This window comes from Brevibacillus choshinensis (assembly GCF_016811915.1).
Taxonomy (GTDB): domain Bacteria; phylum Bacillota; class Bacilli; order Brevibacillales; family Brevibacillaceae; genus Brevibacillus; species Brevibacillus choshinensis_A.
On record NZ_CP069127.1, the window covers coordinates 4790001 to 4902623 of the forward strand.

At 52.9% G+C, this 112623-nt stretch carries 127 protein-coding genes and 1 riboswitch (2 of these 128 running past the window's edge); of the genes, 24 read left to right on the forward strand and 103 right to left on the reverse strand.

Going from position 1 to position 112623, the window contains the following annotated elements; all coding sequences use genetic code 11:
• From JNE38_RS23930 to JNE38_RS23960, 7 genes are all read right to left on the reverse strand, one after another.
• Window positions 1-151: the 5' end (the start) of a YitT family protein gene (locus JNE38_RS23930; protein WP_203353602.1), read on the reverse strand. 719 nt of this gene lie to the left of the window's left edge; only the first 151 of its 870 coding nucleotides appear in the window; it begins with the start codon at window positions 149-151; its stop codon lies beyond the left edge, outside the window.
• Window positions 152-251: 100 nt separating this feature from the next.
• On the reverse strand, window positions 252-629 hold the full coding sequence (locus JNE38_RS23935; protein WP_203353603.1) for a hypothetical protein: 378 nt from the start codon (window positions 627-629) through the stop codon (window positions 252-254).
• 15 nt (window positions 630-644) lie between these two features.
• A complete protein-coding gene (locus JNE38_RS23940) occupies window positions 645-1853 on the reverse strand; it encodes a metallophosphoesterase family protein (protein WP_203353604.1) in 1209 nt (402 codons plus the stop codon).
• Complete coding sequence (locus JNE38_RS23945) at window positions 1838-2026, reverse strand: hypothetical protein (protein ID WP_203353605.1); 189 nt, start codon at window positions 2024-2026, stop codon at window positions 1838-1840. The genes JNE38_RS23940 and JNE38_RS23945 overlap by 16 nt, the downstream gene beginning before the upstream one ends.
• A gap of 19 nt (window positions 2027-2045) precedes the next feature.
• On the reverse strand, window positions 2046-2417 hold the full coding sequence (locus tag JNE38_RS23950; protein ID WP_203353606.1) for a hypothetical protein: 372 nt from the start codon (window positions 2415-2417) through the stop codon (window positions 2046-2048).
• 20 nt (window positions 2418-2437) lie between these two features.
• Window positions 2438-2986, reverse strand: a complete 549-nt coding sequence (locus JNE38_RS23955; protein WP_203353607.1) for a hypothetical protein — start codon at window positions 2984-2986, stop codon at window positions 2438-2440.
• Window positions 2987-3024: 38 nt separating this feature from the next.
• Window positions 3025-4008, reverse strand: a complete 984-nt coding sequence (locus JNE38_RS23960; protein WP_203353608.1) for a metallophosphoesterase family protein — start codon at window positions 4006-4008, stop codon at window positions 3025-3027.
• A 195-nt stretch (window positions 4009-4203) separates the two neighbouring features.
• On the opposite strand from JNE38_RS23960, the gene JNE38_RS23965 reads away from it, so the two are divergent.
• Window positions 4204-4503, forward strand: a complete 300-nt coding sequence (locus tag JNE38_RS23965) for a transcriptional repressor (protein ID WP_238933439.1) — start codon at window positions 4204-4206, stop codon at window positions 4501-4503.
• 134 nt (window positions 4504-4637) lie between these two features.
• On the opposite strand, the gene JNE38_RS23970 is transcribed toward JNE38_RS23965, so the two are convergent.
• The 9 genes from JNE38_RS23970 to JNE38_RS24010 all read right to left on the reverse strand — a co-directional run bounded on the left by JNE38_RS23970 (window position 4638) and on the right by JNE38_RS24010 (window position 12680).
• Window positions 4638-5426: a serine hydrolase gene (locus JNE38_RS23970; protein WP_203353609.1), complete on the reverse strand. Its 789-nt coding sequence runs from the start codon at window positions 5424-5426 to the stop codon at window positions 4638-4640.
• A gap of 23 nt (window positions 5427-5449) precedes the next feature.
• Window positions 5450-5809, reverse strand: coding sequence for a cupin domain-containing protein (locus JNE38_RS23975; protein WP_238933440.1), 360 nt, complete (start codon window positions 5807-5809; stop codon window positions 5450-5452).
• Between the two features lie 155 nt (window positions 5810-5964).
• Window positions 5965-6972 carry an ROK family protein gene (locus tag JNE38_RS23980; RefSeq protein WP_203353610.1) on the reverse strand — a complete coding sequence of 336 codons (1008 nt, stop codon included), beginning with the start codon at window positions 6970-6972 and terminating at the stop codon, window positions 5965-5967.
• A 20-nt stretch (window positions 6973-6992) separates the two neighbouring features.
• Complete coding sequence (locus JNE38_RS23985) at window positions 6993-7937, reverse strand: 1-phosphofructokinase family hexose kinase (protein WP_203353611.1); 945 nt, start codon at window positions 7935-7937, stop codon at window positions 6993-6995.
• A 1-nt stretch (window position 7938) separates the two neighbouring features.
• Window positions 7939-9030, reverse strand: coding sequence for a bifunctional phosphoglucose/phosphomannose isomerase (locus JNE38_RS23990; protein WP_203353612.1), 1092 nt, complete (start codon window positions 9028-9030; stop codon window positions 7939-7941).
• Window positions 9031-9059: 29 nt separating this feature from the next.
• The gene (gene fba / locus JNE38_RS23995) at window positions 9060-9923 is read right to left on the reverse strand and encodes a class II fructose-1,6-bisphosphate aldolase (RefSeq protein WP_203353613.1); all 864 of its coding nucleotides are present in this window, start codon (window positions 9921-9923) and stop codon (window positions 9060-9062) included.
• Between the two features lie 21 nt (window positions 9924-9944).
• Window positions 9945-10709, reverse strand: a complete 765-nt coding sequence (locus tag JNE38_RS24000) for a DeoR/GlpR family DNA-binding transcription regulator (protein ID WP_203353614.1) — start codon at window positions 10707-10709, stop codon at window positions 9945-9947.
• Window positions 10710-10904: 195 nt separating this feature from the next.
• Window positions 10905-11585 carry a copper homeostasis protein CutC gene (locus JNE38_RS24005; RefSeq protein ID WP_203353615.1) on the reverse strand — a complete coding sequence of 227 codons (681 nt, stop codon included), beginning with the start codon at window positions 11583-11585 and terminating at the stop codon, window positions 10905-10907.
• Window positions 11586-11672: 87 nt separating this feature from the next.
• Window positions 11673-12680, reverse strand: coding sequence for an asparaginase (locus JNE38_RS24010; RefSeq protein ID WP_203353616.1), 1008 nt, complete (start codon window positions 12678-12680; stop codon window positions 11673-11675).
• Between the two features lie 191 nt (window positions 12681-12871).
• A riboswitch (PreQ1 riboswitch) is annotated at window positions 12872-12915 on the forward strand.
• 96 nt (window positions 12916-13011) lie between these two features.
• On the opposite strand from JNE38_RS24010, the gene queC reads away from it, so the two are divergent.
• From queC to JNE38_RS24050, 8 genes are all read left to right on the forward strand, one after another.
• Window positions 13012-13680, forward strand: a complete 669-nt coding sequence (gene queC, locus JNE38_RS24015) for a 7-cyano-7-deazaguanine synthase QueC (protein WP_203353617.1) — start codon at window positions 13012-13014, stop codon at window positions 13678-13680.
• Window positions 13680-14168 (forward strand): 6-carboxytetrahydropterin synthase QueD, encoded by a 489-nt coding sequence (gene queD, locus JNE38_RS24020; protein WP_203353618.1) that lies wholly within the window; start codon window positions 13680-13682, stop codon window positions 14166-14168. Before queC ends, queD begins: the two co-directional genes overlap by 1 nt.
• On the forward strand, window positions 14165-14890 hold the full coding sequence (queE, locus tag JNE38_RS24025; RefSeq protein ID WP_203353619.1) for a 7-carboxy-7-deazaguanine synthase QueE: 726 nt from the start codon (window positions 14165-14167) through the stop codon (window positions 14888-14890). The genes queD and queE overlap by 4 nt, the downstream gene beginning before the upstream one ends.
• A 42-nt stretch (window positions 14891-14932) precedes the next feature.
• A complete protein-coding gene (queF, locus tag JNE38_RS24030) occupies window positions 14933-15430 on the forward strand; it encodes a preQ(1) synthase (RefSeq protein WP_203353620.1) in 498 nt (165 codons plus the stop codon).
• A gap of 77 nt (window positions 15431-15507) precedes the next feature.
• A complete protein-coding gene (locus JNE38_RS24035) occupies window positions 15508-15699 on the forward strand; it encodes a hypothetical protein (protein ID WP_203353621.1) in 192 nt (63 codons plus the stop codon).
• Window positions 15692-15844, forward strand: coding sequence for a hypothetical protein (locus JNE38_RS24040; protein ID WP_203353622.1), 153 nt, complete (start codon window positions 15692-15694; stop codon window positions 15842-15844). The genes JNE38_RS24035 and JNE38_RS24040 overlap by 8 nt, the downstream gene beginning before the upstream one ends.
• A 130-nt stretch (window positions 15845-15974) precedes the next feature.
• Window positions 15975-16121 (forward strand): hypothetical protein, encoded by a 147-nt coding sequence (locus tag JNE38_RS24045; RefSeq protein WP_203353623.1) that lies wholly within the window; start codon window positions 15975-15977, stop codon window positions 16119-16121.
• A gap of 93 nt (window positions 16122-16214) precedes the next feature.
• Window positions 16215-16733, forward strand: coding sequence for a DUF3231 family protein (locus tag JNE38_RS24050; RefSeq protein ID WP_203353624.1), 519 nt, complete (start codon window positions 16215-16217; stop codon window positions 16731-16733).
• Window positions 16734-16784: 51 nt separating this feature from the next.
• On the opposite strand, the gene JNE38_RS24055 is transcribed toward JNE38_RS24050, so the two are convergent.
• From JNE38_RS24055 to JNE38_RS24065, 3 genes are all read right to left on the reverse strand, one after another.
• Window positions 16785-17171, reverse strand: coding sequence for a carboxymuconolactone decarboxylase family protein (locus tag JNE38_RS24055; RefSeq protein WP_203353625.1), 387 nt, complete (start codon window positions 17169-17171; stop codon window positions 16785-16787).
• A 91-nt stretch (window positions 17172-17262) separates the two neighbouring features.
• The gene (locus tag JNE38_RS24060; protein ID WP_203353626.1) at window positions 17263-17934 is read right to left on the reverse strand and encodes a Crp/Fnr family transcriptional regulator; all 672 of its coding nucleotides are present in this window, start codon (window positions 17932-17934) and stop codon (window positions 17263-17265) included.
• A 99-nt stretch (window positions 17935-18033) separates the two neighbouring features.
• Window positions 18034-18570: a GNAT family N-acetyltransferase gene (locus JNE38_RS24065; RefSeq protein ID WP_203353627.1), complete on the reverse strand. Its 537-nt coding sequence runs from the start codon at window positions 18568-18570 to the stop codon at window positions 18034-18036.
• 151 nt (window positions 18571-18721) lie between these two features.
• On the opposite strand from JNE38_RS24065, the gene JNE38_RS24070 reads away from it, so the two are divergent.
• Window positions 18722-19240 carry an acyl-CoA thioesterase gene (locus JNE38_RS24070; RefSeq protein ID WP_203353628.1) on the forward strand — a complete coding sequence of 173 codons (519 nt, stop codon included), beginning with the start codon at window positions 18722-18724 and terminating at the stop codon, window positions 19238-19240.
• Between the two features lie 231 nt (window positions 19241-19471).
• On the forward strand, window positions 19472-19648 hold the full coding sequence (locus tag JNE38_RS24075) for a hypothetical protein (RefSeq protein WP_238933441.1): 177 nt from the start codon (window positions 19472-19474) through the stop codon (window positions 19646-19648).
• 67 nt (window positions 19649-19715) lie between these two features.
• Here the strand turns inward: JNE38_RS24075 and JNE38_RS24080 are convergent, their stop codons facing one another.
• Complete coding sequence (locus JNE38_RS24080; RefSeq protein WP_203353629.1) at window positions 19716-22634, reverse strand: WG repeat-containing protein; 2919 nt, start codon at window positions 22632-22634, stop codon at window positions 19716-19718.
• Window positions 22635-22756: 122 nt separating this feature from the next.
• Window positions 22757-23638, reverse strand: a complete 882-nt coding sequence (locus tag JNE38_RS24085) for an NAD(P)-dependent oxidoreductase (protein WP_203353630.1) — start codon at window positions 23636-23638, stop codon at window positions 22757-22759.
• 181 nt (window positions 23639-23819) lie between these two features.
• Between JNE38_RS24085 and JNE38_RS24090 the strand changes: the two genes are divergently transcribed.
• Entirely contained in the window at window positions 23820-24509 is a 690-nt protein-coding gene (locus JNE38_RS24090; RefSeq protein WP_203353631.1) for a Crp/Fnr family transcriptional regulator, read from the forward strand.
• Window positions 24510-24535: 26 nt separating this feature from the next.
• A complete protein-coding gene (locus JNE38_RS24095; RefSeq protein ID WP_203353632.1) occupies window positions 24536-24964 on the forward strand; it encodes a DMT family transporter in 429 nt (142 codons plus the stop codon).
• A 575-nt stretch (window positions 24965-25539) separates the two neighbouring features.
• Here the strand turns inward: JNE38_RS24095 and JNE38_RS24100 are convergent.
• The 4 genes from JNE38_RS24100 to JNE38_RS24115 all read right to left on the reverse strand — a co-directional run bounded on the left by JNE38_RS24100 (window position 25540) and on the right by JNE38_RS24115 (window position 29373).
• Window positions 25540-26652 (reverse strand): aminopeptidase, encoded by a 1113-nt coding sequence (locus tag JNE38_RS24100; protein ID WP_203353633.1) that lies wholly within the window; start codon window positions 26650-26652, stop codon window positions 25540-25542.
• Window positions 26653-26775: 123 nt separating this feature from the next.
• A complete protein-coding gene (locus JNE38_RS24105; protein ID WP_203353634.1) occupies window positions 26776-27243 on the reverse strand; it encodes a hypothetical protein in 468 nt (155 codons plus the stop codon).
• A gap of 282 nt (window positions 27244-27525) precedes the next feature.
• On the reverse strand, window positions 27526-28047 hold the full coding sequence (locus JNE38_RS24110) for an MgtC/SapB family protein (RefSeq protein ID WP_203353635.1): 522 nt from the start codon (window positions 28045-28047) through the stop codon (window positions 27526-27528).
• A gap of 30 nt (window positions 28048-28077) precedes the next feature.
• Window positions 28078-29373: an MFS transporter gene (locus JNE38_RS24115; protein ID WP_203353636.1), complete on the reverse strand. Its 1296-nt coding sequence runs from the start codon at window positions 29371-29373 to the stop codon at window positions 28078-28080.
• A 299-nt stretch (window positions 29374-29672) separates the two neighbouring features.
• Between JNE38_RS24115 and JNE38_RS24120 the strand changes: the two genes are divergently transcribed.
• On the forward strand, window positions 29673-30857 hold the full coding sequence (locus JNE38_RS24120; protein WP_203353637.1) for a saccharopine dehydrogenase family protein: 1185 nt from the start codon (window positions 29673-29675) through the stop codon (window positions 30855-30857).
• A gap of 53 nt (window positions 30858-30910) precedes the next feature.
• Here the strand turns inward: JNE38_RS24120 and JNE38_RS24125 are convergent, their stop codons facing one another.
• Genes JNE38_RS24125 through JNE38_RS24140 form a run of 4 tightly spaced genes read right to left on the reverse strand, consistent with a single transcriptional unit; the run spans window position 30911 to window position 33415 of the window.
• Complete coding sequence (locus JNE38_RS24125) at window positions 30911-31696, reverse strand: 2-keto-4-pentenoate hydratase (RefSeq protein WP_428993674.1); 786 nt, start codon at window positions 31694-31696, stop codon at window positions 30911-30913.
• 42 nt (window positions 31697-31738) lie between these two features.
• Window positions 31739-31924, reverse strand: a complete 186-nt coding sequence (locus tag JNE38_RS24130) for a 2-hydroxymuconate tautomerase (RefSeq protein WP_203353638.1) — start codon at window positions 31922-31924, stop codon at window positions 31739-31741.
• Between the two features lie 33 nt (window positions 31925-31957).
• Entirely contained in the window at window positions 31958-32740 is a 783-nt protein-coding gene (locus JNE38_RS24135) for a DODA-type extradiol aromatic ring-opening family dioxygenase (protein ID WP_203353639.1), read from the reverse strand.
• Between the two features lie 30 nt (window positions 32741-32770).
• Entirely contained in the window at window positions 32771-33415 is a 645-nt protein-coding gene (locus tag JNE38_RS24140) for an alpha/beta hydrolase (RefSeq protein ID WP_203353640.1), read from the reverse strand.
• Between the two features lie 218 nt (window positions 33416-33633).
• On the opposite strand from JNE38_RS24140, the gene JNE38_RS24145 reads away from it, so the two are divergent.
• On the forward strand, window positions 33634-34173 hold the full coding sequence (locus tag JNE38_RS24145) for a helix-turn-helix domain-containing protein (protein WP_203357724.1): 540 nt from the start codon (window positions 33634-33636) through the stop codon (window positions 34171-34173).
• 69 nt (window positions 34174-34242) lie between these two features.
• Here JNE38_RS24145 and JNE38_RS24150 read toward each other — a convergent pair whose 3' ends face one another.
• The 13 genes from JNE38_RS24150 to JNE38_RS24210 form a co-directional block, all read right to left on the reverse strand.
• The gene (locus JNE38_RS24150) at window positions 34243-34746 is read right to left on the reverse strand and encodes an MgtC/SapB family protein (RefSeq protein WP_238933443.1); all 504 of its coding nucleotides are present in this window, start codon (window positions 34744-34746) and stop codon (window positions 34243-34245) included.
• Between the two features lie 122 nt (window positions 34747-34868).
• Entirely contained in the window at window positions 34869-36554 is a 1686-nt protein-coding gene (locus tag JNE38_RS24155) for a DUF4127 family protein (protein WP_203353641.1), read from the reverse strand.
• A 39-nt stretch (window positions 36555-36593) separates the two neighbouring features.
• Window positions 36594-37934, reverse strand: a complete 1341-nt coding sequence (locus JNE38_RS24160) for an FAD-dependent oxidoreductase (protein WP_203353642.1) — start codon at window positions 37932-37934, stop codon at window positions 36594-36596.
• 14 nt (window positions 37935-37948) lie between these two features.
• Window positions 37949-38794 (reverse strand): carbohydrate ABC transporter permease, encoded by an 846-nt coding sequence (locus JNE38_RS24165; RefSeq protein ID WP_203353643.1) that lies wholly within the window; start codon window positions 38792-38794, stop codon window positions 37949-37951.
• Entirely contained in the window at window positions 38784-39722 is a 939-nt protein-coding gene (locus JNE38_RS24170; RefSeq protein WP_203353644.1) for a carbohydrate ABC transporter permease, read from the reverse strand. The genes JNE38_RS24165 and JNE38_RS24170 overlap by 11 nt, the downstream gene beginning before the upstream one ends.
• A 26-nt stretch (window positions 39723-39748) precedes the next feature.
• Window positions 39749-40435, reverse strand: a complete 687-nt coding sequence (locus JNE38_RS24175; RefSeq protein WP_203353645.1) for a hypothetical protein — start codon at window positions 40433-40435, stop codon at window positions 39749-39751.
• Window positions 40436-40497: 62 nt separating this feature from the next.
• Entirely contained in the window at window positions 40498-41793 is a 1296-nt protein-coding gene (locus JNE38_RS24180) for an ABC transporter substrate-binding protein (protein WP_203353646.1), read from the reverse strand.
• Window positions 41794-41892: 99 nt separating this feature from the next.
• Entirely contained in the window at window positions 41893-42645 is a 753-nt protein-coding gene (locus tag JNE38_RS24185; protein ID WP_203353647.1) for a response regulator transcription factor, read from the reverse strand.
• Window positions 42617-44491 carry a cache domain-containing sensor histidine kinase gene (locus tag JNE38_RS24190; protein WP_203353648.1) on the reverse strand — a complete coding sequence of 625 codons (1875 nt, stop codon included), beginning with the start codon at window positions 44489-44491 and terminating at the stop codon, window positions 42617-42619. Before JNE38_RS24190 ends, JNE38_RS24185 begins: the two co-directional genes overlap by 29 nt.
• Window positions 44492-44645: 154 nt before the next feature.
• Window positions 44646-45257: a C39 family peptidase gene (locus JNE38_RS24195; RefSeq protein ID WP_203353649.1), complete on the reverse strand. Its 612-nt coding sequence runs from the start codon at window positions 45255-45257 to the stop codon at window positions 44646-44648.
• A 17-nt stretch (window positions 45258-45274) separates the two neighbouring features.
• Window positions 45275-46030 (reverse strand): carbon-nitrogen hydrolase family protein, encoded by a 756-nt coding sequence (locus tag JNE38_RS24200; RefSeq protein WP_203353650.1) that lies wholly within the window; start codon window positions 46028-46030, stop codon window positions 45275-45277.
• A 37-nt stretch (window positions 46031-46067) separates the two neighbouring features.
• The gene (locus JNE38_RS24205) at window positions 46068-47060 is read right to left on the reverse strand and encodes an NADPH:quinone oxidoreductase family protein (RefSeq protein WP_203353651.1); all 993 of its coding nucleotides are present in this window, start codon (window positions 47058-47060) and stop codon (window positions 46068-46070) included.
• Window positions 47061-47255: 195 nt separating this feature from the next.
• Window positions 47256-48122, reverse strand: coding sequence for a DMT family transporter (locus JNE38_RS24210; RefSeq protein ID WP_203353652.1), 867 nt, complete (start codon window positions 48120-48122; stop codon window positions 47256-47258).
• 160 nt (window positions 48123-48282) lie between these two features.
• On the opposite strand from JNE38_RS24210, the gene JNE38_RS24215 reads away from it, so the two are divergent.
• A complete protein-coding gene (locus JNE38_RS24215; RefSeq protein WP_203353653.1) occupies window positions 48283-48675 on the forward strand; it encodes a RidA family protein in 393 nt (130 codons plus the stop codon).
• 51 nt (window positions 48676-48726) lie between these two features.
• Here JNE38_RS24215 and JNE38_RS24220 read toward each other — a convergent pair whose 3' ends face one another.
• From JNE38_RS24220 to JNE38_RS24280, 13 genes are all read right to left on the reverse strand, one after another.
• Entirely contained in the window at window positions 48727-49002 is a 276-nt protein-coding gene (locus JNE38_RS24220) for a EutN/CcmL family microcompartment protein (protein WP_203353654.1), read from the reverse strand.
• A 12-nt stretch (window positions 49003-49014) separates the two neighbouring features.
• On the reverse strand, window positions 49015-49812 hold the full coding sequence (locus tag JNE38_RS24225) for a hypothetical protein (RefSeq protein WP_203353655.1): 798 nt from the start codon (window positions 49810-49812) through the stop codon (window positions 49015-49017).
• A gap of 2 nt (window positions 49813-49814) precedes the next feature.
• Window positions 49815-50603, reverse strand: coding sequence for a phosphate propanoyltransferase (gene pduL, locus JNE38_RS24230; RefSeq protein WP_203353656.1), 789 nt, complete (start codon window positions 50601-50603; stop codon window positions 49815-49817).
• An 11-nt stretch (window positions 50604-50614) separates the two neighbouring features.
• Window positions 50615-50902 (reverse strand): BMC domain-containing protein, encoded by a 288-nt coding sequence (locus JNE38_RS24235; protein ID WP_203353657.1) that lies wholly within the window; start codon window positions 50900-50902, stop codon window positions 50615-50617.
• 13 nt (window positions 50903-50915) lie between these two features.
• On the reverse strand, window positions 50916-52394 hold the full coding sequence (locus JNE38_RS24240; RefSeq protein WP_203353658.1) for an acetaldehyde dehydrogenase (acetylating): 1479 nt from the start codon (window positions 52392-52394) through the stop codon (window positions 50916-50918).
• Between the two features lie 60 nt (window positions 52395-52454).
• Window positions 52455-52736 (reverse strand): BMC domain-containing protein, encoded by a 282-nt coding sequence (locus tag JNE38_RS24245; RefSeq protein WP_203353659.1) that lies wholly within the window; start codon window positions 52734-52736, stop codon window positions 52455-52457.
• A gap of 2 nt (window positions 52737-52738) precedes the next feature.
• On the reverse strand, window positions 52739-53113 hold the full coding sequence (locus tag JNE38_RS24250) for a BMC domain-containing protein (protein WP_203353660.1): 375 nt from the start codon (window positions 53111-53113) through the stop codon (window positions 52739-52741).
• Between the two features lie 132 nt (window positions 53114-53245).
• The gene (locus tag JNE38_RS24255; RefSeq protein ID WP_203353661.1) at window positions 53246-54031 is read right to left on the reverse strand and encodes a DeoR/GlpR family DNA-binding transcription regulator; all 786 of its coding nucleotides are present in this window, start codon (window positions 54029-54031) and stop codon (window positions 53246-53248) included.
• Between the two features lie 6 nt (window positions 54032-54037).
• Entirely contained in the window at window positions 54038-55150 is a 1113-nt protein-coding gene (gene phnW, locus JNE38_RS24260) for a 2-aminoethylphosphonate--pyruvate transaminase (RefSeq protein WP_203353662.1), read from the reverse strand.
• Window positions 55151-55152: 2 nt separating this feature from the next.
• Window positions 55153-55947 (reverse strand): phosphonoacetaldehyde hydrolase, encoded by a 795-nt coding sequence (gene phnX, locus JNE38_RS24265; RefSeq protein WP_203353663.1) that lies wholly within the window; start codon window positions 55945-55947, stop codon window positions 55153-55155.
• A 14-nt stretch (window positions 55948-55961) separates the two neighbouring features.
• The gene (locus JNE38_RS24270) at window positions 55962-57662 is read right to left on the reverse strand and encodes a putative 2-aminoethylphosphonate ABC transporter permease subunit (protein ID WP_203353664.1); all 1701 of its coding nucleotides are present in this window, start codon (window positions 57660-57662) and stop codon (window positions 55962-55964) included.
• Between the two features lie 4 nt (window positions 57663-57666).
• Complete coding sequence (locus tag JNE38_RS24275; RefSeq protein ID WP_203353665.1) at window positions 57667-58725, reverse strand: putative 2-aminoethylphosphonate ABC transporter ATP-binding protein; 1059 nt, start codon at window positions 58723-58725, stop codon at window positions 57667-57669.
• Window positions 58726-58769: 44 nt separating this feature from the next.
• Complete coding sequence (locus tag JNE38_RS24280; RefSeq protein WP_203353666.1) at window positions 58770-59825, reverse strand: putative 2-aminoethylphosphonate ABC transporter substrate-binding protein; 1056 nt, start codon at window positions 59823-59825, stop codon at window positions 58770-58772.
• 296 nt (window positions 59826-60121) lie between these two features.
• On the opposite strand from JNE38_RS24280, the gene JNE38_RS31010 reads away from it, so the two are divergent.
• The 4 genes from JNE38_RS31010 (at window position 60122) to JNE38_RS24295 (ending at window position 64188) form a co-directional block, all read left to right on the forward strand.
• Window positions 60122-60247, forward strand: a complete 126-nt coding sequence (locus JNE38_RS31010; protein ID WP_275296735.1) for a hypothetical protein — start codon at window positions 60122-60124, stop codon at window positions 60245-60247.
• A 92-nt stretch (window positions 60248-60339) separates the two neighbouring features.
• Window positions 60340-61806, forward strand: a complete 1467-nt coding sequence (locus JNE38_RS24285; protein WP_238933750.1) for a spore germination protein — start codon at window positions 60340-60342, stop codon at window positions 61804-61806.
• A 23-nt stretch (window positions 61807-61829) separates the two neighbouring features.
• Window positions 61830-62939, forward strand: coding sequence for a spore germination protein (locus JNE38_RS24290; RefSeq protein WP_203353668.1), 1110 nt, complete (start codon window positions 61830-61832; stop codon window positions 62937-62939).
• Window positions 62917-64188: a Ger(x)C family spore germination protein gene (locus JNE38_RS24295; RefSeq protein ID WP_203353669.1), complete on the forward strand. Its 1272-nt coding sequence runs from the start codon at window positions 62917-62919 to the stop codon at window positions 64186-64188. Before JNE38_RS24290 ends, JNE38_RS24295 begins: the two co-directional genes overlap by 23 nt.
• Here the strand turns inward: JNE38_RS24295 and JNE38_RS24300 are convergent.
• Window positions 64139-65071, reverse strand: coding sequence for a response regulator (locus JNE38_RS24300; protein ID WP_203353670.1), 933 nt, complete (start codon window positions 65069-65071; stop codon window positions 64139-64141). The two genes, JNE38_RS24295 and JNE38_RS24300, sit on opposite strands and share 50 nt — an antisense overlap.
• 7 nt (window positions 65072-65078) lie before the next feature.
• On the reverse strand, window positions 65079-66332 hold the full coding sequence (locus tag JNE38_RS24305; RefSeq protein WP_203357726.1) for a sensor histidine kinase: 1254 nt from the start codon (window positions 66330-66332) through the stop codon (window positions 65079-65081).
• 318 nt (window positions 66333-66650) lie between these two features.
• Between JNE38_RS24305 and JNE38_RS24310 the strand changes: the two genes are divergently transcribed.
• Entirely contained in the window at window positions 66651-68087 is a 1437-nt protein-coding gene (locus JNE38_RS24310) for an alanine/glycine:cation symporter family protein (RefSeq protein WP_203357727.1), read from the forward strand.
• 141 nt (window positions 68088-68228) lie between these two features.
• Here JNE38_RS24310 and JNE38_RS24315 read toward each other — a convergent pair whose 3' ends face one another.
• The 4 genes from JNE38_RS24315 to JNE38_RS24330 form a co-directional block, all read right to left on the reverse strand.
• Entirely contained in the window at window positions 68229-68867 is a 639-nt protein-coding gene (locus tag JNE38_RS24315) for a VOC family protein (RefSeq protein WP_203353671.1), read from the reverse strand.
• Between the two features lie 168 nt (window positions 68868-69035).
• On the reverse strand, window positions 69036-69728 hold the full coding sequence (locus JNE38_RS24320; protein WP_203353672.1) for a DUF2306 domain-containing protein: 693 nt from the start codon (window positions 69726-69728) through the stop codon (window positions 69036-69038).
• A gap of 20 nt (window positions 69729-69748) precedes the next feature.
• Window positions 69749-70339: a TetR/AcrR family transcriptional regulator gene (locus tag JNE38_RS24325; protein WP_203353673.1), complete on the reverse strand. Its 591-nt coding sequence runs from the start codon at window positions 70337-70339 to the stop codon at window positions 69749-69751.
• Window positions 70340-70428: 89 nt separating this feature from the next.
• Window positions 70429-70971: a GNAT family N-acetyltransferase gene (locus tag JNE38_RS24330; protein WP_203353674.1), complete on the reverse strand. Its 543-nt coding sequence runs from the start codon at window positions 70969-70971 to the stop codon at window positions 70429-70431.
• Between the two features lie 133 nt (window positions 70972-71104).
• Between JNE38_RS24330 and JNE38_RS24335 the strand changes: the two genes are divergently transcribed.
• Entirely contained in the window at window positions 71105-71512 is a 408-nt protein-coding gene (locus tag JNE38_RS24335; protein ID WP_203353675.1) for a GNAT family N-acetyltransferase, read from the forward strand.
• Here JNE38_RS24335 and JNE38_RS24340 read toward each other — a convergent pair whose 3' ends face one another.
• Window positions 71513-71905 carry a hypothetical protein gene (locus JNE38_RS24340; protein WP_203353676.1) on the reverse strand — a complete coding sequence of 131 codons (393 nt, stop codon included), beginning with the start codon at window positions 71903-71905 and terminating at the stop codon, window positions 71513-71515.
• A gap of 157 nt (window positions 71906-72062) precedes the next feature.
• On the opposite strand from JNE38_RS24340, the gene JNE38_RS24345 reads away from it, so the two are divergent.
• On the forward strand, window positions 72063-73031 hold the full coding sequence (locus JNE38_RS24345; RefSeq protein WP_203353677.1) for an MraY family glycosyltransferase: 969 nt from the start codon (window positions 72063-72065) through the stop codon (window positions 73029-73031).
• A 54-nt stretch (window positions 73032-73085) separates the two neighbouring features.
• Here JNE38_RS24345 and JNE38_RS24350 read toward each other — a convergent pair whose 3' ends face one another.
• The 33 genes from JNE38_RS24350 to JNE38_RS24505 form a co-directional block, all read right to left on the reverse strand.
• Window positions 73086-73811: a 3'-5' exonuclease gene (locus JNE38_RS24350; RefSeq protein WP_203353678.1), complete on the reverse strand. Its 726-nt coding sequence runs from the start codon at window positions 73809-73811 to the stop codon at window positions 73086-73088.
• Window positions 73812-73949: 138 nt separating this feature from the next.
• Window positions 73950-74462, reverse strand: a complete 513-nt coding sequence (locus JNE38_RS30820) for a prolyl oligopeptidase family serine peptidase (RefSeq protein ID WP_238933444.1) — start codon at window positions 74460-74462, stop codon at window positions 73950-73952.
• Between the two features lie 26 nt (window positions 74463-74488).
• Complete coding sequence (locus JNE38_RS30825) at window positions 74489-74800, reverse strand: alpha/beta hydrolase family protein (protein WP_238933445.1); 312 nt, start codon at window positions 74798-74800, stop codon at window positions 74489-74491.
• Window positions 74801-74822: 22 nt separating this feature from the next.
• The gene (locus JNE38_RS24360) at window positions 74823-76970 is read right to left on the reverse strand and encodes a CocE/NonD family hydrolase (RefSeq protein WP_203353679.1); all 2148 of its coding nucleotides are present in this window, start codon (window positions 76968-76970) and stop codon (window positions 74823-74825) included.
• Window positions 76971-76995: 25 nt separating this feature from the next.
• Window positions 76996-78039: a dipeptidase gene (locus tag JNE38_RS24365; protein WP_203353680.1), complete on the reverse strand. Its 1044-nt coding sequence runs from the start codon at window positions 78037-78039 to the stop codon at window positions 76996-76998.
• Window positions 78040-78057: 18 nt separating this feature from the next.
• On the reverse strand, window positions 78058-78714 hold the full coding sequence (locus JNE38_RS24370) for a helix-turn-helix transcriptional regulator (protein WP_203353681.1): 657 nt from the start codon (window positions 78712-78714) through the stop codon (window positions 78058-78060).
• A 32-nt stretch (window positions 78715-78746) separates the two neighbouring features.
• Window positions 78747-79214 (reverse strand): RidA family protein, encoded by a 468-nt coding sequence (locus JNE38_RS24375; protein ID WP_203353682.1) that lies wholly within the window; start codon window positions 79212-79214, stop codon window positions 78747-78749.
• 138 nt (window positions 79215-79352) lie between these two features.
• Entirely contained in the window at window positions 79353-80522 is a 1170-nt protein-coding gene (locus JNE38_RS24380; RefSeq protein WP_203353683.1) for a sensor histidine kinase, read from the reverse strand.
• A 100-nt stretch (window positions 80523-80622) separates the two neighbouring features.
• Entirely contained in the window at window positions 80623-82050 is a 1428-nt protein-coding gene (locus JNE38_RS24385) for a serine hydrolase (protein ID WP_238933446.1), read from the reverse strand.
• Window positions 82047-82946, reverse strand: a complete 900-nt coding sequence (locus tag JNE38_RS24390; RefSeq protein ID WP_203353684.1) for a serine hydrolase — start codon at window positions 82944-82946, stop codon at window positions 82047-82049. Before JNE38_RS24390 ends, JNE38_RS24385 begins: the two co-directional genes overlap by 4 nt.
• 24 nt (window positions 82947-82970) lie before the next feature.
• A complete protein-coding gene (locus JNE38_RS24395; RefSeq protein ID WP_203353685.1) occupies window positions 82971-84599 on the reverse strand; it encodes a peptide ABC transporter substrate-binding protein in 1629 nt (542 codons plus the stop codon).
• Between the two features lie 227 nt (window positions 84600-84826).
• Window positions 84827-85108: a DUF2325 domain-containing protein gene (locus JNE38_RS24400; RefSeq protein ID WP_203353686.1), complete on the reverse strand. Its 282-nt coding sequence runs from the start codon at window positions 85106-85108 to the stop codon at window positions 84827-84829.
• A 36-nt stretch (window positions 85109-85144) separates the two neighbouring features.
• A complete protein-coding gene (locus tag JNE38_RS24405; protein ID WP_203353687.1) occupies window positions 85145-85339 on the reverse strand; it encodes a YezD family protein in 195 nt (64 codons plus the stop codon).
• A gap of 276 nt (window positions 85340-85615) precedes the next feature.
• Window positions 85616-86392 (reverse strand): IclR family transcriptional regulator, encoded by a 777-nt coding sequence (locus JNE38_RS24410; RefSeq protein WP_203353688.1) that lies wholly within the window; start codon window positions 86390-86392, stop codon window positions 85616-85618.
• A 106-nt stretch (window positions 86393-86498) separates the two neighbouring features.
• Window positions 86499-87281, reverse strand: coding sequence for an aspartate dehydrogenase (nadX, locus tag JNE38_RS24415; RefSeq protein WP_203353689.1), 783 nt, complete (start codon window positions 87279-87281; stop codon window positions 86499-86501).
• Window positions 87278-88084, reverse strand: a complete 807-nt coding sequence (locus JNE38_RS24420) for an alpha/beta fold hydrolase (protein ID WP_203353690.1) — start codon at window positions 88082-88084, stop codon at window positions 87278-87280. The genes nadX and JNE38_RS24420 overlap by 4 nt, the downstream gene beginning before the upstream one ends.
• Before the next feature lie 123 nt (window positions 88085-88207).
• Window positions 88208-88747, reverse strand: a complete 540-nt coding sequence (locus JNE38_RS24425) for a cupin domain-containing protein (protein ID WP_203353691.1) — start codon at window positions 88745-88747, stop codon at window positions 88208-88210.
• A gap of 114 nt (window positions 88748-88861) precedes the next feature.
• The gene (locus JNE38_RS24430) at window positions 88862-89611 is read right to left on the reverse strand and encodes an ABC transporter permease (RefSeq protein ID WP_203353692.1); all 750 of its coding nucleotides are present in this window, start codon (window positions 89609-89611) and stop codon (window positions 88862-88864) included.
• A 6-nt stretch (window positions 89612-89617) separates the two neighbouring features.
• On the reverse strand, window positions 89618-90379 hold the full coding sequence (locus JNE38_RS24435; protein WP_203353693.1) for an ABC transporter permease: 762 nt from the start codon (window positions 90377-90379) through the stop codon (window positions 89618-89620).
• Complete coding sequence (locus JNE38_RS24440; protein ID WP_203353694.1) at window positions 90379-91173, reverse strand: ABC transporter ATP-binding protein; 795 nt, start codon at window positions 91171-91173, stop codon at window positions 90379-90381. Before JNE38_RS24440 ends, JNE38_RS24435 begins: the two co-directional genes overlap by 1 nt.
• A gap of 88 nt (window positions 91174-91261) precedes the next feature.
• Complete coding sequence (locus JNE38_RS24445; protein ID WP_203353695.1) at window positions 91262-92296, reverse strand: ABC transporter substrate-binding protein; 1035 nt, start codon at window positions 92294-92296, stop codon at window positions 91262-91264.
• A gap of 208 nt (window positions 92297-92504) precedes the next feature.
• Window positions 92505-93323 (reverse strand): dienelactone hydrolase family protein, encoded by an 819-nt coding sequence (locus tag JNE38_RS24450; protein WP_203353696.1) that lies wholly within the window; start codon window positions 93321-93323, stop codon window positions 92505-92507.
• A 3-nt stretch (window positions 93324-93326) separates the two neighbouring features.
• Window positions 93327-94175, reverse strand: coding sequence for an IclR family transcriptional regulator (locus JNE38_RS24455; RefSeq protein ID WP_275296604.1), 849 nt, complete (start codon window positions 94173-94175; stop codon window positions 93327-93329).
• 9 nt (window positions 94176-94184) lie between these two features.
• Window positions 94185-95144: a VOC family protein gene (locus JNE38_RS24460; RefSeq protein ID WP_203353698.1), complete on the reverse strand. Its 960-nt coding sequence runs from the start codon at window positions 95142-95144 to the stop codon at window positions 94185-94187.
• A 12-nt stretch (window positions 95145-95156) separates the two neighbouring features.
• A complete protein-coding gene (locus tag JNE38_RS24465; RefSeq protein ID WP_203353699.1) occupies window positions 95157-95942 on the reverse strand; it encodes an SDR family NAD(P)-dependent oxidoreductase in 786 nt (261 codons plus the stop codon).
• Window positions 95943-95956: 14 nt separating this feature from the next.
• Complete coding sequence (locus JNE38_RS24470) at window positions 95957-96466, reverse strand: aromatic-ring-hydroxylating dioxygenase subunit beta (protein ID WP_203353700.1); 510 nt, start codon at window positions 96464-96466, stop codon at window positions 95957-95959.
• Window positions 96467-96487: 21 nt separating this feature from the next.
• Window positions 96488-97792, reverse strand: coding sequence for an aromatic ring-hydroxylating dioxygenase subunit alpha (locus JNE38_RS24475; RefSeq protein WP_203353701.1), 1305 nt, complete (start codon window positions 97790-97792; stop codon window positions 96488-96490).
• 38 nt (window positions 97793-97830) lie between these two features.
• Window positions 97831-99108: an MFS transporter gene (locus JNE38_RS24480; protein ID WP_203353702.1), complete on the reverse strand. Its 1278-nt coding sequence runs from the start codon at window positions 99106-99108 to the stop codon at window positions 97831-97833.
• Window positions 99109-99184: 76 nt separating this feature from the next.
• Window positions 99185-100630, reverse strand: coding sequence for an aldehyde dehydrogenase family protein (locus JNE38_RS24485; protein WP_203353703.1), 1446 nt, complete (start codon window positions 100628-100630; stop codon window positions 99185-99187).
• Between the two features lie 15 nt (window positions 100631-100645).
• Window positions 100646-102331 carry a thiamine pyrophosphate-binding protein gene (locus JNE38_RS24490; protein WP_203357728.1) on the reverse strand — a complete coding sequence of 562 codons (1686 nt, stop codon included), beginning with the start codon at window positions 102329-102331 and terminating at the stop codon, window positions 100646-100648.
• A gap of 22 nt (window positions 102332-102353) precedes the next feature.
• Window positions 102354-103145, reverse strand: coding sequence for an SDR family oxidoreductase (locus JNE38_RS24495; RefSeq protein ID WP_203353704.1), 792 nt, complete (start codon window positions 103143-103145; stop codon window positions 102354-102356).
• A 41-nt stretch (window positions 103146-103186) separates the two neighbouring features.
• Window positions 103187-104104, reverse strand: a complete 918-nt coding sequence (locus tag JNE38_RS24500; RefSeq protein ID WP_203353705.1) for a VOC family protein — start codon at window positions 104102-104104, stop codon at window positions 103187-103189.
• A 249-nt stretch (window positions 104105-104353) separates the two neighbouring features.
• Window positions 104354-105733 (reverse strand): aminotransferase-like domain-containing protein, encoded by a 1380-nt coding sequence (locus tag JNE38_RS24505; protein ID WP_203353706.1) that lies wholly within the window; start codon window positions 105731-105733, stop codon window positions 104354-104356.
• A gap of 121 nt (window positions 105734-105854) precedes the next feature.
• On the opposite strand from JNE38_RS24505, the gene JNE38_RS24510 reads away from it, so the two are divergent.
• Complete coding sequence (locus JNE38_RS24510; protein WP_203353707.1) at window positions 105855-106289, forward strand: GNAT family N-acetyltransferase; 435 nt, start codon at window positions 105855-105857, stop codon at window positions 106287-106289.
• A 61-nt stretch (window positions 106290-106350) separates the two neighbouring features.
• Here the strand turns inward: JNE38_RS24510 and JNE38_RS24515 are convergent, their stop codons facing one another.
• The 8 genes from JNE38_RS24515 to ehuC form a co-directional block, all read right to left on the reverse strand.
• Window positions 106351-107562 carry an aspartate kinase gene (locus JNE38_RS24515; protein WP_203353708.1) on the reverse strand — a complete coding sequence of 404 codons (1212 nt, stop codon included), beginning with the start codon at window positions 107560-107562 and terminating at the stop codon, window positions 106351-106353.
• Between the two features lie 43 nt (window positions 107563-107605).
• Window positions 107606-108496, reverse strand: a complete 891-nt coding sequence (gene thpD, locus JNE38_RS24520; protein ID WP_203353709.1) for an ectoine hydroxylase — start codon at window positions 108494-108496, stop codon at window positions 107606-107608.
• 29 nt (window positions 108497-108525) lie between these two features.
• Complete coding sequence (locus tag JNE38_RS24525) at window positions 108526-108909, reverse strand: ectoine synthase (protein WP_203353710.1); 384 nt, start codon at window positions 108907-108909, stop codon at window positions 108526-108528.
• On the reverse strand, window positions 108906-110195 hold the full coding sequence (ectB, locus tag JNE38_RS24530; protein ID WP_203353711.1) for a diaminobutyrate--2-oxoglutarate transaminase: 1290 nt from the start codon (window positions 110193-110195) through the stop codon (window positions 108906-108908). Before ectB ends, JNE38_RS24525 begins: the two co-directional genes overlap by 4 nt.
• A complete protein-coding gene (gene ectA / locus JNE38_RS24535; protein ID WP_428993675.1) occupies window positions 110192-110725 on the reverse strand; it encodes a diaminobutyrate acetyltransferase in 534 nt (177 codons plus the stop codon). Before ectA ends, ectB begins: the two co-directional genes overlap by 4 nt.
• Window positions 110726-110886: 161 nt before the next feature.
• Entirely contained in the window at window positions 110887-111675 is a 789-nt protein-coding gene (gene ehuA, locus JNE38_RS24540; RefSeq protein ID WP_203353712.1) for an ectoine/hydroxyectoine ABC transporter ATP-binding protein EhuA, read from the reverse strand.
• 14 nt (window positions 111676-111689) lie between these two features.
• Window positions 111690-112340, reverse strand: coding sequence for an ectoine/hydroxyectoine ABC transporter permease subunit EhuD (ehuD, locus tag JNE38_RS24545; protein WP_203353713.1), 651 nt, complete (start codon window positions 112338-112340; stop codon window positions 111690-111692).
• A gap of 3 nt (window positions 112341-112343) precedes the next feature.
• Window positions 112344-112623: the 3' end of an ectoine/hydroxyectoine ABC transporter permease subunit EhuC gene (gene ehuC / locus JNE38_RS24550; RefSeq protein ID WP_203353714.1), read on the reverse strand. Its footprint extends 377 nt past the window's final position; only the last 280 of its 657 coding nucleotides appear in the window; its start codon lies off the right edge, out of view; its stop codon occupies window positions 112344-112346.

Below are 112623 nucleotides of genomic sequence, written 5' to 3' on the forward strand. Positions count from 1 at the left end.
CTGAGACTCCACCAGAGGCGATCTGATTCGGATTCAGAAAGAGATTAAAGCTGGTAGCCAGTATGAGCGATCCCGCAAGCAGCATCAAATACTCCAATGCCTTGCGCTGGGGGCTGTTTAACTGAACGGCTGCACGTCTTCTTCGCGCCACAAGATTCCACTCCTGACATTTTCACTTAGACCAAAACCGCCCATACACTACCATGTTTTGGTCAAAAAGGAAACCCCTTTTTTCAGGCATGCTCCCTCTCCTACCACTGATACGAGCCTCCCGTTCCGGACGATGAGCCGGCTACATCAATGTCCACATGGCGCAATCCTGCCGCAGTACTGGTAAACGCTCGCCCAAAATCGTCGACGAATGATGACAATGTAATGCTCGTGCTCCCCCGCGGAACGACGTCCATCTGGTATTGGTACGTCCCATTCACCGTGAACGTCACCTGCCTCCAGACGAATGAGTTGTTATTCGTGATCAATAGGTGCTGCCGAGTCGCCCCGATATCAGCCAAAATCGGTGCTTCGCCAGACTCCGCGTAACGGGCAGACGGGACGCAGCCTGCAACGAAGAACGTGAGCGCCGCCGCACATACTTGAAGCTCGTACACACTCCATCTCTTTCTGCTCATCAATGACTCCTCCGATCACCTGATGTACGACAGACTCAAATCAAACAGGAAATTCGGTGACCCGGGATGGCTGCGGTGTACTTCCACCGCCAATGTGTTGCTGCCGGCACGCAGCTTGCCGATGTGATTTTGCAAAGATACGGTCCGATACCAGACGGCCTGATTGGTAATGGCCAAAGAGGAGGGCAAAATCAAGCCCGTGCGAATTCCATCCCGAAAGACCTCCTCCCCGTTCAAGTAAACGATCAGACCATCCTCGTAGGAGAGCCGCAAGATGAGGTCTCTCATATCCTTGGGCTTGTCCGCCAGCGTAAAGGCTCGGCGAAAGTAATACGACGGAGATTCCGGGTCCGCCTTGAGCCTGGTGTTCAGCTTGCTTTCTTCCCCCCTGCGATTGGTAAAGCCAAGCGGCGCATTCCCTGATTTCCAGTCTGCATCGAGATACGCAGGACTACGCCAATCGTCAGCAGGCAAATGAAACGGCGTCGTAATGGGATTTTCCCCCGTGACATCAAAGCCTTGCGGGATCACTGCTTTCATGGCTGGATCTGCAAGGTGATACTTCCACTCCTGCTGGATGCCCACGGCCACCCACTCCCGGCTTCTCTGCGCTGCGGCATCTTTTGGGTTCAGCTCCATCTGGTCCAGCACTTGCTCGCCTGGCGTCATGGCTTTGATGGCCATTCCCTTTTCGCTATAATCCAGCATCAGCATCTGGGACTCTTCCATCGAAAGACCTGGCGTCCATCGCCCATACCCTTCATGCGGACTCGGAGCAAAATCGGATGGTTCTTGCACGATGGCCCTTTCTCGTGCATACACGTTTTCGCCCACGATCACCAGCTCGACACCTGCTTCCCGCAGCAGCTTCCACAGATTCGCTTGCCCTGCGGCAGGTTCATCATGGAAAAGCACAACTTTGTGAGGCTTCGCACCAGCTCCGAGCAGCTGCCTCGCCCACGTTATCTGCTGCTGCCCCATCGCGTCCGATCGCAAAAACAGGATGCGTGCATTTCCGTAATCGACATGGTATACGGTGCTGCCCAGCCCAGGGACCGACTCTGCCGGCAGATAACCGTAAAGCTTCTCAAACAGGTCGGCACTTTTGCTATGGTCATAGACTGGGTAAACGAAAGGAAGCGGTCTTTGCGGATCTGGAGCATACAGCCGATCCTGAACGGCGAAAACAGCCTTTCCTTGGCGCTGCTTCAGCCAATCGAGCATGTCGGGAATACGACTTTTGCTGTTATGTATCCAAAATGAAATGTCTCCACGTCTGGTTCGGCGGTCGTGACATAGCCCTCCTGCGGGATCCGCGTCCAGAACAACGAGCTGACCATCACAATACCAACGACCATACTTCCAAACCATAGCGGATAGCGGTTCACAAAGCGCATGCAGCGAAAGCTCCTTTCCTCACTCAGGCAAGCCCGGCGGCCAACCCAGCAGCGCATGATAGACGGGAGGCCATGCCAGGATGAGGATGAACCCAAACCCGATGACAAACAGAGTGGCAGCCGGGCGAACAGGTACCTCCCGACGCCGGAGCAAGAAATGCAGCGCCAGCCATCCCCCCAGCCACATCGCCAATCCCACTGTCTCTTTTCCGGCAAAGGGCCCAATGCCCCACCAGCCAGGTATCCAGATCCCCAGCTTGAGCAAAGCAGGTTTACTTCCCGCCGGATCAACCGTGCTCCAAAGATGGCTGAAGACGACCCCCGCCAAGCCCAGCCACAGTCCGCCAAGCGCCGCTGCCACCTCTCCACTTTGGGGCTGCCTCTTTTCCATGCCAACACTCCCTATTTCGATTACGGATGCAGGGTAATCAATCCGATTCCCGTGACCAAGCCAACCATCAAGCACAGCCAGAGAAGAGCAATAAGCAAGAGGACAATCTGCCCTATTTCCTTGTTGTTTCCAAAACGGCGCAGGATGAACCCAGCAGCCACTCCGAGCGGCAACGGAAAGAGAGAGACGAATTCCTTCCACTCCATCACAATGTTGTGGGCAAGAGGTGTGTGGGCAAGCAGCCATGACTGCGGTCCATCCGGCGAACGGTATCCCATGTACAGCCAATTGCCAGAAATGATAGCGAGTAAGACAAGCAGGTTCGTCAGCCACAAAAGCCGCTCAAGACCCGAGCCGCCCTCTTTTCCCCTGCCCAATTTCATAAACGCAACATGAAAAGTCCAGCAGCCCAGCATGACGGTCATGGTCGCCGAAAGGCCATGCAGCAAGCCTTGCAACCAATAAAAGCCTTTGTCCAGCAAGTGAACCAAGGGGATCAGCAAAAACAAAAAAGCGGTCACGCATGCTTGCGTAACCGCCAGATCACGTGTGCGGAATAGCCCTTTCATCCTCTCCACCTCATAGGTGACTCGATCCGAAAAAGCGGCTATCCAGCCAGTCCCGCGCTTTCTTTATCCACCGTAAACGAATCGAGCAGATTATCATCTTTGTCGTACACGTTGCAGACCGCTTTCTTCCCATTTACATCGACGGTCATGTAATGAGAAGTAGCCTTTGGTCCTTTCACTACGTTTTTCTTGTCTTCAACGACCTTGCTGTAAGGGGAACCAGCAGCCCCCAGTGTCAGCTGATAAATGCCATGAGTAAAATGATAGCCGTTTGCGTCAAAGTCGCTGTTGATGAGTCGTCTGTTGTAATTGTGCTCATGCCCGACAAAGGCTGCTGTCACATTATGCTCGTCCAGAAGGTGCCAAAAGGCATCGCGCTGCTTCTTGTTACCATCCAAAGAACGGCCATAGTGCCCTCCCACCGGATAAGCCGGGACGTGAAACATGACGAAGGTGTGGTCTCTCCCTTTCACGGAAAGCTGTTGCTTCAGCCATGCACTCTGCTGTTCGTCTACCACGTAATTGCCTTTTTTATCCTCATGATCTGTATTCAGTGCAATAAAACGCGCATTGCCATAATCAAAGCTGTACGCTGTGCGGCCGTAGCCTTTGACCTGCTCGTTTGGCAGGTGGGGAAACGCTTTGCTGAATGCCTCGGGGTCGTCCTCGTGATTGCCCATCGCCGGATAATACATCGAGAGAGGGTAGTAGTCGTCCACGATATCCTTCCACTCATCCAGTTCCTTCTTCAGATCTGAGCCGCCTTGAACCATATCCCCGGTCACTAAAATAAAACTGGGCTGGGGACTCAGCTCTTTTACATTCTTCAGGAGCTTTCGAAGGGTTTTCTCATTGACACTGTCCGAGCTGCCCCGGGTATCACCCATCACCACGAAGCGGAACGAATTGGAGGTCGCCTTCGTTTTGCCGATTCCCATCCATTGCGCGCACGCAAACAGCATGACGAGTCCGCAAGAAATGCCAATCCACTTCAGTTTCCCTCTGGCTGTTTTCATCAACATTTCCCGTCCTCTACGTAAGATTTACCAATCCTCGCGAAACATGCGCTTCATTCCCTCAATCATGCGTGCTTTTCTCCTTTTTAAATTATCAAAATAAAAAGAACCCTAGTAGGGTCCAAATAAAGGATTGACGTCTATCCTAAAAAGAACGATAATAATAATCAAATAAGAATTATTTTAAAAAGAAGATGACCTGTGTTGGAACATCATCCTCTCAGTTTCACACAGCAGGTAAAGCATCTGGGCAAGCGCCTGACCATTCAACGCAGAGCAGTCCTGCTCTACATGCTGCATACTTTGACCCCCACTACCGCCAAAGACGTCTACCATGCACTGAAAATTGACATGCCGAATATTACCCTGTCGACCGTTTACACTTCCTTGCGCTTTTTCGTAAAGCTGGGCATCCTCGAAGAACAGGCACACCCCGATGCCCCCAATCAATTTCTCTGCCTCGTTACGGCAGACACGCTCGATTTGCGTGAAGTCATGTAAGGAACGCGAGAAACGCAGGAATTAGAAAACTTGGCTGCGCCAAGCCTTTTGGCGAAGCCGTAGTTGCACTTATACTGGATAGGAATCTTATAAATTCCTATCTGTGCAAAAAAGGTAGCCCCTATGCTCGCGGGCTACCTTTTTGCATATTCATAGACTTCTTTTCCCAGCTGGCCTAGTACGCCCAGAGCCGATTCAGGTCGTACATCCTGGGAAAGGGCGACAATCGACAGGCGACGCTCTCCTACGTACAGGACCCCTGCATCATGCTGTCTTCCCGTATCCCAACCGGACTTGCAGGCTATTTCCCAATCCGGCTGGCCTTCCGCTGTCGGGAGCAAGGAAGGTAATCCATTGCGCACCTGCTGCTTTTTCATGATCGCCATCATGTCCTCACAGGCTCGATGCGAGAGGAATGTGCCCGTAGCCAATTTACCCAGCATCCTTGCGACATCACCGGCCGTGATGGTGTTGTTCTCAGCGATGTCCACAGGATAAATCATCAGCTTGCGAGAAAAAGCGCTCTCCCGCATACCCAGCTCATGCATGGTCAGATCGATTCTCTCTTTCCCAATCAGGTCGATGAGGACGTTGGTCGCCGTGTTGTCGCTTTGGATGATCATCAAGGTGACCAGCTCCCTGATCGTCAGCTTCAGCCCAGGTGAGAGTGCGTGCAAGAGGCCCGAGCCTTTGACGAGATCCTCTTTGCGCAAGGCGAGGCGATCCTCCATGGCAAACTGCCCCAGGTCCGCCGCTGCGTAAACCGCAGCCATGATCGGGACCTTGATGACGCTCTCCGCAATGAAGGATGCGCTGGCTTGATGCTCAAATCGAGTACCGCGGTCCAAATCTTCCACCACTACTCCCCAGGTTCCTTCCGCTTTTGCCAGTAACGCTGACAGCCTTTGCCGTAATCGCTCCATTTATTTGTTGATCCTCCCTGGCATCAAATCTGCTCCAGCTCCGCTACCGTTCTTTCACTCGTGACATTTCCCGTATTCAAGGTGCTGGTCGGTTCCATCAGCACGACATGGCATACTTCTGGGGCTACCGGACGATGCTCGACCCCTTTGGGTACGATGATGAACTCCCCCTCTTCGACCCAGACTTCCCGATCGCGAAATTGCATGAGCAAACGGCCTTTCGTAACTAAGAACAGCTCGTCTTCCTCTTCATGATGATGCCAGACGAACTCGCCCTCGAGCTTTACTACTTTAATATGCGAATCATTGACGGTACCGACAATCTTCGGGCTCCAGCATTCCTCAAACTTCGAAAACTTCTCAGCAAGATTTACTTTCTCCATGTTCTTCATCCCTTTCATCGGTTTGGCTTCGTTACGAGTATACCTTCCCATTATCATACAATTACGAAAACGGTTCGGACAGGATTATTTGGGTCCAGACCAATCGCAAAGACGCCTGCCTGTTAAGCAAGCGCCTCCGATGTTATTACAAACTTCTATTCAACCACTCGCAACTCGCCATCCCCGCTCCATATGTCGGCTCCTAGCGCAAGTGCCCCTGCTCCCAGCATCCCGGCGTCCGGCCCCAATGATGCGCGAACAATCCTGGTTGTTTCGTGCCCGGCTTGCATCACATGACGCTCGACACTTCGGCGAACCGGTTCGAGCAGCAGATCCCCTGCCTCCGAGACGCCACCGCCGATGACGACCATCTGGGGGTTGAACAGATTGATGATCAAGGATACAGCCCAACCCGTGACTTCACATACTTCCTTCCATGCCTCTGCGGCGAGCGGATCTCCTCTGAGGACTGCAGCAGCCACATCCTGCGCGGTCAGCCGTTCCAGCTCCCCGCCCGCTCTTTGCATTAGGGGCAGCATTTGCACTTCTTCCGGAATTTCCCTGATGGCTTTTTGCAGCCTTTCCCTTGCCAAGCGGACAATTCCCGCAGCCGATGCCACCGTTTCCACGCAGCCCACTTTCCCGCAGTTGCACACAGCCGTGTTGCCTGGCACCGTAACGTGACCAAGCTCTCCCGAGATGCCAAATGCTCCCCGCAGCAGCTGCCCGTCGATGATATTGCCCATGCCGATGCCGGTCCCGATCGGAACAAACGTCATGTGACGGACACCTTTCCCTGCACCAAACACAGCCTCTCCCAGCGTCGCTGTCCGCAAGTCGTTCTCAAAAGCAAGAGGCAACCGGATCGCCTCCGCCAACGGCGTTCGGACATCCACCTGGCGTAGACCCAGATTGGGAGAATGAATGGAACGGCCACTCGGTCCGTCAAACGGCCCGGGAAAACCTATCCCTACTGCTTCCACAGGGACAGCCGCACTCTGCCTAAGCTCCTCCACTAATGACGCCATTCGCTCGATTACAATTGGGAGATTGTTGTGCACTCTCGTTTCTCTGCTTCCGCGCGCGATGATGCGCCCCGTCTCATCCATGACGGCGCCTTTCATCGTCGTTCCGCCCACATCCAGGCCGATTACGTACCTCATTGCTGACCTCCTCTCTCCTGTCACCCTGAACCTATCTGTTTTGGCTGCACCGGGAGCCGCAGCAATTCTTCGACGACATCGGGGTCTACCATGCCCGCTCCTATCGAGATCACATTTGCCGCGGCGCTCGCCATCCCCATCTGGACGGCTGCCTCCCAATCCAGGCCTTTCAGCTTGCCCGCGATGATTCCTGCCAGCAAAGCATCACCGCACCCAACCGGATTCACAGCCTTCTCCACCTGGACCGCAGGAAAATGCCAGCGCGTATCGCCCGTAGAGAACCACGCTCCTTGCTCCCCCATGGATAAAAGAACGCTCTTCGCCCCGAGCGAATGAATGTCATGCAGAGCCTGGATGACAGCCCCCTCGCAATTCAGCTCATAGCCGAGCAGGACCTGTGCTTCATCTCGGTTTGGCTTCACCAGGTAGGGCTTTGCCTTCAATCCATGAACGAGTGCCGTTCCGCTCGCGTCCAGCACCGGCAGCGCGCCTGACTGACGGACCAGATCAATCAAAGTATGATATCCATCCACGGGCACCCCCGCAGGCATGCTGCCGGAGAAGCTGACGAAAGTCGCCTGTCTGGCCAGATGACTCAGCTTGCCTTGTAAATGCGCGAAAGCCCGATCCGAAATAACTGGCCCTTGCTCCAAAACTTCCGTCACCTCACCGGTCTCTTCGTCCAAAAAGGTGAGGCAGCATCGTGACTCGCCTTCCGTTTCCACAAAGGCGGGAGCGATCCCCGCCTTGGCGCAGCCTTCCGCAATAAACCTTCCGTTGTGGCCCGCAACGAAGCCTGTCGCAATCACATCGGTTCCCAGCGCTCTCGCAACCCGGGCTACATTGATCCCTTTTCCGCCCGGCAGGCTCAGATGCTCTTTTGTACGGTGCAGCTGGCCTGGGGATAGCCGCGGCAGTCTGTATGTCTTGTCGATCGCTGCATTCAGGGTTACCGTCGCCAGCATACTAGCGCACCTGCACCTGTACGAGCGGCTGTCCCATCTTGCTCTTGAACAGGTTGATGACATCAACCGGGGTAGGATCGACCCCGCGGATCAAAGCGGTATACAGCGTGACATAGTCTGCCAAGTACACAATGGAAAAGAGGCGTGCCAGTCGCGTAACTCCCTGGGAGCGAACCACCTGTACGCCGCCTGCACGCTCACGGAGAATCTCAGCGCTGATCTCGACTCGCTTGGTCGTCTTTTCGCTGTCTTCCCCATCGCGGATCAAGGTAAAGTGGTAGCCTTTGAGCATCGCGGCAGGGGCATCCCACCCCACAGCCTCATCGTGATGCAGGCTGGGAATGGCATTCCAAAAAGCCATGACCTTGCCGTTTTCACCCAGCTGATTTTTCCAGCGCCAAGCAGGGGCATCGAAAAATGGAAGCGTGCCGTAAATAACCGGGGTCAAACCATCCATTTCCTGAGCGAGCTGCTTGGCGGGGTTCAACGACAGCGGAGACTGCAGGCCGTACTGCTGGCGAAGCTGGGAAAAGAGAGAAATGGTCTCCGCCACCTCTGCCGACTTGTCTGCCACCAGCCCGAGCTGAGTCAAAATCGCCAGCATCGGCAGGAAGATGTAGCCGAGCGCAATCCGGGGCATCATCCCACCTGGTACGACGAGGTGCGGATGATGGTGGCGACGCGCCAAATCCAGCACTTGCCCACCCGCAGTGATGACGGCAATCTGCGCTCCTGCGGCGATCGATTGCTCATAGCCGCTGACCACTTCCTCCGTATTCCCCGAGTGGCTGACGACGATCACCAATGTCTTTTCATCGACGTAGGCCGGAATCGTGTACCCCTGGTTGAGCTGCAGCGGCACCCTCAGCTCGTCAAACAAATACGATTTGAGAAGATTGACGCTGGCAGCCGAGCCCCCGCCCGTCCCCAGCACGACGATGCGATCGATACCGCCAGTGATGGAGGATACATCAAACCGTCCTGATAATTCCCATCCTTCTGAAAATTGTTTGTCGTATTCATCCGTATCCCGCAGCGCTTTGATCGTATCCAGCGCCTCGACAGCTGCTACATCATCCAGATTGACCCGCATGTCTCCTCATCCTTCCGAAGGTTTTGACGTTACTGTCCTGCTGCTTTCCCGATGCATCCGCACATCGCCATTTTGGCATGGGCAATACTCTTGACGGCTTGCTTGGCCCGCTTCATGTACGTCCGCGGATCATTCTCCTCGGGATTCTCACCGAACACCTCTTTGATCGCATTGGAAAAGGCGATCCGCAGCTCGGTTGCCACGTTCATTTTCGCCATCCCGAGCGATACGGCACGTTTGACCTGTTCTTCCGGAATGCCAGAGCCTCCGTGGAGGACCAGCGGCACCCCGACTCGACCTGCGATCTGCTCCAGCCGGGAGAAGGCGATTTTCGGCTCCCCTTTGTACATGCCGTGCGCAGTACCGATGGCAGGTGCCAGTGTATCCACACCCGTCAAGGCAGCAAACGCTTCGCACTCCTGGGGGTCCGCCAGCACGGCATCTTCTTCCTCGACCACGAGCTCGTCCTCGACGCCACCCACTTTCCCCAGCTCCGCCTCTACGTTGACTCCCGTACGATGAGCCAGCTCGACCACTCTCTTCGTCAGCTCCACGTTTTGCGAAAACGGGTGCATCGAGGCGTCAATCATCACAGAGGTATAGCCTGCCTGGATGCATCGCTCAATCAGCTCATAGTCATGGCAATGATCCAAATGAAGCGCGATGGGAACCTGTACCGACGAGGCTGCGACCCGTGCGATCGCCGCTACGTATTCCGGCCCGAGGTGCTTGACCGTCCCCACCGTCGTCTGGAGAATGAGCGGCGACTTTGCCTCCTGCGCCGCTTCCACCACCGCCTGCAGCATTTCCAGCGTGTGCACGTTAAACGCACCGACGCAGTAGCCTTCTGCTCGTGCCCGCCTCAGCATTTCTGTCGATGACACCAATGACATGTCCGGATCACTCCTCATCCATTAACCTTGCGCTACTTCAATCTTGACACCGAGATCGAGAAACGACGCTTGCATCTGTGCATCGAGCCTGTCTGTAATGATGCGATCGACTGCAGACAAATCGGCAAAGCTGCTGAAATGCGACTCGCCAAATTTGGTGTGATCGGCAAGGACATAGACTTTTCGGGCGCGCTCCATCATGATTCGGTTGACGTGGCTCTCAGCCAGGGAAAGGGTGGAGAATCCGTCTTTCTCATGAATGCCATCCGCTCCGATGAAGCATTTGTATACAGACAGCTTCTTCAGATTATCCTCGGCCACTGCCCCGACGACTGCAAACGACTTGGCTCGCATTTCCCCGCCGATCAGGATGACCTGGTGGACACCGTGACTGTTCAGCTCCATAGCAATATTGACGGCATTCGTCACTACCGTCAGCTCCGCCACCTGACCGAGCAGCTTGGCCAGCTCCATCGTGGTCGTTCCCGCTCCGAGAATCAGCGTGTCTCCCGGCTGCACGTGCAAAAGCGCCTGCCTGGCAATCCGCGCCTTTTCCTCCATCCGCTCCGTCTGCTTTTCCGTGAAGCTGCGTTCTAGCGGCAAAAAACCCGCGATGGACGCTCCGCCGTGCACTCTTGACAGCAGTCCTTCCTGTTCCAGCTTGATCAGATCCTTGCGAATGGTGACCTCCGATACGTCCAGCAGCTTGCTTAGCTCGGCGACAGTAACGGTCTTTTCCTTGTTTACATTCTCCAGGATCTTGCTGTGTCTCTCTGTCGCTAGCATGAATCCGATCCTCCTTGCGAATCGCCCTTATGTTTCATTTCATTTCGATTTATTTCGTTTTCTTTCACATTCATCCTATCATTTTCATAGGGATGCGTCAAACAAAAACGAATTTTCTGACACGCGCAAAAAAAGCCGAAACGCTCACCTTCGTGACGCCGGCTTTTCTGAACTGCTAATAGGCTCTAGCTATTGCTAAAACAAGCTTTTCAACGCCTGAACCTTTTGAACGTCCACATATCGGAGAGCTTGTCCGCCTTCCCGCACGCCTGTCCCCACATGGATTTCCTTTACACCCGTTTTCCGGGCCAGCCCCTTGGCGTTTTCCAGCGTCAAGCCGCTGCCTGCCAGAATCGACAGCTGGGTTTGCTCCGTCACTCGCATGAGCTGTGCGATGCAATCCGCCCCGTCGATCGCACTCTTTTGTCCTCCCGAGGTCAAAATACGGCGGACTTGGGGGTAGCTGAGCAAGGCGCGGGCTGCTTCGATCTGATCCACAGCTTCATCAAACGCACGGTGGAACGTCACATCCAGTCCGCCTGCCTCCGCGAGCAGCATTTCCATCCCTTTCAGATCGAGCTGCCTATCTGCGTTCAGCATGCCGATCACAATGCCGGCAGCGCCGATTTCCCGGATGACGCGGACATCCTCGCGCATCACGTACAGATCGTCCTCGTTGTAGCAAAATGACTGGCTGTGAGGCCGCACCATGACATTCACAGGAATCGAGACAGCCTTCACGACGGCCTCCACCAAGCCCCAGCTAGGGGTCAATCCCCCTTCCAGAATGCCTGTAATCAGCTCCAGCCGATCGGCTCCTCCACGCTCCGCTCGTTTGGCGTCCTCCACCGAGGTCGCGATGACTTCCACGATCATTTCCATTCCTCCGCTCATTTCCCAACATGGGGACATTGTAAATCGTCCGGATCGTATCAAGCAAGCCACTGACGAAAGAGAGCGTTGCTACCGTCGCTCCAGGGCAAACACCGCTTTCTTCTCCCCCACGACCCGTTGATTGTCGTTTTTGATTTCCCTCGGCACCAGTGCTTCCAGACGCTGGATCGTCTCTCTGTTGTCATATCCGATCTGCCTGAGAATCTCGGCAATCACCAGCGGCCATACCAGCTCCGACCCGTCAATCACCTTGAGCGCAAAGCTGATTCTCTCCTTTTTGAGAGCAAATCCGTATACGCCCATCGCACCGCCTTTGGCAATGATGTTGGGGTCTTGGAGCAGAGCTGTGCAGGTAAAATGGTGACTCGCGACGATATCCGGATTCTCCGTCATCCAGCTGGTAAGCTTGATCACTGCTTGGCGGGTTTCCTCGTCCGCTATGAGATCCGGGCAAGCAAGCTTCGAGTAAGCAATCGCCAAATGCTTGAGCGGCAAAGCGAAAACGGGAAACCCGCAGCCATCGACCCCCAGCTGGATCTGCTCCTTGGGATAGTCAGCCAGTTCGGCAAAAGCCGCAAGCGCCTCCTGTTGGGCGGGATGCTCCACCTCGTAGTAATCATCGGTGGAATACCCGCATTCTTTGGACAAAGCCAGATAGCCCAAATGCTTCCCTGAGCAATTATGAAAGAGCCGCCGCTTGGCAATGCCTTGCGAGAGGCAGGCAAATTTCGGTTCGTCATTTAATGGATAGGTCGGGTGAGTGAGCAGCTCTTCCTCTGCAATTCCTGTCTTTGCAAGGAGCGACTCGAGTGCTTCCATGTGGTAGGCTTCGCCGCGGTGCGACGCCGTGAACAATGCCGCCTCCCTGCTCGTCAGTCCGAACTTTTCGTCAATTTTTCGCTTGGCTACCGGAATCGCTTGGAACGGCTTGGCTGCCGAACGCAAAAAGGCTACATGCTTATCATCTCCGGACGAGTAAATGACCTCTCCCCGATCATTCACCCCGCATACCACGCCATAGTGGACATTCTCCAACACGCCTCCGCGATACTCTTCCACCAGTGTGCTGTATTTCATTCTCGTCATCCTCTCCGCAGCAGGATCGATTGATCATTGCAACGCCATACTAGCAGTCGCACAGGCGGGCGTCAATCGTCTGCAGCTGCAAAACCCAGATAACAACAGCCCGCACATGCCCAATCTGTAGTATAATGCTAGGGGGCAAAGGATTCCTTTACCCAACGGAATACGAAATCCATGCGAAAAGCATGGGAGAGGTTCGCGAACTCCCTCTATAAAAAACTAAGGTGTACAGCAGTACCGTTCCTTGGTATTGTTTTGTTTTTTTTCAGAGCAAAGTTCAAGAACTCTCTTTCTTCCCCTACTATTCAAAAGGAGATGGAGAGGTATGAAAAAGGAAAAAGCCATCGTTGTCTTCAGCGGCGGACAGGACAGCACGACCTGCCTGTTCTGGGCGAAGCAACAATTTGGCGAAGTCGAAACGATCACGTTTGACTACGGGCAGCGGCACAAGCTGGAAATCGAATGCGCGCAGGAAATCGCCCGCGAGCTCGGCGTGAACAACACCGTATTGGACATGAGCCTCTTACATCAGCTCGCTCCCAATGCGCTCACCCGCACAGACATTGACATCACCCAAGAGGAAGGTCAGCTGCCTTCTACGTTCGTCGACGGACGCAACCTGCTGTTTCTCTCGTTTGCAGGCGTGTTCGCCAAACAGCGCGGAGCACGCCATCTGGTCACAGGCGTATGCGAGACGGATTTTAGCGGCTATCCCGATTGCCGCGATGCCTTCATCAAATCGCTGAATGTGACGCTGAACCTGTCGATGGACTATCCGTTCGTGATTCACACCCCGCTCATGTGGCTGAACAAAGCGGAAACATGGAAGCTGGCGGACGATCTGGGTGCCTTCACCTATATCCGCGAGAAAACCCTCACCTGCTACAACGGCATCAAAGGGGACGGCTGCGGCGAGTGCCCTGCCTGCCATCTGCGAAAAGCCGGTCTGGACACGTACCTTTCCGAGAAAAACACGCAAGGAGAGCATGCCTGATGAGCGCGAACTTTGACTTCCGCATCGTCGACCGCATGCAGCAGCTTGGCACACACATCGATAAATCCCAGCTGCGCTACCACAACAAGCGCGTTTTGGTCAGTAAAGAATTCACCTTTGATGCTGCCCACCATCTGCACGCCTACGAGGGCAAATGCAAAAACCTGCACGGCCACACCTATCAGGTCGTGTTTGGGATCAGCGGTTATCCCGACGAAATCGGTCTGGTCATCGACTTCGGGGATATCAAGCAGATCTGGAAAGAACATATCGAGATTTACCTGGATCACCGCTATTTGAATGAAATGCTCCCACCGATGAACACCACGGCGGAAAACATGGTCGTCTGGATGTTCGAGCAGATGGAGCAGCAGCTGCTTTCAGATGCTTACCGCGATCGGTACAACGGAGCGCGTGTGGAATTCGTCCGCCTGTTCGAGACTCCCACAAGCTACGCCGAAGCCAGACGGGAGTGGATGTACGAATGAGTCGGATACCCGTACTGGAAATCTTCGGACCCACCATCCAAGGAGAAGGCATGGTCATCGGACAAAAAACGATGTTCGTGCGTACCGCCGGCTGCGATTACCGCTGCAGCTGGTGCGATTCCGCCTTTACATGGGATGGCTCTGCCCGGCATGAGATCAAACAGATGACTGCGGAGGAAATCTGGGAGGAGCTGTCCCGGCTCGGCGGAGATCGTTTTTCCCACGTGACGATCTCCGGTGGCAATCCTGCTTTACTGGAGGGCATCGGCAGATTCGTGGAGCTCTTACAATCTCGCGGCATCCGCTCTGCTGTGGAGACGCAGGGCAGCAAGTGGCAGGACTGGCTGAACCAGATTGACGATGTCACCCTCTCACCGAAGCCGCCTAGCTCCGGCATGAAGACGGACTTTGACGTGTTGGATCAGATTGTCGCAAATCTGCTGGAAAACGGCCACACCGGCGTAAGCCTGAAGGTCGTCATCTTTGATGAAGCAGACTTCGAATACGCCCGCGGCATCCATCGACGCTATCCAGGCATTCCGTTTTACCTGCAGCCCGGCAATGCGGACCTCGCTGAAGCAAGCACAGAGGACCTGCGCGTCAAGCTGCTTGAGACGTTTGAATGGCTGATCGATCAGGCGATGGCCGCACCCGATTTCAATGATGCAAAGGTACTGCCGCAGCTGCATGCCCTCGTGTGGGGAAACAAGCGCGGTGTGTAATAGACGGTCAAAAAACTGCTAGGAAATGAGGAACTCTCTCTTATGGCTAACCAACAGGAACGCGATCTTTCTTCCCTGACGCTATTGGGCAACCAGGGCACGACCTATCCGCAAACGTACGATCCAAGCGTGCTGGAGTCTTTTGACAACAAGCACCCGTACCGCGATTACTTCGTGAAATTCAACTGCCCGGAATTCACCAGCCTGTGCCCGATTACCGGACAGCCTGACTTTGCGACGATTTACATCAGCTACATTCCCGACATCAAAATGGTGGAAAGTAAAGCCCTCAAGCTGTATCTGTTTTCTTTCCGCAATCACGGTGATTTCCACGAGGATTGCGTGAACATCATCATGAACGACTTGATCAAGCTGATGGATCCCCGCTATATCGAGGTATGGGGCAAATTCACCCCGCGCGGCGGCATTTCCATCGATCCGTATTGCAACTACGGCAAGCCAGGGACCAAGTACGAGGAAATGGCAATGCATCGGTTGATGAATCACGATATGTACCCGGAGAAAGTGGATAATCGGTAATCCGCAAGAAAAAACCCTGATCTGATCAGGGTTTTTTTAGGTTGAGGACATACTAAGCCATAAAGGAGGAGTAGCGCATGAATGACAATCGTGGGAACGACCTGCCTGATTTCAGACAACTGAATGACAGACTGATCGCACCTCCTCCAACCAGCCCCATATTGGCCATCCGCACGAACCTGGACAAGGAGCCAAATGGCGCTGATCATCCAAATGTGCAGCCGAATTCCAATCCTGCCGGACAAATCGGGGGTAAAGAAAATGACTGATCGCACGACAAACCAAAAACCAGACATGGGTTATCACGGAAGCAATATGCATGGCTATTCCATCTCGAAGAAGGGGGAGGCATTGGACGAAACGGCCAAGGCGGTTGAAGAAAACAAAGAAAACGGAGAAGAGCATCCCGACTGATAAACCCCGATACCTTGGCAGCAGCCCCCTTGTTTTCCATAAGGAATGCACCCTCCGTGAAAATGATCGTAGCGGTCATTGGACAGCCTAATCATCGGTACTCTCGATGACTATTCTGGAGGGATCGCTGATGGGCAAATACCAATGCTATTACTGTGAAAAAGATACAGACAGTGCGCATCAAATTTATTTTTTCCAAAGCAAGCAGGAACGGGAAGAGCTGCTCTGTGACGTTTGTTACAGTGACTGGCTCGAGTCCTTGAAAAGCGAACCGTAGGGAGAATGCGCCACTGACCAACCTGACCGTTGGGAAGCACAAAAGGAGACCTGCATGGATCTAACCACTTTATGGAGTACAGGGAGGACACTCATGGGAATCTTAAGCGGAAATCCTCAAAATGAACCGATGCATTACGGAGAAGTTTTCGGTGTATGGAGCTATCTATCCATCGGGAAAGGCTTGTTCGTCGGTTATCAAACCCTCATCAATCATACCGGTGACAAGGACTTAAAGAGTTTTCTGGAAGATCTGATTCGAAATATGAAGCCGGAGATGGAACAAATCGAAAATCTCCTGAAGGCAAATGGCATTGCGCCTCCGCCTACGCCACCTGAACGTCCCGTTGCTTCATTAGAAAGCATTCCAGTTGGCGCTCGATTCAATGATCCCGAGATTGCCGCCATGGTAGCCGCTGATCTAGCTGCCGGATTAGTTGCTTGCAGCCAAATTATCGGCCAAAGCATTCGGGAAGATATCGCCATGACATTTGCCCAGCTTCACACTGCAAAAGCGCAAGCAGGTGCACGCCTTCTCAGAATCAGCAAGGAAAAAGGATGGCTAGTGCCACCGCCCCTGCATTTGCAAGCCCCTGAGCTCGTACATGCGTAGGATCATCTAAGCAAAACACCCCTACTTGGTACGGCAAGTAGGGGCATTTTTTCAGCAGAAGCATTGCGGATCCCTATCGACTTTGCTGTCATCCTTGGGAAGCTTTCCATTTGCTTCTTCATGCGAAATCAGAGCATTCAATCCGTGGCTGAGAATGGCACCCGCGCGTGTAGAAGCAGCTACGAGCAGCGCCTCCATGATTTCCTCCATCGTCCCGTCCAGAGCTTTGAATTTCTTCACATGGACATCGATGCAGTAGGGGCAGCCTGTCACATGGGCGACCGTCAAGGCGATCAATTCCTTCATCTTCTGCGAAAGCAGGCTGGGGGCTTCGTACACTTGACGCTCAAATTGCAGATAAGCCTCCGCTGCAGCAGGGCTCCTTTTCATCAAATCGGAAATCCGTTCTAAATTTGCCGGGGAATAGTACGAGTTCATGCTCCGTTCATCTCCTCATGAATGATTGGCAGCTTCAGCCACAATCACAGTTTAGAGGAAGAATCATCTCGCTTTCTGTAACTTTGTCACTTTACCAGGAGATCAACCGCTCGAGCTCGGCACGCTGCGAGATGTACACTTTCCCACGGGCCATGCGGATCCACCCCCTCCGTTCAAATCCCTTCAGCACTTTGCTTATGACTTCCCTAGCGGTTCCCAAGTCCTTTGATATGGAGTCGTGTGTCACATACAGCGGAGCGTCGGCATGGTCCTTCGCTTTTTTCAGCAGCCATTGCGCCACACGGTGATCCATCGATTGGAAAGCCATGTCCTCTGCCAGCCCTGCCACGGAAACCATTCGCTTGATAAACATGCGATAAATGAATGAGCTGAGCCCTTTATAGTCCTGCATCCATTCCCGGAACAACCGGACGGGAAGCACCAGCAATTCCGTCTCTTCTTCGATTTCCGCTATCGCCTCATAGCCGGTTTCTCCCAGAATGCTGGCTATCATGATGACACAAAACTCCCCCTTTCTCACCCGATACAGCGTCAATTCCTTTCCGGCCGAACTGATTTTATAAATGCGCACGCAACCTCGCAGCACGAAAGATGCGTGTTCAAACAAGTGCCCTTCCCCTATCACGGCGGGTTGGGCGGACAGGTTGATCAATTGGACACCCGATTGCTCCCACTGCTGGTCGGGAACCTCCTCAAAGAACGGGAAAGCATGCCGCACTTGCAAAATTTGCTCTGCATCCAAGAGAACTCCACTCCTCTGTTTCCGGACATGTTTAGGTCGCTTCCGTAAGAAAAAAGGCAGTCCTTCATAACAGGCTGCCTTGCCCAGAATCTGCCCATCCTATAACAACCTCTCCAGCTGGATATCGAGCGGCTCTCTTTCATAGATGGCCGGATTGATTTCCTGCGCCAACGTGCAGCCGACCGAGCGATAGAACTGTTGCGTCTCGATCGAAGGGTGTGCGGCAATATACAGCTTTTTGGCTCCCAGCTTCGTGGCCTTCTCGCAGCACAGCGCAAACAATTCCCTCCCGATTCGTTTGCCTCTGCACTCATGGGTGACGTGAATATAGGGCAACTCCAGGTATTCTTTTTGACTCCCGAACAGCGCTCCCTCCACATTGGCAAAGCCGACCATCGTCTCATCCAGAAAAGCGCCAACTACGACACCGCCATTTTGCACACACCGCCTCAGATCCTGCAGGACCCACTGTTTCTTCGCTTCATCCCACCGCTCGACAAAGTGATCGTCCTTTTGCTTCCACTGACCGTCTTCGATGTACCAGACTCGACGGGTTTCCTGAAACCGGTTGAAACGGCTGAGCAACGTGGAGCCCAACTCCTCCAGCTTCAGCTCTCTATACGTCATTTCCTCCATATTCTCACTTCCTCGCAGGTTTTGACCCGTTACTTTACTCCATCATTAGAATGGGCATGTGACTTGATTAGATAAAAGGTTTTGTGGAACAATGGAGCTAACAAAAGGAACATATTTTTTGGGAAAACGCTATTGAAAAGGAGTCCTCTCCATGCTTGCAGATCGCTTTGTCCGGGAGACACGCACTTTTAAAGCGAGTCATGTCCTCCCCCCCGATACGAACAATCACAACACGCTTTTTGGAGGCAAGCTGATGTCCTATATCGACGACGTCGCTTCGCTCTCTGCCATGAAGCTCGCTCGTGGACCTGTCGTGACGGCATCCACCGACTCGGTTGACTTTTTGCAGCCGATCCCGGTCGATCACGAAGTGTCTCTGGAAGCCTTCGTGACTTGGACGCACAAGACCTCGATGGAAATCTTCGTCAAGATCGTAGCAGAAGACCTGCTGACTGGGGAGAGAACCGTTTGCGCCACTTCCTTTTTGACGTTCGTCGCTTTGGGAGCAGATGGCAAGCCCACGATCGTACCGAAGGTCATCCCGGAAACAAAAGAGGAAATCTTCCTGCATGACAGCGCGCAGGAACGAGCAGACGCCCGAAAGCAGCGACGCACCCGCAGCAAGCATTTGGCTGATCTCCTCGGAACGACGAGACCTTGGGAATCCTAGATACTACCGGCAGTCCACTTCGGCTTTAGGAGGGGCTGCCGTTCTTTTTTGATTGCCTTTTTTCAGTCCCACTCGGCAGCTCCCGGCTCCACCGAGACGAGCTCGAAGCCATTCTACCAAATTCATTCTCCCCACAATGGTGCCGGCCTCATCGCATCCCTTCTGCTACTTGCCAAACCCGGGCACTTATCCTTATACTTTTGAAAGCCCATCATATTAGAGGTGATTGATATGACACAATTGGAACTGACGACTTTGATTGCCTATCTGGCATTTACCGTTTTCTTTCTAGTAGCCTACAAGCTGGATCAGTTCTCCCTCCTCGGTCTCATCCTCGCCTTGATTGCAACCGCCGTTCTGGCTGTGCTCTTTTACGTTTTGATGGCAAAATATTGGCCTGTCTTTTAATCATCGGCAAGAACAGGAAAAAGCGCAACCCTGCGAAAATCGTGGAGTTGCGCCTTTTACGTCATTCCTACTGCTGTTGTTGTTTGAGATAATTCGCCAGCATCTGCGGCGCTTGCTTGTTGTACTGATCAATCAACGCATTCATGGCCCCTGTCCACTCCTCCTTCGGCAACGGGAGAGGCAGCTGATCCCATGCTTTTCCGTTGACGAGAATCATGGATTCCAGCATGTTTTTCTGGGCTGTACTGAGTGTTGCCAGCGACAGCTTTTTCGGCTGAGCCGCCTTCTTGCCAGCTGGTGTGCGAAGCATCTCACGGAAAAACATTTGGTGATACTCGTGATACAAATCCATGGACTGATAGTAGTTGTGTCCGCCGCGCTGAATCACCAATCCCCGCTTATACGCCCACTCCAACAACGAGGCATAGGTCATCTGGCTAATCTGCCCCGTCTCCATATAGTAGCAAAGAGCAAACATATCTTCATCACTCAAGTCCGTACGGCTATCGTCTTGCTTGATGATTCCTTTGCCGATGAGCTCTTCCAGCACCTCTTCCTTGCCGGCCTCTTTTGGCAGATTGAGGTGCAAGGCCAAATTGGCAAAGAATCTTTTTTCACTGGAGACACCCTCTGGCCAGCTGTACGGCTTGTCAAAGGCGACCAGCTCCAACGGATCTTGACGGAGGATATCTGAATAAGACACCAATGTCTGAGTCGACGCCAACGGACGATTCGTAATTGTCGGCTTTTTGGTCAATAATGCTGTCTGGAAGGTTTCCTGTCCGTTTTGGTCCAGATAGCCGAGGCGCTGCTTTGTCATGAAAACAAACGACGCCTGACTGCTGGTCTCTAGCCATAATTGCGGGAACACTTGCCTGGTCGGATACAGATTATCGAATTTTGCCTCAGTCAGTTGTTTCCCGTCGATGCTCAGTAGTCCCCACATGCCTGATTTCCCATCTTGATAGGCAATCGCCCCAGGTTTGCCATCGCCCGCGTCCAGATACTTCAGGGAGCCGTAGCTGCCATTGCTTTGCATCTGCCCATCAGGAGAATAGACGTCCCAGCCTGTTCCCTTCTGGATGAATACTCGATCCATACTTTCCACTGTTTGTACGGATGTCGCCCGTTCGACCTGCTGCTTCATTTCTCCGTTGACGCCCCCCCAGACATCACTCGTTCCATCCGGGCGCCCCAGCGTGAAGAAGTAGCTTTTCGATGTATTTCTTGGGGTGACATTGACGTACGCAAACTCGCTTACAGGCTGCAGCTGTCCGTCTTTGATGCTGATCAAGGCCCATTTGTCCGAATCAGCTTTTACCCCTGCCGTATAAACCACTCCACCCACCGTCGCAAATGAAAGAGGCGGCTGGTTGCTGGAGGGTTCCACCAAAGGAACTTGAATCTCCTTTGTCAGGAGCTCGCCATCCGGGGAATACAGATCGGCTACTTTCCCGTCTAAGGCGACGATGAGATTTTTACCGTCACCCTCCATGTAAATGCTGCGGTACGTCTTGCTGATGGGGCCCTTTGTCTCGCGATCGATCAGAACATAGCCCGTTTCGGGATTGCCCGTTACCGCCAGATGGTCCGTGAGAGCTCGTTCCATTTCCGCGGTATCATGGATTACGTTTCCGTCAAAGCCGTACGCTGTCGTCTTGCCGTCAGCAGACTTTACAATAACCCTGCCTGTTTTTTGATCATAGGTGATCACCGTATTTTCTTCGGGCTCAAGGAGAATTCCACGGGTCTCGGAATACAGGCCGATCTTCTTTCCATCCTGGATGGCCAGCATGCTGTAGGAACCGCCCAAAGTCGTGAGGCTGTCAAACCAGACCGTTGGCTCTGCCATTTTTTGCTCCCAGCTCGGGATGAGGCCCTTCTTGCCGTCTGCCCGCACCAAAAGTCGCGCGGCCGGTGGTCCCTCTACCCGCGGATAAACGAACGGAATGACTGCTTCTCCGCCCAATTCAACAACCCCGTACAGTCCGGTTTTTACGTCCTGTCCGAGCACATACCGACCATCCAGTAACTCGGCTCCTTTTTTGAGTGTCACGGACGCTCCTTTGGAGACCGAATGGTACGTAATGCTGTCTTTGGCCATGGTCGAGAATGTATCTGTGGATGGGATGCCTACATCCGCATACTGTGGCTCTGCCATCATTTTTCCGTCTTTCCAAAGCCCCACTCCTTTGGGCCCTTCGACGCGAACATAACCGTTATTCCAGAAATACAAAGCGTTGTATTGGGGGGCGAGTGCGTATTTTCCGGAAACGTCCACCAATCCTTCCTTGCCTCCAGATCTCACCTTCAGATACGCGGTATCCGGCCCGCCTTCATTGGGGATCCATTCGGCATTTTTGAGGGTGAATTTCGGGGTGAACGTCACCGGATCGTACAGTGTAATCTGCTTGGACGCGCTCCTGAGTACATATCGCGTTGTTTTCGTCTCATCCTTGTTCGGCTGCGATGTATCTGCGAGCTGCACCACGGATAGTTTCCCGGCTGTTGGCGGGATCAAGACCTTGCCCGATGAATCGAGCAGCATGGACGTCTGCCCGACCATCAGGATCACCATTTCATGGGCCGGTGAAAAATAATAAGTGTGCCCTCCGGCAAATTTGGTGGCTGAGAGCTTTCCTGTCCCCAGATCCAGATACTGAAACCATCCGCCTTTTTGGACGATGGCGATTTTGCCTGGGCTCGGCACTTCGATTTGATCCCAGATCGCCGGTGTGATTTCTTTTCCCGTCTTGTTATCGAGAATGCCTTTTTTACCGGCCTTGGTGACTACCGTCCACGCTGTATGGATAGTAAATTCGTCGTAGACCGGCTGGGTAACGAGCTTCGTCCCATTGGTAAAGCCGAATTTATAGTCGGTGATATAAGGTTGAATGGAAGTAAAATTGGCTGCTTGTGCAGTAGGCATCCATGCGCTTGCACCGAGCAAAACGGCCGTAAACGCCGTGAATATCTGTTTCTTCATAAAGAGCTCCCCTCCTCGCGCGTTCTCACCTGTTGCTACTATTCAGACGCAGAAGGCTGGAAAAGGTTTCAAGCCATTAAAAGAAAAAAGGACCCGGCTATGCGGGTCCCATTACGATGTATTTATTTCTCAAACCACTTGATGAGCGCCTGTGTGCCGTTGTCCTCGAAACCAGCTGCCGCCAGCTCGTCATACAGCGATTTGGACAGCTCCAGCCCCGGTGTCAAGAGGCCCATTTCCTTCGCTGCTTCCAGTGCGATTCCCATGTCTTTGATAAAATGCTTGATGTAGAAGCCCGGCTCGAAGTTTCCTGCAATCATGCGCGGAGCCAAATTGCTGAGCGACCAGCTTCCCGCTGCGCCCGCGGCAATGCTTTCCAGCACACGCGACGGATCGAGGCCCGCTTTCTTCGCATAGGCAATGGCTTCGCACACTCCGATCATGTTCGTTGCGATCGCGATTTGATTGCACATTTTGGTGTGCTGACCTGCACCTGGTCCGCCTTGAAGCACGACATTGGTGCCCATGATTTTCAGCAGGGGCTCCATCGCGTCAAACGCTTCCTGATCGCCGCCCACCATGATCGTCAGACGAGCTTCACGCGCCCCGATATCGCCGCCGGAAACCGGTGCATCCAGCGAAAAAAGATCGCGCTTCTTGGCTTCTTCGTAAATCCTTCTCGCCAAAGAAGGCTTGGACGTCGTCATATCGATTAAAAAAGATCCCGGCTTTGCGTGAGGCACGATTCCCTCGGCACCGAGATACACTTCTTCCACATCACTCGGATATCCGACCATGGTAATGATGACATCAGATGCCTGTGCCACTTCCGAGACGCGTTCTTTCCAGACTGCGCCTGCAGCCAGCAAATCCGCTGCCTTCTCCTTGGTTCTCGTGTACACGACTACCGAGTAGCCTGCTTTGAGGAAATGAGACGCCATGCTTTTGCCCATTACCCCGGTCCCGACAAATCCGATTACAGTCTCTTTTGCTTGCAAGGTCACGTTCTACCACTCCTATCGCTCATCTCTATCCAACATCTATATTTCTCTGAATCCTTCTAAAATTCCTGCTCGATTGATTGCCCCTTCCCCAGGAGTATGATCTGACAGAAGAGGGACATATGTCCTTTTTTTCCAAAGGAAAATGCTATTTACTAAGAAGGAAGGTTTCAGGAGGTCTTGGATGAAAGAACGGACAGATAAAGCCATGCTGAGCTCTCTCATCCGAGCGAGCCAGCTCTCCCCCATTTTTGGCGATGACACAGTCAGTGAAATGCATTTGTACGAAGCGGAGAAAGGTGAGATTCTCTGCTCCAAAGGCGATCAGCTCACCCAGATGTACTTTTTACTCGCAGGCAAAATCAAGATTTTCACGACTTCTCCAAACGGCAAATCCCTGCTTTTGCGATTTAACAACCCGCTAGCGATCGTCGGGGATATCGAGTTCATTTCCCAGTGCGAGGTGCGCAATACCGTAGAGTTCGTGCAGCCGAGCCTGGTGATCGGCATCAGCTACAAGCTGCTGCAGGAACGCTTCGTGAATCACCCGCCTTTTCTGCAATTTATTCTGCAAAAGATCAGCCACAAGCTCTATACCTCGTCCAACTCCACCAGCTTGAATTTGTTATACCCGGTGGAAAATCGCTTTGCCAGTTACCTGCTCTCCACCATTTCGGTCGAATCCGCGTCTGTGGAACTGCAGACATCCAAGCTGACAGAAGTGGCAGAGCTTCTCGGGACCAGCTATCGTCATTTGAACCGAGTCATCCGGAATCTGTGCGATGCGCAAATCATCGAACGTAAAAAAGGAGCCCTGCTCATTTCCGACAGGGAGAAAATCGAGCAATTGGCGAGTGGAAACATTTACGAATAACACAGCTCTCAGGGGGGCATCTCATCGTGCAAGGCATTCTTTATTCGTTGCTCGCAGGCGTCTTCATTTGCTTGCAAAGCGTATTCAACGCCCAAGCGAGCGAAAAGCTGGGCATGTGGCTGACCAATGCCATCGTGCATGGATTGGGCTTTCTGGTATCCTTTTCCATTTTCCTGGCGGTTCGTGATGGGGATCTGCACAAGATCGGTGAGGTCAACAAAGTCTACTTGCTTGGCGGCGTATTCGGAGCATTGATCGTATTCTTCGTCATGAAAGGGATTACTTCGATCGGACCCGCCTACTCTGTCTCCATATTGCTCGTCTCGCAACTCATCGTCGCTTTGGTGATCGATTCGCTCGGGTTGTTCGGCGTGGAGAAAGTACCGTTGAATCTCAGCAAGGTGGCGGGCATTGCCATCATGATCACAGGCTTGATCATCTTCAAGCTGAAATAAAGATATGAAATAATGCCAGGCTCTAAATACTAGAGACGGCTTCATGCTAACCCTTGCTTCTCGTAAACACGCTTGGTTCGGGCTTTAGTGGTGGGAAGGAAAAAGCAGAAAACGCTCAAGCTGGGTAGGGCCACAGCTCGGGGGTCATTCCTGGTCGGCTCCGCTTCAAAAGCGGAACCCGCGTCCAAGTGGCAGCTTCCGGGAGCATTTTCTTAGGTGGACGCTAAAGGCGGTTCCGCTTTTTCCACTCAGCCTGGGTCGTGTCCCTAATATCTTTCGCTTATTTCTCCTTTTTCCTCGGACCGGCTTTGTTGTTAGACGAACGAGGTTTGTTGGTCGCTCTTGATCCATGAGAGAACGAAGCGACTGTGGAGTCCCGCTCAGCGGAGCCATGAAGCCCGAGGCAACAGAATCGCTATCCATGATTAACCCTCGAAGCTGCGCGCCGTTTTGCGATTCCCTCGAGATTATGGCGCAGCGGACCGTCTACGCTTCCTGGCAGGACGTAGCCCGGAGCGCAGTATGGAAACAGGCTTCTCCCCACTTCGGATACTTAGGACGTTTGCCCCTACTATTTATTTCCCGAGATGTTCCGGATTCAGCCCCAGCAGTGCCTCATGAACAAAGAGCCCGTCTTTGCGGATCAGTCTGTCGTCAAACCAAATTTCGCCGCCCCCGTACTCTGGCCGCTGGATGGAGATCAAATCCCAGTGGATCGTGCTCTTGTTTCCATTGTCCGCCTCTTCGTAGGCCTGGCCTGGCGTCAGATGGAAGCTGCCTGCAATCTTTTCGTCGAACAGGGTGTCTCCCATCGGATGGAGGATGTGCGGGTGAAAAGCGATGGCAAACTCCCCGATGTAGCGGGCCCCTTCGTCACTGTCCAATATTTGATTCAGTCTTTCCGTATGATTGGCTGTTGCCTCCACGATTTTGCCTTCTCGGAAGACAAACCGGACATTTTCAAACAATGTCCCTTTATATTGACTCGGTGTGTTGTAGCTGATGGTCCCCTCGATGGAGTCACGCACGGGAGATGTATACACCTCGCCGTCCGGCATGTTGCGCTTGCCTACCGCCGTTCTCGTTTTGATCCCCTTGATCGAAAACGAAAGATCCGTCCCCGGGCTGACGATCCGGACTCGATCCGTCTGTTCCATCAGCTCATAGAGCGGCTGACATGCTTTCGCCATTTTCCGGTAATCGAATGCGCACACGTCAAAATAAAAGTCTTCAAACGCCTCGGTGGACATATTTGCCTTTTGGGCCAAGGCAGACGTCGGGTAGTTGATGCGCATCCCTTTGACTTTGTTATCGATATGATGGGAAATTTGCCGATAAGCTCGCGCGTACATGCGATTCTTTTCTTCCGGCACATCCCGCATTTCGCTGCCGTTGGTCTCTCCGTGAATGCCGATGTAGCCCTGCATCCCCATCCACATTTCTTCTTCCCAGCGGACCAATTGGGCGAGCTGCGATTCCGTCAGTCCCTTCAGCCATTCCCGTTGCACCTTGGGTCGCACATAACGCAAGTGAGGATAGGCTCCTTTTGCATACAGCTGCTTGACCAGCTCGGCTGCCAGTGCCTCTCCTTCGTCGTATACCATGAGCATGATATTCTCTCCAGGCTGCACATCCAGACTGTAATCCAGCAGATTGCTCGCAATCTTGCCAATGCGTTCGTCTCTCATTCCTTTTCGCCTCTTTCCTCATTTCTCGGATCTTCTGGTAGAATAGCTTCCTTTTGTCAGAGGAATATCAAGGCAAAAAAAAAACGGCCAAAAAGCTGGCTCGCATGAGTACCTGTCAGGTTGTTATTCGCGAAAAACCGTTGAATGAGAGGCATGTCTGCCCTGTATGACTTGCCTGGCATGCTTATACACCAAAAAGCATGTGCTTCCCGCGATGACGACCAGGGCGACTGCGGATAGGGCCACTGTCTCCAGCGAGGGCTGCAATCGCTGATGATCCACCCGATACATCCAAACAAACACGATTTCATACAGAATGAAATGTGAACTGACCGTCCAAAGCAGCGCTCTCCCCCACAGCTTCCGCTTGCTTGACCACACAGCGTCTTGCTTCCCTGCGCTCTTTTTCAAGCGTGCCAGATAGGAGCTAACCACAAGTGGGCTCGCCAGCAAATATCCATACACGATCAAGGCCAACGACGCTTGCTGATTGAGAATGTCCATTACCTTTGGGATGACGACCAGTCCGAAAGGCGTCATCAACAGCGTCACCAAATACATTTGGAGCGAAAACAGAAACGCCTCAAACATACATTTGCTCGTCCCCTTCCCTCTCGCATGAAATGGATGCTTTCCTTACTAAGGTAGCAAACTGACGTGAAAAGCGAGACTAACCAAAGTTAAGTTTTCTGTAAATTCCCCATTTCGTAAAGCAAGCCCGACAGATGACTACCATTTTCATTATATAGAAGTCAATCTCGTTGCTCGTCTCAATTCCGTCTCAATGTTTCCATCTCCACTTCATTGTAGGCACTGGAATGCAGACAGGCCCGGATCTGCAAACGCAAAATCCGGACCTGCCGCCTTTTTCTTTCAACTTACCCCTTGCTGCTTCACTGAATTTGGTTTTTCGCTGTTTTCCACACGCCGATGCTGCACCTCTTCAAAGCGCTGGCTGATCCTCGCCAACGCGAAGGAAACGAAAACGGAGAAGATCACGATCCCGTAGAATCCGGCACCGATTCCGATTCCGATACCGCCTGCGAAAAAAATCATGGCAGCAGAAGTCAAGCCTTTTACCTGCAAGCCATCCTTCAAGATTACGCCCGCTCCCAGAAAACCGAGCCCTGTCACGATCTGAGCAGCCAGACGCATCGGATCCATCATCGTCCCGCTATTCGGAGAGCTGTACATCTTTGTGCTGTAAATGGAGACCAGCGTAATCAGCGTGCAGGCGACAGAAACGTACATGTACGTCTTTAACCCTGCCGGCTTGTTGCGATGGGAGCGATCCCACCCGATAAACAATCCGAGGAATGCGCTGACAACCACACGGATGTACATCTCCAGATTCATGAAGACATGCTGTTCGTAAATGACATTCAGATATTCCATCCCACGCACCTTCTTTTTGCGATAGAGACATTATATGCGGTCGCTCGTTGAATAGACCGGTGGAATTGAGCTTGGAACAAACAAAGCAGATACCAGAGAGATCGCTCCGATCACAATGAGGAAGATTCCTACTGGCAACCATGAGCCGTTGAAGGAGTGAATGAGCGCTGTCGCGATCAATGGCGCCATGCCCCCTGCCAACGCCGCGCCTACCTGATAGCCTATCGAAATCCCGGTGTATCTCACCCGGGTGCCGAACATGTCAGAGACCAGCGTCCCCATCACCGCGGTAATCACACCCCACAGCCCCATCCCCAGAACAGTCGCCAGCGTCAGCGTAAAGACGGACTGGTAAGAGAGCAGGTGAAAATAAGGAAAGGCGAAGAGAATCATGCCTGACGTGCCCAGAATGAAGATCCGCTTGCGGCCGATCCTGTCTGCGAGAATTCCCGTGAAAGGAATGACAAAAGCCGAAAACAAAGTCCCCAGTGTCACCGCATTCAATACCGATACTTTATCCATATGCAGCTGTCCCGTCGCGTAGGAAATGACAAACGTCGCGAAAATATAAAACGGAGCCGATTCGACCAGCTTGACCCCGATCGTCAACAGCACTTCCTTTCGATAATGACGGAAGGTCTCTGCCAAAGGAAATTTGGATACATTGCCGCTTTCCTTGATCTCCTGAAAATCCGGAGTCTCTTCCAAACCGCGTCGAATCCATAAGCCGACGAATACCAGAACCACGCTGAGTAGAAACGGAACACGCCAGCCCCAAGACATAAACTGCTGCTCCGGAAGCAGCCCCATGATCGATACGGTCACCGTTCCGAGCAGCATGCCGACAGCCGATCCCATCATGGGAATACTGCCGCCAAAACCCCTCTTGTTTTTCGGTGAATATTCCACGGCCAGCAGCAATGCCCCTCCCCATTCTCCGCCGATCCCGATTCCTTGAACCAGACGAAGCAGCACAAGCAGAATGGGAGCCCAGATGCCGATGGTTTCATAATTAGGCAAACACCCGATCAAAACGGTCGACAATCCCATCAAAGCCAGCGTCAAAACCAACGTTTTTTTGCGGCCGATCCTGTCGCCGATATGACTGAAAATAATGCCGCCGAGCGGTCTGAAAAAATACGGGATACCAAACGAAGCGTAAGCCAGGAGCAACCCTGCAAAGGAATCGAGCGTAGGGAAAAAGAGTTTGCCAAAGACAAGTGATGCCATCGTTCCAAACAGCAAGTAATCGTAATACTCAATGGAACTGCCAATCAGACTCGCTACTAAAGCTCTTCTCGTTGTTGCTGCCTGCTTTTGCTTCATGATCACTCCTCCTCTGCCTGATGGCAGTCCTCTTTATTCACATTTCCATAAATTGAATTTTCTAAATTTTACACCTTCTCTCCATTTTATGTCCATAGTTTTGTTGTGTTTTATTGTTATTGGTTTTAAAAACCGAATTTCATTGTTGCTTTTACTTTTGATAACCACAAAACAAACTATATACAAATTAAACACACTAAATTTACACAACTAATTACACACAAAACAAAACGTGTGTTATACTTGATACCAGGCATCAGAATGTTCAGAAAACAATTCCTTTTGGAGGGTGATTGGTCGTGAAAGTACTTTGCTTGGGTGGAGCCGGGAGAATTTGCAGGGAATCGATTCTCGATCTGGTGCAGTATTCCAGCTTTGAAAAGATCACGGTCGCTGATTTTAATGAAAAGGAAGGCCGAGCCATCGTGGAGGCGTTGAACGATCCACGTGTCGACTTTGTTCAGATCAACGTCCGCGACCACGAGGATACCGTGGGCAAGATGAAGGGGTACGACATCGTCATGGATGGAACGACAATCACGTTGAACGGTTTATCGACCGCGTGCATCGCGGAGGCAGGCTGCCACGGGATTAATCTGAATGGCTTTGGTGCTGAAAATGCCTACCATGAGCTGTTTCAAAAGCATAACAAGACGTGCGTTCCCGGATTTGGCATGACCCCCGGCGTCACGCAGATGATGGCCATGCACGCAGCAGATCAGCTGGATACCGTCGAGTCAGTCCGCGTCAGCCATGGCGCATTTCGCCCGATTGCTTTCTCACGCTCCATCACCGAGACGACCACGTATGAGTACGATCCCCTCTTGCCTGGCCGCGTCATCTATGAAAACGGCGAATTCGTGCAAGTCCCTCCCTTTGCGCGACCGCGAGAAATCGTTTTGCCTGAACCTTATGGAAAAACCGTCCAGTACATAATCCCCCACGCTGAAACCAAAACGCTGGCGACCGCACTCGCCCATAAAAACGTCCAGCTCATCGAGGTCCGCGGCACGTGGCCGGCGAAAAACATGCAGCTGGTCCGAGCTCTCTACGATTGGGGCTTCATGCGGAATGATCCGATTACGGTCAATGGCAAGGAAATCGGGATTCTGGATTGCATCAGCGAGTATTTATTCCACTCTACGGAAGGTCAGGAAACGGAGCTGTACGGCTATTCCTTGCACGTAGAAGTCATTGGTGTCAAAGACGGGCGGCGCGTGCAGCACGTGCTCTATCACACGCACCCTGCCTCGGATGGCTCTGTTGAAGGCTGGGAAAAGCTGCGCGCCTATACCCGCAATGTCGGAATCCCGATGGCCATCGCAACGGAATTGATCGCAAAAGGCCAGGTCAAAAAAACCGGGGTCCTCATACCCGAAGAGGCGTTTGAACCAGCAGAAATCTTCGCTGAGCTGGAGAAACGGGGAATATTCATGCACGAAGAGATTACCCTGCTCGATGAATCGGTGCAGGCTGCCAGATAGCACGTCAAAGCCAAAAAGGTACCCCATTCCTACGGATGGAGTACCTTTATTAGTTAACGAACCTGAAAGGAAACCTCGCCCATTTTGGCATAGCTGGCTGTAACATGATCCCCTTTTTTCAGCATGACGGCCTCCGTCATCGCTCCCGATAGGATCATCGAGCCTTTTGCCAATTTCCCCATTCCATGGCTGTATCGCATATTTGCCAGCATCGCAACCGAAATGGCCGGATTCCCTAAAACAGCCGCGCCTACCCCTTCTGCCCGCTGCTCGCCATTTGTGCACAAGGTTACGCCAATGGAATCGAGCTCGAATGCATCGGGACGAAATCTTCTATTTCCGAAAACGACTCCTGCGGCTGAGGTATTATCCGCAATGACGTCTGGCAGCTTGAATACAAAATCGGCAAACCGGCTGTCGATGATTTCCAGAGCAGGTACGATCCATTCCGTTTTTGCCAGTACTTCTTCCATGGTGACGTCCGGACCTTCCAGATCCTCTGCCAGAATGAAAGCAATTTCCGCTTCCACCTTTGGATGAATGAATTCCTCCAGCCTTACTTCTCCTTCATCTGGAACCTCCATCCGGTCAAAGACATAGCCATAGATCGGCTCATCCACATTCATCTGCTTCATTTTTGCCTGGCTCGTAATCCCCATTTTATAAGCGAGGATTGCTTGCCCTTGTTCCTTTTTCAGTCTTACAAGCTCTCTTTGCACCTGATATCCCATGGCGATATCAAACTCAGGATAAGCGTCCGTCAAACACGAGATCGCCTTGTGATCTTCCTCCGCCTTCCGCAAAGACTCTGCCAGTTTTCTGCAGTCAAGCACGTACAATGCCTCCGATCAAATGCTCCGCGATGATACGGCCACCGCTTCTCACATTTCGCTTTTTAACCGATCGCCTACCGCAAAACGATTGGGGGGTACCTCGTTTACGATGACTCGAATGCTGGACAAAGGGGCTCCCAGCGATTCATGAACCGTACGCGCAACATTGCGCATGCATTGTTCGACGGTTTCCTGGTCTCTGCCTTCCAGCATCGTAATTTGTATGATAGGCATGCTCATTCCTCCTCATTTGGCAGTCAGGCAGCTTCATCCGAACTGCCAGACGCTGTGGCTCAGGTTGCCATATCGGTAGCTGCGGTGCACCAGTTTTGCTGTCTGCCCGTCATCTGCGGCCCCCATCGCATAGAAAAGGGGGACGAAGTGCTCGTTGCCATAGGGTGGCACAGCCTGACTAGCATAGGGAGCTTCTGACTCGTACGTAAAGAGCGACGCTGTATCCCAATCCTGCAAACGGCTTTCCAGCCATTCATCAAACCCTAGCGCCCATGCATCGACTTGGCCCTCATCCTCTGCCCACTTTAAAGCCCTGAGATTATGGACAGTCCCTCCACTGCCGATGATCAGGACATCTTTCTCCCTCAACTCTGCAAGCGACTTCCCGATTTGATACTGCTCCTCGGGGGTGAGCTTCGGATTGACTGACATGGCAATGACCGGTACGTCTACCTCGGGATATAGCATCCTGAGGACAACCCAAGCTCCATGATCCAGGCCTCGTTTGGTTTCCACATCAAACGGGATTCCCTGCTTCGTGAACAAGTCTTTGATGTCCTCGGTGATGGTCTGGCTACCTCGTGCTGGATATTGGATTCGATACAAGGCTTCGGGAAAACCGCCAAAATCGTAAATGGTCTCATACGTATCGACATCACTGACTCGCTGCACCGCTGATTCCCAGTGAGCGGAGAACAAGACAATCGCTTTTGGTCTTGGCAAAGTACGACCCAATGTCCCTAGAAACTGCGTGTATGGATTATCCTCGATCGCGAGCAGCGGTGCTCCGTGCGCGATGAAAAAAGACGGTATCATGTTCGCTTCCTCCCTTGTTCTTCTCTCTCGTTACTTTTGGAGATCATCAAGCAGCCACTTCGTAAAATCCTGTTGGTTTTGCATCGAAACGGTGTGCCCTTCCTGATACGTATGGAAGGTGACAGCGGCGCCCAGGCTTTGGTAAAACGCGTTGCTTTCAACTCCCCATTCATAGGGTAGAATGCCGTCATATTCCCCATGCGACAGAAAGACGGAAAGCTGATCGACAGCCTGTTTGTCGTATTCCTCCTTGACGAAACCCGGAATGTATCCGCTGAGGGCCACAATTCCTTTGATGCGATTCCCCAGAGTCAAGCCGAGCGTCTTGGCGAGGATCGCGCCTTGGCTGAAGCCGAGCAAGTACAAGCGGCTGCGATCGAGCGGGTACTGCTCTATTGCATAGTCAATAAAGCTGGTCAGATTTTGTACGGCTAGATCAAAGACTTCCCGATGCGGTTTGCCATACCCTTGAATGGTAAAGAAGGCATACCCTGGCGGCTGCGGCAAATGACCGCGAATGCTGAAAATGTAGAAGCGGTCCTCCAAGCCGTCGACGAGGGACAGCATGTTTTGTTCATTGCTCCCGATCCCATGCATCAAAAATAGGGCAGGGTAGACTTGACCGGGTTCGATTTGCTTGGGACGGCGAAGCTCATGCACCATAGGTGAATTCATGGATCTCATTCTCCTTCACTTTGTTTCTTTATAAGAAATTAATATTCATATTAAAAAACTTTTAGATAAAAAAAAACGTCCTTGCATGACTGTCTTTTGCGGACGAAGCGATTGATTTTGTTACGTCTTAAGATAACCATAATGGATATAGAGAGTCAATGGTAATTTTGCTAATATAGATCTATGTTTTTTATCAGGAAACTTTCGAGGTGGTCACGCTGGATATCGGATCAAAGATACGTGCGATACGTAAGAGAAAAAAACGAACCATTGCGCAGATGTGTGAAGCGACAGGACTTTCCAAAGGCTTCATCAGTAACGTGGAGAACAACAACACTTCCCCATCTATTCAAACCCTGCAAACCATTGCCAGCTATTTAGGGGTTCCCTTGCCATACCTGCTATTGGAAAAGCAGCAGCATATGCGGGTCGTCAGAAAAGATTCGAGGAGGTACAGCACCTTTAATCAATTGAAGATCGAGCATTTATCCTCCAAGAGCGGACTTCGCATGATGGTCGTGGAATTTCCGCCAGGAGCTTCCATGGGCGAGCCGCACTCCCATGAAGGGGAAGAGTGCCATTTCGTGCTGGAAGGAAGACTTCTTGCGGAACAAGGCGAGGACTCCGTTATGGTGGAGGAAGGGGACTCCTTCAGCTGGAATGCGAGTGTGCCTCACTACGTGAAAAATATTGGCGAGGGAAAAGCAGTCGTGCTGATCGCGATCTACTCGGATGCCGAGCTGCATGATTTATTGTAGCGAACGCCTGGAAAAAGACCCGGGTTCCGCTGCCCGTCAGCTCCGGGCCTTCTTTGTCTGCCCTCTCTGTTATCCATTGTCACCTTCTTCGTCGCCTTCTTCCTCCCGCTGCTGTGCCTCTTCAAAGCGATGACTGAGTCTTGCGAGCACATAGGAGATGACGACGGAAAAGATGACGATTCCGTAAAAGCCCGCTCCAATCCCGATCCCAATCCCTCCGGCGAGGAAGATCATTGCGGCTGAGGTCAGTCCTTTCACCTTTAGACCGTCCTTCAGGATGACGCCTGCTCCGAGAAAGCCCAGCCCCGTGACGATCTGTGCCGCCAAACGCATCGGATCCATCATCGTCCCATTGCCTGGCGCGCTGTACTTTGCCGCGCTGTAGATCGAAACCAATGTAATCAGGGTGCAGGCCACGGCGACATACATGTACGTTTTTAAACCGGCCGGCTTGTTTGCGTTTGACCGATCCCAGCCGATGAACAGCCCCAGAATGGCACTGATGATGACGCGAACGTACATCTCCAAATTTTTGACGACATGTCCATCCGCCATCTCCGTGAAAACTTCCATTCTCACACCTTCTTTTTTGACGATAGAGACATTCTATGCGGCAGCCTTGTGAAAAAGACTGTTCTCCGGCGAAGCAAAAAGAAAACAGGTACCCCGTCAGAGTGTGGAGTACCTGTCAGTACCTATTCCCGTTCGATCTTCACTTCCGGGCCAATGAACACTTCAAACAGCCGTTCCCAAGGCAGCACGATGTCTACGTCTTCCAAGCTTTCGATTTTCCCTGTAAAGGTGTGGCTGCCTCGCTTGCCGATGTCGAGCGATTGGTTGGCGAAGTAGTTTTCATACCAGTCTTCCACTGCTGGAGAGAGCTCCTCTACCACGAAATCGTTGACTTCCTCAAAATCGTCGCCCAATCCCCATTCATTGCCGCCAAGCTCTTTCACCAACCGCCTGGCTTCTGCCATGACATCATTGCGATAGTTGTGGTCATTGGCAAACGAGGAGAGGAGAAGATTGACGTGCGCTTCTGCCGCATCGACCGTCAGCGGCACCCCGAATTGATTTCCCTTTTCCAGAAAAGCCGTGCGTGAAAGGGCCTGGCCCAATGCACTGCCCATATTGTTCCCCGCTGTCCCCCATCCGGTATAAGCAAGCAATTTCGGAAGCTTCACTTCGTCCTGCAAACGTTCGATCAAATCTGGATCTGCTTTGTTGGTGATCGTCACATCCGTCACAGCTACCCGCTTGCCATCCTCTAGATGCTCATTGATGGCATCGACGAAATCGTCCAGCGCCTCTCTTCTGTCAGCCTTGCTCTCCCCTGCTGCAGGTGGCGTATTCACCATCAGGATGAGGTCGGCATCGTCGGCATCCCGCACCGGTTTCCCCCCCGCTGCGACAATATGCTTGTCTACGCTCTCGTCAAACGTCGTATCTTCAAAAGGCGCCGTCCAATCGCTGCCATCCATGCCCGAGTAGTCCACCGCCACCTTGGGATGAATGCGGAGCGTGTCTAGCGACAGACGACTGACCAGTACCGTACCGACCTCATCAGCTCCCGGGAATATGGCGGTGCGGTCCTCGACACCCAGGTCCTCTGCTTTTTCCACCAGCGCTTCCCGTTCTGCCCGATGCAGCCCATGCGGCGCCGCATCGTCCTGAGCGAGCACGAGGTAGTCGATGGTCCCGTCTTTGACCCAGTCGATCAGCAAGGAATTGATCCTGTGATTGCGCTCGCGAGCATCCAGGTAATCCTGCAGCACGGCTTCGGGAATGAGCTCCTCCAGCTCTTGCAGGCGGTCCTCTTTTTCCGTCATCCCCAAATTGTGCACCTCATCATAAAGAATCGCCCACTCCCTGATCTGATCGTAATATTTCAGCGTCTCTGGATCGGTAGCGGTGACTGCCAGCCTCTGGATCGTATCGAACACATAGATGGGCTTGTTCGGTTCCTTCGCTTTCAAACGCTTGATGGCCTTGATGTTCGACAGCGCATCCTCGTAGGACTGCTCGGGAGTGCGAGAAGCCACAAGCCCCCCATAGGCAAGCATGCTGACGGAAATGACTGAACCTTCCACGTCATCCGCTTGATCGAGCAGCCAGTCCCCGATCTCCTCGCCATCCCCTGGGGTCGTGAAGTGGCCCAGCATGTCTTCGTCCGGCATGATCGTTTCGATTCCTCCTGCTCGCGAGGTCATGAGCGGAAAGTACGTATTCACCGGGCGATCATCCAGCGGAACCAAGGCGATGCGGGCTATAGGCTTTGGCGACGATTTTGCTTGGACTGTGTTCATTTGACCAAATGGCAGGATGCCTGTCAGCAGCGCTGCCATCGCGACAGCGGAAATCACAACTCTCAGCTTTTTCATCGTTTCGACTCCCTCCCTATGAATGAAATGACTTGCGACTCAGAGAACGGCTTTGGCTCGCCCCAGAGCCTCTTGCAGCTTGGCTACGTCGATTTTTCGCGGAATCGTCCCATCCAGATGCGCGATCGCTGCCGCTGTGCCGGCTGCCTGTCCTGTAGCCATGCAGCTCGGCGTGAGCCTCGTTGTCGCCAGCGCTTCGTGCGTGGTCGAAATGCATCGTCCCGCAGCGAGCAGATTGTCGATCTTTTGGGGAAGCAGGCAGCGATACGGGATGTCGTAGGCGCCGTCGCCCTCAATGTCGGCGGCGATGACCCCTTTTCCGGAAGGATCGTGGATATCGACGGGGTAACCGCTGCGTGCGATCACATCCGGGAATTTGCGTCCCTGCACGACGTCCTCGATGGTCAAGCTGTACTCTCCCGAGACTCGGCGGGTCTCACGAATGCCGATCTGCGTTCCGACCGCTGAGATGGAGGCGCTGGAGAAGCCCGGAACCTCATTTTTCAAAAATTCGGACATCATCAACACCTGCCGTCTCCCCACCTCCTCCGCTTCCGTGAGATCCTCCACATCCGTACCGTCCAGCCCCTGTACACGCGTGCAGTTGATCAACACTTCATCCTTTTCCGGTCCGCTGAAAAAGAGGACCTGATCCCGGTTGATGGGGACACCTGACGCCTTCCATTGGCTGTAAAAGCCTTGGACCCCCGTCAGAGGCAGCTCGCGAAGCTGGTCAAACGGCGTCTTGTGGTAGAAATCTTCCGGGTGCTCCAGCATGTACGCTTTGACCTTCTCCAGATCGACCCCGCGCATCCGAAATTTCATCGTCATCGGCTGCGTGCGCCCGTCGCTTTCCCTGCCCTGATTCGTCGGAGCGCCCGACAAGTACGCCACGTCGGCATCGCCGGAAGCATCGACAAAGACGTTCCCGCGAATCTCATATTTGCCGGACTTGGTCGTGATCTGAACAGCTGCGATCCTCTCTCCTTCTGCGATTACTCGATCGACGAAGCTGTGCACGAGCAGCTTGACCCCTGCTTCCTTCAGCATTTCGACAGCCAGGAGCTTGTAGATTTCGGGATGGTACGGCGTGACCGTATGAACGAATCCCACCGTATCCCGCAAATGCCCCGGAGAACCGCCCCGCTCCTGCAAGCGCTCGACGATCTCCTGCGCAATGCCCTTGATCACTTGCTCCCCCTTTTCCGTATGAAACGTCATCCACGGATACACCAGTGCTGCCGTAGACATCCCGCCGAGAAATCCATACCGCTCGACGAGGATGGTGCTGGCTCCCATTCTTCCGCTGGCCAGGGCAGCATTGATCCCTGCCGGCCCTCCGCCTACGACCACGACATCCGCAGCTAGTATACGATCCATCTGTCTCCCTCCCCTTACTCCTTCATTCCGGTCATCGACACGCCTTCGATAAATTGCTTTTGGGCAAAAAAGAATACGATCAACAGCGGCAGCGTGGCCATCACGGAAGCGCTCATCAGATGGTGCCAGGCCGTCCCCGCTTCATCCGTGAACAGAGACAAGGCGAGCGGCAATGTCATCAGCTCTCGGTCATTCAAAAAGATTAGCGGATCATAGAAGTCGTTCCAGCTGGTCAAAAAGGTAAAGATGGTCAGAGTCGCTATCGCCGGCTTGGCCAGAGGCAGCATGATGCTCCAGTAAATGCGCCAGCGGGAGCAGCCGTCGATCATGGCCGCCTCCTCGAGCTCCTTGGGGATCCCGAGGAAAAACTGCCGCATGACGAAGACCCCAAAGATCCCTCCCGCTCCGAAAATCGGCAGCACAATCAGCGGCACATGCGTATTGATGAAGCCAAGTGCACGCATGAACAAAAACATCGGGATCGACGTCACTTCATTCGGAATCATCATGGTCGACAGCAGGAGCAAGAAGACGAAATTGCGCCCCTTGAAAGGAATCCTCGCAAACGCATATCCGGCGATGGATGCGAACATCACCGTGCCGATCGTCACGAGAATCGCGATGTACAGGCTGTTCCAATAAAACAAGTGGAACGGCGTATTTGCCAAGACCTCCGTGTAATTTTCCAGCCGGATTGGCGAAGGAATCAGCTCAGGGGGAAACACAAAGATTTTGGACGGCTCTTTGAGCGATGTGGATAGCATCCACAGGAACGGGATGAGCATGATGACCGAGACGACTGAAAGCGTGAAGTAATTCATCCCCATGCCGATGATTCTTCCTGGACTCCTACTCTTCATGGAATACCCACCTCTTTCGATACTGCCACTGGAGCAACGTAAAGACGAAAATGATAAAGAACAGCACAAAGGCGAGGGCGGATGCATAGCCAAACTCGAAATTTTTAAAGGCCTTCTCCCAAATGTAGTAGACCAGCACCTTGGTACTGTTGCCCGGACCTCCCTGGGTCATCACGTAGATCTGTCCGAACACTTTTAGCGAGCCGATTATCGTGAGCAGCGTCGTCAGAAAGATGGTAGGGGAAATCATGGGAACCGTAATCAGAATGAATTGGCGGGCCTTGCCCGCTCCATCAATGCGTGCTGCCTCATACAGCTGCACGGGTACCTGCTGCAGAGCGGCAATAAACAGCACCATGTTCAACCCCACATTTTTCAGAACGCTGGTCACGATGACGACGGGCATGGCGAGCTGCGGATTGTACAGCCAGGAAGGACCCGTGATCCCGAACATCTGGAGGATCTGATTGATGAATCCCGTGTCAGTCGCGAACAAATACTTCCACACAATCGCCCAGACGATCAGAGACGTCATCACCGGCACGAAAATAGCCGTACGGAAGATCCCGATCCCCGGCAGCCTGCGGGCGAGCATAAGTGCCAGCCCCAGAGCGAGGACGATGTTCAGCGGAACCAGTCCGGCAGCAAACGTAAAGGTATTGCCGACGACGGTCCAAAATTCCTCATCCTGAAAAATGGCTCTGTAGTTGTCCAAACCCACAAAGGTCGGTTCCCCCAGCAATGGCCAATCCGTCAGACTCATGTAAAAGGCGAGGAGGAGCGGTCCGAGCAGCAATGCGAGAAACCCGAGAACCATGGGACTGACGAACAGCCAGCCTGCCACGTTGGCCTCTTTTTGAAACGGATTTCTTCTCGGTTTTGCTTTCCTCTGTTCAGGAGAGAGGGGGACATTCAAGTTGCTCTCCATTCGTATCCCTCCTTTCGTAAACGAACCTATTTGTCGATCGCATTTCGCAGAGCGGCGACGGACCTTCTGATCTCCTCCGTCGTCGTACCGAGAGCCATAGCCCCTGCCAGCAAGACCCGCACACCCGTATCACGCAAGGCTGGTATATCGGAAGGCACGATCCTGCGCTGCGTGGGTACGATGACAGGAATACCGACCTTCGTGGCCAGATAGCGGTATTTCAGCAGGTCGGTAAAAACGAGCGGCGTACCGTACTCGGACCCCGGCACGATGGAGGCTTCCAATGCAGTCATGGGAAAATGCTTGACCATCTCCAGCAGGGACCAGTCAAACCGCTCATCGATGGCAAAGGTACTCGACAGCCCCTCTACACGCATCTGGGCTGCTGGGAGATGATGCCCGTAAATGGAGAAGAAATCGATGCCGAGCGAGGAAAGCTGGACGAGCTGTGCCGGATCGAGATCCTCTACAGAGCCGGCAGGAACGATGCCAAACGGCCCATCAAACTGACTGCGAATGGTAGTGAACAGGTCCGCGTACTGGGGCAATGGTCCAAAGCTGTTTCCGCTAGCACGATGGTGAACATTGACATGCACCTTGAGTCCGTCTGCGCCTTCTTCCAGCGCTGCTCTGGCCAGCTCCTCTTCATTTCGCGGCAGACTGACCAACAGGAGAAACGGCTTCTCGGCCATCGCTTGCTGCAAACGATTCATCGTCTCCCGATACCTCCCATCAAATGACAACGGTCTGTTTCCAGACCGTCGTGACTTTCTCCTTATTTCTTCAAAATCGGGTTGATCTTCTCTTCCATCGATTTCATGATATCCACTGGCTGCGCGGTTTGGCCAAACAGCTGGTCAAAGCCGGCGAGGATGGCATTATCGATCTTTTGCCACTCCACATGACCAGGCTGGAAGTGCGCTTTTGGCATTTCATCGATCACCGCTTGCTTGATGTGGGCCGGATCCGGATTGCCCGGCTGGTTCAGGAACAGATCGGAATTGAGTACGGACGTGCGCGGCGGCACAAAGTAGGCCGATGTCGCCTGGACCCCTTCTTCACTGGCGATGAACTTGAGGAATTCTTTGGTTTCCTGCAGATGCTTGGTGCCCTTGAAGATGGAGTACCCTGCCTGGCCGAGCATCGGAGCAGAGCCCTGCGAACCGGACGGCATCGGGGCGATATCCCATTTGAAGTCCTTGATCGCACGCGCCTTGGAGACGTAGCTGTACACATCGAAGAACATCCCGATTTTGCCAGACTCAAAGCTCACCTGCTCTCCTGCCTTTGGATGCGAGCCATCAGTGAACATCATGCGCTGCAGCATGCTGAGCGTCTCAGTGCCGTACTGATCATTCCACGTGAATTGGGTCATTTCTTTGTTGAAGGGACCGCTGCCATTCGACCATGCGTACGAGGAAAGCAGGATCCACGTTTTCCAGTCACGGAAGAAATTCGCCCCGTAAATCTTGCTGGCGCCCGTTCCGCTCGTGATGGCCTTCGCCGTCTTTTCAAATTCTTCCCACGTCCACTTTCCTTCCTTGGCCAGATCGTTCGGGGACTGCAGTCCTGCCTTTTCGATCAGGTCCTTGTTGTAGAACATGACGCTCGGAGGGGTGGAAAATGGGATTCCGTAAAGCTTGTCATCTTTTTTGAACAGCTCCAGCGTGGACCCAATGAAGTCATCCATTTTGAAGCTGGCGTCCTGCCCCAGATCCGTGACGTCCTCAAGAATGCCATTCGCCATGAATTGGGGAACCATGCGCTCGGATACCCAACCGATGTCCGGCAATTCCTGACCAGCTGCCAGAACCGTTACCTTTTGCTGATAATCCGGGAAAGGAACGGACTCGAGCTTCACCTTGATGTTCGGGTGCGTCTGCGTGAATTTATCGATCAGCTTTTGGTACAAATCGAGGTGAGCCTGATTGCCCCATGTCAAAAAGGAAAGCTCGACGGGCTCGTTGGTGCCAGCTGCCGGATCGCTGGAAGCTGCCGGCTTATTGCTGCAGCCCACAAAAGTAAACGCTGCCAAAAGAATCGATAATGCCAAACATGCGGCCTTTTTCATGGAGGACCCCCTTTTCTCACTCATATCTTTTCATAAAACTAGTATAGATTTGGTGGAATATTGAGATAAATCACCTGGATTACAGATTTGGTATGGGATTTAAAGATCTTCATCTGCTGGTGCCTGATCGCGATACCCCCCAGGGGTCATCCCCACTTCTTTTTTGAACACGATCATGAAATGCTTGGGGCTCTGATACCCTACCAGACGAGAAATGTCGTAAATCTTGAGGCTTGTCTCTCTGAGCAGCTGCTTGGCCCGTTTCATCCGCATCCTCGTGACGTAATCGGAGACGTTTTCTCCCGTCTGTGCCTTGAACAGCTGACTGAGGTAAATGGGATTGAGATGCACGAAATCAGCCAGAGTCTGCAAGCGCAGGTCGCCATCCGTATGATCTTGGATGAAAGCTTTTACTTTGCGAATGATCTGCCTCTCTTCCTTTGGCGATTGCTCCTCTGCTTCCGCCCCCCATTTTTTACGCTCCAGGGATTGCCGGATTCTCTCCAGCGTGCCCACCAGCTCGATCCGGTCGATTGGCTTGAGCAGATAATCCGACACTTTGTGCTTGAGTGCTTTTTGCGCATACTGGAAATCTCCATACCCGCTGATGATGATGATCGGAAGCTCTTCGTACATTTCACGAATTTTGCTGATCATCGCCAGACCATCGATTTCTCTCATCCGAATATCCGTGACGATCAAGTCGGGCATTTCGGTGCGCAAATAGTGCAGCGCTTCTTTTCCGTCCTCCGCCTCCGCCACGACCGCAAATCCGGTGGTCACCTTTTCGATCAAGGTCTTCAGCCCTTCCCGAATGATCCGCTCATCCTCCACTAGCAAGACTTTGTACATGCCGCATCCCCCTTTTGCCGCTCTCCAACGGAATTTTCAAAGTAAAGCTCGAGCCTTGTCCTGCCCGGCTATCGATCTGCAGACTGTACGGCTCACCGTACAAGAGCGTGATGCGCTGATGGATATTTCGCAAGGCCGTTCCCGTGCGCTGACCGCATGTCGCCTCGTTTTGATGAAAGGGCAGACGCACGACGGTACGCAGCCTTGCCAGCTCCTGCTCGGACATCCCTTTTCCATCATCCCGCACGCTGATCCGCATGTCCTGATCGTCACGCATGACGGTCAGCCAGATGGTCCCTCCATGCTCGAGGCGCTCTATGCCGTGATAGATGGCGTTTTCCACTAATGGCTGCAAGAGCAGCTTTGGAATGCGCGCATCCCGCAGGTTTTCATCTACTTCCATCTCCACCTGGATGCGGTCCTCCAGCCGCGTCTGCTGGATTCTCACATACGAAGCCAGAGACGTGAGCTCTTCTGCGAGTGTCACGAAGCCGTCCCCCCTCTCTACCGTGTAGCGCATCAGCTTGCCGAGGGAAGAGACCATATCCGATACATCGAAGTTGCCCGCGCGAATCGCCATCATATTGATCGCCTCGAGCGTATTGTAGATAAAATGCGGATGAATCTGGCTCTGCAAGGCTGCCAGCTCCGCCTCCCTCTCTCGCAGACTGATGGCGTACACTTCATTGACGAGGCGGTTGATCTCCTCGACCATGTGGTTAAACTGTTCGCTCAGCTTGCCGATCTCATCCTCTGAAACCACTGGCACGCGTTCATGAAAATTTCCTTGCTCCACCTGCAGCATCTTCTCCTTGAGCACAACGAGCGGCTTGCTGAGCGAATAGGCAAAATACGTGGCCAATCCTCCCGCCACGACGAGAAAAATGGCGGCGATGAAAATCGTGAAATCGCGCAGGGTATTCGAATCCTTTAGCAGGCTGTCTACGGGGATGATGCTGATGACCAGAAGTCCCGTCTCTGCTGACTGATTGTCGATCAGCAAATAGCGCTGCCCCTGCAAGCGCACCGTTTTTTCCCCTTGCAAGAACGGCATCCCCCCATCCGTTTCCCGCAGCAGCGTACGGTAGCCAGGCAAATTCCCATTCTCCCGCTTCTCAAAAAACAGTTCGTTTTGTTGGTTGACGATGATGAGACTCCCCTCTTTGGTAAAGGGCATGTTGGCCAGAATCTGATCGATCATCTCCATCTTCATGTCGATCTTGATGATGCCGAGGGGCGCGTTGGTGTTGGGTTCCCTCAACAGGCGGGCTACCGAGAAGTACGGCTCCTGGGCAGAGTCTGCGTAGTACCCCGCTCGATGCTGCGGAATGATGACCGATGCACCGTTTCCTTTTACCACACGGCCGTACCACGATTCTCCTTCCAAATTCACATGCGTGGTCATGGTAGTGGGATCGAGGTTGGAAAAAATCATCCCGTTTTGCGAGATGATCTGGATCCCTTTCACTTCCGGACGACTGTACGAGAGACTGGATATGTACAACGTCATTTTTTGCCGCTTCTCTGTGGAGAGATACGGGGGTGACGGCGAATTGCTTCGCAGCTCCCTGAGGATCGAAAGGACGCTATTATCGTAGAGCGGCATGAGCGAAAGACGCTTCATCTCTTCCAGATTCCGCTCGAGGTTGCGATTAATCTGATGCACGATCTGCGCTGTGTATTCAGATGTCCTCTCCTCCGAAGAAGTGGAAAACTGACTGTACGTGATCATGCCTTGCAAACTCAGCGGGATCGCGATCAGGCATATGAATAGCGTGAGCATCTTCACACGGAGCGTTCCACGAGAAAATACATGCAAAGCCTGCTTTTTCTTCCGATCATTCATGGCAGACACCCCTTGGTTTTTCCCAATAATTCCGACTACTTCTTCCGGCCGCTTCCCAATTCCTGTTTCGGTCCCGGCAAAAGGCGCCAGCCGGGTATATTCGGGAAATAAAAAAACCTCATCACTCTTTGGATGAGGTTTGTCGACTCGTTCTTCATGTCTTGATTAAAATTCCGCGATGCGCATAAAACTTTGAAAAAGTATCCAGATCGAGGTGCACCGCCTCCTGTGTCGCAGGTGTGTGTCCGGAGGGGTTGTGAAAGACGATTTCTCGTCTCTCGCTGTTTTTGCCGAACACATACACCAGGTGCCCCCCTTGCTTGGGTGGCTCTTTCTCAGGTGTGCGAATCCCGGGATGCACGGACGCAATGAACACGTAGCCGCGATCCAGCAGGCCGTAAATTTCTTCAATCGGCGTGTGCTCCCGAAGCTCTGCGGAAAGACCATACTCCTCCGCAATAAACGTAATGAAAGGGCGATAAATCAATCCTTTGATCGATCCATCCTCTCCTACCACATATCCGCCGTACGCTCGACATTGCCGCATGAGCTCCATCGTGGGAATGTTACGTTTTTGCCAGTGGGCGAGGTGCATCTTCAGGCAGGCCATGCCGCATATATGGGAGCTCCACTGCGCATATTCTTCGGGATCTGTCGCTCCTGACCTCTGCCACAACGGGTCATCGGCATACGGCAGCTTCCCTGCTATCAAGTCCAGTACGCGGTCACGGGACTCGAATTGCGCATAGTAGGGTATTTTCTCCAAGTCCTCTTCCCCTTCCTTTAGAACAGCTCCGGATGAAATCTTCGCGCCAAAAGTCCGTGCGCCTGCGCAGGATCGAGGTCCCACACGAGCAGTCCCTCGATCCCCTCTGGCAGGACGCTCAATCGATCTCCTGAAGGGGATACGAGAGTAGTGGCAGAGCCTTGATCATCCAGAGCGTAATTCACACTGGCGAAGTAGATGTTGTTCTCCAAGCTCCTGCCTACCATCGCCCCCTGATAAAAATCAGGATTGGCCACGGCGTTGGTGAACTGTGGATGAAACACGATGCTTGCCCCGTTTCGAGCCGCCCACCGCACTGTTTCGGGGTATCTCCAGCCCTCGTGGCAAATCACGATGCCAAAGCTGACATCCTTCACCACGAAAATATGGCGACCTGTTCCCGGAACATAATCAAACTGATCTTCGTCCGGGTCAATCTGATTCTTGGTCTGATACCCCAAGATTTCTCCGGTTTCGGAAATGACGAACGCGACCAGGTGCATGCCCAGCTCATCCTTCCATTCGATCGGCAAAATAACCGCGACCTGCCGCTGCTTGGCAAACACACAAACATCCTCAAGGGCCGCCGCCATCACCGCATGGTCATACGCCTCTACTGGATAGCCGACCCCGCGCAAACCCGGGAGGATCGACTCTGGAAAGCATACGACATCACAGCTCTTCTCCCTCGCCTGTCCAATCATTTCTTTGACAATGGCGATGCCGTCTTTCAACGATTGCGGAAACCTCGTTTGAGCCAGTCCGATTCTCATCCTCGCTCTCCTCTCCCCCACACAGTCACTCTTCTGCTTATAACCGCACGATCACCCTGCCGCGCATCTGACTCGCCAATATTTTCGACAAGGCATTGGGCAGCTGATCCAAATTGATTTCTTCATCTACGAATTTTTCGAGGCCATCCGGCTTCAGGTCGGTCGCCAATCGCTGCCAGATGATGCCTCGCAGTTCCATCGGGCAAAAGACAGAATCGATTCCCAGCAGATTGATGCCGCGCAAAATAAACGGAAACACTGTAGTCGGCACATCTGTCCCGCCGGTCAAGCCGCTGACCGCTACGGAACCGTTGTAGTTGATCTTGCTCAGTACGGAAGCCAGCGTATGTCCGCCGACAGGGTCGACTGCCGCTTGCCAGAGCTGTTTGTCCAACCCGCTGATTTTTTCACCGGTCACTTCAGATCGGGAGAGGATCTCTTTTGCCCCCAGCTTGTACAGGTACTCATGCTCGGATTCTTTGCCCGTGCTTGCGACGACATGGTAGCCGCGTTTTGCCAGAATGGATACAGCAATGCTGCCTACTCCGCCTGTCGCACCGGTAACCAGCACCTTCCCTTTTTCCGGCGACACCCCGTTTTCCTCCAAGCGGTGAACCGATAGGGCTGCGGTGAAGCCAGCTGTCCCGAAAATCATCGCTTCCTTCAGCGAAAGTCCTTTGGGCAGAGGAACGATCCAGTCTCCGGGAACCTGCGCATATTCGCTGTAGCTGCCGTAATGGGAAACGCCGATATCATAGCTCGTCGCAATCACTTCATCCCCTTCGCTAAATCGCGGGTCCAGAGAATCTACCACGACGCCTGCCAGATCGATTCCCGGAACAAAGGGATAACTCCTGACAATCCTGCCATTCGGAATGCTCGCCAAACCGTCCTTGTAGTTCACGCTGGAGTAATGGACCTTGATTCTCACGTCTGCCTTTGGCAAATCATCCATCGAGATCGTCGTTACTTCTGCAAAGAACTCTTCCTCCTTTTTGCTTACCACAAATGCTCGAATCGGTTTTTGCATCGTTTCATTCCCTCCTCGTATCCAACAAGTCGCAATCCTCAACCATACCCATCCATTTTACCACCGCAGTCGAGCTTTCGTACGGGGCAAACTGCAAGCATGGAAAGAAAACCCTGCCTGCACGAGACGGATTCACCATGCGACTACAGCCGTAGTGCAGCCTACACTAGCGCAAGAGAGAGTTGCCCTGCATGGCTAGCTCATCTTGATGACGATGACACCCGTCAGTATCAAGCCGATCGATACCCATTTGACGAGACTTACCGACTCCTTCAGCCAGAAGACTCCGATGACGGTGGCAAACACGATGCTGATTTCACGCACAGATGCCACATACGTGACGGGAGTTGTCTGCATGGCGTACACGGCGAGCGAATTCGATACAAAGACGAAGAGCCCGCCTGCAAGCGTATGCCATGGATGACGCTTCAGCAGCGAAAAATAGGAGACCCCAGCCTGTGCACGGCGGTCGAGGATCCACTTTCCGGCAAACATGCCGATAAACACAACGTATTTGAACAGAAGACCCGACATCATCGAAGCCCCCATTCCGTCCAATACGCTGCTGAGAGCGGAACAGCTACCCGCCATGAACACCCATTTCATGTTGTGCCAGTCCTTCAGCAAGTGGCTCAGTTCGCCAAAGGAAAAGGAGCGCTGATTCATGAAGACGACCCCGGCTACGATGATCAGGATGCCCAGATATCCCGTCCAAGCGATGGCGGCACCGATAAACAGCGTGCTGATGATCGTCGTCACGATGGGCGCTGTTCCCCGCAAGATCGGGTACGCGTAGCTCAGGTTGTTGGTTTGGTAGGCCTTGGCTAACGCGACAAAATACATGACTTCGGAGATGGTGCTGAGCAGCAGCCACTTGATCGCAGACACTGGAAACGACGAGGTCCGCCATAAGTAAATGGCCAGTGGCAGGTACAAAATGACGGAGGCTCCGAGAATGAGGGTAAAGAAGGCATCGCGTTCCTCGATCCTTTTGGACAGGGCATTCCAGATGGCGTGACAGATGGCGGCAAACAAGAGGATGAGCAATATGGTGGTGGACATTCTTCTCCCAGCTTTCTTTTTGTTTGGATCGATTCAGCTTGTTACGCTCATGATTGTGGGGGCCAGCCTGCGCAGCAGCAAAACTAATGCTTGAACTTTTCTGACAACAAATGGATAAATATCAGTAGGTACATACTTCCCATTTAAGGAGTGGATGGTTTTGAGCCGAACACAAGTGTTTACAGGATCTCCCTGGGAGCCTGTAGTCGGGTACTGTCGGGCGATTCGAATTGGAGATCGGATCGAGGTCGCGGGGACGACTGCCATGAAGGACGGGACTGTCGTCGGCGTCGGAGATCCGTATGAACAGACGAAATTCATCTTGCAGACTATCGAAAAAGCCTTGCAGGAGCTTGGCGCTGACCTGTCCCATGTAGTGAGAACAAGGATGTTCGTCACGGACATTTCCAAATGGGAAGAAATCGGGAAAGCACACGGCGAATTTTTCCGGAACATTCAACCCGTTGCGACGATGGTTGAGGTGAAAGCGCTGATCGAGCCTGAGCTGCTGGTCGAGATCGAAGCGGAAGCAATCGTCACGTCTGCCGAGTAAAAGGAAACAGCAAGAAGGTGTTGTCTACTACAGACTACACCTTCTTGCTTTTCATGTCTCTTTTGGCACTTCATAAGAGTCCACAATTCCTACGATGACAGCGTCAATGGGGACCATCTTATCCAGAAAAATGATCCGCGCGGGAGTGCCCGAAGAAACGATGACCTTCTCCCCAAAGCCCGCTCCAATGCGGTCTGCTGCAATCACCGTTCGTCCACCCTCCTCCTCGTTCCAGTCAATGGGCTGGACAACCAGCAGCTTCAAATTCTCCATGCCCTCTTCTTTTTGCGTGGACCAGACACTGCCGATCACTTTTCCCAAAAACATGGCACTCCCCCTTTACCGCACGTAATGGACCTTGACCCCTTTTTCTTTGAGCAGGTCCAGCGCCAGCGGGGAAACAATCGCTCCCTGACGCAGGACCAGCGCAGAATCGGGAAAATCGGACTGTGACTGAACCCAATCGGCTGTGATTAGCTTGGCGTCGGCCGGTTGCATGCCTGCCGCATCCGGAAGAGGGATTGCCAGCTCTGCCGCCTGCCGGATTGCCCGGCTTTTGCGGATGATGGAAGCTGCCAATTCCTTTTGCGCTGCGAACTCGATCCCGAGCTCTTTCATGTCGTTGACGTGACGCAAAAACAGCTTCTGGTACGGGAGGGGCAAGGTCAATGTCTTCAGGCAGCGACGGTCGGAGCGCTTTATCCCGGGCACATCTTCTCCCACCAGGACCGGTTTGCCCAGCACGAGGGCAGAGAAAATGACCTCTGCCTTGATGGTCCCCTTCAGTCCCGCCGCTACCCTTGCTGCATTGTCCAGATCGATTTCCGGAATCACGATGCCGTCGTACTCTTTTGGCAACTCCAGCGGAGCGGGAGCATACTCATCTGTCGCAATGATCTTTCCAGCCCCTCCGCATTCGATCCGATGCATACCGAGCCACGAGGAGGTCTCTCCATCCAAAAACAAAAGGTCGTGGCAGATTCCGTGATTTTGCAGGGCGATAAACTGGTCGGCAAATGGCTCATGCGCCGTGCTGTCACAAAAGATGAACAGCCATTTCGGCTTTTTCTCCTGCGGAATCTTCATCGACTGCAAAACTTCCCGCGTGATGGACTCGATCATCTGGCGGACATCCACGTCTACCACCTCCCTGTTGTGGAAAAGAATTCGCCATTTTTCCCGATCAGGTGTACTCGATCCCCTGTGGACAAATTGGCTGCATTGGCTTCATCCAGATCGATATGAAAATCCAAGGCATATCTGGGGCTGACCCGCACAGTCACGTCTGGAAAGATGAGGGCGCGTTCCCCACTCATCTGCAGCATCAGGCTGTCGCCATCCTGAACCCCCGAAATACGGGCATCGACCTCTGACATATGGACGTGGCATTTCGCTACGATCACGCCGCTCGCAAGCACCACAAAGCCGTTTGGCCCTATAAGGGTGACGCCCGGCGTTCCATCCAGTGCCCCAGACACCCTGATCGGCGGGTGTATGCCGAGTGTAAACCCATCTGTTTTGGAGATTTCCACCTGGCTGGCGCCTCGAGCAGGTCCGAGGATTCGCACTCCTGGGATCGTTCCCCTCGAGCCGAGGAGCGTCACTGTCTCTTTTGCTGCGAACTGCCCGGGCTGGGAAAGCTCTCTCTGAGGCGTCAACTGGTACCCCACCCCAAACAGCTTCTCGACGTCTTCCGGGGACAAGTGCACATGGCGGTTGGACACGCCCACAGGGATGCTGAGCTGATTGGGTCGTTCGCTTTTGGGAATTGAAGTCTCTGACGATTGGAAGGCTTCCACTTTGATCCCTCTCCCCTTTAGAAAATCAATGGCTGCCGGGGTGAACTTGTCTTCGGCTCGGACCAGGTAGGGGTTCGGAATCCCCGATCGCAGCATGGCCCGCAATGCAGTTTCCGTGATCAAAGCCATAGGCTAGACCATTACCCTTCCAGCTTCGGCAAGATCAGCTCGATATCCGTGTGCGGACGCGGGATGACATGAACCGATTTCAATTCCCCCACTTTTTCCGCTGCTGCCGCACCCGCATCCGTCGACGCTTTGACTGCTCCCACATCTCCGCGCACCATGACCGTCACCAAGCCGCCGCCCACGTGAACCTTTCCGATCAGCTTGACATTGGCCGCCTTCACCATGGCATCGGCAGCCTCGACTGCTCCGATCAACCCTTTTGTTTCTACCATTCCCAGTGCTCCCATTTCTCCTGCCATTCTTTATGCCTCCTTACCGATTGGTAGATTGTAATTCCAGCAATACACTCTTGATGATTGCTGCGATTTCATCTCTGCTGATCGCGGGCTGCGCTGCTGCGGGACTTGAGGCAGGTGCTGCCGCCGTTGGATTTCCCAGCTCCATTTCACGCAATCCAAAAGCCACACGGTTGATATTGAAAAGATGCTCAGGTCCGATGTTGTCCGAGGTCACATTGTTGCCATGCGAGCCGCACCCCAGTGTCAGAGACGGCACGATACCGGTCGTAGCACCGATTCCGCCGAAGGTTGTACCCGTGTTCACCACGATCCTCGAGGCCGGTTTATCCACTACGAACCGCTCGATCGCCTGCGTATCCTGGCCATGCATTCCGATGGTATGACCGAGCCCCCCCAGCGCAAGCAAGCTCGTGCAGATACGGCTCGCCTCTGCCATGTCGCTCGCTGTGTAAAGGGTGAGGATGGGGGCGAGCTTTTCGATGGAAAACGGATGATCCAGGCCGATTTCGCTCTCTTCGGCTATCAGCAGCTTGGCATCTTCCGGAACCAGAATGCCTGCCAGCTCCGCGATTGCTTGCGGTGACTTTCCTACGATGGCCGGATTGAGCCCTCCCCCTATCAAGATGATGCCTGCCACCCGCTTTTTCTCGTGGTCATCGAGGAAATAGGCCCCTTGCTGTTTCAGCTCGGCTACGACCTTGCGCTTGATCGATTTGTCCACGACCAACGCCTGCTCCGAAGCGCAAATGGTTCCGAAATCGAATGTCTTGCTCTGAATCGTTTGGCGGATGGCCGAGGCAATATCCGCACTTGCGTGGATATAGACAGGAACATTTCCTGGCCCTACGCCGTATGCAGGCTTGCCTGAGCTGTATGCGGCTTTTACCATCGCCGTCCCGCCAGTCGCGAGGATGACATCCGTACTGCTGTGCTTCATCAGCTCTTGGGAAGCAGCCAGCGTAGGAACCGTAAGGCAAGTGATCAGCCCGGCGGGAGCACCGGCGCGCTCCGCCGCAGCCTGCATGACGGCTGCCGCCTCCTTCGTGCATTTGCCTGCATGTGGATGGGGACTGAACACAATGGCGTTGCCTGCCTTTACGGAGATCAGCGCCTTGAAGATCACCGTGGAGGTAGGATTGGTGGAAGGGACGATCCCAGCGATGACCCCTACCGGCTGCGCGATCTCCCACACCCGTTTTTGCTCATCACGCCGGATGATCCCGACCGTTTTCTTGTCTTTGATCGATTGGTAGACATCATTTGCAGCAAACAAATTCTTCACGGTCTTATCCGCCACTCGTCCGTAGCCGGTTTCCTCTACCGCCAGTGCGGCCAATCGTCCCGCTTCAGCACGAGCGGCTTCGGCCATGCTTTGTACAATCTGATCGATCTGACTTTGCGACAGGACTTGCAGCTGCTTTTGGGCTGCTTTAGCCCCAGCCAAGCATTGGCGAACTTCCTGGACTGATTGCAAATCTACATCTAGCATCACGATATACCGTCACCTCTTCTCAGCCGTTTACGATTCTTGCCATTTGTTCGGAAGTTGGTTTCACGATTGCTCGAGTTTGGGCAGGATCAGCTCGATATCCGCATGCGGGCGCGGTATGACATGGACAGAGACGAGCTCTCCCACCTTTTCTGCCGCCGCTGCCCCAGAGTCTGTCGAAGCCTTCACCGCTCCGACATCCCCTCGAACCATGACCGTCACCAGACCACCACCTACGTGCACCTTTCCGATCAGCTTGACATTCGCAGCCTTGACCATCGCATCCGCAGCTTCCACCGCTCCGATCAAGCCCTTCGTTTCCACCATGCCCAATGCGTCACCCATGTCTATTCCTCCTTGCCTGTTTGCGCAGTCGCAGCCGGGTTGCTGCTTTTCGGCTTGCTTGCCGCCTTTGGCGCCTGTTTGGCTTTTTCTTTTTCCAGCTGCTGCAGTATCATTTGCATCACACTTCGCTCTGGCCGCGGGATGACGCGGGAGTGGAGAAGCTGTCCTATCCTTCTGGCCTCTGCCTCTCCCACAGAGACGGCCGCCGTCACAGAAGCAACATCTCCGACAATGTATATCGTGACGATTCCCGCATCGGCCCCCTGGTACGTCACGCAGCGGACATCCGCTGCTTTGGCAGCCGCATCCGTAGCGGCGACGAGTGCAGGGAATCCTAGCGTCTCGATCATTCCCAAGGCGTAGCCATTTTCGAGCATGTTGGTTCCACCTTTCTCCGGCTTTCATGAAAACAAGAAATATCAGGATTAATAAGTTGCACTTAAGTTTTTTTAATTGATTTTGGTTGTGACTTTATGCGAAAAATAGAGGGCTTCCTGATGCCCCTGTGTTTACTCTGCCACTATCCAATTCACGCCTTTTGCTCCCAGCTCGCTCTCCCATTCTTTCGGGGAAGCCACGTCGCTGACGACGACATCCGTTTCTCTCAGATCGGCAATCTTGTAAAACGTGCTGATCCCTATCTTGGAGTGATCCGTTAGCACGATCGTCTCCTTTGCATTCTCGATGAACCGTTTGGCGAGCATGGCTTTCTCCGCGTCATAGCTGGAGATTCCGTAATGAGCCGCAATCCCGTCGATCGAGAGAAAGGACTTGTCGACGAAAAAATCCTGCATCATTTTTTCAGCGAGGGTACCTACTGAGCGAAAATGCTTCGACTGCATTTTCCCGCCGATGAAGTACACCTCTCCACTGAATAGCCCTTTGTTCTGATAGTCCATCAATAGATTCAGCGCCGGCACCGAAATGGTGATAAAGCATAGATTCTTGCGGCTGAGCAAATAAGGAAGCATGTGCATCGTCGTCGTTCCATCGTCAATCAAGACGACTTCGTTGTCCTGCACGAGATTCGCTGCTGTTCTGGCGATGCGTTTTTTCTCGTCCGCAAAGGCCACTTCCCGCATCAGATGCGAGGGCTCCTCGCGGTCGAACTGTACCTTGATCGCTCCGCCGTAAACACGTTTGAGCCTCTTATCCTGTTCGAGCTCCTCCAGATAGCGTCGTATCGTTTCTGAGGACACTTGCAATTTTTCCACGAGCTCACTTGTTCTGACTTTGCCTGCATAGTTGAGCATATCGATGATGAGGTCTTTACGCTCTTCGCCTGCGAGAGACATAGGCAGCTACCAGAACATATTTTGTTCCACAGCTTGCACGAGTCGCTTCATATCATGCGGGTAGACCTCTCCGATGTTTCCGATCCTGAAGGTATCTGCCACAGAGATTTTGCCCGGATAAATGACGAAGCCTTCTTTTTTCAAACGCTCATAAAACGCTGCAAACGTAAAGGCTGGGTTCTCAGGGAAGTAAAAGGAGGTGATGATGGGCGACTGCCACTCACGGGTCAGCGGTGTCGAAAAGCCGAGCCGCTCCATTCCATCGACCAACGTACGCTGATTCTCGCGGTAGCGCACCTGACGTTTTTCTACGCCGCCTTCCTCCTCCAGCTCGATCAGAGCCTGATAGAAAGCCCGCACCACGTGTGTCGGAGAAGTGTAACGCCACTTGCCATTGTACTTTTCCATCGTCTCCCATTGATCGTACAAGTCCAGCGAGAGCGATCTTGCCTGGCCTTTGCATTTTTTCAGCTCTTCCGTCTTGGCCAATACAAATCCAAAGCCGGGCACACCTTGAATGCATTTGTTGGCGCTGCTGATCAAATAGTCGATCCCGAGACCAGCCACATCGATCGTAATCCCGCCAAAGCTGCTCATCGCATCGACGATCAGTACCTTGCCATACTCTTTTGCCACCTCTGCGATTTCCGCGATCGGGTTGAGCATGCCGGTAGTGGTTTCGCAATGGACGACAGCGACGTGCGTGACTTGCGGATCTCGCTCCAGTGTCTCCCGCAGTTTTCCCGCCTCTGCAGGAGAAACCTCCCCGAAGTCGAGCACCAGTGTATCGATGCCCAGCACCTGCGCCATTTGAGCCAGACGATTGCCATACGCGCCGTTGGTCAGCACGACGAGCTTTCCGTCTGCAGGTACCACTGAGCCTACGACCGCTTCCACGGAAAAAGTGCCGCTGCCCTGCATGAGCACCGCCGTGTAGTCATCGTGGCTTGCACCGGCCAAGCCCACCAGCTTGCGGCGAATCACCTGAACCAGATCGTTGTACTCGTTGTCCCACGTGCACCAATCGCGCAGCATGGCTGCTTTTACACCCTTGGAAGTCGAGAGCGGTCCCGGAGTCAACAAGAGGTACGGGTTATCAGGCAATTGGGTGAGTTTCATCGTTATCTCTCCTTTTGCGCCAGGCGCAGGTTGATTTTGGGAATCAATGTATCCAGTTCTCCGATGGATTCAATGACATAATCGGCACCGACAGCCTTGAAACGCTTGGTTACCGCTTCAATCTTGTCATACAGCACATCAGGATCGCACTCCTGCACCTGCCGCTCGGTCATCCCGAGCTCGCTGCTACCTTTGACCACCCCCACTGCCCACGCACCGGCTGCCACCGCTTCCTTAATATCGCTGGTTGTATCTCCCACCTTGATGATGTGCTTCATCGGGTGGACATCCAGATTGATGGCATTTTGGTAGCACATCCACGGAAAGGGGCGTCCAGCCGGCATCTCGCTCGGGGTGACCATCGAATCAGGCGCATACCCTTTCTTTTTGGCTTCCGGAGCCACGACCGCCATCATTTCCGCCGTGTACCCGGTGGTCGATCCGATTTTGATTCCGGCTTGCCGCAGCCTCCCCACCAGCTCCAGCACACCGGGGATGGGTGTCGTGTAGTTCCTCAGGATGGAGAAGAGCATCGGCTCGAAATCCGCATAAAGCATATCCACGTCTTTCTTCTCAGGGAGCCTGCCAAATTTGTCTTTCCATACATTCGCGATGCGATCCATCTTCAGCATGGTGTCGATGTGATCCCATTTGAGCATCCCCATCGGTTCGCGCGCTTCCTCGTGGGTGACCTCGATACCCCGCTTTTTAAATACCTCCAAAAAGACATCGAGGGGCGCGAAGCATCCATAGTCAACGGTTGTTCCGGCCCAGTCAAAGATCACTGCTTGAATCATTGCACTCCCCACCTTTATCTTTTTTGCCAAGCCCCTGTCTTCTCTCGCCATTTCTTCGTCCCGATTTCGTAGATGATCCGCACCAGGACGTTGGTCAGGACGATCAGTACGGACATGGCAGCCGCCGGGGCCACGTCTCCTGCATCATCCATGTTGACGATGGAGACGGATGCCAATTTGAAATCGGCCGAGTAAAGGAAGACGACGGCGGAGATGGTTACCATCGAGTTGATGAAGTAGTAGACGGCATTCTCCAGGATGGCTGGCAGTGACATCGGCACCGTCACCCGCCAAAACGTGACGTAGAACGGAACACCCATCGATTCGGATGCGAGCTCGAATTCTTTGTCCAGCTTTTTCAGCGCGGTCGTTGCCGAGATGAACGGTACGGCGTAAAAGTGAATGAGGTTGGCCAACACCAGAATCAGGATCGAGCCGTACATCCAGTTCAGCGGATTGTCCGGATGGTTGAAGAAAAAGATGTAGGCGAGTCCGATCACCAAGCCTGGCAAGGCCAGCGGCAAAATGGAAAGGAAGTATCCGACCTGCCGAAGCCCCTTCATGAAGCGAGTCTTTTCTATCAAGTAGGCATTGATGAAGGTGATGACCGTTCCTGCTATCGCGCTGTAAAAGGAAACCAGCAAGCTGTTCCAGAACGGCTGCAGCCCTTCACCTGCCACCTTGGAAAAGTCATAGTGCGCAGTGGTCATGGTCAAATCGTACGGCCAGACCTTGACCAGCGAAGCGAAGATCACCGTTCCCAGCATGATAAAGATCGATGCGGTAATCAGGGAGCAATAGATGAAGAAAGCGGTGTCTCGTCTACGCTGCGGCATAATTTTGTACGGCGTCGATTTCGCGGAGACAGATGAGTTTTGCTTGCGCTCCACGATCCGATCCACGATGAAAGCCAGAATCGCCGGGAGAATCAGGATCATGCCGACCGTCGCGCCCATGGTCGTGTTTTGCTGACCGATCACTTGCTTGTAGATATCGGTAGCCAGTACGTTGAATTGTCCGCCAACGACCTTGGGTGCTCCGAAATCCGTAAAGCTGAGAGTGAAACAGACGAAGATGGCGCTGATCAGACCATACTTGACGTTTGGCAGCGTGACGGTGAGAAACTTGCGCAGCTTCCCTGCCCCCATCGTCTCGGCTGCTTCGTACAGATTGTAATCGGCAAACGCGAGTGACACCGCCATGATCAAGTATGCCTGCGGAAAGGTGTAGATGATTTCCGACAGGATGATTCCGAGCGGTCCGTACAGCTCCATCTCGAAACCCGGCCATGCACCGAAAAACCCTGTGGTCAAAATGCCTTGGTTGCCAAACAAGTAAGTGAGCGCAATCCCATGCATCATCGTAGGGGCAAACAGCGGCAGCAAAGCGACGTAACGGAAAAATACCTTTCCTCTCATGTCTGTGCGGGTCAGGGCGAATGCGTACAAGAACGCCAGTGCGACCGACAAGAGAGTGGTCACTCCCGAGACGTACATCGTGTTGCTGAAGGACTGTACGAGAGCCGGAGTGGCAAAATATTTGACGAAGTTGGCAAGGCCGATGAATTGGCCGCTTTCATTGATAAAAGCTCTGCTGAACAAATCCCCGAGCGGCATCAGTACGCTGATGAAAAGCACGATGACGATTCCGCTGATGAGTACCTTTTGCAGCCACTCATCCCTGCCCATTTTCTGACGAACGGTTCGTGTGCTCATCGGCTTAACCACTCCCCGTCTTCTTCGTCACGGCTGCCTGATCAAACGAAATCAGATTTTCCATCGGCAGCTCAAAAGCGACCGGCTTGTCGCGGGAAAGCCCCATCCTATGCGCCTGATTGACACCGAGATCAATCGTGACCAGCTGCGGGAGCAATCCGTTCTGTTGATTGACCAGCTGCAGGGTGACGCGGTAAAACGAACCGCGAAATTCCAAATCCTGAACGATCGCCTGGAGGCTGTACTCTGCTGCGGGATCCATCAAGTGGATGTTTTCCGGCCTGATGGCAAAGAGTCTGTCCGAAATGACGGCCCCGCCGCGAAAAACCGACTCCTCCAGGAAGTTGATCGCGCCTACGAAGTCAGCGACAAACGGGCTGTTGGGCCGCTCGTACACCTCCTGCGGAGTGCCCATCTGGACGACCTCCGCATTGTTCATCACCACGATCCGGTCCGCCATCGTCAAGGCTTCATCCTGGTCGTGCGTCACCATGATCGTGGTGATGCCGATCTTCTCATGCAGGCTCCGAAGTTCCCTTCGCAGCTTTAGCCGCACTTTAGCATCCAGCGCAGACAGCGGTTCATCCAGCAGGAGGAAATCGGGGGACAGTGCAATCGCACGGGCCAAAGCTACCCGCTGCTGCTGCCCGCCAGAGAGTTGGGACGGGTACTTGTCGCGGATGTGCTCCAAATCGATCAGCACCAACACTTCCCTCACCTTATCCTCGATGTCTTTCCTGGACCATTTTTTCGACTGCAGTCCGTAGGCAATGTTTTGCGCTGCCGTCAGGTTGGGAAAGAGGGCATAGGATTGGAACATCATCCCGAAGTTTCGTTTGGCAGGCGGGAGAGTCGTAATATCGCGATCTGCTACCAGTATGCGGCCGCTCGTGGGCTGCTCCAGCCCCGCCAAAATGCGGAGCAGCGTCGTCTTCCCGCAACCGCTCGGGCCAAGCAGGCATATGAATTCATTTTTTTGGATATCGATATCAATCGATGTGAGCGCAACAAACTTGCCAAAGGTTTTTCGTATCCCTTGTATGCTGAGATATGGCTTTGTCATACGGCTCCTCCCTTCTTCCTTTTGCTAGGGCTTCGAGTCATCCCTTACTGCTTGGGCTCGCTCTTTGTGCTGTAGCGCTTATCCCACTCGGCCAAAATCTTCGCTCGATTCGCAGCCGCCTGATTCAGGTCGTTTTTGATCAGCTGAGATTTCGGTTCCTTGGTGTAGCCTTCCGGAATGCCGCCGCCCGCGCTTTGCAATGTAATGATTGCGAAGTTTTTGTTGTACTCCGCCATCGCTTCATCCGAGATTGCCCAATCGAGGAACGCTTTGGCTTCCGGCTTGATTTGCGCTTTTTTCACAAGGGCGTTCGCTTCTACGTCCCAGCCCGCTCCCTCCTCTGGAAACACGATTTCGAGCGGAGCTCCCTTTTTCTTTTCCGTGATCCCCCGGTAGCCGAAGGAAATGCCGATCGGGTACTCCCCTGATGCAGCCATTTTCGCTGGCTTGGAGCCCGAGTGCGTGTACAGCGCGACATTCTCGTGCAGTTTGTCCATGTAGCTCCATGCTGCGGTATCACCCTGCAGCTGCAGCCATGCCGAGACGGTGAAGAAGCCGGTACCGGACGAGGATGGATTCGGCATGACGATCATCCCTTTATACTCGGGCTTGATCAGGTCAGCGTACGACTTCGGGATCGGCAGATTGCGCTTCTCCAGCTCCTTGGTATTGACCACAAAAGCCGTCTCGAAAGCGTCGATGCCTACCCAGTGTGCCGGATCCTTGGAATCCTTGAACTCGGGTACGATGCGCTCAATGCCTTTGGGAGAATAGCCTTCCAAGACGCCTTGTGCTTCAGCCCCGAGCAGTTCTGTCGCCGCTGTGCCCCAGACGACGTCAGCCTGCGGGTTGTCCTTTTCTGCAATCAGCTTGGCAATGATGACTCCTGTGGAGTCCCTGACGATATTCAGTTTGATTTCGGGATGAGCCTTGTTAAAGGCACCGACATATGCCTTGAGCTGATCATCCTCCAGAGCCGTATACACGGTCAGTTCAGATGCGCCCTTGCCGCCAGAAGCCGGATTGGAAGACTGCCCACAACCTGTGAGTGCTGCTAGAAGCAATACGCCTGCAAAGATGGAGCCATACCATTTTTTCATCTTTACCCCTCCCCATTTACCTGCACGAGTCTCCCACTCCACCTGCACTTCCGGTTTACACAACACTAATTCCACACAAATTAGTTTGTTTTCCCGTTTTTTAGTTGTTTTTTGTTTTAATTATATCCAATTATCTAAACATTTCAAATCTTTTTTGGAAAAATAAAAAGCCGAGCTTTTTGGCCCGACTCTGTGATTTTTCACGAGTGATTTCCGGATTCGCAAACCATTGGTATAACCCTTTTCCCTACAGACGATAATGGAGGCAAGTATTGAATAGGGAGAGGATGAGGAACTTGTGGAAAGCAGCTCTTTCCGTCCTTCCAGACTGGACCGTGTTTGTGCAAGCCTTCATCGTCATTCTTGTCCCTTATCTGATTACACGGTTTATCAAATGGATCCATACTTCCTTGGAAGAGTGATGTAAATGAGAAGGTGGACATTTCGCAGAAGCTTGGTGGGAACCCATTCTCATCATCCGGATCGTTCAGCCTCCACTCCTTTGTCTTCCCGCATGTTCACTGGCGATTACCAACATGATCTGGAGCTCGTCCGGCAAGAGCTTGGGCAGCATGCAGATGTCCGTATCCGCAAGTTTTCCTTTGGGCACACAGCCGTTCGCGGAGCCATGATCTATGCGACAGGCGTGTCAGATCGCACTCTCATCGATCAACACCTTCGCCAGCTCCTGCTAAAGGATGAGGACGAGGTGCCTTCCTTTGAAAGCACTGCTGTTTCCAGCGATGAGATAACCAATCAGGTGCTATCCTTCCATGATGGAATGGAAACGAACGATTGGAAGGTCTGGAAGCCAAAAGTGTTGGCAGGCTACACTGCGTTGTGGATAGAAGGCAGAGCAGCCGTTTATCTCTTGGACACCGTGACAAGAAAGAGCAGAACGATAGAAGAACCGGTCTCGGAGGCTTTGGTCAGGGGTCCCCGCGTCGGCTTTACCGAATCGATCAGCGACAATACCGCCCTCCTGCGGCAGCACGGTGAAAATGGAGACTTGATCTTGCTCAAGTTCCAGGTAGGATCGCGGGTAAAAAAAGAGCTGGTCATAGCCTACATGGGTGATATTGCCAATCCCACCCTTGTCGAGGAAGTAAAAAGCAGAATATACAGGATCGACTTGGACTACTTGGCAGAGTCCGGCTATGTCGAACAATTGATAGAAGACAACTTCCTCAGCCCTTTCCCGCAAGTGCAGAGTACGGAGCGTCCTGACCGTGTCATAAGTGCGCTCTTGGATGGACGGGTGGCGATTTTGCTGGACGGAACGCCATTTGCCCTGATTGCTCCCGTCACGTTCACCATGCTGCTGCAATCTCCGGAAGATTACTATGAACGCTGGATCCCCGGTACGTTTATCCGGCTTTTACGATTCTTTACCGCATTTGCTTCGGTGCTGATACCCGCTCTGTACATTTCCTTTATCTCGTTTCATCAAGGACTGATCCCTACTGAGCTAGTCATCTCCATCATCGAATCAAGACAAAGCGTGCCGTTCCCTGCTCTGCTGGAAGCCCTGATCATGGAAATCTCCATTGAAATTCTGAGGGAGGCCGGCTTGCGTCTGCCCAAGCCGATCGGTCCCGCCATGGGAATCGTCGGCGGATTGATCATTGGTCAAGCCGCTGTGCAGGCTGGAATCGTGAGCCCCATCATGGTGATTGTCGTCGCGGTCACCGCCATATCGTCTTTTGCCATCCCCTCGTACAATTTGGGTATCACGCTGCGGATTCTCCGCTTTTTGGCCATGTTCTCAGCCGCCATTTTTGGACTGTACGGGCTGATTTTATTTTTTTTGCTGCTGTGCAGTCATCTGGTCCGGCTGGAAAGCTTTGGAGTTCCCTACGTCAGCCCGGCTGTCCCTTACCGTCTGAGGGATTGGAAAGATCTATTTTTCCGTTTGCCCCTGCACATGATGAAGCGTCGCCCCGGCATGCTTCATCCCAAAGATCCTGTACGTAAAAGCTAGACGATCGCAAGGAGGGAGCCCCATTGATAGACAATGAGAAAAATCGGCTGACTACCTCGCAGGCAGCGGTGATTGTCATCAATTTCATCTTGGGATCGGGCATTCTTACACTGCCCCGGACCTCTGTGGAAAAAGTGCATACGCCAGATGTGTGGATCACCGTCATCCTCGCAGGATTTTTCGCTATGCTCGCGGGGGTCATTATCGTGAAGCTGAGCCAGCGCTTCCCGCAGACGACATTTTACCAGTACAGTCAGGAAATAGTGGGAAAGTGGCTGGGTATAGCTTGCGGGTTCCTGATCATCGGGTACTTCATCATGACTTCTGCCCTTCAAGTCCGCTACATGGCGGAAGTCACTTCTTTTTACTTGCTGGAGGGAACACCGGAATGGGCGATCATCATGGCATTCCTGTGGGTCTCTTTGTATCTGGTCACAGGCGGTATGCAGCCGATCGCCCGCATGTTTGAGATCATCTTGCCGATCACCGTCCTGTTTTTTTTGCTAGTCTCCCTTTTAAGCTTGAAAATTTTTGAGATCGATTACTTGCGCCCCGTACTGGGAATGGGGATTCAGCCAGTGTTCGCGGGTTTAAGAACGACCGCTCTTTCTTATTCGGGTTTTGAAATCATGCTAATCCTCTGCGCTTTCATGGACACACCTAGCAAAGCCACAAAGGCTGTGCTTGTAGGAATCAGCATTCCATTGGTTTTTTATCTGATCACAGTCGTCATGGTGGTCGGAGCCTTTTCCATCGATGGCGTCGTCACTCGGACATGGCCGACCATCGACCTCATTCGGAGCTTTGAGATGACAGGGATTTTGTTTGAGAGGTTTGAATCGTTATTGCTGGTGCTGTGGATCATGCAGATTTTTTCTACCTTTTGCATCGCTTACTATGCAGCCTCTTTCGGGCTTTCCCAGCTATTCGGCAAGAAGATCCGACCGTTCCTGTACGGACTGCTCCCTCTCCTCTACCTCATAGCCATGACTCCAAAGGATCTGGGTCAAGTATTTGCCCTTGGAGATATGGTCGGCAACGCCTCCCTGATTCTATTTGGAGGTCTGCCGCTGTGCCTCTTGATCATCTCCCGTTGGAGGGTGAAGCGCATTGACGCCACATCATCGCCGTAAACGATTGCTCCTGACCCTTCTATCTGCCTTTCTGCTCGCTTCTCTGACAGCATGCTGGAGCAGCAAAGACATTGATAAAATGGGGGTCGGCGTCGGCCTGTCCCTGGATGTCGCCCATCCGTCCCCCGTCGAGCAAGAGCTGGAGAAAAGAGGAGGAGCCTACCCGAAGAGCGACAAAATCACGCTGACCTACCAATTCATCAATCCAAAAGCGACAGGGAAGGAGGGCACTTCTACTGGCCCGCAGCAGAAAGCCTATTTGAATGTTTCCGAAACGGGCGATTCCCTTCACCAGATCACCCGGGAGTTCGCTTTGCGACAGGATGGCCCGATCTACAGCCCGCATCTAAAGGTCATCGTGATCAGCGAAGCCCTAGCCCAGTCCTATCGCCTGGATCATTTGCTGGATCAATATTTGCGTGATAATGAGATTCGCCCAAGCTGTCTGATCTTCATCAGCAAGGACAAAGCGATGGATGCACTCGAATCCAAAAAGCAAGGGGAGCTGCCGGCGCTGCATCTACTCGGAATCACGGATAACGAGAATAGAACCGACAGGCTGATCCATCCCGTGTCGCTTGCCCGATTAGCAACCCACATGAACTCTGGCTCGAGCTTTCTTTTGCAAAATCTGGTTTCAGCGGAAAAAGAGGTGAAATTCGCGGGTGCTGCCGTGATCAATGGAGTGACCAAAAGATGGGGAGGCTTCCTGGATGAGCACGATCTGGAGGGCTTGACGTGGATAACCGGCAAGGGAAAAGGAGGCGTGCTCAAGAGCCTTGACAAAAAGACAGGCCAGCTTCTTGTCTATGAAATCAAAACCATGGACAGCACCATAACGCCAAAAGTGGAAAAGGACAGGATTTCCTTTGAGGTAACGATCAAGTCAGAGGGACGCCTATCCGAAAAATGGGTGACGAGCGGAGATCCTTTTGATCAAGGCTTTCTCAAACGGGTGGAGCAGACGACGGAAGCCGAAGTGCAGCAACTGGTGAGGAACGTAACGAACAAAATGCAAAAACAGTTCAAGGCGGACGTCGCAGGCTTTGGGAATCGCTTGCGAATCGAGTACCCGCGCACATGGGAAAAGGTGAAAACAGATTGGGACCGTACATTTTGCACAGTCCCCATTTCGTATGCCGTTCATGTCACGATCAGTGATTTCGGGGCCTCCGGTCTTCTGAGTAAATCATTTCGGATTACCCTTCCAAATGAATCCGCTTTGCTTCTGCGTAAAAAACCTGAATAAATTTCTTCATGTGAATCCGAATGGCCGAGCCCGACTGCGGCATGCGGTCCTTCAGCTCCCCCATTCGCTTCCACACCGTGGTGAAATCAAAGAATTGGGACGCGTACTTTTCAAACTTCCAATTCGATACATCCGCCAGTCCCAGCGATGCCAAGTGGTTCAAGGATTGATAAATCGCCCGTCGCACTCGCTGCTCGGAGGCTTTGGCCAATTTCCCCAGCTGCTGCTCATCCGCGCGTTCTCCCAGCCTCGCCAGTGCGACGCCCCCAAAAACCTCCTTCAAGGCAGGAAAGCCGTTTTTGAAGGTATGCTCGTGTTCGAACTGATCGAGATAATCCAAGATATCCAAAAGATCATGACTCCCGATGTCACCTGAGATACCAAGCTCCGACAAGAGAAATTGGCCAGCCTCTCGAATTTGTTTGGCAGGCAAAACGGACTTTTGACCGCTTGGCGACGGATCATTCTGGATCACCGCATGTAAGGTTTTGTGGATGTCCTGAATGGATTTCTCCAGGCGAATTTTTTCCATTACTTTCGATATGACCGTTACGACCTCGATTTTGTTGACGGGCTTCTGGACGTAGTATTCACTGCCAAGCGAGTAAGCCTGTGCGATCAGCTCTTTGGACTCCACTTGCGAGATCATGATGATCTTTCCCTTGAAGGTCGGCCTGATCTTCCGTATAGTCTCAATCCCGTCCTGTGATGGCATGAGCAAATCGATCAGCAAGATATCCACATTCCGCATGGTCAGCACTTGTCCATCCAAATGAGAGCCGTCCGCAGCTTCCCCCACGACCTCTCCCAAATCCTCGTCCTCGATGATTTCAGTCAGCATCAGCCGGACAGCCTCATCATCATCCACGATATAAAACAGCATGAAAGCATCACTCTTTCTGCATGATATGTTCGACCCGCAAGCGAATCTGAAAAATCGTCCCACGACTCTCGCCATCGTGGACAGAAATATCGCCATGGAGAAGCCCCACCATTTCTTTCACATAAGAGAGACCGATTCCCGTAGATGGATTGCCGGAACGATCGTACTTTGTCGTGAAGCCAGGCTTGAAGATCATTTTTTTCCGTCGGGGAGAGACTCCGGGACCGTCGTCACTGATTCGAATGTTTGCCCAATCCCCTTCCCGATCGATCTCTATTGAAATGGTGCCCTCACCCGCAATTGCCTCTACCGCATTGGCCACGATGTTGTTGATGAGCGAAAGCACCGTGAACACATGATAAGGCGGATGACTACCTCTGATTGTGCTGTCAAAACGAATGTCCTTCCCCAGCAGACCCGCGTACTTCTGGTTCGATCGAAAAATGATTGCCACGAGCTGATGAATGTCCATGTAATCAGTCATGCTCTCTTCGGAAATGAGCTTGAGCAGACCTGCAAACACGCGCTGGTTGTCTTTTTTGATCTCATGGACTTCCCCGGAAATGATCAGTGCCTGCCTGGCTACTTCATCGGAAATGGCAGGAGTAGTTTGGCGCAGCTCCTGCAGCTCCTGGTATAAATCAAAGGATTTGACTGTGATGTTTTCCGCATTTTGCAGCGTTTTTTTGAGATGGATGGATTCCTCGTACAAGTTCGAGATGAGCATCAGCATATGCTCATTTTGCAGTCTCGTCTGCCTTTCCCGCGATTGCGCTTCGTAGAGCTTCATCATGTTCAAAAAGCTCAGGACGATAAAGCTGTGGGAAAGCGCGATGACCAGCATTTCCTGGAGAGCCGCCCACGTGATCATCGTTTGGAAGACCCATTGCTGCACAAACAATTCCACCAGGTCAGCAAGCACTTCGATGAACATCCCGATACAGGCGGTAAGCAGCGTCCGGTTCTGAAACCGTCCCATTTTCATCAAAGTAAACAAGAGCGAGTATGTGAAATAAAAGAAAAAGCTGGAGTAATGAGCCTCTATGGAGGAAAAGAAGTCGAGCGGCGCTATTGTCAAAAAGTCCAGCAGAATCCGAAATCCTACCACGGTGGCCCCTGTCAAAAAGCCCGGTACTACAGCAGGGGTATTTTGAAACAGCAGCAGAAAAAAGAAAAAGGTAGGTGCTCCAAAGCTGATCCGGAATGTCTCATTGACAGGATAGAACTTCAATTCCCCCGCCAAGGGGACCATGACCAGCATGAGTGCAAGGATATAGATATCTTTTTTTGCAATCGAACTGAATTTCAATCCTTCCACATCCCCGTTTCCTTCCCAGACCGATATCCTTTCATCCCTACTATTCTTATCTAAAACTCATAGGAAGAACAAGCGTAGAAAAAATATTTATATAATTCCCAAGCATATTTTGTGACTTTCTGTTTGATTTTGTAGGTTGGGTGATAGTGTGTAGGTAAGTGTGCTACAGAATGAGTGGAAGCGCTTTCGATTCTGAAGCCTGCCAGCAGGGAATGGGATATCAGCAATTATTCATCAACATTATGGATACGAGGTGACATGATGCAGCAACTACTACAAGATTTGATCGGTTCTGTGAATGACTTTTTGTGGTCGAATGTCCTCATCATCATGCTTGTGATTGTCGGTTTGGTTTTCACGTACAAGGGCAGATTCTTGCAAATTCGCATGCTCAAGGATATGGTGGAGGCCATTAAAGAAGGAAAAACAGGTCCAAAGGATGGGATATCCCCCTTCCAGGCGTTCTGTATCAGCATGGCTGCCCGCGTAGGCACCGGGAATATTACGGGGATCGCAATCGCCGTTGCACTGGGGGGACCGGGCTCCGTTTTCTGGATGTGGGTCATGGCCATCATCGGGTCGGCTTCCAGCTTTGTGGAGAGTACGCTGGCTCAAATTTACAAGGTCAAGGATAAAGACGGCTTCCGCGGCGGCCCTGCCTACTACATGGAAAAAGGCTTGAAAAAACGGTGGATGGGTGCGCTGTTTGCCGTTTTGATCACCCTATCCTTCGGTCTCGTCTTTAATGCAGTTCAGTCCAATACGATTACGATCGCTTTCGAAAACTCGTTTGGAACAGAGCGATGGACCGTCGGCATCCTCATGGCGATCGTGTTTGCCATCATTATCTTCGGCGGCGTGAAGCGCATTGCCAAAATGTCCGAGTATATCGTCATGGTCTTGGCCGTTTTGTACATCGGCATGGCTCTGGTCATCATCCTGATGAACCTCGGGAAAATGCCGGAAGTCCTCTCCCTCATTGTGAAAAATGCATTTGGCTTTGATCAGTTCGCAGGCGGAACGCTCGGAGCGGCAATCTTGCACGGTGTCAAACGCGGGCTCTTCTCCAATGAAGCAGGGATGGGGAGCGCGCCGAATGCTGCCGCTACGGCTACCACCAGCCACCCTGTCAAGCAAGGTCTGATCCAAGCCTTTGGCGTACTGACCGACACGTTGGTCATTTGTACGAGCACGGCCTTCATCATTTTGCTGTCGGATGCGTACAAGCAGCCGGGTCTGAGCGGCATCGAGCTGTCCCAGGCAGCCCTCAGCACTCACATCGGCCCGTGGGCTTCCGCCTTCCTGGCCATCATGGTCTTTTTGTTCGCCTTCAGTACGCTGATCGGAAACTACTACTACGGCGAAACCAATATCGAATTTTTGAAGACGAACAAAGCATGGCTCCTGCTTTACCGAGTCAGTGTGATCGGCATGGTCTTGTTCGGAGCCGTGGCAAAGGTCCAGCTGGTGTGGGATTTGGCTGATTTGTTCATGGGCTTCATGGTTATCGTCAACCTGATTGCCATCTTCCTTTTGTCCAGAGTCGCCTTTGCTGCCCTGCAGGATTACGTGGCGCAGAAAAAGGCCGGCAAAGATCCGGTGTTTTATCAGGACAGCATCGCCGGACTCGAAAATGCGGAAGCGTGGGAGCTGTCCCCGGGGCCTGACCTCTCCTCGAGAAAGAGCGAGGTTTCGTAAGCACTCTACCGCCGAGGGAATCGTGCTCAACCAAAAAGAAGACGTGACTGGACGAATCGCATGCGTGCGATCCGACGTCACGTCTTTTGTTTCGTCCGCTTAAAAACGGTATTACAGCGGGAGGAGTCGGTGACAGTCCCACTAACGGATGATTTGATAGGGGAGTCCGGGTAGCTGCAGGACATCGCCCGCAGCCCCCTCTACCTCAATCAGTACAGGATGGATCGTTGCCCCGCGATCGGTCGGGTACCATGGCCGCTGTTCTCTCACCAGCACGAAAACGCCTTGTGGATCACCGTAAAAATGAAAGGAATCCGACTCTTGCGCGTACTCATTTGGAATAGATGCCAAAAGAGTCGCAGCCTCTGAAACATCCCCGACAGGAAGCCCCATCTCCTGGACCGACAGCCACTTCGCGTCAGACACCCCGGAAAAGGCGAGAACTTCCCCGATGTTTCCCTCCGGATCTTCAAAATACAGCTGTTTCCCCTTCCAGATGTAGGAGGTGTCTACCTCGATGCCGGCAGCGTTCACGAGGATGCACCCCTGTTCTTTTAGCCGTCGAAAGCACCCGTCAAAAGCATGCTCACTGATTCCAAAGGCAAAGTGGTAAAAAGGCTTATGCCCCGCTATTCCCTGAAACGTCAGCAGTGTTTCCCCCACTGCCACTGTGAATGAATCCGCCTTTTCCTCTCGCAGCGGACAAAGCAGGACTTTTGTATAGAAGCTTTTCATCTCCATCAGCATGCTCGTCTGCAGCACCAGCCTGCGAATGATCATTGTACCCTCCCCTTCCCCTTATCGTTTATTCCCCTGATCCTCCGTTTAGAATACAGCACTCTATAGGTGCTTCTCCCTCAGCGCCGAACGTCCCTGCCAAGATTGAGCGGCTGTCCGCGATTCCCATGCAAAAAGCCGCCTGGCTGCCCAGACGGCTAAATCGATTGCCTACATATGCTTGGTTCGCTTGAATTTCCTTTGGTAATAAACGGAGAATCCGACAATCACGGGAACCAGTACAATCGTAGGGACGAACCATACGACCGGATGCACCGAGCTTACCCCCAGCAGGCGCGGAGCTCCAAATACGGTGAAAGCGGTAATCGTAGCGATGCAGCAGCCCAGCATGCCTCCCAGATGCTCCATCCACCAATGCATGTTCCGCGCAGGAGGCCGGAGCCAGTACAGCAGCTGCGAAGCCCCCAGCATAATCCCGATCAAAGGGAACCACGTGATGAGCGAAAAGCCAATGACTGCCCCATAGATCGAGATGCAGATGCCGGAGACAAGCATCAACGCGGGGAAAAACAAATCCACCCACTGGCGATGCGCCGCCTTGCGATTCTTGAAGCGAAGCACCCGCACTCCGTACCAGGCAGTTGCCGAGCTGAGGATGGCGATAAAGATCAGGAACCAGGCGAAAGCGGCCGATTCGACAGTCCCCTCTGGGTCAAAGCCAATCCTCCAGATTCCCATGAACAGCGCGGAGATCGCCACGACAGCCATCGCCCCGACGTACAGCCAGCCTACCCGGATGTGCGCCTTGCCTCCCTTTTTCGTCACCACGGGTATCCAAAACACAGCGAGTGCGGTAAAACCAGCGATGATGTGCAGTACCTTGAAGAGTGAGAAAAAGAACATAGGACCTTCACCCTTTCTTTTTATCCTTTTGACAGCGTCTGGTACATGATCTCAAACACATCTTCTGCTCCCAGCGTCTTGATTTCAGGAGACACAACGGTTTGTACGCGAATTCCGTAAGTCAGGATGGTAAACAGAGCTGCTGTTTTCGCTGCATCGAGGCTGCCTGGGATCACGCCGCTTTTTTGCCCCAGCTCGATCCACTCCTGCGAATTATGAACACTGCGCTCATAAATGGCGCTCAGCATTTGCCCAATCGTCGGGTCATCTTTTTTGCTCAGCAAGTAAATGAAAATGAGATTGGTCACATCTTTCGGATCGTGGATGTGACGCAAGCCGTCGGATATGGCAGCGAGCGGAGAGTGCAAGTTTTTCTCCCCCTGATGCACCTTTTCGTAAAATTGAGTGCCAATACGTTCCAAGCGCTTTTGCAAAAGCAGTCCCAGCAGCTCATCCTTGCTTTTGACGTAGTGGTAGATCGCACCCTTGGACAGCCCCGAGCGCTTGATGATATCCTGCAAGGTCGTTTGGTGACAGCCTTTTTCCTCGATTAATTCTTCCGTTATGGATAACAGCAGCTGAAAGCTCGGATTTTGATGAATGGATTGCATAGCTCCTCCTGTTTCAGAACGACATCTCTCTATTCCCACTATACAAACCGGCAGTCGGTTTGTCAATTCCCAAAGAAAAAGACTGCTCATCAGCAGCCTTCATTTTGCCCCTCCTTTTCAGGCCCTATTCCTTTATAGTAAAAGATAGATGTGTCCAGCCCGCCATTTGCCGACTCGGCATAATTCGGAATCCGTCCCGCCTCGATGAAGCCCAGCGATTGATACAGCTGATTGGATGGATCGCCTTCCCGCGTATCGAGCACCAGCAGAGTTCGTTTTTCCTGCATGGCTGCCTTCTCGGCGAGGAGCATCAGAGACCGGCCGATCCCTTTTCGCTGCTGGGAGGGATGTACCATCAGCTTGGCGATTTCCGCTCGATGCATCCCGTTTTGCTTGGCGCAAAGATGCAATTGGACACTGCCGACAACGCGGCCGTCCTGGCGCGCTATCCATACTCTCACATGATCTCCCAGAACAGTCGACCAGTACACCCGCGCCACATGAGAATCGAGTGGAGGCAAAAAGCCGATCGAGGCCCCAGCCCCTACGACATCTACCAGTAATTGCGTCAGTCCGTTTGCGTCTTCTGTGTCCAGCTCCGTGATTTGCTCCAAAACCAGTTCGGTTGACATATCGACACTCCCCTTCGCGATTTGGGAAAATAAGTATGGTTCTTCTCCTACTATACGAGAGGAGCGTCGAAAAGAAAATATAAATGTCAGATTACTTGACATCAACAAACAAGCGAGCGGAGGCTGACTCGTCATGATCAAACAGATTTCAAAAGAAGATACCTGGGAGCTTCGCCATCTAGTCCTGTGGCCAGACAAAGACCCTTCCTTCGTGCAAATGAAGGAGGACGACGACGGCATTCATTTCGGTCTCTATGAGAGAGATGAGCTGATCAGCGTTCTTTCTCTTTTCGTCAACGGCACGGATGCCCAGTTCCGAAAATTCGCCACCTTGCCTAGCGAGCAAGGGAAAGGCTACGGCAGCCTCTTGCTGCACCACGTCCTGCTCGAGGCAGCAAGCCTGGGGGCCACCCGCATCTGGTGCAATGCCCGGGCGAACAAGGCAGGATTTTACGAGCGTTTCGGCTTGCGGAAAACGACCGAAGAGCCGTTTGAAAAAAACGGCGTTCTGTTCTTCGTGATGGAAATGCGACTGCTGTAATCAAGGACGATATCCATACATGGAGAAAATGAACAGCAAGCAGAAGAAAACAAAGCCAGCCGGGATCAAGCTGAGCGCCACCCCTACTTTTTTTGCTGTCCCGCTTGTTTGGATGAACCAACGAAAGTAGTTGTACAGGAGAATCAGCAAAAACGGCAGGAAGTAAAATCCGCTCATGAATGCCACCCATTCACTGTTTGTATCCCAGAATACCTCTGGTACAGGCAGCGTGTGAAATTGTCGATAGATCTCTTCTTTTCTCTGGATAAAGAAGTAAGAGACTGCGATGTAATAGACGGTAACGATCATCTTGAGCCACAGCGGAAAGCTCTTGGTCGTCCATGTAACCAAATAAATAATGCCGAGCAAAAACCAAACGGCCATGTATTCCATCTGTATCCCTCCTCTGAAGGGATTATATTTTTATTACGCCATGCGAATAAGTACCAAATTTTTCTGGTACCTCCCCTTCCCTTGCAAGAGTCGACAAATTTTGGAATACTCCCTATAATGAACATGTGGAAAAGCAACGCTCTATCACGTGTAGGAGATGGTTACGATTACATACGCTCTATCGTTTCTGCTGTCGTTTTGTATCGTGCTGGTGTTGATCCCGCCTTTGGGGAAGCTGGCTTTTCGGTTTGATTTTGTGGACAAGCCCCGCAAGGATGTGGAGCGCAAAATCCATCGGGAGCCCATTCCTCTGACTGCCAGCTATGCGATTTTCATCGGATTTGCTGTTTCTTTCCTGCTCTTTTCGAAAGAGTCTACCGTACAGACTATGGCTGTTTTGGCCGGCTCCGCCCTGCTTTTGGTGATTGGCACCATCGACGACTGGTACAAGACGCAAGGGAAGGATTTCTCGGCGCTGCCCAAAATGCTCGTGCAAATATCCGCGGCAGTGATCGTCTACCTGTCCGGCATCAGCTTCACCGGCTTTTACAACCCGTTGAGCGGTGAATACATATTGCTTCCTGTTTGGCTTCAATTCATTTTGACGATTCTCTGGATCTTCGGCGTGACCACCGTCATCAATTTCTCCGATGGGATGGACGGTCTTGCCGGCGGGCTTTCTGCCATCTCAGCCGGCACCTTGTTCGTCGTCGCGGTGGCAAAGGGTCAGAGCACCTCAGCCGTCATGGCGATCAGCTTGATCGGTGTCGCGCTTGCTTACCTGCGTTACAACAAACCTCCGGCCAAAATTTTTATGGGCGATGCCGGGGCCACGTTCCTCGGGTTCATTCTCGCGGTAATTGCCCTGGATGGGGCTTTCAAGCAAGCGACCGTGCTTTCGTTGTTCATCCCGATCTTGGCTCTCGGCGTACCTATTTTCGATAATCTGTTTGTCGTAACGAAACGCTTTCTGCAAGGCAAGCCAATCTATCAGGCAGACGCCAGCCAGGTCCACTACCGCTTGCTGCGGACAGGCCTGAATCCGAAGCAAGTCGTGGCATTCCTCTGTCTCATCAGTATGTGCTTCAGTCTGACCTCCATCATTTTGCTGTTGCTCGGAGTCTAATCAAAAAAACGCCGCTGGGAGCATTGTCCCGCGGCATTTTTTTGGGTGGTGGAATCAGTTTTGCGGTTGCGGTACGCTCGCTGACTCTGCTTGCTGCTCCAGCTGCTTTTTGTGCTGCAGGCACGCCTCGCACCGTCTGCTCTTGCGTCCAAAGGAAGTGTAGTACTTGCTTTTTTTGCAGGAACGGCAGGTGATATACAAGGAGCTGGAAAGGTTGTAATTTTCCATGGGGGTATTGTTTACCAGGTGCACCTGCTTGTTAAACTTGATCAAAAGATGAGCGGTATGTATCGCATCCACCAATGCCGAATGGAGTCGGCCTTCCTGTACGATCCCTGCGGCATCAATGGCATCCTTCAGACTCATTTGCTTGCGATCCGCCAGCATCATGCTGATCGGCGGCTGGATGTCGTTGTAGTTGCGCATCCAGTTAAAATCAAGGCCAAACCGGGCACAATGCTCGATCATCAGACGTTTGTCATCCATGCCCCACGTGCACAGGTAATAGTCCTCATCGTCTCCGATCCACTCGAGGAACGACGCGAATGCGGTGCGGAACGGAATGAATGTCGGCATGTTTTCCTTATCCAAACCGATGAACTTGCGGGTGCGTTCGGTGATTCTTCTTTCGATGGCAGGAAAGGTATAACGCTGAAAGGTATCCACCTCTACTCCATTCTTGCCGGGAACGACCTTGGCGGCTCCAATCTCAATGATCTCCGGTATTTTATCTCGCTGATGCGTCAGAGTCGTTTCCAGGTCAAACACAATGATTTGCATGATCGTTTCACATCCTGAGCGTATTCCTTCTGGTCTCTATTATGACAGGGATAGGCTCCGAAAACAAAACGAATCTACGCAAGAAGCCGGGAACCCGTCCCGACGTAGTGAAGGGGCGTCCTTGATGCTGCCGCTAAGCTAGCAAACCTCCAGCTGCCGATGAATCCATTGCGTTCGCTCCTGATAGGCGGCATTGCAATTTGTGAAGAGATGGTCCGTTTCGTACCAGGCGATTTCCTTTGGTGAGCTTGCAGCATCAAAGTACCTTTCCGCTTGTGCAGTCGATACAAATGGATCATCTTGTACGAACTGGAAAAAAAGAGAGGCAGGAGCAGCATGTTTGATGTAATGAACCGCATCCAAAGATTCTAGCCTCGATAGAAAAGCATCAAACCGTTCACTGGATAATTGCTGGCGAATGAAGGCTGCGAACGGGTGCTCACTCGTTTCATGCCATTCTGACACTCTAGAGAAGCCTGCCATGAGGACATAACCCTTGATACGTTCTTCAACACCGGCCAGCACCCCGCCCCAAGTCGCCCCCAAACTATGTCCAACATACAGAAGACGATTCATGTCGACGTTTTCAAAAGTAGAAAGGAGATCAACCCCTCTTCGAAGATCTACAACGGTTTGAATGTATTTTCGCACATCAACGATCTCCTCTACCAAACGTGCTACTTTTTGTTCTTCGGATCCATCGTTTGAGGGGGATTTCTCATAGAAGGCGCATCAATCAAAAGAGATAACACCCCCCTCGAAGCGAGAGCCTCCGCTTCTGATAAAAACGTCGTCCGATTTCCTTGACCGGGGTGCATAAAAATAACCGCTGGAGAAGGTTGAGATTCTCTATTGGGAACGACCAAAAAAGCAGGTACTTTTCCGTCAAGAGGGCTTGCATAAGAAACATCTCGAATCGTAAAGGCATCCTTCTCGATAGATGAATACTCCTCAAAACCTAATGGCAATGAACGGTCATATTCAAACATGAGGCACCACTCCTTGTCGGCTTTACCCTCGCTTCAAAACAGGCAGCTTGATATGGCTTGGATATGATTCGTTGTGATAAATGCGCTGATGGGCGACAATCGTCTCGGTTTCGGTCGCGAGGTCATTTCCTGTGTTCGGGTTCGGGAACGAGAAATTCTCTGCACCCGACGTGACACTGACGCGGATGCGATGCCCTTTGCGAAACACATTGGCGATCTTGCTCATGCGAATCTCGTAGCGCTCGACCTGTCCGGGGACGAGCAGCTGCGGCTCCTCGAAAGAGTGACGGTAGCGAGCGCAGATGATCCCGTCCGAGAGGCGTATGGAATTGCCCTCTTCATCGACGTCGCACAATCGCACCAGCCAGTCAGTGTCGCGCGCCGAGCTGTCCGCATAAAGAACAGCCGAGATTTCTCCGGCGATGACGACCTCCTCTTCCAACGGCTCGGACGTATAGACGAGGACATCCTTTCGCATCTCTACCTCCCGATAGTTTTCCGGGACGCTGTTTTCGTTTTCCGACAGATCCAATAAATAGGGCGCTGCATCCAGTGGATCGAAATCGTACGTATCTTCCGGCTCGTCTCCCGGCACTGACAAGGCGAGCGTCCCATCCCCGCTGCTCGTATTTGCACGTCCGCCACTGCGAAGATACAGGCTCGTGCTCGTCGCTTCGGCTGGAGGCCAGGTCTGCGAGCTCTTCCACTGGTTTTCCCCTACCATGTAGTACTCGACGCGCGGCTCCTGCTCGACCCCGTTTTCAACACCTTTCAAGTAACGGTCAAACCAGCGCAGCTGCGTGACATCGAGATCGTAGCGGATGGCATTGTTGCCAAACGGAACATGGTGAATCTCCCTCGTCGTATTTGCCTTGTGGTACCACGGACCGAGGATCATCCGCGAGTGTTCCGGAAGATTGCGGGAGATGACTTCCCATGATTCGCTCGTCCCCATCCCATTGTCGTCATACCAACCGGAAACGAGCAGAGAAGGCACTTTCACAAGCTCCGCGTGACGCTTCCAGTCAGACATGGCCCAGAACTCGTCGCCGTCCGGATGCTCCATCCATTTCGTCCAGAAAGGAATTTCCTTGCCCAGCACTTTTTGGGGAATTTCTTTGATCGGGCGAACCTTGATGACTTCGCTCCAGTCATCCCGGAAAAGCGCTGCCACATTGCGTCGTTTTTCCGCCATCATGAAGATCCATGACAGACCACCCAGAATCGTACCGCCTTTGCGTGGAATATCCACATACGGAGTCCCTACTGTCACGTAGCTGAAGATGGCCTTGAGATGGGGATTGCCGCTGGAGGCCGCTGCCCACTGTACGTAGCCGACGTACGAGCCGCCCAGCATCCCCACATTTCCATCCGACCAGTCCTGGCTGGCGATCCAGGTGAGGCTGTCGTCGCCATCGTTTCGCTCATGGACGAGTGGCACCCATTCCCCCTCGGAGTCTTCACGCCCGCGTGTATCCTGCATGACCAGCGCATAGCCGCGAGCCACGAATGGAAGTCGGCGGAAAATGGCATCCATCCGGCCGTAAGGGGTGCGCATGAAAATGGTCGGCACCCGCTGCCCTGCCTCCAGGTCCGCTGGCAGCCAGACCTCCGTCGCCAAGCGGATTCCATCTCTCATCACGACATCGTGCCTTCCCGCACGATGAACACCGTAGCTTGCTTTGGACAAAAGCGGATCCTGCCACAGCTTGAGCGGTGTCACGTCCTCAAAGCCTGTTTTGGCCAGCACGACGCTGTCTCCGCGTCCCGTCAACACAAACGCGATGACCTCGTTCTCGCAGATGATCAAGTCGATAGGCTGAGCAGCATCGCGGATCGCCCAGATCCACGCTCGCTTCTCACCACCCCCGACCATCCCGTCGATGGGCTCGTGACGCTGGTAGTGACCGCCGCTCGGTGGGAATACCACGTCCTGGCTCTCCCAGTCCAGCTGGTTCCATTCCAGAAGCTTTTTGCTCAAATCGAGAACAGGCAGCTCATAGCCTGATCCCTCTTCAGTCAGCAGTGTGAATGGAACGTCGGCAGCCATCCCGCGCTCCCACCCGATGAATTGATCCCAGACTTCGCCATCTATGAAGCGGATTTGTGCGACGAGAATGCCTGATTGATAGTAGCCAAAGGTCGTCCCTTCGTTTTGCGTGTGCGCCATATGCCATTCCTCCTGATTCTCGCTCCTACTTCCACACTTCCTGATAGACTCTGAGGAAGTTACCCCCCAGGATTCCCTCGATTTCTGCGTCCTTGTAGCCGCGCTTCATCAGTTCTCGTGTGATTTCTGGCAGCGACACATGTCCTTTTACCACGTCAAAGGGCATCTCTTTTGCCTTCGCGATCTTGTCCAACGGCAAATATTTGGTCAAGTCATCGCACAGATCGAGCCCGAGTCCGATGTGCCCTGCGCCGACCAGCTTTTTCATGTAGTCGACGTGATCGATGAGCCGCTCCAGCGTCGCATCGGCGCTGCTATTCGCTGTGAACATGCTAAACGCATTCAAGCCAATGAGGCCGTCCTTGAGGGCGATGGCCTTGATCTGATCATCCGTCAGGTTGCGCATCGTCGGTACCAGGCTGCGGCAGTTGGAATGAGAGGCGATCACCGGTTTTTCCGTGACTTCCATCACGTCCCAGAAGCCTTCATCGTTCAAATGGCTGACATCGATCACGATCCCCAGCTTTTCCGCTTCCTCGATCAGGCGCACGCCGAAATCGGTGATGCCCCCTTTTTTCCCTTCCCGCACAGGGGCAAAAAAGCTGCCGTCACCAACAAAGTTGCGCCTGCTCCAGACGAGGCCCATCATACGAACCCCGAGCTCGTAAAATACGCGCAAAAGACTCAAATCGTTGTGGAGGGGCTCAGCGCCTTCCAAAGACAGGATGAAAGAAACTTTCTGCTCCTGTCTTGCCCGGTGCAGATCCTCCAGGCTCTTGGCGATGACGATCTTCTCCGGCGACTCCGCAGCCTCCGCGTATAACGCACTGATCTGATCGAGCGCCTTGCGCAGGCTCATCTCCGGTACGAAGGCATCCTCTACAAACACTGCCGCGACGATGGAATGCACCCCGCCTTCCTGAAACCGCGGCAAGTATTCTGTCTCGATCATTTTCGTCCGTCCATAACCCCGCTGAATTTCCACATCCATCAACAGATCAAAATGTCCATCCAATACATGCGCACTGTCATGAAACTGGCGAGCCTGTTCTCTGGTTACCTCTGCCATGCGGTTCATCTCCCGTTCCTATGATTGTGGGGACTTCTTTTCGAGATAGTTATAGATCGTGAATTTGGATACATCCAGCAAATCAGCGACATGCTGTACGGCGCCTTTGATTAAAAAGAGACCCATTTCATCCAGCAGGTGGATAAATTGAATCTTTTCCTCCTTTTGCAAGAGAGCGATCGGTTTGCCTGTCCGCTTCAGGCAGTCTTCGATGATCTGCTCCATGAGAATGCCCACGGTCGGAGCAAAGTTCTCTTCGGTTTTCTGCGCCCCGCGCTTGTCCTCTACGGCCATCATCGAGCCGAGCATCGCTTGAGCCTTAGCGAGATGCGTGATATCCAGATTGATGCACAGGCTCCCGATGATGGCTCCTTGCTCATCCTTGATGAAAATCGAGCTCGATTTGATCTGCTTTCCTTTGATGGTGTCATTTCGGTAGTTGAGGTCAAAATCCTCATCGCTGTCCTTGGCGCTTCGCAGCGACTGCAATGCCAGATTCGTGATAGGCGAACCGACCTGTCTCCCGCTGATGTGTCCGTTGTGAATGGCGATGATCGTCGAAGAGAAATCGCCTGTCAGATCATGCAGAACGACTTCGCAATGCTCCCCGAACGTCCGCGCCAATCCTTCTACGACCGGAATGTAGCTCGCGATAATCGGATGTGTTTTTCTCATAGCTGCCTCGCTTTTCCTAGATTCCAAGTCCATTATGCTGGACTTACCTCCACAATCATTTCAATTTCAATCGGGTTGTTGAAGGGTAATACGGATGTCCCCGCTGCCGCCCGTGCATGCTTTCCCGCTTCTCCAAAAATCTCGATGAGAAAATCGGAAGCTCCGTTGATCACACGGGGCTGTTCATAGAAATCATGCGCACTGCTGACCAAAGCGAACAGCTTGACGATTCTCGTGATTCGATCCAGATCGCCAATCTCGCTTTTCAGAATGGCCAGCAGATTGAGTACAGTCACTTTTGCCGCCTCGTAACCTTGCTCGATGGTCACATCCGTACCCAATCTGCCCAGATACATCGGGCTTCCATTTACGTAACAGCCTGCCCCTGACGTGTAGATGACGCTGCCGGTCTGCACACAAGATACGTAATTGGCCATCGTTGGCGGGACGGGCGGCAATTCATAGCCTAACTCCTTCAAGCGGCGTTCCACTTTCGACATCTCTGTTCACCTCGTCGCCTTTCTCGTTTTCACTTTAACCATACTATTCCGAAGATTTTGCTTCAACAATTTTTTGTACTCTATAAAATTTTTTGTAAAAATAAAAAAGCCGTACAAGAATACGTGTATCCGCACTCTTTACAGCTTGGTCTGAAAGTGAATGTCGATCCGCGTCCCAACACCCACCACCGACTGCACGGCAATCTTGCCGCCCATTTCTTCCATCAGTTGTTTACAGACGGACAGCCCCATCCCCGTTCCCTTTTCTTTTGTCGTGTAAAACGGCTCAAACAAGTGCTTGATGCGTGCCTCCGGTATGCCGCAGCCGTTATCCTCGACGCGGACCTGAACCCCATTTTCCTCTGGTGCCAATCGCACGCTCACTTGGACCTCGCCATTTGACTCCACAGCATCTACCGCGTTTTTGATCAGATTCAAGCCGATCTGCTCCACGTACGATGGGATGGCCCAGATGCGGTACTCCTCTCTGTCGTACTGAAAGCTGAGCTGCACATCCTTTTCAACCACGTAGTGACTCGCCAGCTTGTGCACGCGCTCGAGCAGCGTTCGCAGCTCCACTTGCTTGTTTGTCATCTCGACACTCTCATTCTTGCGGGCCAGGATCAAAAAGCTGGTCACGAGCTGCTCCAGCGTCTGGACCTCATGCTGACAAATCTGGATGTACTGGCGAAATTGTTCGACGTTCAAACGGGAGCTCTCCTGGCTCTCGCTGAGATTCGTGTCCATGAGCTGCAGAAATCCGCCTATGGCCGTGAGAGGATTGCGAATCTCATGCGCCATCCCCGCCGCCATTTGTCCGATGACCCCAATTTTTTGCTGATGCAACAGGCTGATCTGCTGGTCTTTGTACGTCAGATAGCCGCGCATCGTATGGTGGTAGCGCAAACTGAGAATCTCGTGCAGTCTTATGAGCAGTTCTTCTTTTTTCTCGGAATGGGGACACGTATCCCTGACTGCCTGGAAGACTTGCAGACGCAAATGATAGAGCACCTCCAGCAATACTTCCTTGGGGATCTCTGCCTGAGCCCACCTCTCCCCCCATTTGAACGCCTCAATCGCCAACGCTTCCTTGTAGACAGCGAACTCACCCGGACTCGTGAACATCTGTTGAAATGTCTCCAGTAAGAGACCATGTATACCGATTCGCTGCTGCTTCTGATACTGCCGGTAATAGCGCGAAATAGGCTCTCCCATCGCTGCCATCGCTTCCATGTGCAAGTCTACGGTTGCTTCCAGCCCGGCCAGCAGATTTTCCAGGCAATTCGTTGTCGCCGCCTCTCGCGTCATCTCTTACCTCCCCACCAGCTTTTCGCCCATTTGTAAAATAAAAGAACAATTCGCTAGAAAACGAATTGTCCCTTCTTCCTTTTTTGGATCTGTCTGGAAATTATTCGACGGCTGCCTGTGCTTTGACCTTTTGCAGCTGTCTCAATGCGTAGCTCATCCTCTCGACCTCTCCTGAAGCAGATCGGAAAAAGTCGATCCACACGATCGAGTTTCCTCGCTTGAAAACGAAGCTGTCTTTTTCCACAGGAGTGAGCGGATAGGAGAGTCCATCTACCTCCACAAACAGCTGCCCCTCCTTCTGGGAGATGGTCGCATTCAGCCATTCCTGCGACTCAAAACGTCCGATGTAGTCGGCTTGCTGATCTTCTGTCAGTGAAATGCTCTCGATCGGGTATAGGGGGGCAGTGGCTTCGCGGGAAGCGATCGAATGGAGCAATCCGATCATAAGCTCTCTCACTGGCACGCCATCGAGATTGGCCAGAACAACGCCTGTCAGACCGGTATCCGGCAGGGCAAAGATGTGTGAGCTGATCCCCTTTAGCGATCCTCCGTGCTCGATGAGGAGTCCATCGGGAAAAGCCGGGGAGATCATGAGTCCATAACCGTAGGAGCGATAGCCGTCACATCTCGCGTAGGTTCCCTTCATAAGCTGAATGCTCTCGGGTGACAAAATCTGTGCCCCCTGCGTTGGGACATTGGTGCAGAAGACCCCCAGATAGGTCAATAGGTCACGGACGGTCGATTTGAGAAAGCCCGCTGCTCGCATAGCCGGAGCGTCATGCCACATAGGGGCCGCAATCACCTGGTCGACGCCCTCCATCTTTTTGTTCGTGTACAAGATGGTCACATCATCTTGCTCGTCCAGATCCTGCACGTCAAACACAGTGCGATTCATTCCCAGCGGCTGCAAGATATGCTCGGTGACGTAGCTTTCATAGGATTGGCCGCTCACCCGCTCGATGATGGCACCGAGCAAGCCGTACGCATCGTTGTTGTAGCTGAACACCTCTCCCGGGTCCCCCAGCGCCCCCCCGTCAAATCCGGAGATGGCTGCCAGCACGTCTTCGTACGTATCGAGATAAGGAAGCTTCTGCAATTCCAGCTCTGACTCCGTTCCCTGGATGGCTGGATCTCGCTCCAAGCTGCGCTTCATGGCACCGTCCAGAAATGGCAAGGGCGGCATCCCCGGCGTATGCGTCATGAAATGATGAATCGTCATCTTTTGTCTCCAGGCCTCTTCCCCGATCGTAAGCTCCGGCAGGTAAGCCACGACAGGATCATGGACAGACAGCCTGCCTGCCTCTTGCAGCTGCATAATTGCGACGCACGTAAACGATTTGGTCACAGATGCGATGCCAAAAACCGTATCCATGGAAAGCGGAAGCTCCTGCTCGCGATCCCGATGCCCAAAGGTTCCTTGATACAGCCATTCTCCCTCACGCATCACGCCGATTGCGGCCCCAGGAGCTTTTGCGTTCGCAAGCAAGGTCGTTGCAAATGCCTCAAATGCCGGTATCCACTGGCTCACTTGTCTTCGCTCCCCATCGCCACGTCATACACAGCTCTCGCCACGCGTGCAATCGTCAGCTCCGCCGCCTGCTTGTCCTTGATGCCGCGAGACAGCACCGCGATCGCGATGGCCCCTTTGTCTTCTGGCAAATAGATGATGCCCGCGTCGTTGACCACTTCGTTTACCGTCCCCGTCTTGTGCGCCACTTTGGTTCCTGGAGGGAGCAAATACGGCAGACGGGTGTTGTAATGCTGACGACGCAAAATGTCGATCATCAGCTCGCAGGAGGCGGGAGTGAGGATCTCCTTGTTTGCGATCATGACCAGCAAACGATTCAGGTCAGACGGAGTCGCTACGTTGTTCTCCAGCGAACCCTGGGAGACATCCAGCAAGATTTCGTAATCCTCTGTCTCTTCCCGGCGCTCGTATTCAGCGAAGCCGGCAGGAGATGGCGCAGGCTCTTCCATGCCGACGCAATGATTGAGCAGCTGCCAACAGGTATGCCGCAGATGGATCTGGGCAAGACCGAGCTCGTGCATATGGGCGTTTACATTTTCCAGCCCAACCAGGTTCAAAATGAGATCCGTCGCGTAGTTGTCGCTGACGATTGTCATCAGCGTGGCCAAGTCCTTTACCGTCAATGCTGCGCCCGCATCCAGCTCCTGCAAAATACCCGATCCGGGAACACGCTCGTCCCATACGAGCGGCACGCGCTGATCGAGCCTGAGCTTGCCTTCCTCCACATCGCGCATCAGCGTAACCAAAATCGGGATCTTGAATGCACTCGCGAGCTGGAACGGTTGGTCATCGAGGTTGCCCGCTGCTTCTCCCGTCTCCAAATGAGTGACCGCCACCCCGAACACTCCCGGTGCATCGATCAATACCTCATCAATCACTTGCTGCCATGTACGCATGATCATCCCTCCAACATCTTTTCCCTATTGCTCCATATAGCCCCATTTGAAATCGATATAACCCAATGGGTCTACGGTGATGCCTTTCAGCTTGTCGCTTTGCACCCAGGAGTTGACGCTGCTGTAAATACCCGTGACAGGCATTTCATTCATCAGAATCGTCTCCGCTTCCATCAAGTGCTGATTGCGCTTGCTCTCATCCGGTTCTGCGTACGCTTTTTGGACCAGATCTACGTACTTCTCGCTATGCCAGAGAGTGGAGTTGTTGGAGCTGTTCTTTTCCATCAGCAGCTCCAGGAAGTTGACAGAGTCGTTGTAGTCACCCGTCCAGCCGGATCGGGAAATCATGTAGTTTCCATGCTCCTGATCGTCAAACATGACTTTGAGTTCCTTGTTCGTCAGCTTCACATCTACGCCAAGCACTGTCTTCCACTGCGCTTGCAGGGCTTCCGCAATCTTTTTGTTCAGGTCCGAAGTGTTGTACAGGTACGTAATTTCAGGCAGCTGGGAAATTCCCAGTTCCTTCATGCCTTCTGCCAATAACTGTTTCGCCGTCTCCGTGTCATTATCCTTGAAGTAGCCATCCGCTTTTAGCGAGGCTGACAGCGGGACGAAGCCCATCAGCGGAGTCTGACCTGCTTGTCCGATGTTGTCCGCGATGTCCTTGCGATTAATCGCGTAGGAAAACGCCTTGCGGATCTTTTCGTTCGTGAATGGCGGTTTCTCCGTCTGGAACAACAGGTAGTAATTCGTCGCGCGAGCCATCGTTTCCAGCTTGCCTTCGTCACGCAGCGGCCCAATGGCGTCAGCCGGCAGCGCACTGATCGGACCGCCCGCCCAATCCAGATCGCCATTGTTGAACATCTCGAGCTCCGTGTTGGTATCCTCGATCATGGAGAAGTCGATCTTATCGAGCTTCACGACTTCTTTGTCCCAGTATTGGTCATTTTTCACGAGCTCGATTTTGTTTTTATGCTCCCAGTTTGCGAGCTTGAAAGGGCCGTTGGTGACAATGCTCTGTACCTTTTTCGCCCAGTCTTTGTTTCCTTCGACGACCTTTTGATTGACCGGATAGTAGAAGGTCGCCAACGTAAGGAAGTACGGAGTCGGATTCTCCAACGTGACCTCCAGCGTCTTGTCATCCATGACCTTGATCCCTACATCCTGCGCTTTGGCCTTCCCCTGGTAATACGCACGGGCATTTTTGATCGGGTAGTATTTATAGGCGGAGCCGCTTGCCGTCTTCGGATCGAGCACGCGCATCCAGGCAAAAGCAAAATCGTTTGCCGTCACAGGATCGCCATTGCTCCATTTCGTATCGCGCAGGGTAAACGTATAGACCTTTTTGTCATCGGAGATTTTGATATCGGACGCAACGGATTGTACCGGCTTGCCATCCTTGTCCAGGCGCACCAAGGAATCGTAGAGCGAACGGATAAAGGCACCCGAGATCACGTCATTGGACATGCCGGAATCCAGCGTCTCAGGCTCCGCCGCATTGATGCGCAAAATTTGCGGAGCAGTCTGCTTTTGTTCCGCCTGTGGAGAACTCGATGGGGATGATGGGGACGGGCTTGCGCTGTTGTTGCTGCACCCTGCAAACAGTCCTGTCAGCAGAACGAGCACGCTCATGATGGCAACTGATCGTTTCATGATTTCCCTCCTAAATTGCTTTCAATAGCCGATGCGCAACATATTCAGCAAATTCCATGCCACCTGAAATTTACAGTTATTCCGAATCCCCCTTATTCATCCGTGAATACCATTTCCTCCATCCCGCATGACTTGTATTTTCTTCGCGTCCATTCGACAGAAAAGAGGGGTATTCGCGAGTGAATATGGTTATTCACCGGCGAATACCCCTCTTTTTCATGTTCCTGCTAGCTAATGACTGGCTCATACAGGTCGATTGCGTCACAGGAGCGTCTGCAAAAGACGATAGGCACTTGTTTTTGCTTGGCGAGCTTCTTGATATTTTTGCAGAGATTGTGATTGACAAAGTTGATAAATACAAGAATCAGCTCCGTGTCTGACGGGATCATTGCTTTGACATCCGATTTTTTTCTGCCCGATACGTGATAGACGTGACGAAAGCCTTTCTCCTGCAGCCTGTTTTCGATTGCCCCCACTCGATCTCCACCAATTACCAGAACGCCTGCCATTCTTGATCCTCCTCTCTTTTCATTGCCCTCTCTCTTTTACTTGCTCGCGCGCACAGAAACGTTTTTGCTCTCTGCTTTTTCAGGAGGCAGCCGATACTTCTCTGTCCGCTCAATCTGAACCACCTGAGAATCGTGAACCACGATGTGTATGGAGCCGTACTCCAAATCTTCCAGCGCCCTCGCGATCCGCTCCCTCACCTGATCATCCAGCGCTTCCCGCTTTTTTGCCATCTGGTTCCCTCCTCTTATTCAAGAGATTCTAATTTATATTATTCCTACCTCTTTACTTTGTTTTATGCTCTAAATAATACCTCCACTCGCCCATTTTGTCAATGAAATCCAGTTGGCTTGTGGAGGGGAATTGCACACAGCTATGAGGTTAGGGACAGTCTAGGCTTGCTGCAGCCTTCCTCCGCGCCTTCCATCGACCATGACCTGTAAACAGCAAAAAGCTGCTGTTCCCACACGGAGCAGCAGCTTTTTATTCGGAACGGACTTTCGTTTGCCTTACTTGGAATAACCGGAAAGCGCATGGGCGGCCTCACGCACTGCCGGGATGATTTGCGTTTCGATCGTGCTCTCGTTGATCATGCTCGTCGGGGAAGCGATATTGACGGCTGCCATAATGACTCCATCCCGGTCGAAAATCGGGAATGCCACGGAATAAATGCCAATCTCGAATTCCTCGTTGCTGACGGCATAGCCGTTGCGGCGGATCTCATCCAGCTGCGCATTCAAATCCTCGATCATCGTTTTCGTCTGTGTGGTAAACGATTGCAATTGGATCGTCTCCAGCATCGCCGCACGCTTTTCGGGGGACAAGAAAGCAAGGAGCACCTTCCCCATCGAGGTCGCATGGGCTGGCAAGCGAGAGCCGATCATGACATTCAGCGTAGAAAAGCTGGTAGAGGTAGCAGCCCGCGCTATGTAGACGACCTCGGTCCCATCCAATATCCCGATGTGAGCGGAAGCCCCTGTCTGATCCCGCAGTTTTTCCAAATACGGTCTTGCCAGTTCCGGAAGATGCATGGTGTTCAAAAAAGCAAACCCCAACTCCATGACCTTGGGTGTCAGCTGATAGCGCTTGGTCGTCTCATCCTGAAAAAGGTAGCCCAGATGCTGAAGCGTATAGAGAAATCTGAATGGAACGGTTCGGCTTACCCCCATTTTGGCGGCGATTTCAGCCAAACTCAGCGTGGAATGAGAAGCGTCGAACATTTTTAAAATTTCCAATCCCCGGATCAGGGAATTAGAAAGATACCGATCTTTCTCCGTTTTCGGCATGAGCGCTTGTTACTCCTTTCAATGAGGGACATGCAATTGGTACCTTCTCACCTATTGTAGTCGTCACACGTCAACGTAACAAGAGCGAACCGTGGAAAGCATCCAGTCAACCAATCGAAATGCGCTCGGTTTGCTTCTTCAGCGTAGAGAGCACACTCAATGCCGCCAGATAGCTTGTCTTTGGATTATCCGGCATCGGGTCGTTCTCCAGCTGGATGCTCATCTTGCCAAAAGAACCGACCGCTTCGATCGTATGAATGTTTTTCGTCACTTCCGGGTCGGCTACGATCTTTACTCGCGTGTTGTCACAGCCCAGTCCAGCGAGCGACAGCACGATGGCTACATTGATGTTTTTCGGGAAGCGGCTGATGGCTTCGGTCGCCGTTCCGTCAAAGACGACTTCCCTCGCCTCCACCTGGCGTCCGAGCAAGGATGTTGCCGGCTTGCGCGTCGTCAGCGACACCTCGTCCAGCTGCCCCAGCGCCATAGCCGAGTGAATCACGTCCAAGCCTCCGATCGCACCGGATGGCAGGTGGATGTGTGTGCCCAGCTGGCGGCAGATTTCATTCAGACGATCATAGAGCTTTTGGTCGACCAATGCGCCCACACTGATGATAACCAGGTCTTTGCGCTTGGAAATGACGAGCTCGGCATAGTCGCGTACCGCTTCCACAGTGGCCGCTTCTACGACGAGATCGATGCCGGAAGAAAGAAACGCCTCCACATCCGTGAATGCCCGTGTCCCATAATCCCGTTCCCACGCCGCTGCGACATCCGCTTTGCGAAGCAGGACGGAATCTACCGTGCAGCCTGGCAAGCGATGTTCCACATTGATGCTCTTGATCAGAAAGGTCGCGACAGTTCCCCCGCCGATGATACCGATCTTCATTTCGCTTCCTCCTTGCCATATGTCGTAAGGAAAGAAAGAACGAGGCGGTTAAACTCCTCCGGTTGTTCGAGATAGCACATATGACCTGCGCGCGGGATGAGCTGTAGGGAAGAGCCCGCGATTCCTTGTTCCACGATGCGGGATTCGGCTACAGGAGTGACCTTGTCATCTTCTCCGCAGATGAGCATCGTCGGCATTTGAATAGAAGCGAGCTTTTCAGTTTGATCGGCGTGATAGAGCGAATATGCCACAGAGCGATAGCCGGGTGGCCGTACCATCGACATGATGCGTTTCGCCTCGGCGATCAGTTCGGGTGCTGCGTACGGAGAGAACATGTCCGGTGTGCGCAGCTCAGCCAGCTCTTGCGGCGGCAGATTCTCTACGTTGTGCAGGCGGTTCTTGAGCTTGCGTTCATTCGTTTCCGGGTTTGTCCGTCCTCCGCGAGTGCTTGCTGCCAAGATCAGCGCTTCCACGTAATCCGGGTACTTCGAACAGAACTCCATGGCCGTCGTGCTCCCCATCGAATGCCCGAGCAGGAAAACTTTCTCGAACCCGAGTGAGTCAATGAAGCCTTTGAGGATATCAGCCAGCTCTCCAAACGTGCGAAACTCCGGATCAGGATCCGAGCTGTCCCCATAGCCGGGCGCATCCCACGCGATGACCTGAAAGTGCTCTTTGAGGCCAGCGAGCTGGCGGGACCATGACTGCGAATTGTTGCCTAACCCGTGTAACAAAATGAGCGGAGCACCCTCTCCTGCCGTCCGGTAATGAACCTGGAGGTTTCCTACTTGTGCGTATGGCATGATCATTCACCTCGAATCTGTTGTTTCCGTGCCAGAAAAGAAAAGACCCGGCTGCGATATGTGCCGGTCCTTTCGCTGTATAGGAGGGAGCCTGTGGTGGCAGGCTCTCCCAGACATTCCTTCTTATTTTTGCTGTTCTGCTGCTGCAGCCGCTGCTTTCGCTTTCGCGCGCTCTACGCGGATCGCTTCCAGATCGCTGCCTTCTGGGTACGTAGGGATTTGTGGTTTTGGAGCGCCCAGCATGACAGCCATGATCGCTTCTTCATCACCCACGTTGCGAACACCGCGGTAGTAGCCTGGAGGAGACCAGATGCAATCGCGCTCGCCGAGTGGGATTTCATGTACCGTATCGCCCAGTTGTACCAAAGCAACGATTTTCCCTTTGATGACGAAGAATACTTCTTCTACGTCGCTATGCAGGTGAAGAGGACCTTCTGCACCGACTGGCAGGTACATGTTGCTCAGGGTGAAGTTGCCTGCTTGGATGACGTTGCTGTCCGTTGTAGCTACGCCGCCAGTACCCACATAACGGCATTGTGCACGACGGTATTTTGGATCTACTTCCTCTTGGAAAGAGAGTGCATTGTAGTCAAGCTTTCTTGTTTCCAGGCGGGCTACAAACTTTTGCTCAAACTCTTCAATCGTGATGTTTTGTTCACTCATGGGTAATGCCTCCTTAATATGTTTTATATAAAAAACGTTGTTTTGTATTTAAAATGATTATACGACCCTTTTCTTCAAAAGTCAATATTCGAAGTTGTGAGATAATTCCTGTAACTACTGCCAAAAAACGTATTTCCGCTGAATGAACTGCAGCAGAAGATTGAGCAAATACCCGACCAGTGTAATCAGGAGAACGCCAGCCAGTACTTTTTCCTGCATCAACGAGGCAGACATGTAGCTGAGCAGATAGCCCATGCCGACAGTGGAGCCGATCATTTCCGTCAGCACAGCGATGATAAACGCCAGCGGCAGGGCAATTTTCAGCCCCGTAAAGATAGAAGGCATCGTCGCCGGTAGGAGGATGCGCCAAAAGATCTGGCTGCTGCTCGCTCCCATGTTTTGTCCGGCCCACAGATAGAGCTTGCCGACACGGGTCGCGCCATAATAGGTGTTGAGCACGATCGGAAACAGGCACTCGATAAAGATCAAGGTGATTTTCGAAGCTGAGCCCAGTCCCAGAATGAATACGAGAATCGGGTACAGTGCCACGCGCGGGATCGGATAGCCGAGGGAAAACATCGGCTGCATCACATCATTGAGCATAGCCGAGCGGCTCATCAAAAGCCCGAGAGGCACTCCGACAAGGATCGCCAGGCCAAATCCGGCAAAGACCCTGAAAAGTGTCGTCGGCAGGTTTTCCATGAGCATCCCGGACGAAATCAGATCGAATGCGACCACGACCACCTTAGTCAGCGACGGGAAGAGACGCTCCGGCATGATATGCATGAATGCGATCACTTCCCAGGCCAAGACGATCCAGATGAGCGATTGGTATTGGATGAGGACATTCCATCCTTTTTTCATGTATGTCTACCCCCTGTTCTCCGACCACCAGAGCAAGCGCGCGCGGACAGCCAGTAAAATTCGATCAAACAAAAAGCCGAGCACAGCAATGATGAAAATGGAGACGAACATCAGGTCCGTGCGACCCGCCATGTCTGCGGTCAAGATCATGAAGCCCAGCCCCAAACCGTTGGAGGAGCCAATCATTTCCGAGGAAAACATCATGACAAACGTCAAACCGAGCGAGACGCGCAATCCGTCAAAAATCTTCGGCAAGGAAGCAGGCAAAATGATCTTCCACAAGATTTGTATGCGGCTCGCACCCATGTTTTGCGCCGCCCAGACGTAAACTTGCTTAACTCCATGCACGCCGTCCTGCGTCGCGATGAAACAAGGGAAAAAGGCCGTCAAAAAGATCAGCAGCACGCGCGTCGTGTCTGAGATGCCAAACCACACCATTAAAATAGGAAGCAAGGCAATTTTCGGTACAGGGTTGAGCACATCCACAATCGGGCTAAAGAAGGTTCCAATCGGCTTGAAATAGCCCGCCGCGATCCCGAGCACGATCCCGATGAGTGCCACCAGCAAAAATCCGATGATGGAACGATACAGGCTGGCCGCTGCATTGGTGAACAAATCGCCGCTCACGATCATGGCCCACAGCTCCTTCCCGATTACCACCGGACTGGAAAGGTACTCCGGGATCCACTGCAGCGAGGCAAGAGCTTGCCAGACGACAAGCAATGCGACCACTTCGATCAAGGCGATTTTGTGCAAGCGTTTATCCATCAGAAATCATCCTCTCCGCCCTTGCTGTGTTCTTGATGGAGCAGGTCCCAAATATGATTGCGAATGTCCAGGAATTCCTGTGTCTTGTGCACGTCGAGCTGACGGGGGCGCGCGAAGTCAATCTCGATGATCTCCTTGATGACTGCAGGGCGACCGCTGAAGACGACCACGATATCGCTCAAAAAGACGGCTTCGTCGATGTCGTGCGTGACGAACATGACGCTCTTGTTTGACTCCTGCCAGATGCGCTGCAGCTCTACCTGCATCTTTTCCCGCGTCTGTGCGTCGAGTGCCCCAAATGGCTCATCCATCAGCAGAACGTCCGGATTGAAAGCGAGGACACGAGCGAGGGAAATGCGCTGCTTCATCCCGCCGGACAGCTCGGATGGAAGGTTGTTCCGGAAGTCCCACAGGTGAACGAGCTTCAAATAATGCTCCACGATCTCGTCGCGCTTTGCCTTCTCCACTCCCTGCACCTCGAGCCCCCAGGCGACGTTGTCGTACACGTTTTTCCATGGGAACAAAGCAGACTCCTGAAACATCATGCCGCGGTCCGGCCCCGGCTTGTCGACTTCCTTTCCCCGAATGCGCACCGTTCCCGTCGATTTGGGAATGAAGCCTCCTACGATGTGCAAAAAGGTGCTTTTGCCGCAGCCGCTGGGACCCACGATGCTGACGAATTTGCCTTCCGGGATCTGCAGGCTGATTTCCTGGATCGCGGTGACCTCTTCTTTTCCTCGCGTATAGACTTTGCGCAACTTCTCGATATCGATAGCGGGTGTCTTGGTTTGCATGCCGATCTTCTCCTTCGCTGTTTTTTGGGGCTACATAACATCGGCGGCCCCTATGCTGGGAAATAGGGACCGCCGTTCATAAAAGCGTTTATTGCGGCAAGTAGGACATATCGATGATCGTGCTCAGGTCAACCGGCTTGTCCAGCCATTTTTCTTGCAACAAAATGTCTTGCACACTCTTCCAGCCTTCTTGATCCACTTTACCGTCAGTAGAGCGGTTGTTATCGGTCAGATTGATGTAGATGTCTGGATCTGCTTTCACTTTTTGTTTTTCGATCAACAATTTACGAGCTTCTGGACCATTCTCGTTGTAGTACTTCAGCGCAGCCACGTAATCGCTCAGGAAGTCTTTTACTGCTTGTTCGTTGTTTTTCAGGAACTCGGGGTTCGCCATCATGGACAAGAAGTCCTCATCTACCTGAACGCCTGTCTTTGCGTTGAACACTTCCTTGAATTCTCCGCCCTTCAGCGCTGTCGCCCCAAACGGCTGCGGGAATACGCCGATGTCGATTTTCTTGGACTTCACTGCTTCCGTCATCGAAGGGATCGGAATCACGGCGTATTTCACATCTTTGTCCGGATCCAGTCCGGCGGAGCGAACGGCAGCTCGCGCCCACATGTCTGTCGGAGATTTGAAGTCAGGAATTCCGATGACTTTTCCTTTGACATCAGCCAAGCTGTTGATGCCGGAATCGTTTAGCGCCATGAACATGGTGTTGAAGCCTTTTCCTGGCGTTTCTTTAATGACAGAGGCGATCACTTTGAGCGGGATACCTTGGGAAGCCGCGACCAAAGTGGCACCTTGACCGATGGATGCAATGTCAATCTGGTTTGCCTGATAAGCATTCAGACGGTCAGCATTGGCACGGAACTGCGTAATGTTGAGTGTGTAGCTCTTTCCCTGATGCGGGGTCAAGGAAGGATTTACCTGCATCAGCCAAAACGGCTCCTCGGATGAAAAGCCGCCGCCTAATCGGATCTCTACCGGCTGGCTTCCTCCACCCGCTGCTTGTCCGCCAGACGCAGGCTGAGAGGATGGCTGGGCGGATTGCCCCGATCCACAGGCTGTCAACCCGACTGCCAGACCCACTATCATTGCGATTTTTCCCATGCTTTTTCTCATAAGTGACCCCCCGGAAATAATCTTGTGTGTTTTGTATTAGAAACAGAGTTTTGCTATATAAATATTATGCTAGGGTTATATAGTTGTCAATATTGAAAACCTTAAAAAAAGTCAAAATATTATTTGCTTATAAACAATGAGCTATGGGTATGAAAAAAAGACCCCCCATAAGAGCCATATCGACTCTTACAGAGGGTTTCCTCCCTTTTTATACCAGTATCCGATTGAAGAATTTCAGCGTTTTCTGCCATGCATCACGAGAAGCACCGACATGGTAGGCACCGCGTGTATCATTGAAGAAAGCGTGGTGCGCCCCCTCATAGACTTCAAACGTGAATGCCTTGCCTGCCTCTTTCATGTCCTCGATGAATTCTGGCAAATGGGCATTGATCTTGCTATCCAGCTCACCGAAAAATCCGAGAACAGGGCATTGAATGGTGGCAATCTGCTCTTTGCTCAGCAGATGTCCGTAGTAGACCACAGACCCGGCCAGTCGAGGTTCTGTGGAAGCCATGAGCAGAGAGAGCGCTCCACCTATGCAATAGCCTGTGGATGCTACCTTTTGCCCTTTGGACAGCTCGTACTCCCCGAGGAAGGCCACAGCTGCCTGCAGCTTTTCCAAAAGCTGCGGCAAACGCTTCAGGTTGGCAAATACATCCGCATACGTCGCGTGGAGCTCCTCACGTGCTTTTTCAGGCTGTTGCTCCAGAGCAGCCTCACGTGCCACGGCATCATGCCATGCAGGCGGCGGCAGCGTCTCGAGGAAAGCTTTGACCTGCTCGATACGCTCCTCTGTCATGCTCTGTGGCCTTTTTCCCTCTACCGCGTACAGATCGGGTGCAACAGCCAAAAAGCCGGCCTTGGCAAAGCGATCCGTCAGATCGAGAATATGGGCATCCGTACCCCAAATCTCCTGGATCACGAGGACGACAGGCAGTGGCGTCTTTGCCCGCTCCATGCGGGACGTGTACATGCGATGCAGGGCGCCATTCTGTTCAAAATGAACCCATTCTGTTTTCAGCGACATCTTTTATCCCATCCTTTTGGATTCCCGGTAACCGTAGAATGCGGACAGCTTCTCCGCTGATTCGCAAATCAACGGCAGTACGTGCTTTTCCACACGCTCGATCGGCATGATCGATTCATGGGCTGCGACACTCACGGCTGCGACAGCTTTTCCCGTCTCATCAAAAATCGGGGCAGACACAGAGCGGATTCCCACCTCAAACTCCCCGCTGCTGACGGAATACCCCTGTGTGCGTACCACTTCCAGCTCCTTGAGGATCGCAGTCATCATCGTCTTCGTATCCTTGGTGTAGGATTGCAGATCAGATAGCAGCAAGAGCTCTTCCCACGTTTCCCTCGGCTGGAAGGCCAGCAGGATCTTCCCTACTGCCGTCGCATGTGCGGGCAGGCGTGAGCCAATCGAAACACTGACTGTCGATGGCCCTCGCGCCTGTTGAACCGCCACAAAAACGACCGCAGTGTCATCCAAGATGCCGATGTGAGCAGAACCGCCAGTCTCATCCCGCAGCTTTTCCAGGAACGGTCTCGCAACCTCGGTGATTTGCAGCGTGTTCAGGTAGGCAAAGCCAAGCTCCAGCACTTTTGGGGTCAATTCGTACCGTTTCGTTTCTTCATTCTGCTTCAAGTAGCCGAGTGATTGCAGTGTAAACAATAACCGGAACGGCGCCGTCCGGCTAATCCCCAACTGGTTGGCGATTTCCACCAGAGAAAGCGTTGGTTGCTCTGCCCTAAATAGCCGCAAGATTTCCAATCCCCTCATAAGGGAGCTGGAACTGTATCGATCTTTTTCAAGTTTTGCCAACGTCGTGTCTCTCTCCTTTCTGGAACCTGAGGCATCCGTCCCACCTTTCATTTACACCCGTTATCCTTCGAATTTCTCCAGAAGCTCGATAATCACATGATAATCAGAAGTCGTATCCATGTAGGCGTATCTGCCCTTCCCGTTCCAGAAGTTCCCTGTCTGAATCACAGGATAACCTTTCTCCTCCATGAGCGCGATTTTCTCGTCCATGTTTTTCACCAGGAAGGAGATGTGGTGGACGCCTTCGCCTTTCGTCTCAAGATGTTCCTTCCACGTGCTGGGTGAATCGCCTGGCTCGATCAGCTCGATCTCGATCAGCGGCGTTTTGATGAAAAGGAAGCGTGCTTTTGCTTCGGTCTCCTCTCCCCGGAAGACCACCTGCGTCACTTCGCTCGGACCTTCTTTCAGCACGTTCGGCTTTTCCACTCCCAAGAGAGAGCAGTAAGCATCAGCCGCTGCATCCAGGTCTTTGACCACGACCGCGATCTGCGTCAGCGTGTCTGTTCCGAGAAGGGGCTGCGGATCATCTGCCCCTCTTGGTTTCACCGGAGGAATCGGCTGGGGCTCGTCGCGCTCCAGCAGCTCGACCATCGTCTTGCAAGCCGGAACAGTATCCACATAAGCGTAGCGACCTTTGCTAGCCGTAAATTCACCGGTTTGAATGACGGGGTACCCGTTTTCTCCGAGCAGCGCCACCTGTTTTTTCATGTCATCCGTATTGAAAGCCACGTGGTGGATGCCTTCCCGCTCATTCAGGAAGTCTCTCATCGTGCTCGGCTCCTGGTCCGGCTCGATCAATTCAATCTGTACGGAAGGCGTATTGATGAAGATCAGCTTGTTGCGCGCATCAGTCGGCACGCCGTTGTAGACGATCTGGGAAACCTCGCGCGTCCCCGTCAAAAACCAATTCGGCTTTTCCACGCCGAGCAGGGTAGCGAACGCCCCCGCTGCTTTTTCGATGTCACCCACAACAAAACAAATCTGGTTCAGTTCACTGGTTCCGAGTAAGGCTTCTCTCATATCTGTATCCTCCTATCCGAGTCCGCGCACGACCAGCCCACCGTCGCTGGCAAGCACCTCGCCGGTGATCGCACGGGCTTTGTCTGAAGCTAGCAAGACATATGCGCCCACATGATCTTCTGCTTCCATGGCAATTTGAAGCGGGTTGCGTCTCTTGATGCTCTTCGCCTTCGTCTCGTTGTCCACGATATTGACAAACGGACGCAGGGGCGGGATGACGGACAGCGCCGTCAATGTACCGCCGGGAGCCACGGCATTCACCCGGATATCCGGAGCCAATTCGAAAGCGAGCTGACGCAAAAGGCCGATCTGAGCATGCTTGCTCGCCGTGTACCATACGCCTCCGCCATCAGGATAGAAGCCTGCGCCCGACACGGTGAAGATCATGTTCCCCCGCGTCTGCTTCAGTGCATCTACCGCCGCTTTTGCAGCGAAAAAGCTCCCTTTCACATTGATGGAAAACAGCATGTCGTAGGCTTCCGACATCGCTTCCGGCGTGACATCGACGAATTTGGCGAATGCATCGAACACACCTGCGTTGGACACGAGAATATCCAACTTGCCAAATGCCTCCACAGCACATTGCACGGCTCGCTGATGATCTTCATACACAGTCACATCGCCCGTGATGGTGCGGACCTTGTCTCCCAGCTGCTGCTCAAGCTCACGAAGCCCATCTGCCGATCGGTCCAGTACGGTGCAGGTTGCCCCTTCTTTGATGAATGCCTCTACGACCGCTTTGCCAATCCCGGAGGCACCTCCTGTGATATATACCGATTTTCCGGAAAGCTCTGCCATCCCCGTCATGCCTCCTATACGAAAATTGCCAGGTTACGTGTGTTGATCGTAGTCTGGTCGATCACGAAGAAACGCTTGGACAGCTTCCACTCGCCATCCACATAGAGGAATTCATCCGTGCGCTCGCCGGAGACCAAATCGTGGTGAATATCCGTCGAGCGGCTTCGGTACAAGAGCAGATAGCTTTTGACGACTGCACGCTCATTGGGTACGTACTCTTCTACGCGAACGTTGTTGACGGAGCGGCGCGTGCGGGACGGAGGAATCTCCGCCCAGGCGTAATCTGTCTTCAAGCGCTCTACACGCAGGGACAGGAGGTGGTGGTCGTCATGAAAGGCGAACATGTCTGTCGCGTAGTCAGGACGCTCGATCCCTTCCTTGTTTACGCGAACAGGCATCGAGTACATAATGTCGGGATGCATCAGCGCAAACCAGCCGTCAAAGTCGATATCATCCAGCAATTTTGCTTCGCGGTACAGCCATTGCGAAAATTCGTAGGTAGCCAGCATCATTTCCATGCTCATAGCGTCTTCCTCCTTTGGCGATTACGAGTTCATCAAATTCAGCCAGTAGCGGTAGTAGTTCCGTGAGTTGGCTTCCGAGAATTTATCTCCGTAGGCAACACCAGGACCAGGGAAATCGGTGACCGGCTCACGATGCATACCCATTGTGTAGTTGTAGGTCAGCTTCTTGGCGAAAGGCATGACCCCGCTGGCCGCCGCTGTGATATCGGTGAAGACCTCGGTATCATCCTGCTCGAAAATGCCGGATGGGCTGAAGGTCAGGATATACGATTCGCGGGAACGGTACTTCCAATCCTCGGATGCGTTTTTCTCCACCAGGAACCAGGTCATGACCTCCATCTTGTCTGGTCCGATCGGCTTCCACAGACGCATGGTTGTGTTGGAGATGAGCTGTCCTTTTACCTTGGTGTGCGATACCAGAATGGACAGGTTCGGGAACAGCGTGCCGATCAGGTTTTTCATGTTGGAAATCAGATCGAACTGCTCTGTCGTCAAGTGAGACTTGAACTCGTCCTTCAGCTCCTCCGGGAATGGAAAGTCGGGGTTCGGCATCCCGATCAGACATCCGTGCCCGTTATCCGTATGAACCTGGTAGCCTTTTTTCGAGTATGTCGCGCTAGGCACCATGCCGAGCTGTGCGATCGAGCCATGAGTCACCATCGTGTGGTAGGAGTCGCTCACAAAGTTGTCGGAACCGATTTTCCAATTGGAGTGCACGATGAATTTTTGCGGCGGTCCCACGACTTCCATCTCCGTACGGCCCAGACCGATGTCCAGGTACCATTTGAAATCGCTGAGGAAATCGTCGAGCGGCTGCGGATTGTCGTTCCAGGTACCGAAGATCAGACCGCGGTACGTACCGATCGTCACTTTGTTCAGGCCCATGCTCGATGTATCCAGCTTACCTCCGTAAATATCATTCTGCAGCGGAACCCCGATCAGCTCACCTGTATTTTTAAAGTTGAATCCGTGGTAAGGACAAGTGAAGTTCGCTTTGTTTCCGTGATCCGCACGGCAGAGCTTCATGCCGCGGTGCGTACACATGTTGTAGAAAGCGCGAATTTCTTCGTCTTGACCGCGGGAAATGATCACGGAATAACCAGCCAGATCCCGGAGCATATAGTCGTTTTTGTTTGGAATTTCAGACTCGTGGCCGAGCAATACCCATGTTTTCATGAAGATTTTTTCGTGTTCCAGCTTGTAAATCGTCGGATCCGTCAGAATGTAAGCGGGAATGACTCCTTCTTCCGGCTTCATCGTTTCGTTCAAATATTGAAGAGCCTCTTCCCGCGTCATTTCGTCCAAACGCAATTCTGGCTTAGCCATGCGTGATCACTCCAATCTCAAATTACAGTATCGAAAACCTAGGAAACAGCTCTCGCCCGTTCAGCCTGCTTGATCTGGACAGCTTCTACGGCCTCGCGCTTCAAGGTAAAGAGGTAGGCGACAAAACCAATCAGGGCAATGGCAATCAGCATCAGGATCGATGGCCCGAAGTCCCCGCCGGAAACATCCCGCATCCAGCCCATGATGTAGCTCGCAAAACCACCCAGAATATTCGTGAAGCCCATCAAACCAGCCGCACGCCCTGCTGTTTCAGGCGTTGAGAATTTCACGATAAACAGGTTGCTCAGATGGAACACGCCGCCTTGCGTCCCCATGGCGAGTCCGATGGAGATACCCGCGACGATCGGATTCGTGGCACTGACGGCAATACCGAGGAAAAGCGCACAGAGTCCGAACAGAATAGCGGCGAGCAGGCCTGGACGTTTTGTTTTATCTGACAAGTAACCACACACCAGTACAAAGACGAGTGCAAACAGCCAAGAGAGAGAGGTAATGCCCGCCATCGCTTCACGTGCAAAGCCTTTTCCCTGGGTCAAATAGGTCGGGAGCCAAATACTCAATCCGAAGAACAGGAAGGACGCAACCAGCATCCCGATCCACACGATCCAGTAACGGAAATCTTGCGCAAAGTTTTGCTTCTCTTCCACTGGTCCATCCGTGCTGCGGATGAATGCCAATTCTTCCTTGCTCAGTTTTGGATGGTCCTCCGGCTTATCCCGTGTCATGAAGTAGAACATCGGGATGTTGATAATCAGGTTGCAGGCAGCCAGGATGAAGAAGGAAGAGTGCCAGGTCAGGTTGGCAATCAGAATGGACAGCACCAGTGCCCCGAGCGCCGGGCCCAGATAGTTCCCTGAAATCCAGGACGCTTGCGCTCTGCCCAATTCATTGCGATTGAACCAGTTGGCGATAAATTTCCCGGATACCGGGATCATGATCCCTTCCCCGATCCCCAGGATGATGCGGGAGACCACGAACATTTCATAGGAAGTGGAAAGTCCAGCCAGCACCATCGTGACGGTCCATACGGCGATTCCCAGCATGGCTGTCTTGCGAGCACCCAGCTTGTCGATGACAACGCCCCAGAACAGGTTGGACAAAGCATATGCTACCGTAAAGATAAAGGTCAAAAACCCGATCTTTGCATTTTTATCCGGACCGATAAGTCCCATGTCCTGCAGAAAGCCCGGATCTGTTTGAATGACGGAGATCCCCAGCTTGTCGATCTGGCCAAAGAACCAGAAGAAGAAGATTGGCAACGAAATGTAAACCCATCGCATGTTTTTGCTCAGCATATCTGCAACAACCCCCTGATGACTGGACACGTGTGTTTCAGTCGTAGTTGAATATCAACGTCGGCGATGCTTCTGGCTAGTTGGCAAATCCGTAGGTATCAGCAAAGAGATCAATTCCGCACATTTGGGTTTCCCTGCTCAGTCCGCTTTCTTTCAGACCTGGGAAGTCGTAGTGCAGGTCTTGGAAAATCGTATGGTTGTTGAAGAAGACAGCACCTGCGTCCAATTTATCTGCAAAAGATTCAGCCAACTGCTGGTCAGCTGTCCATACAGATGCACGCAAGCCGAATTCGGTGTCGTTCGCCATCGCGACCACTTCGTCCAGATCCGAATACTTCAGGACGGGAATGACCGGTCCGAACTGTTCGGCACGCACCAGCTCGCTCGATTGATTGACGCCAGTCGCGATCGATGGGAGCAGGAAGTAGCCTTGATTCCAGGATTCTTCATCCAGCTTTATGCCGAGTGTCTCGACGTGTGCTCCTTCTTGTTTCGTGCGTTCAATCAGGCCTGTCACATAGTCGTATTGCGCCTTGTTGTTGATCGGACCCATCATCGCATCCGGCTGCATGCCGTTTCCGACGATCATGCGCCCAAATTCACGAGTCAGCTTGGCCATGAACTCTTCGTAGCGGGATTCGTGTACGTAGACGCGTTTGATTGCCGAGCATACCTGACCAGCTGCTCGGAGGATGCCCATGCGAATGCGCAGCATCGCTGTTTCATCCAGAACCGCATCAGGCAAAATCAGCGCCGGATCGTTTCCGCCCAGCTCCATGTACAGCTTTTTCACCGTACCGGAGGACATGCTCATAATGCGCTTGCCTGTCTCCGTGCTGCCTGTAAATGCGATGGTGCGCACGCGAGGATCTGCGCAAATCTGTTCTCCCACAAGTGCGCCGGAACCCGTCACGATGTTGATCACACCCGGTGGCAATTGCTCCGCTACGACTTTGAGGGTAGCGAGTACGGTCAGCGGACAATCCGTCGCCGGTTTTACGACGACTGTGTTCCCTGCGAGAATGGCGGGAATGACACGCTTAAACGTGAGAATCATCGGAGAATTCCAGGGAGAAATGACAGCGGTTACACCTCTTGGCCTTCTGCGCAGCTGCACCATCTGTCCACCCGGGATAGACTGTGGCTGCCACCATTTCACCAAAGCGTCTGCCCCTTGGCTCATGATCTCCACACAGCGCATGATGTCTTTCTTTGCTTCTACTTGAGGCTTTCCATTTTCACGAACAAACAATGGTACGGTTTGCTCAATGATCGGTGCGAGGTGCTTGGAAGCTTCCTTTACCAGCTCGGCTCGCTTCTCGGCGGAAGTAGCTGCCCATGCTGGATACGCCAATTCAGCTGCATCGATCGCTTGCTTGACATCGTCTTTGGAGCAAAGCGCGACTTGCCCTACTACTTCTGTGAGAATGGCGGGGTTGGTCACATCTGTGACCTTTGCCCCTTTTACCCACTCGCCGCCTACCAGAAATTGGCCGGAAATGCTAGGAAATGCGTTTGACATGGATGATCAGCCTCCTTACAGTTTTTTCGGCTTGAATGCATCTGCTGCTCCTGGAGGGCCACCAAAAGGCTTGGCCATCGGACCGACAGCATTCATGTCGACAACGATCATGGATGGCTTTCTGCGAGCGACTGCCGCTTCCAGCTCTGCTACGAATTCTTCCGGATTACCGATGCGATTTGCTTCAAAGCCCATCGATTTCGCCAGCATGACAAAGTCCGGGCTGACCAGATCTACCGCTACCTGACGTCCATAAGCGGCATCCTGGATGTTTCGCAATACGCCGTAGCCTTGGTCGTCAAAGAGCACGACGATCAACGGCAGGTTTTCCTGGACGGCTACCGGCATTTCACCCACGTTCAGCATGTACCCGCCGTCTCCCGCCATCAGGACGACGACACGGTCCAGTCGACCCGCTTGTGCGCCCAGTGCTGTCGGCAAGCCTTGTCCGATCCCGCCGCCGGAAGCATGGATGGAAGTGCGCGGCTCGTAAATTTCAAACAGGCGGCTGCCCCATACGTTCGCAGGTACAGTCACGTCCCGAACCAGAATGGCATCTTTCGGCAGCACTTTGCGCATGCCATCTACGAATTTCTCATAAGGACCCAATGTATCGCGGAGGATGCCGCGGATTTTTTCTCGTACGGATTTCACTTCAGCTACATAAGCTTCATCACGGGTAACACCTTGTGAAACCAGTCCTTCATTCAGCGCGTTCAGGATCGCTTTTGCCTCACCCAAGAGTCCGTGCGTAATCTCGTAGTTGCGGTTAAATGCGCTCAGGTCCGCGTCAATGCTGATGTGAGCTTCCGGTGCCGTCACCTTCCAGTTGGCTGTTTCATTGCCACGGAAGCGAACTCCCACGCTGATCAGCAGGTCGGATTGCTTCAGCAGATTTTTCACATCCTCATACGCTGCGAAGTGTCCGATGCATTGCGGGTGATCTTCCGGAATGGAGCCCTTACCCGATTGGCTCGTAATGACAGCCGCACCGGTCAGCTCCGCCAGACGGGTCAGCTCTGCAGATGCCTCAGAGGAAATGACGCCTCCGCCTGCCCAGATGACGGGGCGACGAGCAGCTGCGATTTTGCTGGTGACTTCTGCCGGAATATGTGGAGCTGCTGCTGGAGCAGATACCGGTTGCACCACTTCGATCACGCTGTTCGGAATAATCGCGGATTGGAAGTCGATTGGAATCTCCAGCGATACCGGACCGCGTGGAGCTGTCGTCGCATCCTGAATGGCCTGACGCACCACTGCTGCAGCCTGTTCCGGCTTGCGCAGACGATACGCTTCTTTACAGCAGCCTTTCATCATCGACAGCTGGTCTTTACATTCGTGGATGTACCCTCTGCCCGTTCCCAGGTATTTGGAGGAAACTTCTCCGGTCAAATGCAGGACAGGGGTTCCCGCAGCCCATGCCTCTACCAGAGAACCTGCCGCGTTGCCTGCACCGCTGCCTGTGCTCGTGATGACGACGCCGAGCTTGCCTGTCGAGCGAGCATATCCGTCCGCCATGTTCGCTGCACCGCTCTCACCACGGGAGCAAACGATGCGGATGCTGCCTTCGCGCAAAAGCGCATCGTAGATTGGCATATTATGAATGCTGACCACACCGAAAACCACTTCTACTCCGGCGCGTACAAGCTCCGCAACCACTGCGTCTGCCGTAGTGAATTCCATTTGTCCATTCGTTGTCATGTTCATCTCTCGCTCCTTCACATTACAGCGCTTTTCCCAAAGCTCCCGCAACTTCGATTGTCGAACCCGATACATAGCTTGCCTGCTGCGATGCCAGGAAGAGAATCACGCTCGCTACCTCTTCAGGCTGGCCTACTCTGCCCAATGGGATGTTCCGTTTTTGTGCCAGATCGTTGTAGTATTCGGTTGGATCCATGTCCGGAGCGTTTTTCAACCGTCTGCGCTCCCACTGATCCGTCGCAATCAATCCGAGGCTCACCGAATTGACCAGGATATTGTTTGGCGCCAGCTCGTGCGACAGTGTCTTGCTCAGATTCAAAAGTCCCGCACGAGTCGCGGCAGTCGCCACCATGTGACGTTCCGGTTCTTTGGCCAGTGTAGCGTTGATATTGATGATGCGACCGCCGCCGCGCTGCAGCAAATGCGGATGCACCGCGCGGACGGCATTGATGATCGCGAAGTATTTCAGATCGATCTGCTGTCTCCACTGTTCGTCCGTGATGTCAAAGAAGTATCCCATGACGCTCTGCCCAGCCGCGTTTACCAAGATGTCCACGCCGCCAAACGCATCTGCCGCTCCGTCGATAAAACGGGTAACGTCTTCTTTGCTGGTCACATCACAGGTCTCGGCGAACACCTGTTCAGAAGGAGCGAATGCTGCGAGATGAGCGACGGCTCCTTCCATCCGCTGTTGATCGCGTCCGCAGATCGCTACCTTGGCGCCTTCCTGCAAGAACATTTCGGCTGCCTTCAGACCGACTCCGGATGTGCCGCCCATGATTACCGCGACTTTATTTTTCAGTCCCAAATCCATCGTTTTCTCCACTCCCCCAAGGCTCGTGCCCGTTAGTCAGATTATGATTTGTTGACGAGCTTGGTCGCCCAGCCCTCGTCCGGATCGCCTTGCATGGATGCGCGCGCACCTGGCGGCGGCGGTCCTGCAATGCCCCACTGGTCCATTAGATGCGGCACGCGCTTCCAGACCAAGGCTTGCCATTTATCGTCGTCCTCTACCGTTGTCAGGTAGCAGGTATATTCCATCACGTAGCCCGCTGGATCGCGGAAATAGCAGAAGATATTGTTGCCGGGGCCATGACGGCCAGGTCCCCACATCGGCTCGACGTCTGCCTTGCGAACGTTTCCAATACCGCGCATCACTTCGTCCACGCTCTCGACTTCGTATGCAATATGGTTCACGGATGCATGCTTATCCTGGTTGAATGCGAGGGAGTGATGGTTTTTGTTGCAGCGCAGGAAAACCATCTGATGCTCGCTCCAGTCCGTTACTTTGAAGCCCATTACCTTCGTATAGAAGTCTGTGATCATGTCGATGTCTTTGGTGTTCATCACGACGTGGTTCAATTTGATTGGATCCACGTTTTTCTTGCTCCAGTCCTTGGTGTGAATCTCCACCCAGCAAGACAGCTCGATGCAGCGACCTTCCGGATCGAGGAAGCGCAGTCCGTAGCCCGCACCTGCTTCATCGAGGTAGCCAGGCTCAGAAACGAGCGGAATGCCCAGCTCTTTCAGCTTTTCAGCCGCTGTGTCTACCGCGTTCTTATCGATCATGCCAAAAGCGATATGGTGCAGCCCGCGTTTCTCTCCTGCCTGCAAATGGAGGATGTGGTTTTCCGAGCCCGCTCCGCGGAAGTAGATGTTGTTCTCATCTTCTTGAAGCTTATCCAAGCCCCAGACCTTCTCGTAGAAGTCCGCATGTTCTTTCAAAACGGGTGTAAACAAGCTGATATGCCGCAAATGGGTGATACCTAGCATCGACTTCACCTCTTGTTCTGTCATTTTTCGTTTCGTATACAAAACGTTGTTTCCGAAATTCACTAAAAAAAAGCGAGCCTTGTTGTTACCTTCTCTGTAACGTACCCCCAAGCTCCTTTCGGATGAAAACCTTTGACCACACTCTTTGTGTTTTATATACAAAACTAAGTTTGCTATATGAATTTATTTTAATTTTTTCATAACGATGGTGTCAATACTAAAGATTTTGATTATTCCCCCAATATCCAATCATATCCAGTCAATGACTTGCAGCCTGCTCGTATGCTTCTGTTCCAGCAAGCCTTCGATGGTATTTGCCACGATCTGGATTCCCTTTTCAATTTTTGCAGAGTCGGTCTGAATGATGCTGATGCGAAGACCGTTCTCTCGTCGAAACGTGCGGAGGTAGTTATGCTCGGTCGAGGTGACCCTCACCTGCTGCTGATACAGAGAGGTAATGAGATCATGCAAGTCGATTTCTTCGGGTATCGACATCCTGGCGAAAATCCCTCCGACCCCGATTCGGAAGTCGATCTGCGGAGGCAGCAGGTGCTTGCTGCATTCAGCCAGCTGCTGCATCCGCAGCCGGTACCGATCCCGCACAAGCGAAGCATGATGGTCGTACATGCCGCAGTTCAGATAGAGCTCCAGCGCTGCCTGGGACAATGCAGCCGTGCTGGAATCACTGGACGCTTTGAACAGCCGGAACGTCTCCATCAGAGAAGTCGGAAGGACCACAGATGCCAGTCGCAGGCCGGGGAGCATGATTTTGGAGAAGCTTTTGACGTAGACGACCTTCCCCGCCTGATCGTACGAGTAGATCGGGTCCGCCTTTTCATCCGGATCCATATCCGCCAGGTAATCATCTTCCACGATATAGACATCATATTTCTCTGCCAGTTTGGCAATACGCATTTTCTGCTCTTGTGTATAGCTGGCACCCAGCGGGTTGTGGAACCTAGGAACTGTGTAAAAGAACTTGATGTGATTGTTACGGAAGTGGCGCTCCAGCTCATCGAGGTCGATCCCGTCCATCGTCCGCTCTATGCCGAGAGTCGTGACCCCCAAAAGATCGAGGGAACGCAGCATGCCCTGAAAGGAAGGCTGCTCCACCAGCACTGCCGCCTTGCCGTTGGGAAAGGGCATGGAAGCGAGTACATGCAAGGCCTGCTGGGCACCGGACACGACACATATTTGCGAAGGAGGCGCAAAGATCTGGGAATTTGCCAGATGCCCCTCCAAAGCCCGCCTCAGCGTAAAAAAGCCTTGCGGGTCCGAATAAGAAAAGAGATGGTCCTCATACAACTCAATCGCACGATTCAAGCAATGCTGGAAGTCTTTGTACGGCATCACGTCGGCATCGGGGCTGGCCGAAGAAAAATCGATCCAGTCCGCCGCTGTCTGCTTGCTTGGCGAAGTCCGCAATACCGCATAGTAACCGCTTTTGGGAACCGAGTAGATCAGGTGCTCTTTTTCCAGCTCCTGATAAGCCCTTATGGCCGTATTTTTGCTGCACGACCAGAGCTCGGTGGCGGCGCGGATGGAGGGCAGCTTTTCACCTGGCTTGATCGCACTCGACAATAGCTGCTCTTTTAAAAGCGCTTTCACAACTTCGTATTTGTTCTCCATCGCTCTGACCTCCCTCCCTTACTGTATGGGTACAGATCGTAATGTAAACCTTTGTATCTCTCTTTATTTTCAGTATATTTGATGACATATCACGCAGTAAAGTGGATATAGGAGGGTACAGATGATTTTTAAAAAAGCGGAATTAGCTTATTCCATCAGTGACATCAAGGATTCATTGGACAGGGAACAGATCTTCCAGTGGCTCTCCACTTCGTACTGGGCATCGGAGCGGCCCAAGGAAGTGATTTTTGCCAGCCTGGAGCATTCTCTCTGCTTTGGCGTTTACGGGGAAACAGGGCAAGTGGGATTCGCCCGCATCGTGACGGATTACGCGACATTTTCCTGGCTATGCGATGTCTTCATCGATCCGGCCCACCGCGGTTATGGCCTCGGCAAATGGCTCATGGAAGTCATCGTCAGCCACCCTGCCATTGCCCACACCAACATATCCCTGGCCACAAGGGACGCGCATGGCTTGTATGAGCAATACGGATTTGTCCGCAGCGAGTCGATGCGGCGCATGGCCAAGCAAGAAAACTTGGCAACGCATCGATAAGCGCCTATCTGCAGAACAAGCGAAAACCCCTGCGGCTAAGGATACCGCGGGGGTTTTCCTGTCAGGAGCGGGCAGAGATTGCCCCGTGCCCGGCATTCATTCCCAACATACTGTGAATCGACTGCATGACGGCTTTGGACATCGGTGCAGGGGTGAGGCACGCGAGGCTCTTGTTGACTGGCTTCAGCCAACGTATTGGGTAAGGGATTCTCGCAAGCTTTCTCATCACTTCTATGACCGGCCCATCCTCTGCACGTACGATGGTTACTTTGGTCAAATCTTTTTCGCACTCCCACGCTTCAACGCCCAGCCGATCTCCTTCGTCCTGGAGAATGGCTGTCACAGACTTCAGTTCTTCCACAGGCAATGAGTATTGCAGCGTATTTGATTTGAAATCGACGGAATCGCTCTCTACTTCCATCGTGTCGAACTGTTCAGCCAGAAGATTGCCTGCTTCTTCTACGCTCTTTCCTTTAATAGAAAGAACTGCCATTTCTTCCTGATGGGCGATGCCCCAGAAGGAGATGGGCGCCTTCTCCACTGCAGAACCTCCGACCCTCGTTCCCTCTTCGCTACTGAAGCTGGATCGCACCACCAGCGGCACCTGAAATCTGATGGCTTCTTTCACGCTGCGCGGATGAAGCACCGCAGCCCCCATCTCCGCCAGTTCCAGCATGTGCTCATAAGGAATCTGCTCCAGCTTTTGCGCCTCTGGGACTAGACGCGGATCCGCCGTATATACGCCTGTCACATCGGTATGAATTTCGCACAGCTCCGCTCGCAGGCGTGCAGCCAAAGCCACTGCACTCGTATCCGATCCGCCTCTGCCCAACGTGGTAATTTGACCAGATTCTGACAACCCTTGATAGCCAGCCACCACGACCACATATCCTTTGTCCAGCCATTCGTGGATGCGATCGGTACGAATGTGGCTGATACGGGCATCCTGATGCTTTTCATCCGTCGCAATCCCTGCTTGCCAGCCCGTCATCGAAATGGCTTTGCACCCTTTTTGCTGCAGGGCCATGGTCAAAAGAGCAACCGATACTTGTTCTCCTGTGCTCACCAGCATATCCATCTCTCTGCCATTGGGCTCGGCATCTATTTCCGCAGCCAGCTTGATCAGCACATCTGTCGATTCCCCCATCGCTGAAAGAACGACGACCAGTTGGTTGCCCTCTTGCTTGGCGAGAACGATCTGCTCTGCTACTGCACGTATTCTCTCCACAGAGCCGACGGATGTGCCGCCGTATTTTTGCACGATTAGAGCCATGATTCTCCTCCCATGCCAATCTGCATTTCCTCTATATATTTCGTTATTCTCTCGCGGCTATATATTCAGGTCTCGGCTGTTGCCCGGAATAAGGAGCGACCAGTCGATTGTCCACGCTGTTGTACACCATGAACACATTGCTTCGCGGCAGCGGCGTAATGTTCCCATTGGAGCCGTGCATGGTGTTGCAATCGAACAGCACAACGGTACCCACGGGTCCGATCATGGTATCTATGCCATGCTTTTCGACCAGCAGCCTCAAGCTTTCCTGATCGGGCACACCATATTCCTGCTTCCGCAGCGATTGCTCATAGTGTGAGTCCGGCGTCTGTCCGACGCATGAGACGAAAGACTTGTGCGAGCCAGGCAGAAGCAGCAGCGGCCCGTTGTAATGAAAATTCTCCTCCAGAGCGATGGAGCAGCTGAGCGCTCTCATCCTCGGCATCCCGTCCTCTACATGCCACGTCTCAAAATCGGAATGCCAGTAAAATTCCTTTCCCGTGTACCCTTGCTTGTAATTGATTCGGGACTGGTGTATGTACACCTCGCTCCCCAGTATCTGCTCGATCATGGCGACAAGTCTGGGGTGCCTCGAAAGTCTCTGAAACACCTCATTGTCACGGTGTACCGCAAAGATCGAGCGAATTTCCCTGCTGGATGGTTCGGCAACGACTTCCTTGCTGGTGGAATGGCGATTTTCCTGCCAGAGTCTCGTCAGTTCATCCCGCCATTCCTGGACTTCCTCTGTTGAAAAGAACCCCCGTAGACTGAGGTACCCTTTTTGCTCATACGAGGCCAATTGTTGTGCGGACAGCGGGCCTTGGTCCGTTTGGTGGTTGCGGTACACGACCGGGTCGACCCGCCGGATGATCGAAGGATGCTCACTGACACGGGAAGGATAGAGATCTTCTACGTAGGTACGCGATTGCGTCATGCAGACCACTCCTTTTTGGCTGATTAGGTTTACTCTGTGTCAAGCGGGTATACGCCTTCTTTATCATGCACTTCGCGTCCGGTCAGCGGCGGATTAAACACGCAGACCATTCGCATCTGACTTTTCGCTCGCAGATAATGCTTTTCGTGACCGGATAAGGCGTACATCATCCCCGGTCTGATGGGATACGTTTCGCCGCCGACGACTTCAATTTCCCCTTCCCCCTCGATGCAGTAGACCGCCTCCAGATGGTTTTTGTACCAAATATAGGTTTCCGTTCCTTCCTTGATAATCGTGTCATGCAGAGAAAAGCCCATCTGGTCCTGCTTGAGCAAAAAGCGTCTGCTGCTCCAGGTAGCCGTATCGATATCATCCTTGGTACCTACGATTTCTTCCAGGTGTTTGACGATCATTGTTTTTCCTCCTCTTTGCACGCTTTTATGCTTGCCTCCAAAATATCCAGTCCTGCCAGCAAAGCCTCTTCTGTAATGGTGAGTGGCGGCATGACCTTCATCACTTCACTTTTGGGACCGGATGTCTCCAGAATCAGTCCACGCTCAAAAGCTTCTGCGCATATTTTCTCAGCCAGGCCATCTACTCCTACTGCCAGACCCTGCATCAATCCCCGCCCGCGCACCTTGCCTTGCAGATAAGGGTACTCCCTTTGAAGCTTTTCGAGACGGGTCCGCACGATGCTCCCTTTTTCCAAGACGGTGCGGCAGAGCTGATCATTTTCCCAATAGCGCAAGGATTCCGTCGCGGCCACGAACGCCAGATTGTTTCCCCGAAAGGTACCATTGTGCTCGCCAGGCAACCACAGGTCCAGCTCTGGCTTGATGAGCGTGAGAGCAAGAGGCAGGCCGTATCCGCCGATAGATTTGGAGAGGCAGACGATATCCGGCTGAATTCCCGCTTCTTCAAAGCTGAAAAAGGTACCTGTACGCCCGCATCCCATTTGCACATCATCCACGATGAGCAAGATGTCGTGTTTGCGGCATATTCCTTCGATCTTCTGCAGCCACGGGATGCTCGCTACATGGATGCCCCCTTCTCCTTGGACGGTTTCGAGGATCATAGCTGCGGGGAGAGAGACACCGCTGCCATCGTCTTCGAGTAGCCGCTCGATATAGAGCGTGGTGTCTAGCTCGCTGCCCATGTACTGGTCATACGGAAGGGCGAGGGTATGGGTGAGTGGCATTCCGGCGCCGCGACGCTTCATCCGGTTTCCCGTCACAGACAAAGACCCGATCGTCATGCCGTGAAAGCCATTGGTAAAGCTCATGACTGTCTCTCTCCCTGTGGCTTTGCGCGCCAGCTTCAGTGCTGCCTCCACAGAGTTGGTTCCGGTCGGTCCGGGAAACATCACCTTGTAGGAAAGTCCTCGCGGTTTGAGAATCTTCTCTTCAAAGGCTTTCAGCAACGCTTCCTTGGCCTCCGTCGCCATGTCCAAGCTGTGCGTCAGACCGTCCTTGGCCAAATAATCGATCAGCTTGCGCTTGATGGCTGGATCGTTGTGCCCGTAATTCAGAGCCCCTGCCCCGGCGAAAAAATCAATGTACGCTTTTCCTGAGCGGTCCCAGATCGTGTGTCCGCTCGCCCGGGTAAAAACAACCGGGAAGCTTCGGCAGTAACTTCTCACTTCGGATTCCATCTGATCAAAAACGGATAAGGGTGTCCTCGCTTCTGCAATTGCTTTCATGCGTAACCTCCTTTGGATTGGATGGGAATGGGCCCGACTCGATACGTCCACTCTGCCTCATGCGCCTCCTCTGGGAACACGTCCGCCGAAAAGCATTCGGCGACGGTGCAGCTCGTGCCCCATTCCTTTGCCATACTCGTGAACAGGGCTTGGGAGGCGCCATTGCTCATAGAGACTGTCGCTTCCAGGAAACAAACTTTGTGCTGTCCCTGCCGCTGGAGCAGCCGGCGGAGCATTTCTTTTGCGATTCCTTGCCCTCTGTGCGTGGCACTCACGCCAATCTGCCAGACAAAAAGCGTCTGAGGAGCCTTTGGCGGAATGAATCCCGTGACAAAACCTACCGGCTTGCCATTTTCTACTGCCAGCACGCACGTCTCCGCAAAAAATTTCGCAAACATCAGGTAGGCGTAAGACGAGTTTGGTTCCAGCACGCCGGAATCTCTCGCCAGCTCCCACATCGCTGCTCCCTCTTCTTCTTTTGGGATTTGCAAATGAATGCGCGAACCTCTGGTCGATTTCAATTTGATCACCTCCTTCCGTGGCGCAACTGCGTCGAATTGGCTGCTCTGACAAGCCACATCCGGGTGCCCGCAGGGTGCTTCCTAGTGGCGCAACTACGCCGAGATGGCTACTCTGACAAGCCACATCCGGGTGCCCGCAGGGTGCTTTCCCTAACTCCTCTCCGCTGCCACTAGCCGGCTCGAAAGCGTCGCAAAAAGGCTTGCAGACGGGGACTTTGCGGGTGGTAAAAAATTTGCTCCGGAGTGCCTTGCTCGACAATGCTGCCGCCATCTGTGAAAATGACTCGATCTGCGACATCACGGGCAAAATCCATTTCATGCGTGATCAAAAGCATCGCCATCTCTCCTTCTCGGGCGATGTCCTTGATTACGTTCAGGACTTCTCCCACCAGCTCGGGATCGAGAGCTGAGGTCACCTCGTCAAACAGCATCACCTTGGGTCTCATGACCAATGCGCGGGCGATTGCCACCCTCTGCTTTTGGCCGCCTGACAACTGCGCGGGATAGGCGTCCACTTTATCTGCCAGCCCCACTTTTTCCAGCATGGCCAGCGCTCTTTGCTGCGCCTCCTGCTTGCTGACTTTCAGGACGTGGATCTGTGCTTCCGTGCAATTCCGCAAAATGTTCATGTGAGGAAACAGGTTGAAGTGCTGAAAAACCATCCCGATGTTTCCCCTGATGCTGTGCAAATGCCTCTCGTCCGCAGGCACCAGCCTGCCATTTACGTTTTTGTGCCACAAGTGCTGACCGTCGATTTCAATCGTGCCCGAAGTCGGTTCCTCCAACGTCATCAGCAGGCGAGCGAGTGTCGTTTTTCCAGAACCGCTCGGGCCAATCACGGCTACTTTTTCACCCGGTGCGATCGAAAGGTCTATCTTCTGCAAGATTTGCTGCTCACCGAATGACTTGCTCACGCCGCGATAGACGACGACAGGCATTTCTCCTTGAGTCGTTTTCATAGGCCTCTCCTTTCTCATAGCCGTCCCCATTTTATCTCCAGTCTGCGAATCAGCAGCGAGGAGGCGTAGCTTAGCACCAGGAACAAGATCCCCACCAGGGTAAAGGCTTCCAGATAACGGAAGGATGCTGAACCAATCATTTTAGCTGCGAGGAGCATCTCCACCAATGTGATGGCCGATAGAATCGGAGTTTCCTTGAACATGACGAGCAAATAGTTGCCCAGCACGGGAACGATCGGGCGGATGGCTTGTGGTAAAATAACTCGCGACCACGTCTTAGCCCTGGAAAAATTGAGTGCCTTCGCTGCTTCCCATTGACCTTTCGGGATGGCATCAATTCCGGAGCGGTACACCTCAGAGAGGTAGGCGCTGTAGTGAATCCCCAATCCGAGTACCCCTGCCGCAAACGGCCCGAGCGAGATTCCGATCGCTGGAAGTCCGTAAAAAATGAAGTACAGCTGCACCAGGAGCGGGGTGCTGCGTATGAATTCCACGATGCAGGCAGACAGGAACGACAGCCATTTCTGCTTGACTCTGCGTCCAAATGCGAGCAGCAGCCCCCCAATAAGGGCGATGGCGAACCCGGCGATGGTCGCGAGAATGGTCGTTTGAATCGCTGCTGCGATCTGGGGGAGTATCTCCCACGTAAAGGACCAACTCCACATGGCTTACACCCTCCCTATCGATGCGCGGCGCTCCAGCCACCGCATGGCGAGCGTCAAAGGATAGGCCATCAAGAAATACATCACCAGCATAAGACCGAATATTTGAAATGTTCTGGATGAATCAAACGTGCGCAGGAGCATTCCCTGGAATGTCAAATCAGCCAGTGTGATCAAGGAAAGTAGGGAGGTCCCCTTCAACAGCTCTACCATTAGATTTCCGAACGAAGGAAGCATCATGACGGTTGCTTGCGGCAAGATGATCCGTCTCATGCGCTGCCAAGGC

Bases quoted from the DNA above. Each gene is read 5' to 3' on its own strand.
- JNE38_RS23935 (WP_203353603.1), bottom strand. From the start codon at position 629: ATGAGCAGAAAGAGATGGAGTGTGTACGAGCTTCAAGTATGTGCGGCG.
- JNE38_RS23940 (WP_203353604.1), bottom strand. From the start codon at position 1,853: ATGCTCGATTGGCTGAAGCAGCGCCAAGGAAAGGCTGTTTTCGCCGTT.
- JNE38_RS23945 (WP_203353605.1), bottom strand. From the start codon at position 2,026: ATGCGCTTTGTGAACCGCTATCCGCTATGGTTTGGAAGTATGGTCGTT.
- JNE38_RS23950 (WP_203353606.1), bottom strand. From the start codon at position 2,417: ATGGAAAAGAGGCAGCCCCAAAGTGGAGAGGTGGCAGCGGCGCTTGGC.
- JNE38_RS23955 (WP_203353607.1), bottom strand. From the start codon at position 2,986: ATGAAAGGGCTATTCCGCACACGTGATCTGGCGGTTACGCAAGCATGC.
- JNE38_RS23960 (WP_203353608.1), bottom strand. From the start codon at position 4,008: ATGTTGATGAAAACAGCCAGAGGGAAACTGAAGTGGATTGGCATTTCT.
- JNE38_RS23970 (WP_203353609.1), bottom strand. From the start codon at position 5,426: ATGGAGCGATTACGGCAAAGGCTGTCAGCGTTACTGGCAAAAGCGGAA.
- JNE38_RS23975 (WP_238933440.1), bottom strand. From the start codon at position 5,809: ATGGAGAAAGTAAATCTTGCTGAGAAGTTTTCGAAGTTTGAGGAATGC.
- JNE38_RS23980 (WP_203353610.1), bottom strand. From the start codon at position 6,972: ATGAGGTACGTAATCGGCCTGGATGTGGGCGGAACGACGATGAAAGGC.
- JNE38_RS23985 (WP_203353611.1), bottom strand. From the start codon at position 7,937: ATGCTGGCGACGGTAACCCTGAATGCAGCGATCGACAAGACATACAGA.
- JNE38_RS23990 (WP_203353612.1), bottom strand. From the start codon at position 9,030: ATGCGGGTCAATCTGGATGATGTAGCAGCTGTCGAGGCGCTGGATACG.
- fba (WP_203353613.1), bottom strand. From the start codon at position 9,923: ATGTCATTGGTGTCATCGACAGAAATGCTGAGGCGGGCACGAGCAGAA.
- JNE38_RS24000 (WP_203353614.1), bottom strand. From the start codon at position 10,709: ATGCTAGCGACAGAGAGACACAGCAAGATCCTGGAGAATGTAAACAAG.
- JNE38_RS24005 (WP_203353615.1), bottom strand. From the start codon at position 11,585: ATGATCGTGGAAGTCATCGCGACCTCGGTGGAGGACGCCAAACGAGCG.
- JNE38_RS24010 (WP_203353616.1), bottom strand. From the start codon at position 12,680: ATGAAATACAGCACACTGGTGGAAGAGTATCGCGGAGGCGTGTTGGAG.
- queC (WP_203353617.1), top strand. From the start codon at position 13,012: ATGAAAAAGGAAAAAGCCATCGTTGTCTTCAGCGGCGGACAGGACAGC.
- queD (WP_203353618.1), top strand. From the start codon at position 13,680: ATGAGCGCGAACTTTGACTTCCGCATCGTCGACCGCATGCAGCAGCTT.
- queE (WP_203353619.1), top strand. From the start codon at position 14,165: ATGAGTCGGATACCCGTACTGGAAATCTTCGGACCCACCATCCAAGGA.
- queF (WP_203353620.1), top strand. From the start codon at position 14,933: ATGGCTAACCAACAGGAACGCGATCTTTCTTCCCTGACGCTATTGGGC.
- JNE38_RS24035 (WP_203353621.1), top strand. From the start codon at position 15,508: ATGAATGACAATCGTGGGAACGACCTGCCTGATTTCAGACAACTGAAT.
- JNE38_RS24040 (WP_203353622.1), top strand. From the start codon at position 15,692: ATGACTGATCGCACGACAAACCAAAAACCAGACATGGGTTATCACGGA.
- JNE38_RS24045 (WP_203353623.1), top strand. From the start codon at position 15,975: ATGGGCAAATACCAATGCTATTACTGTGAAAAAGATACAGACAGTGCG.
- JNE38_RS24050 (WP_203353624.1), top strand. From the start codon at position 16,215: ATGGGAATCTTAAGCGGAAATCCTCAAAATGAACCGATGCATTACGGA.
- JNE38_RS24055 (WP_203353625.1), bottom strand. From the start codon at position 17,171: ATGAACTCGTACTATTCCCCGGCAAATTTAGAACGGATTTCCGATTTG.
- JNE38_RS24065 (WP_203353627.1), bottom strand. From the start codon at position 18,570: ATGGAGGAAATGACGTATAGAGAGCTGAAGCTGGAGGAGTTGGGCTCC.
- JNE38_RS24070 (WP_203353628.1), top strand. From the start codon at position 18,722: ATGCTTGCAGATCGCTTTGTCCGGGAGACACGCACTTTTAAAGCGAGT.
- JNE38_RS24075 (WP_238933441.1), top strand. From the start codon at position 19,472: ATGACACAATTGGAACTGACGACTTTGATTGCCTATCTGGCATTTACC.
- JNE38_RS24080 (WP_203353629.1), bottom strand. From the start codon at position 22,634: ATGAAGAAACAGATATTCACGGCGTTTACGGCCGTTTTGCTCGGTGCA.
- JNE38_RS24090 (WP_203353631.1), top strand. From the start codon at position 23,820: ATGAAAGAACGGACAGATAAAGCCATGCTGAGCTCTCTCATCCGAGCG.
- JNE38_RS24100 (WP_203353633.1), bottom strand. From the start codon at position 26,652: ATGAGAGACGAACGCATTGGCAAGATTGCGAGCAATCTGCTGGATTAC.
- JNE38_RS24105 (WP_203353634.1), bottom strand. From the start codon at position 27,243: ATGTTTGAGGCGTTTCTGTTTTCGCTCCAAATGTATTTGGTGACGCTG.
- JNE38_RS24110 (WP_203353635.1), bottom strand. From the start codon at position 28,047: ATGGAATATCTGAATGTCATTTACGAACAGCATGTCTTCATGAATCTG.
- JNE38_RS24115 (WP_203353636.1), bottom strand. From the start codon at position 29,373: ATGAAGCAAAAGCAGGCAGCAACAACGAGAAGAGCTTTAGTAGCGAGT.
- JNE38_RS24130 (WP_203353638.1), bottom strand. From the start codon at position 31,924: ATGCCTATCATACAAATTACGATGCTGGAAGGCAGAGACCAGGAAACC.
- JNE38_RS24135 (WP_203353639.1), bottom strand. From the start codon at position 32,740: ATGATACCGTCTTTTTTCATCGCGCACGGAGCACCGCTGCTCGCGATC.
- JNE38_RS24140 (WP_203353640.1), bottom strand. From the start codon at position 33,415: ATGAATTCACCTATGGTGCATGAGCTTCGCCGTCCCAAGCAAATCGAA.
- JNE38_RS24150 (WP_238933443.1), bottom strand. From the start codon at position 34,746: ATGGAAGTTTTCACGGAGATGGCGGATGGACATGTCGTCAAAAATTTG.
- JNE38_RS24155 (WP_203353641.1), bottom strand. From the start codon at position 36,554: ATGAAAAAGCTGAGAGTTGTGATTTCCGCTGTCGCGATGGCAGCGCTG.
- JNE38_RS24160 (WP_203353642.1), bottom strand. From the start codon at position 37,934: ATGGATCGTATACTAGCTGCGGATGTCGTGGTCGTAGGCGGAGGGCCG.
- JNE38_RS24165 (WP_203353643.1), bottom strand. From the start codon at position 38,794: ATGAAGAGTAGGAGTCCAGGAAGAATCATCGGCATGGGGATGAATTAC.
- JNE38_RS24170 (WP_203353644.1), bottom strand. From the start codon at position 39,722: ATGGAGAGCAACTTGAATGTCCCCCTCTCTCCTGAACAGAGGAAAGCA.
- JNE38_RS24175 (WP_203353645.1), bottom strand. From the start codon at position 40,435: ATGAATCGTTTGCAGCAAGCGATGGCCGAGAAGCCGTTTCTCCTGTTG.
- JNE38_RS24180 (WP_203353646.1), bottom strand. From the start codon at position 41,793: ATGAAAAAGGCCGCATGTTTGGCATTATCGATTCTTTTGGCAGCGTTT.
- JNE38_RS24185 (WP_203353647.1), bottom strand. From the start codon at position 42,645: ATGTACAAAGTCTTGCTAGTGGAGGATGAGCGGATCATTCGGGAAGGG.
- JNE38_RS24190 (WP_203353648.1), bottom strand. From the start codon at position 44,491: ATGAATGATCGGAAGAAAAAGCAGGCTTTGCATGTATTTTCTCGTGGA.
- JNE38_RS24200 (WP_203353650.1), bottom strand. From the start codon at position 46,030: ATGAGAATCGGACTGGCTCAAACGAGGTTTCCGCAATCGTTGAAAGAC.
- JNE38_RS24205 (WP_203353651.1), bottom strand. From the start codon at position 47,060: ATGCAAAAACCGATTCGAGCATTTGTGGTAAGCAAAAAGGAGGAAGAG.
- JNE38_RS24210 (WP_203353652.1), bottom strand. From the start codon at position 48,122: ATGTCCACCACCATATTGCTCATCCTCTTGTTTGCCGCCATCTGTCAC.
- JNE38_RS24220 (WP_203353654.1), bottom strand. From the start codon at position 49,002: ATGTTTTTGGGAAAAGTGATCGGCAGTGTCTGGTCCACGCAAAAAGAA.
- pduL (WP_203353656.1), bottom strand. From the start codon at position 50,603: ATGGCTTTGATCACGGAAACTGCATTGCGGGCCATGCTGCGATCGGGG.
- JNE38_RS24235 (WP_203353657.1), bottom strand. From the start codon at position 50,902: ATGGCAGGAGAAATGGGAGCACTGGGAATGGTAGAAACAAAAGGGTTG.
- JNE38_RS24245 (WP_203353659.1), bottom strand. From the start codon at position 52,736: ATGGGTGACGCATTGGGCATGGTGGAAACGAAGGGCTTGATCGGAGCG.
- JNE38_RS24250 (WP_203353660.1), bottom strand. From the start codon at position 53,113: ATGCTCGAAAATGGCTACGCCTTGGGAATGATCGAGACGCTAGGATTC.
- JNE38_RS24255 (WP_203353661.1), bottom strand. From the start codon at position 54,031: ATGTCTCTCGCAGGCGAAGAGCGTAAAGACCTCATCATCGATATGCTC.
- phnW (WP_203353662.1), bottom strand. From the start codon at position 55,150: ATGAAACTCACCCAATTGCCTGATAACCCGTACCTCTTGTTGACTCCG.
- phnX (WP_203353663.1), bottom strand. From the start codon at position 55,947: ATGATTCAAGCAGTGATCTTTGACTGGGCCGGAACAACCGTTGACTAT.
- JNE38_RS24270 (WP_203353664.1), bottom strand. From the start codon at position 57,662: ATGAGCACACGAACCGTTCGTCAGAAAATGGGCAGGGATGAGTGGCTG.
- JNE38_RS24275 (WP_203353665.1), bottom strand. From the start codon at position 58,725: ATGACAAAGCCATATCTCAGCATACAAGGGATACGAAAAACCTTTGGC.
- JNE38_RS24280 (WP_203353666.1), bottom strand. From the start codon at position 59,825: ATGAAAAAATGGTATGGCTCCATCTTTGCAGGCGTATTGCTTCTAGCA.
- JNE38_RS24285 (WP_238933750.1), top strand. From the start codon at position 60,340: ATGTTCACTGGCGATTACCAACATGATCTGGAGCTCGTCCGGCAAGAG.
- JNE38_RS24300 (WP_203353670.1), bottom strand. From the start codon at position 65,071: ATGCTGTTTTATATCGTGGATGATGATGAGGCTGTCCGGCTGATGCTG.
- JNE38_RS24305 (WP_203357726.1), bottom strand. From the start codon at position 66,332: ATGCTGGTCATGGTCCCCTTGGCGGGGGAATTGAAGTTCTATCCTGTC.
- JNE38_RS24310 (WP_203357727.1), top strand. From the start codon at position 66,651: ATGCAGCAACTACTACAAGATTTGATCGGTTCTGTGAATGACTTTTTG.
- JNE38_RS24315 (WP_203353671.1), bottom strand. From the start codon at position 68,867: ATGATCATTCGCAGGCTGGTGCTGCAGACGAGCATGCTGATGGAGATG.
- JNE38_RS24320 (WP_203353672.1), bottom strand. From the start codon at position 69,728: ATGTTCTTTTTCTCACTCTTCAAGGTACTGCACATCATCGCTGGTTTT.
- JNE38_RS24325 (WP_203353673.1), bottom strand. From the start codon at position 70,339: ATGCAATCCATTCATCAAAATCCGAGCTTTCAGCTGCTGTTATCCATA.
- JNE38_RS24330 (WP_203353674.1), bottom strand. From the start codon at position 70,971: ATGTCAACCGAACTGGTTTTGGAGCAAATCACGGAGCTGGACACAGAA.
- JNE38_RS24335 (WP_203353675.1), top strand. From the start codon at position 71,105: ATGATCAAACAGATTTCAAAAGAAGATACCTGGGAGCTTCGCCATCTA.
- JNE38_RS24340 (WP_203353676.1), bottom strand. From the start codon at position 71,905: ATGGAATACATGGCCGTTTGGTTTTTGCTCGGCATTATTTATTTGGTT.
- JNE38_RS24345 (WP_203353677.1), top strand. From the start codon at position 72,063: ATGGTTACGATTACATACGCTCTATCGTTTCTGCTGTCGTTTTGTATC.
- JNE38_RS24350 (WP_203353678.1), bottom strand. From the start codon at position 73,811: ATGCAAATCATTGTGTTTGACCTGGAAACGACTCTGACGCATCAGCGA.
- JNE38_RS30825 (WP_238933445.1), bottom strand. From the start codon at position 74,800: ATGTTTGAATATGACCGTTCATTGCCATTAGGTTTTGAGGAGTATTCA.
- JNE38_RS24360 (WP_203353679.1), bottom strand. From the start codon at position 76,970: ATGGCGCACACGCAAAACGAAGGGACGACCTTTGGCTACTATCAATCA.
- JNE38_RS24365 (WP_203353680.1), bottom strand. From the start codon at position 78,039: ATGGCAGAGGTAACCAGAGAACAGGCTCGCCAGTTTCATGACAGTGCG.
- JNE38_RS24370 (WP_203353681.1), bottom strand. From the start codon at position 78,714: ATGAGAAAAACACATCCGATTATCGCGAGCTACATTCCGGTCGTAGAA.
- JNE38_RS24375 (WP_203353682.1), bottom strand. From the start codon at position 79,214: ATGTCGAAAGTGGAACGCCGCTTGAAGGAGTTAGGCTATGAATTGCCG.
- JNE38_RS24380 (WP_203353683.1), bottom strand. From the start codon at position 80,522: ATGACGCGAGAGGCGGCGACAACGAATTGCCTGGAAAATCTGCTGGCC.
- JNE38_RS24390 (WP_203353684.1), bottom strand. From the start codon at position 82,946: ATGCGTACATGGCAGCAAGTGATTGATGAGGTATTGATCGATGCACCG.
- JNE38_RS24395 (WP_203353685.1), bottom strand. From the start codon at position 84,599: ATGAAACGATCAGTTGCCATCATGAGCGTGCTCGTTCTGCTGACAGGA.
- JNE38_RS24400 (WP_203353686.1), bottom strand. From the start codon at position 85,108: ATGGCAGGCGTTCTGGTAATTGGTGGAGATCGAGTGGGGGCAATCGAA.
- JNE38_RS24405 (WP_203353687.1), bottom strand. From the start codon at position 85,339: ATGGCAAAAAAGCGGGAAGCGCTGGATGATCAGGTGAGGGAGCGGATC.
- JNE38_RS24410 (WP_203353688.1), bottom strand. From the start codon at position 86,392: ATGCCGAAAACGGAGAAAGATCGGTATCTTTCTAATTCCCTGATCCGG.
- nadX (WP_203353689.1), bottom strand. From the start codon at position 87,281: ATGAAGATCGGTATCATCGGCGGGGGAACTGTCGCGACCTTTCTGATC.
- JNE38_RS24420 (WP_203353690.1), bottom strand. From the start codon at position 88,084: ATGCCATACGCACAAGTAGGAAACCTCCAGGTTCATTACCGGACGGCA.
- JNE38_RS24425 (WP_203353691.1), bottom strand. From the start codon at position 88,747: ATGAGTGAACAAAACATCACGATTGAAGAGTTTGAGCAAAAGTTTGTA.
- JNE38_RS24430 (WP_203353692.1), bottom strand. From the start codon at position 89,611: ATGAAAAAAGGATGGAATGTCCTCATCCAATACCAATCGCTCATCTGG.
- JNE38_RS24435 (WP_203353693.1), bottom strand. From the start codon at position 90,379: ATGGATAAACGCTTGCACAAAATCGCCTTGATCGAAGTGGTCGCATTG.
- JNE38_RS24440 (WP_203353694.1), bottom strand. From the start codon at position 91,173: ATGCAAACCAAGACACCCGCTATCGATATCGAGAAGTTGCGCAAAGTC.
- JNE38_RS24445 (WP_203353695.1), bottom strand. From the start codon at position 92,296: ATGAGAAAAAGCATGGGAAAAATCGCAATGATAGTGGGTCTGGCAGTC.
- JNE38_RS24450 (WP_203353696.1), bottom strand. From the start codon at position 93,323: ATGTCGCTGAAAACAGAATGGGTTCATTTTGAACAGAATGGCGCCCTG.
- JNE38_RS24455 (WP_275296604.1), bottom strand. From the start codon at position 94,175: ATGAAAGGTGGGACGGATGCCTCAGGTTCCAGAAAGGAGAGAGACACG.
- JNE38_RS24460 (WP_203353698.1), bottom strand. From the start codon at position 95,144: ATGAGAGAAGCCTTACTCGGAACCAGTGAACTGAACCAGATTTGTTTT.
- JNE38_RS24465 (WP_203353699.1), bottom strand. From the start codon at position 95,942: ATGGCAGAGCTTTCCGGAAAATCGGTATATATCACAGGAGGTGCCTCC.
- JNE38_RS24470 (WP_203353700.1), bottom strand. From the start codon at position 96,466: ATGAGCATGGAAATGATGCTGGCTACCTACGAATTTTCGCAATGGCTG.
- JNE38_RS24475 (WP_203353701.1), bottom strand. From the start codon at position 97,792: ATGGCTAAGCCAGAATTGCGTTTGGACGAAATGACGCGGGAAGAGGCT.
- JNE38_RS24480 (WP_203353702.1), bottom strand. From the start codon at position 99,108: ATGCTGAGCAAAAACATGCGATGGGTTTACATTTCGTTGCCAATCTTC.
- JNE38_RS24485 (WP_203353703.1), bottom strand. From the start codon at position 100,630: ATGTCAAACGCATTTCCTAGCATTTCCGGCCAATTTCTGGTAGGCGGC.
- JNE38_RS24490 (WP_203357728.1), bottom strand. From the start codon at position 102,331: ATGACAACGAATGGACAAATGGAATTCACTACGGCAGACGCAGTGGTT.
- JNE38_RS24495 (WP_203353704.1), bottom strand. From the start codon at position 103,145: ATGGATTTGGGACTGAAAAATAAAGTCGCGGTAATCATGGGCGGCACA.
- JNE38_RS24500 (WP_203353705.1), bottom strand. From the start codon at position 104,104: ATGCTAGGTATCACCCATTTGCGGCATATCAGCTTGTTTACACCCGTT.
- JNE38_RS24505 (WP_203353706.1), bottom strand. From the start codon at position 105,733: ATGGAGAACAAATACGAAGTTGTGAAAGCGCTTTTAAAAGAGCAGCTA.
- JNE38_RS24510 (WP_203353707.1), top strand. From the start codon at position 105,855: ATGATTTTTAAAAAAGCGGAATTAGCTTATTCCATCAGTGACATCAAG.
- JNE38_RS24515 (WP_203353708.1), bottom strand. From the start codon at position 107,562: ATGGCTCTAATCGTGCAAAAATACGGCGGCACATCCGTCGGCTCTGTG.
- thpD (WP_203353709.1), bottom strand. From the start codon at position 108,496: ATGACGCAATCGCGTACCTACGTAGAAGATCTCTATCCTTCCCGTGTC.
- JNE38_RS24525 (WP_203353710.1), bottom strand. From the start codon at position 108,909: ATGATCGTCAAACACCTGGAAGAAATCGTAGGTACCAAGGATGATATC.
- ectB (WP_203353711.1), bottom strand. From the start codon at position 110,195: ATGAAAGCAATTGCAGAAGCGAGGACACCCTTATCCGTTTTTGATCAG.
- ehuA (WP_203353712.1), bottom strand. From the start codon at position 111,675: ATGAAAACGACTCAAGGAGAAATGCCTGTCGTCGTCTATCGCGGCGTG.
- ehuD (WP_203353713.1), bottom strand. From the start codon at position 112,340: ATGTGGAGTTGGTCCTTTACGTGGGAGATACTCCCCCAGATCGCAGCA.